Consider the following 115343-nt stretch of genomic DNA (forward strand, 5'->3'; position numbering starts at 1 on the left):
ATGTCCGGCAGCAGCAGGAGCAGGTCGGCCGGGTCGCTGGAGCGGACGGTGAACGGCGCGTGGGAGCGGTGGCCGTCGGCGGTGGTGAGCACCGCGACGTACGCACCCGGGCAGCAGTACGACGGGATCTGCAACCGCCAGGACAGCCACCAGTGGTGGCAGGAGACCGTGCGTCCGGCGACGAGCGGCACCGGCTGCACGATGCCGGCGAGCCGCGGGCTGCCGGTCACCTTCGCGGCGCCGTCGCCGGCGTAGTGGCCGATGCGGTAGACGTCGATGCCGAACTCCTGCGGGGGGTCGACGGAGACCCGGAAGTCGACGGACTCGCCGGGCGCGACGCACGAGGGCGCGGCGAAGCCCTTGATCTGCTGGCGTACGTCATTGGCGAGGTGGACGCCGCCGTCGCCGGTGGTCGCGGCGTCCACGTACCAGGGGACGAGGCGGCCGTCCTCGAAGGACTCCTCCCCGGCGTGCAGCCACGGCAGCGGCCCCGCCGCGAACGGGTCGGAGACGGCGTGCGCGAGCGCCCCGGACTCCCACCGCCGGATGCTGTCGTGAACCACGGGCCGATTCCCTCCCTCGCCCCCGTGTGGGTCGGCGAAGTCCAGGACATCACATAACGCAAACGCCCCGTCACGGAACGCCGACATTCGTGCGACATAACGCCCGTACGTGGGTGGCGGCTTAAGGAAACCGGCGGATCAGACCAGGAGAACCGGCTTCTCGGGGCGTACGCCGACGGTCGTCAGCCAGGCGCGGAGCTGGGTGTCGTCGCGGGTCTCGACCAGGGCGCGGACCGCCGCCGCGGGGCTGCCGCCGCGGCGGGTGCGCAGCACGGGGCCGTCCAGCCAGTCGAGTCCGGGGGCGGCGCCGGCGGTGTCGACGGCGGCGCAGCAGACCATGGCGAGGACGTGGTCCACGAGCAGCTCGCGGCCCGTACGGGGCGGCTGCAGCGGCGCCGCCGCGGCACCGGCCGCGGGCGGGTGCGGGTGCTGGTGCTGGTGCTGGTGCTGGTGTGCGCGGGCGAGCGCGGCGCCGATCCGGTCGGCCTCCTCGGGGCCCGCGGTGAGCCGGTCCACGACGCGGGCGAGGGTGCCGCGGTCGGGGCGGCCGGCGGGCTCGGGGCAGTCTTCGAGATGGTCGAGCACGGCGTGCAGCCGGGCGGCCTCCAGCCGCCACTTGCGGTCCACGACCTCGTCCGGGTACTGCTCCCAGCTCACCCCCGCGAACCCGGTCGCCGGCTCGCCGCCGACCACGGCGCCGGCCGCCGCGCCGCCCGGGCCGCTGAACAGCTCCGCGGCGAGCAGGGACGCCGCCTCGTCCACCATGCCGGGCTCCTCCAGCAGGTCGCAGGCCGGGCGCTCGCCGAGCCGGGAGGCGAAGCCCTCGGCGAGGCGGTCGCGGCGGGACAGCTCGGTGAGGGCGGAGACGACGCCGGCGTTGAGCCGGGAGGGCCAGCGGCCCATGCGCCAGGCGGGCAGCGCGACCCGGGTCAGCAGCCGGTCCCAGCCGGCGTACGCGAGTCCCACCTGCTCCTGCGCGACGATACGCAGGCCGTAGTCCACGGCCTGGGCGCGCTCGGCCGCCGCGGCGGCGACGGCGCGCTCCATCTCGACGGGGTGCTCGCCGCAGGCGCGCAGCAGCAGCCGCGCGACGCCGCCGGTGAGCCGCTGCCAGAGCCGGGCCACGCGGGCGCGGGCGCCGGGGCCGGTGCCGGGGCGGCGGGCGGGGTCCCGCGGGGGGCGGGGGGCGGTGCCGTACGGATCGGGGACGCCGAGCGTCGCGGCGGGGCCGCCCGTCTCGTACGGATCCGCCGCGCCCGTCTCGTACGGATCCGTCGCCCCCGTCTCGTACGGGCCCGGGGGCGCGCCGCTCTCCGCCTCCGCCGCCCGCGACGGCAGCGCCGCCGCCGCGTCCAGGGCCCGTACGAAGCGCCGCGCCGCGGCGATGTCGGGCTGGGCCGAGGCCGCCGTGCCGGCGACCACCGGGGCGAGGACCGCGCGCAGCTCGCCGACGCGCATCCACCACAGGAAGGGCGAGCCGATGACGAGCACGGGGCCGTCGGGGTCGGCGGTCGCGCGCTCGACGACCTCGCGCCAGTTCGGGGCGTACGACGCCTCGGCGGACGCCTGCCGCCGGGCCGCCGCCGCGGCGGCGTGGCTCTCCGCGGCGGGGCCGCGGGCGGCGGCGGGGCCGCCGCCGGTGCTGGTGCCGGTGCCGAACACCGTGCCGCCTGCGGCGCCGTGCGGACCGGGCGTGCCCGTGCCCGTACCGGAGGCGGAGCCGGAGCCGGAGCCAGGGCCAGGGCCGGAGCCGGAGCCAGGGCCAGAGCCGGGGCCCGGGGCGGAGCCGAAAGCGGGACCCTGGCCCGAGCCGAAACCTGAGCTGGAGCTGAAGTCGGCGCCCGCGCCCGAGCCGGAACCCGCGCCGCCCTTCTCGCCGCCCCGCGGCCCTCCGCGCCCCGCCCGTGCCACCCGCCCCGCCACCCGCCGCAGCCAGCTCCGCACCCCCGCCGGCGCCGGCCCGGGGTCCTCCAGCCAGCTGTCGCAGTCCGGGGTGAGCGCCACCGCCGCCGGCGCCGGCACGCCGAGCCGCTCGGCGAGGTCGCCGACGAGGCGGTACAGGTCGGGGGCGGCCCGGCGCGGGACCGGGACGGTCAGCGTGGCCGCGGGCTCCGCGCGGGAGATGGACCGCGCGACGGCGGCGGCCAGCACGGGCACCAGGACGGCGAGGACGACGGCGGGCCAGCGCAGCGCCGCGAGCGCCCCGTTCACCCGCCCCGTGGCCGAGCCGGCGAGCAGCACGACGGCCACCGCCGCCGGCAGCAGGACGACGGCGAGGGCCGCCCCCCGTACGCGCAGGACGGCGAGAGCGCGGGCCCGGGCGGCCTGCGCACCCGCCTCCGTACCGGTCGCTGTGGACACGTCCGTACCTCACCCCCTTGGGCCGCCGACGGGTAGGCAACGGCCGTCACGAGGCGAAACGGCCGTACCCCACCACTGTCGCACCGGCCGCGGCCGGTGCAATGCCGGTAGGCCAGTTGGCCTGATCAGGCCCCCTCTGCCCGGACGCCGCCGACCGGACGGCCGGTACGCCGGGCAGGTGCACCATAGTTGGGAGGCGCGGTCACGTCAGCCAGACGGCCGCCCGGTCACCCGATGGTATGGCCTTGGGTAAAGGTCGGGACGCCGCGAAATTTCACTGGGCGGCGGCCTCCGCGGCGCGCGCGGCGATGTCTCCGCGGTAGTGCGAACCGTCCAGCCCGATCCGCCGAATCGCCTCGTAGGCGCGGTCGCGCGCGACGGCGAGGTCCGCGCCGACGGCGGTGACGCACAGCACCCGGCCGCCGGCGCTGACGACGCGGCCGGAGCCGTCGAGCTTGGTACCGGCGTGCAGCACGTAGGCGTCGGGGGCGTCCGCGGCCTCGACGGCGTCCAGGCCGGTGATGACGTCGCCGGTACGCGGCTTCGCCGGGTAGTCCCGGGCGGCGAGGACGACGGTGACGGCCGCGTCGTCGCTCCACACCAGCGGCGGGAACGTGGCGAGCCGGCCCTGGGCGGCGGCCCGGAGCAGCCCGGCGAGCGGCGTGCGCAGCCGGGCCAGCACGGCCTGGGTCTCGGGGTCGCCGAAGCGGGCGTTGAACTCCACCACCCGCACGCCGCGCGAGGTCAGCGCCAGCCCCGCGTACAGCAGCCCGGCGAAGGGCGTGCCGCGGCGGCGCATCTCGTCGACCGTCGGCTGCAACACGGTTTCGACGACCTCGTCGACGAGCTTCGGGTCGGCCCACGGCAGCGGCGAGTACGCGCCCATGCCGCCGGTGTTCGGGCCGGCGTCGCCGTCGTACGCGCGCTTGAAGTCCTGGGCGGGCGACAGCGGTACGACGCTCTCGCCGTCGGTGACCGCGAAGAGGGACACCTCGGGTCCGTCGAGGAACTCCTCGATCACCACCTGCCCGGCGGCGGTGCAGGCGCGCGCGTGCGCGCGGGCCGCCGCCAGGTCCTCGGTGACCACGACGCCCTTGCCGGCCGCGAGCCCGTCGTCCTTGACGACGTACGGCGGGCCGAAGGCGTCGAGCGCGGTGTCGGCCTGCTCGGGGGTGGTGCAGACGTAGGCGCGGGCGGTCGGCACGTCGGCCTCGGCCATCACGTCCTTCGCGAACGCCTTCGACCCCTCCAGCCGGGCGGCCGCGGCGCCCGGTCCGAAGCAGTCGATGCCGCGCGCCCGTACGGCGTCGGCGACACCGGCGACGAGCGGCGCCTCCGGGCCGACGACGACGAGGTCCGCGCCGAGGCCGGCGGCGAGCGCGGCGACGGCGGCACCGTCGAGCGCGTCGACGGCGTGCAGCCGGGCGACCGCGGCGATGCCGGCGTTGCCGGGCGCGCAGTGCAGCTCGCGGACGCCGGGGTCGAGGGAGAGGGCGTGGCACAGGGCGTGTTCGCGGGCGCCGCCGCCGATGACGAGGACCTTCACGGGGTCAGCCTAGCGGGCCGATCGGGGGCCACCGTCCGGGTGACGGCCGGTTCGCCCCCATACCCGATCAACCACTCCTTACGAGGGTAAATAACGCCATTTTCGGCCCGTGTCCCCTCGTTCGGCGGTAAGAAGGCCGCCGCGGGCGCACCATCCGATTGCCCAGTCATCACACGTCACATGCACCACATGCGCCACACAGCGCAGGCCAGAAGCAGCGAGAGTTCGAGCGAGGAGCCCCACGTGAACCACTCGGAGGAGACCCGGACGACCGGCCCCGTGACCGGCGTCAGCCGCGACGGCGGCGACGGCCGGGGCGGTCGCGGCCGGTTCGGCCGCAGGAGCCGGGCCGCCCGCGCGGGCGGCGCGAGCGGCGCGGCCGACGCCGCCATGCCGTACGGCCCCGGCGGTCCCGGCGACCCCGGCGGCACCGGCGGCCTCGGCCGTCCCGGCCGTCCCGGAGAGCGGCCCGGCGACCTGCTCGCCCGGCCCTTCCCGCTCGGCGACTGGGGCGACCCGGCCAAGCGGCTGGACGAGCTGTACCTGTGGGCCGAGGAGGGCGCGCTGCGCACCGCGCGCTCGTACCTCGCCGCCCGCCGCGTCAAGCGCCGCGCGGCGCGGGCGCTGCGCACCGGGGCCGCGGTGTGCGCGGCGGCGGGCGCGGCGCTGCCGGTGCTCGACCTGACGGAGACCGTGCCGGACGGCTTCACCGGCTGGGCGTTCGTGGCGCTGTTCGCGGCGCTGGCGTGCCTGGCGGTGGACCGGGTCTTCGGGCTGACGTCGGGCTGGATGCGCGACGTGGCCACGGCGCAGGCGGTGCAACGGCGGCTGGAGACGCTGCAGTTCGACTGGGCGTCGGAGTCGGTACGGGAGGTGCTGGGCCCAGCGGAGGGCACGGCGAGCGAGGCGGCGGAGCGGTGCCTGGTGGTGCTGCGGCGCTTCACGGAGGACGTGACCGAGCTGGTACGGGCCGAGACCGCGGACTGGATGGTGGCGTTCGGCGGCGGGCGCGCGGCGCTGGCGACGCAGTCGCCGGCGTGGGCCCGCTGCCCCGTGCCCCAGCCCCAGGCCCGCGCCCCGCTCCCCCCGGCGGGCCTGCGCCCCACGATGCCGCGCCAACGCCCCCCGGAACCTCCGGGCCGTTGACCCACCGGGCAGCAGAGGTCGTCCCCGGTCCGGGCGGTCCGCGGTGGTACGGACCGGGGGCGGCCGGTCGGACCGCTCAGGCCGGGCCCGCCGGCGCCGTGGGGAGCCAGACGCGCATGGCGCACGGGCCGCGCTCCGCCCAGCGGTGGTACGGGAGCAGCGCCAGCTCCGCGGCGGGCCGCCCCGGCGGCACCGGCGGCGCCGGCGCGCCGGGGTCCGGGCCGTAGGGCCACCGCGCCTCGGTGCCGGGCGGGCCAACCCGCCGGGGCAGGGTGCGGATGAGGACCGTGCCGTCCCGGTCCAGCGGAGCGGCGGCGGTGTCGACCCGTACGTCGTCCAGGGCGAGCCCGTCCGGCAGGTCGACCGACTCGGCGCAGTACACCAGCGGGCCGCGCTCGACCGCGACGCAGCCGCGGAGGGCGTCGATGCGGGGGTCCGGCCAGGTGAAGCGGGGGGCTACGGGGAGTTGCAGGCGGATCTCCTCGCCCGGCACCAGCTCGCGGTCCACCACCGCCGCGCCCGGGCCCACCGGGCGGCGCCCGCCGCCCTCGTGGAGCACCGCGCCGCGGGCCCACGCGGGCACGCGCAGCCGCAGCGCCACCGCGCCGGCGGGAGCGTCCACCACCCGGATCGTCACCAGTCCGTCCGCCGGGTACGCCGTCTCCACGTCCACGGCGACCGTCCGTCCGTCGCCCAGCTCCGCGGCGATCCGGCCGCTCGCGTACTGCAGCACCGTCAGCTCCCGCCGTCCGGCCGTGGCCAGGTACGTGTGCCAGGCGGCCAGGGTGCGGGCGACGTTGGTGGGGCAGCACGAGACGTCGAACCAGGCCGCCCGGGTGCCGCCCGCGGCGCGCGGGCTGACCCCGCCATCGGCGCCGGCCGCGCCGGCCTCGCCAGCCGCGCCGGCCGCGCCGGCCTCGCTGGCCACGCCGCCCGCGCTGGCCACGCCGCCCGCGCCGGCCTCGCCCCGCACGCGCTGCTGGAGGGGGTTGGCGTAGAAGAACGCCCGGCCGTCGGCGCGCGGCGACGTGGCGACGACGTTGAAGAACGTGCGCTCCATCAGGTCGGCGTAACGCATCTCGCCGGTGGCCAGGTGCAGTCGCCAGGACACCATCACGGACGCCACGCCCGCGCAGGTCTCGCAGTACGCGCGGTCCGGCGGCAGCTCCCAGTCCTCGCCGAAGCCCTCGTCCTGGTGCCGGGAGCCCATGCCGCCGGTCAGGTGCGTGCGCCGGGCCACGGCACGGGTCCACTGCCGCTCGACGGCGGCGACCAGTTCGCGGTCGTCGTGCTCGACGCCCACGTCCACGGCGCCGGCCGCCAGGTACAGCTGGCGCACGGCGTGGCCGCGCCAGGTGCCGGCCTCGCGGACCGGCACGTCGTCCTGGAAGTAGCCGGCGCTGCCGATGCCGAAGGGCACCTTCAGGGTGCGGTGGCCGCGGCGGTCGAGGAAGAGCCGCGCCTGGTCGACGTAGGCGGGCTCGCCGAGGGCGCGGCCCAGTTCGGCGAGGCCGGCCTCGATCTCGGGGTGGCCGCAGACGCCTGTCAGGCCCTCGGGGCCGAAGACGGCGCAGACGTGGTCGGCGGCGCGGCGGGCGACGGCGACGAGGTCGTCCGCGCCGGCGGTGCGCAGCCGGGCGACGGCGGCCTGCAGCAGGTGCCCGGTGCAGTACAGCTCGTGGCCGAACTCCAGGTCGCTGTAGCGCGGTGGGCGGCCGGGGTGGCCGTAGCTCGTGTTCAGGTAGCCGTCCGGGTCCTGGGCGGGGGCGATGCGCGCGGTGAGGCGTCGTACGGCGGCGTCGCAGCCGGGGTCGCCGGTACGCCCGTACTCCCAGGCCAGCGCCTCGACGAGCTTGTAGACCTCGGAGTCGGCGAAGGACCAGCCGGTACGGTCCGCGCCCGGCCCGCCGGCGGCGACGCGGTCGAAGTTCGCCAGCCAGCCGAGCCGCTCCAGCCACTCCTCGCAGTGCGGCAGCGTGGCCGCCGCGTTGGTCTCCTGCAGACCCGGCCAGAACCCGCCGGGCGTGAGCGTCACCTCCGCGAGCCCCAGTGGCCGCCGTTCGCCGCGGGTCGGGACGACCGGCCGGCCGCCCGTGGGATCGGTGCCGCCGGTCGTCCGGGCCACCCGTGTGCTCTCCTTCACGGGGTCGCCGCCGAACCGCCCGCGCCCAGCGGCACGTCGGCGCCTTCGCGGGTGAAGACGGGGATCCGGTCGAGGGGGGCGGCGGCGGTGACCGTGCCGCCGCCTTCGTACGTCTCGCCGGTGGCCGCGCAGACCCAGTGGGCGCCGGCGGGCAGGTACACCTCCCGGGCGCGCTGCCCCGCCTCGGCGACCGGCGCGACGAGCACGTCGGGGCCGAAGAGGAAGGCGTCGTCGACCGGCCACGCGCGCGGGTCGTCGGGGAAGTCGACGAAGAGCGGCCTCATCGGGGGCAGGCCGGTGCGGGCGGCGACGTCCGCCTGCTCGTGCAGGTACGGGCGCAGCCGCTCGCGCAGGTGCAGCAGCCCGGCGATGATCCCGTACGCCTCCTCACCGTAGGACCACACCTCGTTGGGGCCGCCGGTCTGCGCGTACGAGGTGGGGGTGCGCGGTTCGCGGTCGCCGTGCAGCCGGAACAGCGGGCAGAAGACGCCGAACTGGAACCAGCGGATCATCAGCTCCCGGTACGCCGGGTCGCGGGCGTCGCCGCCGTGGAAGCCGCCGATGTCGGTGGTCCACCAGGGGATGCCGGAGAGCGCGACGGCGAGGCCGGCGCGTATCTGCTGCCGCAGCGAGGTCCAGGTGGCGGGGATGTCGCCGGACCAGAGCGCGGCGCCGTACTTCTGCGCGCCCGCCCACGCGGAGCGGCACAGCAGCACGGTCGGCCCGGCACCGTCGGCCGCCAGGCCCTCGGCGAACAGGCGGGCGTTGTCGCGCGGGTAGACGCCGGCGGTCTCCGCGCCCGGCCCGGCGTACAGGGCGAGGTTCTCCGGCTGGGCGGGGTTCAGCTCGGGCTCGCAGGCGTCCAGCCAGAAGACCCGGATGCCGAGGTCGCGGTAGCCGCGCCGGACCTGCTCCCACACGTACGCCCGCGTCTCGGGATTGGTCGGGTCGTAGAAGGCCACGGGCATCGGCACGGTCATGCCCTTGTCCTGGATGGTCTGGTGGCACTCCACGCCCTGCGCGGTGCCCGCGAGCAGGCCGCGGTCGCGGTAGTCGGGGTAGGAGCCGGCGAGCGGCGAGACGGTGGGCCAGACGGAGACCATCAGCTCCACGCCCTGCTCGGCCAGCTCGTCGACCATCGCCTTGGGGTCGGGCCACTCGGCGGGATCGAAGCGGTAGTCGCCCATCGCCGGCCAGTGGAAGTAGTCGGCGACGATGACGGACAGCGGCAGGCCGCGGCGGCGGTGCTCGCGGGCGACGGCGAGCAGCTCGTCCTGGTCCCGGTAGCGCAGCTTGGACTGCCAGAAGCCGGACGCCCAGCGCGGCAGCTCGGGCGGGTGGCCGGTGGCGTCGGCGTACCGGGCGAGGATCGATGCGGGGGTCGGCGCGGCGGTGAGCCAGTAGTCGATCTCCCGGGCGCGGCCGGCCTGCCAGCGGGTGGCGTTCTCCGCGAACTCGGCGCGGCCCACCGCGGGCAGGTTCCACAGCAGCCCGTAGCCGCGGCTGGAGAGCACGAACGGGATGGACACCTCGCCGTTGCGGTGCACGAGGTCCAGGGCCAGGCCCTTGAGGTCGAGCCGGCCGTGGGTCCGCTGGCCCATGCCGTAGAGCCGCTCGCCGTCGTACGCGGCGAACTGCTGGTGGATCTCGTACGCGCCGCTGCCGTCGCCGCGGAAGACGCGGGCGCCGGGCAGCCAGAAGTGCTCCCGGCTCTCGGCCAGCAGCTCGGCGCCGGTGCTCGTGCGGGAGAAGGTGAGCAGCGGCTCGGGGTACGCGGCGCGGCGGTCGAACCCGGCGGTGACGGTCAGCTCGCCGTGGACGAGGACGGCGCGGTCGCCGTCCGCGTCCACGCTGACGCGGGGGCGGTCGGACGGCGGCGGCTCGGCGAGCGCGCCGTGGCTCTCCACCGGGAGCCGGAACTGCGCCGCCCGTACGCGGACGCTGTCGGCGCCCCACGCCTGGACGGTCAGCACTTCGTGCCGGTGGCGGATCTCGATGCCGGTCGGGGTCGGTCGGAAGCTCACCATGTACGCGGGTTCCTCACAGCCGGGTTCCTCGCATCTGGGTTGCTCACAGCCGGTTCCTCTCAGTCAGTCCTTGACGGCGCCCGCGGTGACCCCGCCGGCGACGAAGCGCTGGGCGACGACGAGCAGCACGGCCGCGGGCACGGACGCGACGACGGCCGTCGCCATGATCGAGTTCCACTCGGTGGTGTTGTTGCCTATGTAGGAGTAGATGCCGAGGGTGATGGGGATCGCGTCGGCGTTGCGGCTGAGGGTGGAGGCGAAGATGAAGTCCGACCACGCCCACAGGAACGCGAACAGCGACACGGTCAGCGCGGCGTTGCGGCTCAGCGGCAGGACCACGGAGACGAAGGTGCGCCAGGCGCCGGCCCCGTCGATCTTCGCGGCGTGCATCAGCTCCTGCGGGATGCCGGACATGAAGGCGGTCAGCACCATGACGCCGAACGGCACGGCGATGGTGGAGTCGGCGAGGACCAGGCCCCAGACGGAGTTGAGCCAGCCGAGCCGCACGTAGACGGCGTAGAAGCCGATCGCCATGACCACGCTGGGGATCATCTGCGCGGCCAGCAGCACGAAGGACAGGCCGGTCGCGCCGCGCGGGCGCAGCTTGGCGAGCGAGTACGCGGCGGGCGCGGAGACGGCGAGGGTGAGCGCCACGCAGCCGAGGCCGATGGCGAGACTGGTCGTCAGCGCCGGCAGCTGGTCGCGCAGCACGTCGGCGTAGCCGTCGAACGTCGGGTCCCAGGGGAACCAGTGCGGCGGGTCGGCCCGCATGTCGCCGGTCTTCGTCAGGGAGACGTTGACCATCCAGTAGACGGGAAAGAGCATCACAGCCGTGAAGAAGACGCCGAGCGCCGTCTTCCACCGGCTGCCGCGGCGCCGGGTCCTGTGCGTCGTCATCATGCCTCCCACCTGCGCTCCCGGCGCTCAAGGCGGATGTAGAGGAGACCGAAGGCCAGGGCGATGAAGATGAGCAGGTTCCCGATGGTGGCGGCGGGCGAGAAGTCGGGCAGCCCGGTGCCGAACGCCTCGCGGTAGGACCAGACGGCGAGCGTGGTGGAGGAGGTGCCGGGGCCGCCGGTCGTCATGATCCAGATGACGTCGACGACCTTGAGCGTGTAGACGAGGCCGAGCAGCAGGGTGATCGCGGAGACCGGGCGCAGCAGCGGGAAGGTCACCCGCCAGAACTGCTGCCAGGCGTTCGCGCCGTCCAGCGCCGCCGCCTCGTACAGCTCGTCGGGGATGTTCTGCAGCCCGGAGTAGAGGATGACGAGGTTGAACGGGATGCCGAGCCAGATGTTCGCGACGATCACGGAGGTGAGCGCCCAGCCGGGGTCGGTCAGCCAGTTGATCTGCCCGATGCCGAACGCCTCCAGGGCGGCGTTGACGATCCCGTTGTCGCTGTTCAGCATCCACGCCCAAGTGGAGCCCGAGACGATCAGCGGCAGCAGCCACGGGATCAGGAACATGCCGCGCAGCAGCCCGGAGAGCCGGAAGTTCGCGCGGAAGAAGACCGCGAGCGCCAGTCCGATGGCGTACTGCGCGGCGATCGAGACGAAGGTGAAGACGAGCGTGTTGCGCAGCGCGGTGCCGAACTCGTCGGCACCGACCACGTCGCGGTAGTTGGCGAGCCCGGTGAACTCGGCGCCACCCTGCACGAAGGAGCGGACGGTGTACTCGTGCAGGCTGAGGTCGACGTTCCGGTAGAGCGGGTAGGCGTAGAAGGCCAGCAGGTACGCGAGGAGCGGGACGAGGAACGCGAACGCGGCCCACTGCGTCGAGCGCCCGCGCCCCCGTCGGCGGGCGGCGGCCGGCTTCCCCGGCCCGGCCGGCGCCGCGCCGCCGCCCGGGTTCGCGGCCCGTGGCGCGGCCGAGGTGGTGGTCTCCATGGGTGCGACTCCCCGGGCGGCGGTCAGCCGGCCTCGTCCTCGGCGGTGGACTGGGCCTCGCGCAGCGCCTCGGCGGGGCTCGCGGACCCGCTGAGTGCCTTCTGCACGGCGGTCCACAGCGGCTCGGAGATCTTCGGGTAGTCGGTGCCGAGGTTGTCGCCGGTACGGCCGCGGGCGGTGCGTACCGCGTCGACCCACGGCTTGAGGTCGGCGTTCTCCTTGAGCAGTTGCTCCTGCCCCGCTTTCGTGGGCGGGATGTAGTACGCGAAGGTCGTCGCCGTCTGCACCATGCCCTCGGGTGTGGTCATGCACTCGACGATCTGCTTGGTGACGTCGTACCGGGACGTGTCGTCCTGTACGGGGGCGGTGATGAACTCGCCGCCGGTCGGGGTCGGTGCCACGCCGCCGTCCCGGCCGGGGATCTGTACGACGCCGGCGGGGAAGTCCGCCTCGGCGGCGCTGTTGACCTGCCAGGTGCCGTTCACGGCGAAGCCGAAGTCGCCGGTGAGGAACTCCTCCCAGGTGGTGTTCTGGGAGTTGCTGATCACCGAGTTGGGCGCGTAGCCCTTGTCCAGCCAGCCGGTCCACAGCTCCAGCGCCGAGGCGGCCTGCGCCGAGTCGAGATCGCGCAGGTCCGCGTCCGCGCCCCAGAACCAGGGCAGGAACTGGAAGGAACCCTCCTCGGTGTTGGTGCCGGCGAAGGTGATGCCCTTGTGCCCGGCGTCGGTGACCTTCTTCAGCGCGGCGGTGAGCGCGTCCCAGTCCTTGAGCGAGGCGGGGTCGACGCCGGCGTCGTCGAGGACGTCCTCGTTGTAGTAGAGGCCGAGGGTGTTGGCGCCGATCGGGATGCCGTACGCCTTGTCGTCGACGACGCCCGCCGCGAGCAGGTTCTCGTCGACACCCGCGGTGTCGAGGCCGAACTCGTCCATCGTGGTGAGCATCCCGGTGTCGGCGAGGGTGGAGACGGCCGGGTTGTCGATCAGGATGACGTCCGGCGCGGTGCCCTCCTGGGCGGCGAGCAGCGCCTGGTTGGTCAGTGCGGTGGTGTCGTACGCGGTGCGTTTGATGGTCACGCCGGCCTCGTCACCGCACTCGGCCACCCGCTTCGCCCAGTCGGAACTCTTGTCGTGCTGCGGGTAGGGATCCCACCACGTGAAGGTGTCGGAGGACTGGTCGCCGCCGGTGCCGCCGGTGTTCGACGAGCAGGCGGCGGGCGCCGTCATGACGAGGAGCGCGGCGCCCAGGACGCCGGCTGCGCGGACCGGGGTGGACAGGGATATCACGGTCTTCCTCCTTGGCCGTGCGGAACTGGTGGTGTGCCGGGGGCGGCAGGCGGTTCGCCGGTGCTGCCCCGGTCGACGAGTGCGGGCGGCATGAGCCGCAGCACGTGCGGCTCATGCCGGGCCAGGGGGTCGGCGATCCGGCGGACGAGGTGGCGTACGGCCAGCTCGCCCAGCAGGTCGGGAGCGGATTCGATGGACGTGAACGGAAGGGAGAAGGTGCGGGCGAACTCGTCGGAGTAGCGGCCCACGACCGACAGGTCCCGCGGCGCCTGAAGGCCGCGGGCGTGCAGCACGGACGGCAGGGCCGCGGCGGCGGCCTCGTTGTTGAGCAGCAGCCCGGTCGCGGCCGGGTGGGCGTCGAGCAGCGCGTGCAGGTGCCGGCCGACGTCGGGCTGGCGGGACGGGCCGAAGGCCGCGTGCAGCCCGATGCCGCGGGCCCGCGCCTGCTGCACCACCGCGTCCTGCAGCCGCCACACGTACGCGCCGCCCCGCTCGACCACGTGCTCCGGCTGCGAGACGAGGATCAGCTCGCGGTGGCGCAGCCGGTGCATGTGGTCGACCATCGCCCGCCCGGCCGCGGCGAAGTCGAGGTCGAAGACGTCGACGCCGGACGGGTCGCCGGGCAGCCCGACGAGCGCGCCGGGCTGGGGCGCGTCCCGCAGCAGCGGCAGCCGGGCGTCGTCCTGCGCGACGTTGAGCAGGACGACGCCGTCGACCATCCGGGAGTCCGTGATCCGGCGCAGCGCCCGGGCCCCGTCCGCCTCGGTGACGAGCAGCGTGTCGTACCCCAGCTCGCGGGCGGTGTCGGAGACGCCCAGCATGTACTGGAGCATGGCCGGGGCGAACTCGTCCTCGTAGAACTGGGCGAGCAGTCCGATGACCATGGTCTCCGCGGTGGCCAGTGCCCGGGCACCGGCGTTGGGCGTGTAGCCCAGTTCCCGCGCCGCGTCGGCCACCCGCTGCCGGACCTCCGCGGAGATGGACCGCTTGCCGGACAGCGCGTACGAGGCGGTGCTGCGGGATACGCCGGCGCTGCGTGCGATGTCGCCGATCGTGACCACTCGGACTCCCTTGCTGCGTGTGCTGCGGGTGCTGCGGGTGCTGCGTGTGCGTGTGCTGCGGGCTGCGTGGTGCCGGGGCGGCGCTTACGGCCGCTCGGCCGCGAACGGCGCGAGCGTGACCTTGTCGAGCACGGGCGCGTACTGCGAACGCAGCAGGATCCCGGGCCAGGTGTCGGAGGCGTACGACTCGCCGTCGAAGTTCGGCAGCTCCGCGGAGCGGAAGGAGATCGCGTTGTCGCCCTGCTCCAGCCGTACCGGCACGGTCAGCTCCCAGAAGTTGTTCTCGTGGAACGAGTGCGGGAACGTCACGCGCCGCTCCTCGCCGCCGTTGACGGACACGTCGGCGTGCCGCACGAGCGGGTCGGGGTTGTAGTGCGTGGCCTCGGACTGCTCGGGGTTGGCGTACCGGACGCGCATGGCGTACAGGCCGGCCGTGTCGGCGGTGACGCGGAAGGTGGCGGTGTTGCCGTTGCCCGGCTCGCCGCCGACGCCCTGCACCGCCTTGCCGCCGTCGGCGAGGGAGAGGTCGGCCGCCGCGGCCGTACCGGCCAGCTCCGCGTCCTCCGCCTGGTACTCCCGCGCCGGCAGCGCCCCGGTGCCCGGGGTGACGGCGAGGTGGTCGACCAGCGTGGTGCCGGCGGTGCCGGTGACGGTGACCTTGTTGACCCCGCCGGAGAGGGAGACGGCCGCCTCCCCCGACGCCGGCGTCACGTCCCGCACGTCCTGGCCGTTGACGGCGAGGCGGGACTGCCCGTCGCCGAGGACGGCGGCGTCGAGGGTGGCCTCGGCGTCGGCCGCCGAGTAGACCCAGAAGGTCGCGCTCTCGCCCGCGGCGAGCCGCGCCGCGCCGGAGCCGGAGGTGCCGCCGTCCTGCGGCACGTCGTAGACAGGGCCGCCGCCGTCGAAGGCGGCCAGCTCGCCCTCGTAGACCGCGCGGTCGGCCTCGGGGGCGGGCCGGGAGAGGGTGATGCGGTCGATGATCGCGTCGCCCTTGGTGGCCTTGCCGCCGTCGAGGCTCTGCGCGGCGAGGGAGAGGGTGTGCTCGCCCTCGGTCAGCTCGACGGTGGTGTCGGCGTGGTCCCAGACCACCCACTTGTACCCGAGCGGCAGGTGCAGCTCCTGCTCGGCCGCGCCGTCGACGCGGAGGAACACGTTCGTCGGCCCCTGTTCCCGTACGAGATCGTAGGTGTTGAGGGAGTTGGCGAAGACGCTGAGGTCGTACGTGCCGTCCTCGGGCACGTCGACGGTGAAGTCAAGCCGCCCGTCCGAGCCGGACCGGAGGCCGCCGACGTCGTAGCCGCCGGAGGTGTAGAACTTCGACACGTCCTCCGGCGAGCCCTCGGGCCCGTTCCTGCTGTAGCCCGAGCCGGTGTACGCGGCGTCCTCGGCCTCGTAGCTGCCCTGCCAGAGGGTGCGCGGGGAGGACGTCTGGTCGCCGGCGCCGGCCGGGGTGAGGACGATCTCGTACGCGGACGACTCCTTCAGCTCCGGCAGGCCGCCGCCGCCGAAGTCGAACTCGACCGCACCGTCCGTCACCTCCAGGTCGGTCTCGGCGACGACGTCCGGGCGGTCGGAGTCGCCGACCTGGCCGGTCCACGGGATCTCCCGGACCCAGGCGTGCACGGTGTCGCCGAAGACGTCCGCGGGCACGTTGTCGAAGCGGATGAGGCCCGTACCGTCCGAGCCGCCGAACAGCGCCCGGGCCTGCCGCTTCTCCCGGTCGAGGGTGGCGACGCCCTGCATCGTGTAGTTCTGGCCGGGCGACGGCGGGGTGACCTCGACGGTGTTCCCGGACATGGCGCCGTAGGCGTTGAACAGCCACCACTGGCCGTTGCCGCGGTTCGACTGCACGGCCGAGTCGGAGAGGTTGCCGTCGATGTTCCAGTACGCCATGTCGGCGTCGACCTTCGACTCCTCGATCGCGGAGATCCACTGGATCATCTGGCCCGGGACGGAGGTGTGGTAGTTGAAGGCGTACTCGTTGACGTTGACCGGCAGCGGCGTCCTGTCCTCGTACGGCGTGCCGGCGAAGATCTCCCGCTCCCAGGCGCGGTACTTCGCGACGCTCGTGCGCACCTGCTCGGGATGGCTCAGCTCGTGCCAGGTGACGACGTCCGGGACGGTGCCGGCCTCGATCGTGTGCCGCAGGAAGCCCCGGACCTCGTCGTACAGGACGCTGGTGTTGGGCCCGGCGATACGGGCGTCCGGGATCTTCCCCTTGATCAGCCGGTAGTAGTCGTCCCAGGTGGCGAAGTACGCCGTGGGGTCGGTGCGCCAGCTGGTGCCGTCGTAACTCCACTCGCCGGTGCCGAACATGTTGCCCTCGGGCTCGTTGAACGGCACGAAGACGATGTTGTCCCGGTACTCCTCGGGCAGTTGAAGGACCTGGTCGACCTGCTCGGCGATCTTCTCCCGGTAGATCCGCACCTTCTCCTGCGGGGTGCCGCCCTCCCACTGGTAGGGGAAACCGCGGTGGATGTCGGTCATGTAGATGTAGACGTCGCCGTCGGTGGAGTCCGCGAGCGGCTTGACCACTTCGAGCGCGTCCGCGCCCGGGTGCTGCGGGCCGTCCTGCGCCTTGGTGGAGACGGTCCGCAGGTTCATGCCCTCGATGAGATTGTTCGTCGGGACGTCCTGGCCGTAGAGGCCGTAGAGGGTGCCGGCGGCGCCGCCGTGGAACGGGCCGGTGTCCGTCGCCAGGTCGACGGTCAACTCGCCTTCGGCGGCGGACGCGCCGGGCGTGCCGAGGCCCGCGGTCAGCAGGGCCGCGCCCACGGCGGCGGCCAGCGCCGCGCGCAGCGCGGGCCGGGCCCGTGTCGCTCTCGTACTCACCATCGTCACTGCTCCCTGTGAGTCGTCATGGGGGGCGAACCGGTTCGACACCGCCACCGCGCGGGGGTCGGGTTTCGAACCGGTTCGACGGTCCTGCCCTGCCGCTCTCCCCGTCCCGGAGGAATGCGAGCGGCTCGCTCATGATGTTCGAGATATCAGACGCAATACGAGATTTCGTAGCGGCGAGAATGGCCCCTCCCGTCCCCGGCGTCAACACCTGTGACATGGACGGTTGAGGCGGCTGCGAACGCGTCATCGCGCGGCGGGGCGTACGCCACGGCCCGTAGCCCCGCGGCGAAGGGCCAGGGGGCTACGGGCCGCACCCCAAGTCCGCATCCCAAGACGGCATCCCAAGACCGCACTCCACGGCGGCCGGTGGCCCCGTGACGGCAGGCAGCCCCGCGGCCGGACCGCGGGCCGTCAGCTGAAGACGATCATCGAGCCCTGCGCCAGGCTCCGCGTCGCCGCCGCGTGCAGCCCCAGCCACACGTGCCGCTCCTGCGCGAACTCCCCGCCGTCCGCCGGCGCGGTCGCCGCCGGCTCCGACAGCTCCGTCGGCCCCGGCGGCGGGGCCGGGGCCGGCGGCGGGTTGTCCGGGTCGATGCCGATCGCCGGGGCGACGGCGACGAGTTCGCGCACGAGGCCCTGCGCCGAGCCCAGCGGCCCGCCGCCCGCGAGCAGCTCGTCCGTGACGAGCGGATGCGGGAAGTCGACGGGGACGTACGCGCCGGCGTGGTCGTAGTGCCAGACCAGGTGCGACTGCTGCGCCGTAGACTCGAACATCTCCAGCAGCTGCTCGTAGTCCCCGCCCAGCTCGCCGACCGGCGTGACTTCGAGACCGCACAGCTGCAGCAGGTACGCGCGGCGCAGGAAGTGGAGGGCGTCGTAGTCGAAGCCGGCGACCGGGGCGACGTCCCCGGACAGTCCCGGCATATAGCTCTGCACGGGCACCGGCGGCAGCCCCGCCTGCGCCAGCGCGGCGTCGTAGGCGGCGATCTCCTCGGCGAAGGGGTTGTCGGGGCTGTGGCACAGCACGTCGACGAGGGGCACCAGCCACAGGTCGCAGGCCAAGCGGGACGCTCCTTAACTGCGCGGTCCGGCTCAGCGTAACCGCTGACCGCGGCCCGGCAGCACCCCCCGGCCGGGTGCCGCGCCCGCCCCCGCCGGGTCTCGGCCACCGTGCCACGCGAGATCGGGCCGCCGGCCGCTCCGGATCAGGCGGTCGGCCGCCCCCGATCAGGGCGTCAGCCGCTCGCGAGGCGCTCGATCAGCTCCAGGGAGTGCCGGTTGTACGTGCGTACGACCGCCTCGGCGGCGGCCACGTCGCGCCGCTCTATGGCCTCGACGAGCTGCATGTGCCCCTGCCAGAACGTGTCGGGCACGCAGCCCTCGCTCGCCCTCCGCAGGTGCGGCACCGCGAAAACCCAGCAGTGCACCCGCACCCGCTCCAGGAACTCGGTGATGTAGACGTTGCCGATCAGGGAGGTGATCTCGCGCCAGAAGCGCAGGTCGTAGTGGACGAGCACGTCGAGGTCGCCGGCCTTCGCCGCCCGCTCCGCCTCCTCGCCGCGGCGCCGCATCGCGGTCAGGGCGGCCGGCGCGGGGTCGATGATGTGCGGCGGATCGGCACGGAAGACGCCCAGCTGGACGACGGTGCGGGCGTCGGCCATGGCGCGGAAGTCGTCGAGGGTGAAGGCGTGCACGCGGTAGCCGCGGTGCTGCTCGACGTCGAGCAGCCCCTGGGCGGAGAGGTCGACCAGGGCTTCGCGTACGGGGGTCGCGGAGACCCCGTACTGCTCCGCTATCTCGCCGACCGTGATGTTCTGCCCGGCCGCGAGCCGGCCGGCCAGGATCTCGTCGCGCAGGGCGTCGGCGATCTGTGCACGCAGCGTGTCGCGCCGGACCACGGCGCCTGCGGGGGTCATGCGGTGGCCCTTCCTGATGGGGGATGCCCCCACACGATAAGCGCAGCGGCCCGCACCGGTTGACAGCATGGTGTCTTATTGACAGCATGCTGTCATACGACGAAGGAGGCACCATGACCCGCAGAAACGTTCACCTGGCCGTCTACGACACGCTCGCCGACTGGGAGACGGGGCACGCCGTCGCTCACATCCGCGACACGTCGTTTCACCGCCCGCCCCGCGACACGTACGAGATCGTCACCGTCGGCCCCGAGGCCGGCCGCGCCGTGACCACGGCAGGCGGCGTGCGCATCCTGCCCGACCTGGCGCTGGACGACCTGCGCCCCGAGGACAGCGCGCTGCTGATCATGCCGGGCGCCACCCTGTGGGACACGGGCGACGAGCTGGCGCCGTACGCCCGCAAGGCCCGCGAGTTCCTGGCCGCGGGCGTACCGGTGGCGGCGATCTGCGGCGCGGTCGCCGGCCTCGCCCGGGAGGGGCTGCTGGACGACCGTACGCACACGAGCGCGGTGGCCGAGTACGTCGGCGCCCAGCCCGGGTACGGCGGGCAGGCGCGCTACGTCGAGGCGGCCGCGGTCACCGGCGACGGGCTGGTCACGGCGGGGCCGACGGAGCCGGTCGCGTTCGCGCGCGAGGTGTTCCGGGTGCTCGGCCTGCACGAGCCGGAGGTGCTGGACGCCTGGGTGCGGCTGTTCGGCGCGTCCGACCCGAGCGCGTTCCCGGTGCTGATGGAGGCGCAGGCCCGATGACGGGGCAGACAGGGGAGACGGGGCGGACGGGGCGGCCGGAGCAGGGGCCGGCGCGTAACCGGCCGAAAAGCGACGCAGCGGCGGGCGGGGGCACGCGGGGCGGGGGCGCGACGGGCAGCCGCGCGACGGACGGGGGCGCGACGGGCGGGGGCGTACCGGACGGCGTACGGGATGGCGTATCGGACGAGGAGGACCTGACGGCCCTCGGCACCCCCGCCCTCCTCGACGGCGTCGCCACCGCCTCCTTCCGCCTCAACGGCCAGTTCCTCGCCCGCGGCGACCAGTTGGCCGGCCCCGCCGGGCTGACCGCGTCCCGCTGGCAGGTGCTGTACGCCGTGTACTTCGAGCCGCTGCCCGTCGCCGGCGTCGCGCGCGCCATGGGCGTCGCCCGGCAGAGCGTGCAGCGCCTCGCCGACGTGCTGGTGGAGCGAGGGCTCGCGGCGTACGAACCGAACCCCGCCCACCGCCGCGCCAAGCTGCTCCGCCCCACCCCCGCGGGCCGCCGGGCGCTGGCGCGACTGGGCCCGGGGCACGCGGAGTTCGCCGCCCGGCTCGCGCACCGGCTCGGCGGCGAGGAGCGGTTCCGGGAGACGCTGGCGGCGCTGCGGCGGCTGTCGGCGGCGATGGAGGCGCTGCAGGCGGAGGACGCGGAGGCGGCGGAGGACGCGGAGGCCGGGGAGGTCGGGGAGGCCGGGGAGGCCGGGGAGGTCAGGGAGGCCGGGGAGGTCGCGGGCGGCACCGCGGAGACCGGTGGAGCGACCACGTCAGCGACCGGATCGCCGTCCGGAGAAGGGGCCGGGAAAGCCACCCCGGACCCGGCGGCGCCGGGGTCCCGCACGGCCCGTACCCGCCGCTGATCCGCCCCCCGCCGAGATCACCGCCCCACGACGATGGTGTGACAGCCCGGCAACGAGATCCCCGGCCCCCCTCATCCCCACCCCCGTTCACCGCCTACGCTCTCCGGGTAGACCGGGGGGTTACGGGAATGGAGAGCGTGGAACCGCTGACGCCGCAGGATCCGCAACAGATAGGCGCGTACCGGCTGCTCGGCAAGCTCGGCAGCGGCGGCATGGGCCGGGTCTACCTGGGCCGGACCGCGGGCGGCAGAACGGTGGCCGTCAAGCTGGTCAAGCCGGAGCTGGCCGTCGAGGAGGAGTTCCGCGCCCGCTTCCGTACGGAGGTGCGCGCCGCGGCCCGCGTCGGCGGCCGGTGGACGGCGCCCGTGCTCGACTCCGACACCGAGGCGCCGGTGCCGTGGGTGGCCACCGGGTACGTCGCCGGGCCGACGCTGCAGGAGGTCGTCGAGCGGTACGGGCCGCTGCCGCGGGCGTCGCTGTTCACGCTCGCGTACGGGCTGGCCTCCGCGCTCGGCGACGTCCACGCGGCCGGGCTCGTGCACCGCGACCTCAAGCCGGGCAACGTGCTGGTCACCATCGAGGGGCCGCGCGTCATCGACTTCGGCATCGCCCGTGCGCTGGACTCGCTGTCCGACGGCACGGTCACGCGCACCGGGATCGTGGTGGGGTCGCCGAGCTTCATGTCCCCGGAGCAGATCATCGGGGAGGACGTCTCGGCGGCGAGCGACGTGTTCTGCGTGGGCGGGCTGCTGGCGTACGCGGCGACGGGGCGGGCGCCGTTCGGGTCGACTTCGTCCGGGATGCACGCGGTGATGTTCCGCGTGGTGCAGGAGGAACCGGACCTGGCGGGGGTGACGGACCCGGCGCTGCACGGGCTCATATCCGGCTGCCTGGCCAAGCTCCCGGCGGAGCGGCTGACCCCGGAGCAGATCGCCAGGCTGACGGGCCCGCCGGAGCCGGAGGGCGCCTGGCTCCCGGCCCCGCTGATCGCCGACCTGGGCCGCCAGGCGGTGCGGCTGCTGGATACGGACACGCCCACCGGGACGGAGGGGCCGTACGGGGTGCCGGTGGGCGGAGCTGAAGCGTCGACCGGCGCGGGCGTGGGCCCCGTGGCCGAGCGGCCCGCCGAGCAGCCCACCGAGACGTCGCCCGAGGCCGTCACCGACCGGCACACCGTGATCGCGCTGCAGCCCTCCGGGGACGGGGCACGCCCCGGGCAGACGCGGATGTACGAGACGCGGGGCGTTGCGCACTCCTCCGCCGGCCACGGACCCGCCGACGAACCGCCCCGCCGCCCGCGCCGGCCCCGCCGGGTCCGGCTCCTCACCGCCCTCGCCCTCCTCCTCGCCGCAGGCGTCGCCCTGCCCGTGGCGCTGGCCGTCACCCAGGGCGACGGCGGCAACGGCGGCGCCGAGACCGGCAGCTCCGACGTGCCCGCCCGCTACATCGGCAGCTGGCTCGGCCCCCAGCTCCGCGACGGCCAACCCACCAACGTCTACCGGCAGTTCACGATCCGCCGCGGCCAGCAGGGCGACGTCGTCGCCACCAGCATCGTGCTCAGCGCCGAGTCCCAGTGCACCAGCGAGGCCCGGCTCAGCACCGCCGGTAACGGGCAGCTGCGCCTGGACACCAAGGTCGTCGAGGCCGCCCCCGCCGGCGAGTGCACCGCGGTCAGCGGGCACACCCTCACGTACGTGCAGAGCCAGGGCGCGCTGCGCTGGCGCGCGGCCGACGGCCGCAGCGGCGAACTGGCGAAGGTCGAGCCGCGCGACCTCCGCGTCCCCCGCGAGCTGCTGGGCAGCTGGCAGCGGCCCGCCGGCTCGGGCACCCAGGTCATGCGGGTGGAGCAGGCCGCGCCCGGGGACGCCGCCGTGCACTTCACCACCCGTACCGACGGCGGCGGCACCTGCCGGGCCAGGGCCGACTTCGTCGGCGTCGACGCACGCGACGGCCGCGTGCTGCTCGGCCCGTCCGAGCTCACCTCGGTATCGGGCCCGGAGGAGGCGGGCGCCGCGGACACGGGCGAAGACACCGGCGACGGCACCGGCGACGGCACCGGCGACGACCTCGACACCGGCGACGGCTCCGGCCAGCTCGGCGGGGCGTGCATCCCCGGGTTCCCGTCCGCGGTGCAGGCGACCGCCGACGGCTCCGTGCTGGACCGCCAGTTCCTCGGCGGCGAGCAGCGCATCCGGCACTACACGAGGGCGGACGGCTCGCCGGCCGACCCGACACAATAAGCTCGCCCGACGAGGGGGAAGGGGGGCTGCATGGACAGCCTCGGACCGGACGATCCGCGCCGCGTCGGCTCGTACCAACTGCTCGGACGGCTCGGCGAGGGCGGCATGGGGCGCGTCTACCTCGCCCGCTCCGAGCGCGGCCGGACCGCCGCGGTGAAGCTGGTGAAGGCCGAGCTGGCGCGCGAGCCGGAGTTCCGGCGCCGGTTCACGCAGGAGATCACCGCCGCGCGGCTGGTGGGCGGCGAGTGGACGGCGCCCGTGCTCGACGCCGACACCCGCGCCGCGATGCCGTGGGTCGCCACCGGGTACGTCGCCGGGCCCTCGCTGCACGAGGTCATCGCCAGGGACCACGGCCCGCTGCCCGACGCCTCCGTGCGCGCGCTCGCCGGCGGGCTGGCGCGGGCGCTGCAGGCGATCCACGCCGCCGGGCTCGTCCACCGCGACCTCAAGCCGTCCAATGTCCTCGTCACCATCGACGGGCCGCGCGTCATCGACTTCGGCATCGCCCGCGCGCTGGACTCGGTCACCGCCGCCGGCGACGGGCTCACCCGCACCGGCGCCGTCATCGGCTCGCCCGGCTTCATGTCGCCGGAGCAGGTGCGCGGCGAGCGGGTCACGGCGGCCAGCGACGTGTTCTGCCTGGGCGCGGTGCTGGCGTTCGCGGCGACCGGGCGGATGCCGTTCGGTACGCAGGACAGCGGCGCGCACGCGCTGATGTTCCGTATCGCCGCCGAGGAGCCGGAACTGTCGGGCATCGAGGGCGAGTTGCGCACGCTGATCGAGCGCTGTCTCGCCAAGGACCCGGCCGCCCGGCCGCAGGTGGCGGAGCTGGTGGCGCTCACCGAGGAGGCGACGCGGCTCAGGCCGTGGCTGCCGGGGGCGCTGCTGGAGCTGCTGGCGCGGCGGGCGGTGGAGCTGCTGGACGCCGAGACGCCGCACGGCGCCGCGGGCGGCGCCGGCGGGTTCGCCGCGGGCGGGGTCGCCACCGGCGCCGCGCCCGCCGCCCCGGCGTACGGGCCGCCGCTGACGGGCGCGGCCCCGGGCACCCCGGGCCCGTACGCGCACACGGGCATGCGGCCCCCGCACCAGCAGTACGGCACCCCGCCGCAGCAGCACCGCCCCGCGTACGGCACCCCGCCGATCCCGCCCACCGCGCACCAGCCCTACCGCACGCCGCCGCCCCCGTACGGCCAGACCGGGTGGCAGACCCCGTACCCGGGGGCGGGCATGCCCGGCATGCCCGGCATGCCGCGCGCGGTGCGGCCCGTCGCCACGGCGCTGCAGGTGCTGCTGGGCGTCTACGCGGCGTACGTCTTCGTCCAGGGCCTCGCGGAGATCGGCATCCTCATGATGATGAGCGAGGACGGCGCCAGCACCTGGTCCATGGCCCGGAACTTCGACCGGATGGAGAACTTCGCCGTCGGCAACTTCCTCATCTTCACGGCGTGCGCCGTGCTGTGGTGCGTCTGGTTCTACCGGCTGCGCAAGAACTCCGAGGTGTTCGCCCCCGGCCAGGTGCGCTACTCCGACGGGATGGCCATCGGCGCCTGGTTCATCCCGGTCACCCAGCTGTGGTTCCCCCTGCAGATAGCCAACGACATCTTCCGGGTCAGCAGCCCGTTCCCGCAGCACGCACGGCCGCCCGCCGGCTACGGCCCGCGGCCCGTGTCGTACGGGAAGGGAATGCTGTACTCCTGGTGGACGGCGTGGATTGCCGTGATGGTCTTCGCGGTGGCCGCCGCGGAGGACTGGGAGGTCGGCAGCCCGATCGACTCGGCGATCCAGCTCGTGCTGGTCGACCTGCTGTTCTCGGTGGTGCTGATCGTGACGAGCGTGCTGGCGCTGCTCACGGTGCAGCAGTTGACGACGCTGCAGGACCAGCGCCTCAAGGCAAGGGTCTGAGCTTAACGACTTGGGCGCGGCAGGCAGGCGCCGGTGGTTCACCAACCTGACGGCCAAGTACACCTAGTCGGCAGTTCCGGGTTCCACGACCCATTGGCAGCGCTGCCCGGTGATGTCGGCGATCATGTCGTAGTCGGCGTCGTGGTGGAGCACGATCGCGTTGTTGCGCTCTGCGGTCGCGGCGACGAGCAGGTCCGGGAGGGACAGGGCTCGGTGGAAGCCGCGCTCGATCGCTGCGCGCTGCACCTCAAGTGCTCGGTCGAAGACCCAGTCATCGCAGTAGAAGTAGTCGAAGCCGCGGAGCCACTCGGCGACGGCGGGGGCTTCGGTCTTCCCGCGAATGCTGAACATGAGCTCGTACTCCACGGCGGGGCAGATCGCCAGCAGCCCGCGTTCATGGAGCGGATCGAGGGCGGCGGCGATCAACGGCCGGTGCCAGCGGGCCAGTGCGGACTTGTCGGCAATGAACGGGGCGCTCACTCAGGCGGCCTTCGCACCCCTGGCCGGGGTCGCCACCTTCGTCTCCTCGACGATCTCGCTGAAATCAAGTTCGCCGGATTTGACGGCGTCGATGAACTGCTGGCGCAGGTGTCGCTTGACGGCGTCCTCTACGGCAGCCCGTACGGCAGCGGCCTTGGTCTTTGTGCCGTAGATCTCTTTAGCTCGGCTGACCATCGCGTCATCCAAGTCGATCATGGTTCGCGTCATCGGCAACTCCCCTTCCCCTTAGAGTGACACCAAAATGTATCATGGAATGGTGTCGTTTCCGCGAAGGGTAGGGCTGCGGTACTCGGCTGGATCCGCGCCCTCCGCGGGCGGCCCCAGCCCGGCAGGCACTCCGCAACTACCGAGGTTGAAGAACAAGCTGAGGGCTCAGAGGAACGAGTTGATCTGGATCGTCTCGTTCCGGCCGGGACCGACGCCGATCGCCGAGATCGGGGCGCCCGACATCTCCTCCAGCGCCTTGACGTACGCCTGCGCGTTCTTCGGCAGCTCCTCGAAGGTGGTGGCCTTCGAGATGTCCTCGGACCAGCCCGGCAGCATCTCGTACACCGGCGTGGCGTGGTGGAAGTCGGTCTGGCTGTACGGCAGTTCGGTGACGCGGCGGCCTTCGATGTCGTACGCGACGCAGACCGGGATCCGCTCCCAGCCGGTGAGCACGTCGAGCTTGGTGAGGAAGAAGTCCGTCAGGCCGTTGACGCGGGTGGCGTAGCGGGCGATCACCGCGTCGAACCAGCCGCAGCGCCGGTCCCGGCCGGTGGTCACGCCGCGCTCGCCGCCGATGGTGCGCAGCCGGTCGCCGTCCTCGTCGAGCAGCTCGGTCGGGAACGGTCCGGCGCCGACGCGCGTTGTGTACGCCTTGAGGATGCCGATGACCCGGCTGATCCGAGTGGGGCCGACGCCGGTTCCCGTACAGGCGCCCCCCGCGGTCGGGTTGGACGAGGTGACGAAGGGGTACGTGCCGTGGTCGACGTCGAGGAGCGTGCCCTGCCCGCCCTCGAAGAGGACGACCTTCCCGTCGTCGATGGCCTCGTTGAGGACGAGGGTGGTGTCGGCGACGTACGGGCGGAGCCGGTCCGCGTAGCCGAGGAGCTGATCGACGACGGCGTCGGGGCGGATGGCGCGGCGGTTGTAGAGCTTGGCGAGGATCTGGTTCTTCTGGTCCAGCGCCGCGTCGACCTTCTGCCGCAGGATCGACTCGTCGAAGAGGTCCTGCACCCGGATCCCGACGCGGTTGATCTTGTCGGCGTAGGCCGGGCCGATGCCGCGGCCGGTCGTGCCGATCTTCCGCTTGCCGAGGAACCTCTCCGTCACCTTGTCGAGGTCGGTGTGGTACGGGGTGATGAGGTGGGCGTTGCCGCTGAGGAGCAGCTTGGACGTGTCCACGCCGCGCTCCTGCAGCGCGCTCAGCTCGCCGAGCAGCACCTCGGGGTCGACGACGACGCCGTTGCCGATGACCGGCGTGCAGCCGGGCGACAGGATGCCCGACGGCAGCAGGTGCAGCGCGTACGTCTGGTCGCCGACCACCACCGTGTGCCCGGCGTTGTTCCCGCCCTGGAACCGCGCCACGTAGTCCACCGAGCCGCCGAGCAGATCGGTGGCCTTCCCCTTGCCTTCGTCACCCCACTGAGCACCGAGCAGCACAAGTGCGGGCACAGGCGTACACCCCTTCCGGGCGGGGCATGTCCAACGTGCGGTGCGCCGTGCACCGGGGATCGGACCGGGCCCCGGATAGACGAAGCCCCTGGCACAAGTGCGACAGGGGCTCTTGCACCGAGAGATTACCTGAGGAAGGACCGTGGTGTCGGCTCCAGACCCCACCGGGCGCTCACTGCTCGTGCTCATCGACCCCGCTGCACGGCGGGCGGACGGGGAAGCGGTACGGATCGCGAGGGACGTGCTCTCCGCGGCGGCGGCCACGAAGATCTGCCTGCCGGAGAGCGCGGCGGAGCTGGCGCGTGCGCTGGCCCGCCGGGGCGGGCGGCGGCCGGTGGTCATCGGTGACGACCGGGCGTTCCTGCGGGTGGTGAGCGAGCTGCGCCGGCAGGAGACGCTGGCGGACGCGCCGCTGTCGCTGGTGCCGGTGGGTACGGCGCGGGCGCTGGCGGCGACGCTGGGGGTGCCGACGGGCACGGTGACGGCGGCGCGGACGGTGCTGGCCGGCGAGGAGCGCCGGCTGGGGCTGCTGGTGGACGACGGCGGCGGGGTGGTGCTGGACGCCCTGCGGCTGCCGGCGGCGGCGTGGGCGGGGACGGGCGTGGGCCTGGACGGCGCGGGGGTGGACGGGACGGGTCTGGACGGCGGGGGTCTGGAGGGCGGGGGCCTGGGCGGCGCGGGGGCGGGTTTGGCGGATGCGGGTCGGGGCGGTGCGGGGTCGGGTGGTACCGGGTCGGGTGGTACCGGGGTGGCCGGTGCCGGGGCGACCGGTGCGGGCGGGTTCGGCAGGCTCGGCGGTCCGGGCGGCCCCGGGGATCCGGCGCGGCGGACGCGGCGGGGCGGCGGCGCGACGGGGGGCGGCCCGGGCGCGGGCGGCGCCGGCTCGGCGGGCGCCGGCTCGGCGGGCGCCGGCTCGGCGGGCTCCTCGGCCGGCGGCGGTGCGACCGGCTCCCCCGGGCGGCGATGGACCCCGGCGGCGGGCCTGCGGGCGCTGGCCGCGCGGGCGGTGGGGCAGCGGAACGGGGGCGGGCGCGTGCCGGGCCCGGCGCCGGCGGTGGTGACGCAGTGGGGCGCGGAGGACGCCACGGGGGGCTGGGAGTCGGGCGGCGCGGACGGAGCGGGGCGGACGCCGCCGGGCGGTCCCGGCGCGGAGGAGGACGACGTCCCGGGGTGGGCGCCGGCCCCGTACGACGTGGCCGACGTGGACCCCGCGGAGGACGACGCCGACCCGGCTCTGGAGAACGGCTTCCGGCTGCGCGTCGAGGCGGACGGCGTGCTGCTGGCGGACCTCGACCGCCCGGCGGCGCAGGTCCGGGTCATCGCGGACCCGGCGAGCGGGCTGGCCCAGGTCGTGGTCCGCCCCCGCGGCGACCACGCCCCGCTGCACGCCCAGGCCCGTAGCGTACGGGTCTGGGGCAGCGACTTCCGCTACCGCGCGGACGCCCTCCTGAGCCCCCCGGTCCGCCAGCGCACCTGGACGGCCCACCCCAACGCCTGGCGCCTGATCACCGCCCCCACCCGCTGACAGCGGCGTCCTCCGCAACCTGCCATCCTGAATCCGAGAGCAGATATCCGCCGCCCGGAAGGGTCCTTCGTTGACTCGAACCGCGATCGAGATCAAAGCCGACGCAGACGCCGACTCCGACCAGCGGCGACGCGCCGCGGCGATCGAGCAGATGCGCCAGATGGTCGCCGAAGGCAAGGTCGACCTCGACCTGATCGCCATGGGCCGGCCCGCCCGCCGGATCGACTGACGGACGGCCCACGTCGCCGTCCCCCGCTCCCAGCGGAGGACGGCGATCTCAAGTGCGGAGTCGAGCTGAACGGGATCACCGGTCAGACGTCGAACCGGCCGTCCCGCACGTCGGCGACGAACGAGGCGAACGCCTCCGGCGTGAACAGCAGCGCCGGGCCGTCGGGGTCCTTGGAGTCACGCACGGCGACGCCGCGGTGGTCGGTCCGAGTCAGGTCGGCGGCCTCGACGCAGTTGACGCCGTTGTCGCTGTAGGAGGACTTGAACCAGTCGGCAACGCCGTCGAGGACAGGTGCGGTCAGGGTGTGCATGTGTTCGCTCATTCTGTGATCTCTCGTGATAGTCGGTGCAGGAACTTCGGGGTGTCCTCCGGGGGACGCTGGGCAGCAGGCCGCCCGCCTGCAGCGGCGCTTGGCCGATCGCAGCTGGTACCAGTCGGCCGGCCCGGTCGACTTGATCGACTGACCGCCCGCATCGCCGTCCCCCACTTCCCGTGGAGGACGGCGATCTCAAGTGCGGAGTCATACCGCCAGGGGGCACCGGTCAGATGTCGAACCGGCCGTCCCGCACGTCGGCGACGAACGCGGCGAACGCCTCCGGCGTGAACAGCAGCGCCGGGCCGTCGGGGTCCTTGGAGTCACGCACGGCGACGCCGCGGTGGTCGGTCCGGGTCAGGTCGGCGGCCTCGACGCAGTTGCCGCCGTTGTTGCTGTAGGAGGACTTAAACCAGCCAGCGCCCTCCAGGTCAGATGCCATCGTCGTGGCCGAGTGCGTGTTCATTCAGCGATCTCTCTCGATAGATGGTGCAGGAACTTCGGGGTGTGGCCAGGAGGCTGGGCGGCGGCCACCATCGCATCGAACATGCGGGAGAACCGTCCGACCTCACGCGGCTTGTCCGTGACGGCAACGGTGTGCCATGCGGTGTCCGTCTGGACCGTCGTGGGCAGGCCATCGTCGAGGATCATGATGTTCACATCATGAAAGGCCACGTAGCCGTTCCCCGCCTGCGGGAGGATTTGCAGGGTCACGTTCTCCAGAGCGGCCAGCTCGGTCAGGGCGGTGTACTGCTCGCGCATGGTGTCCGCATCGCCGATGATGTAGCGCAGGGCAGGTTCGTGCAGAACCGCCCACACCTTCAGCGGATCCTCGTCGCGTGTGATCGCATCCTTTCGTTTCATGCGGAGCTGCACGCTCTTCTGACCGAACTCTGTGGTGGTCTCATCGATGGGCTTGTGCAGATCGTGCAGCGCCCGCGCATAAGACTCCGTTTGAAGGAGACCGGGAACCACAGCCGGGTGGAAGAGGCGGATCTCCCGGGCCGCTGACTCGACTCCGAGGAACCGCTGCATCCCAGACAGCAGGTTGAGAGTCCCCACGCCCGTCCACCACTCCCGGCTCGAAGCGTCGCGCTGCATGGCGACCAGCCGTTCCACCTCTTCGTCGTCGGTGACGCCGCAACGCTCCAGCAGCAGCCGGAGGTGCCCCGCTTGCCGGAAGGACTTCCACCCGGCCTCGACGCGCTGGAGCGTGCTCTCATCGAACGGCAGTCCCTTCACTGCCTGCTCGATGGTCAACTCAGCCGCCTTGCGGAGCTGGCGCAGCTCGTGCCCGAGCCCGATGCGCCGCGCGGTCGGCTGCGGTCTTGCGGCCATGTGCTCTCCGTTCTGGCGCATCTACGCGCCGTCATCTCCTTGTGCTCAGCCTTACCGCCGATGCGCATGACGCGGAAGCCCACGCACATGTTCTGGCATATACCAATACCTACGCTGAGGCTGAATCCTAAGCAGATTCTATTGCGGCCAACTGTGGTGCACGCCACGGTGGTTGGACTCCCAGGACAAGCAGTCCCGGTCGCTGGCGGCGCCGGTCGCCCCAGCTCAGCCTGCACCGGAGGCGTTGACGCGATGACCACGACCACGACGAGCCCCACCGGGCACCCGAGGTACACCCGGACCCTGCCCCGAGCGGCCGAGAGCGCAAAGGCGGCCCGCGGGCTGATCTGCGCGGCACTTGCCGCGTGGGCGATAGACGAACTCGCGGAGGACGCGGCGTTGGTCGTCTCGGAGCTGGTCGGCAACGCCGTGGAGCACACCACCTGCCACCTGATCAAGGTCACGGTCACACGCACCAGCCCGGAAACCGTGCGCGTGGCCGTGGTGGACAAGTCCCGTACCGCACCGACCCGTCAGACACCGGGCGACGACACGGTGGGCGGGCGCGGTCTGCTGGTCGTGGACGCGCTGGCCACGCGCTGGGGAACCGATCCTCTGAGCTTCGGCAAAAGGGTCTGGTGCGAACTCGCCCGCGGGACCGCACCGCAGCCCGCGGCCCAAGCGTGGCCGCCTGCCAGACCCCCGCGCAACCAGCCGCGGGAGCCGGAGGGGTGAGGCGGGCGGGGCCCCGGTTGGCTCGTTGGGGAGGCGGGGTCGGGGGCGGGGCGGCAGGCTCTGCGTATGAGTGAGTTCGATCCGCCGCCCGCCGTGCCGTCCCGCTACGGGGGTGGGCGCAGCCGGCGGGTCGAGGTGGTCACCGGGCTCGTGCTGGCGGCGACCCTCTTCGGGGGCGGGGCGGCCTTCGGGGACTGGCTGGCCGTGGGGGACGAGGCCGGCGCCGCTCCCGGCGAGGCGCTCGACCGCTGCACGGCGGACGACTGACCGACGACCCGGATGGAACCGAGGACCCGGCGACCCGGCGACCCGGCGACCCGGCGACCCGGCGACCCGGCGACCCCAACCCTCCGTACGGCCTACTCCCCCGCCGCCCGGGCCTCGTCGCGGCGCTTCACGTAGTCCCACCAGCGCTGCTCCAGCCGGCCGTTCTCCTCCCGCAGGAACTCGAAGAACTCCGCCGTCTCCTCAAGCCGCCGCCCCGCCGACGTCTCCGCCCCCAGCACGCCGATGCCCGCCTGCAGTGTCTGCTGGAAGTGCCTGATGCTCTGCTCGCGCTGCGCGAAGATCTGATACCAGCGGTCGCTCTCGACCCGGTACCGCTCCCGCCGCGAGCCCGGCTCGCGTTCCCGGGTGATGAGCCCGACCTGCGAGAGGTAGCGCACCGCGCCCGAGACCGCCGCCGGGCTCACGTGCAGCCGCTCGCCCACCTCCGCGGCGGTCAGCGCGCCTGCGTCGTCCGCCAATATGCACGCGAAGACCCGGGAGGCCATCCGCTGCATGCCCATCTGGGTCAGTTCGGCAGCCACCCGTTCCACGTACCGCAGCACGGCCTGAGCGTCGCGCCCGGCGCGTCTTTCTCGCTCCGCGCCGTCGCCGCGCTCTGCGCGCCCGTCACGCTGCTGATCTGCCACTTCTCTACGTTCTCCCCGTCCGGCCTCGCCGGGATCGATCCTAACGGTTCCTTAACTTCACAAATTTGTGAAGGTTCGTGTAGCTTCATTCTATGACCAAGGCAATCACCGTCTCCGGCCTGACCAAGACGTTCGGCCGGACCCGTGCGCTCGACGGCCTCGACCTCGACGTGGAGACGGGCGAGGTGCACGGCTTCCTCGGCCCCAACGGGGCGGGCAAGTCCACCACCATCCGCGTGCTGCTCGGCCTGCTGCGCGCCGACACGGGTACCGCCCAGGTGCTCGGCGGCGACCCGTGGACCGACGCCGTCACGCTCCACCGCCGGCTGGCCTACGTGCCCGGGGACGTCGAGCTGTGGCCCAACCTCACCGGCGGTGAGGCCATCGACCTGCTCGCGCGGCTGCGCGGCGGCATCGACAAGAAACGCCGCGACGACCTCATCGAGCGCTTCGACCTGGACCCGACCAAGAAGGGCCGGAGCTACTCCAAGGGCAACCGGCAGAAGGTGGCCATCGTCGCCGCCCTCGCCTCCGACGCCGAGCTGCTCCTGCTCGACGAGCCCACCGCGGGCCTCGACCCGCTCATGGAGGTCATCTTCCAGGACGTCATCGTCCAGGCGAAGGCCGACGGGAAGACCGTCCTGCTGTCCAGCCACATCCTGGCCCAGGTGGAGAAGCTGGCGGACCGGGTGAGCATCATCCGGCTGGGGAAGGTCGTGCAGTCCGGCACGCTCAGCGAGATGCGCCACCTGACCCGTACGACCATCGAGGCCGAGACCGAGCGGGCCCCCACCGGCATCGACGAGCTGCCGGGCATCCACCAGCTGCGCACCGACGACGGCAGAGTGCGCTTCGCCGTGGACGGCGAGCACCTGGACGCCGCCGTGCGCCGCCTCGGCGAGTTCGGCATCCGCAGCCTGGTGAGCCATCCCCCCACACTGGAGGAGCTGATGCTCCGCCACTACGGCGACGAGCTGGAGCACAACGGCCACCACTCGGAGGCGGGAGCGGCCTGATGACTGCCACCTCCGCTACGGACGCCACAAAGACCCGGGACCCCGCGCCCGCGCGCGCCCAGGAGGGCGCGAGCGCGCTGACCGGCACCGGGACGCTGTTCCGGTTCGCGCTGCGCCGGGACCGCGTACGGCTGCCCGTCTGGGTGCTCGCGCTGTTCCTCGGGACCGTCTCCAGCGTCAACAGCTTCGACACGTCGTACGACACGCCCAAGAAGCGGGCCGACGTCGCCGACACCATGGACAGCCCCGCCGGCCTGGCCATGACCGGCCCCGAGCGCTACCTCGACGACTACAACATCGGCTCGATGACCGGCCATCAGATGCTCGGCTTCACGGCCGTGCTGGTCGGCATCATGAGCGTGCTCCTCATCTCCCGCCACACCAGGACCGAGGAGGAGACCAACCGCGCCGAGCTGGTGCGCTCCGGCGTCGTCGGCCGGCACGCCTATCTGACCTCCGCGCTCGCCGTCGCCGTCGTCGCCAACCTGGCGCTCGGGCTGCTGCTGGCCGTCGGCCTGTCCGGCATGGGCATCGACGGCGTCGACGGCCAGGGCTCCCTGCTCTACGGCCTCGCGCACACGGCCATCGGCATCTTCTTCGCCGCCGTCGCCGCGGTCACCGTGCAGATCACCGCGTACGCCCGCGGCGCGTCCGGCATGGCGATGGCGGTCATCGGCGGGGCGTACGCGCTGCGCGCCGCCGGCGACGTCGGCAACGGCTGGTTGTCGTGGCTCTCGCCGATCGGCTGGGTCCAGCGCACGTACGTGTACGTCGACAACCGCTGGTGGCCGCTGCTGCTCGTGCTCGCCGCGGCCACGGTCAGCGCCGCCGCCGGCTTCGTCCTCAGCACCCACCGCGACGTCGGCGCGGGCCTGAAGGCCGCCCGCCTCGGCAGCCCCACCGGCTCCGAGAGCCTCACCACCCCGCTCGGCTTCGCGCTGCGCCTGCACCGCGGGCTGCTCACCGGCTTCGGCGCCGGCGCGCTGCTGCTCGGTGTGATGTACGGGTCGATCCTCGGCGATGCCGAGGACATGATCGAGGGCATCGACGAGCTGGAGGAGCAGCTCGCCGAGATCGGCGGCGCCAACGTGGCTGAGTCGTTCGCCTCGGTGGTGATGGTCGTCATCGCCGTGGTCTGCTCGATCTACGTCGTGATGGCCGCCCTGCGACCGCGCGCGGAGGAGTCCGCGGGCCGCGCCGAGCCGCTGCTCGCGACCTCGCTGTCGCGCAGCCGCTGGGTCCTCAGCCACGCGATCGTCGGCGCGGTCGGCGGCACCGCGATGATGCTGCTCGCCGGCATCGGCTTCGGCGCCTCGGGCGCCGCCTCCACCGGCGACGGCGGGCTGTTCTTCAAGCTCGTCGGCGCGGCCCTGGCCTACTCACCGGCCCTGTGGGTCGCCATCGGCCTGGCGGTCGCACTGTTCGGCTGGGTCCCGCGGGCCGTGGCGGTCGCCTGGGTGATCCCGGTGTACGGCTTCGTCGTCGGCTACCTCGGCGAGGTCCTCAAGTTCCCGGACATCCTGAACGACCTGTCCCCCTTCGGCCACGTGCCGCAGCTCCCGGCGAAGGACATGTCGTGGACGCCGCTGCTGGCGCTGACGGCGATCGCCGTGGGCCTGGTGTGGGTGGGCCTCGTGGGCTTCCGCCGGCGGGACCTGGAGACGAAGTAGCCGGCCGTTCGCGGGTGTGAGGGGCGGGTGCCCCGCCGAGAGGCGGGACGCCCGCCCCTCGACGCGTAGGCGCGTCGACGCGTACGCGCGCGTGCAGACGCACCGCGCCCTCTTCTCAACACCCCCTCCGCACCCCCGTAAATTCGCTGGCGCCGCCCCGCGCCGCGCTGCTTGACTCCTCCGCCGTGACCGGATTCACCTTCCACGACCCCGCGTTCTTCGACCGTTACGCCCACGAGTACGACACGGCCGACCCCTACGAGCCCACCCCCACCGTCGACTTCCTGGCCGGCCTCGCCCCTGCGGGCGCGCGCACGCTGGAACTCGCGATCGGCACCGGCCGCGTGGCGCTGCCCCTGGCCGCCCGCGGGTTCGCCCTCGAAGGCATCGACGGCTCGACGTCGATGGTCGAGCAGCTGCGCGCGAAGCCCGGCGGCGCCGACATCCCCGTGACCATCGGCGACATGGCCGACGTGGCGGTGGACGGCCCGTTCCGGATGGCCTACCTGGTCTTCAACACCTTGTTCAACCTGCCCACCCAGGACCGGCAGGTCGACTGCTTCCGCAACGTCGCCGCGGTCCTGGAGCCCGGCGGGCTGTTCGTCATCGAGGCATTCGTCCAGGACCTCACGGAGTTCGACCGCAACCAGCGGGTCGCCACCCGCGCCCTGACCGAGAACGCGGTGAAGATGGAGTTCCTCCGCCACGACCCGGTCGCGCAGGCGGTCACGTACCAGCGCGTGACGTTCGACGAGAACGGCACCTCGCTGCGCCCGCTGCGGCTGCGCTACTGCTGGCCGAGCGAGTTGGACCTGATGGCGCGGCTCGCCGGGATGCGGCTGCGCGAGCGCCACGCCGGCTGGGACCGCCGCCCCTTCGACGCGGCCAGCCGCTCGCACGTCTCGGTGTACGAGAAGGCGTGAAGGCGTGAAGGTGTGATCACGCGGGCGCGGGCGCGGGGCCGGCGGGCGGGAGCGGGAAGTCCCCGCCCGTACGGCCCTCCTTCAGCCGCCGTACCGCTTCCGTCAGCACCTCGTCCTTCTTACAGAAGGCGAACCGCACGATGCTGCGCCCGGCGTCCGGATCGTCGTAGAACACCTGCGTCGGCACGGCGACGACACCGCAGCGCTCGGGCAGCGACATGCAGTACGCGACGCCGTCCTTCTCGCCGAGGGGGGTGATGTCGGCGGTGACGAAGTACGTGCCGGCCGGCCGGAGGACGCGGAAGCCGGCCTCCGCCAGCCCGGCGGAGAGCAGGTCGCGCTTGCGCAGCAGGTCGGCGCGGAGGCCGGCGAGGTAGGAGTCCGGCAGCGCCAGCGCCTCGGCGACGGCGTACTGGAAGGGGCCGGAGCTGACGTACGTCAGGTACTGCTTGGCGGTGCGCACGGCGGCGACCAGCGGCGCGGGGGCGGTGACCCAGCCGACCTTCCAGCCGGTGAAGGAGAAGCTCTTGCCGGCCGACGAGATCGACACCGTGCGCTCGCGCATGCCGGGGAGGGTGGCGATGGGGATGTGCTCGCCGTCGAAGACGAGGTGCTCGTAGACCTCGTCGGTGACGACGAGCAGGTCGCGCTCGCGGGCGAGCGCGGCGACGGCCTCCAGCTCGGCGCGGGTGAGGACGGTGCCGGTGGGGTTGTGGGGGGAGTTGAGGAGGATGAGGCGGGTGGCGGGGGTGACGGCGGCGCGCAGCTCGTCGAGGTCGAGCCGGTACGCGGGGCGGCCGTCGGCACCGTCATCGGCACCGCCGCCGGTGCCGCCGGTGCCCGGGTCGGGGCGGAGGGTGACCGGGACGCGGCGGGCGCCGGCCATGGCGATGCCGGCGGCGTACGAGTCGTAGTACGGCTCCAGGGCGATCACCTCGTCGCCCGGCTCCAGCAGCGCGAGCAGCGCCGCCGCGACCGCCTCGGTGGCCCCGGCGGTGACGAGCACCTCCGACTCGGGGTCCCACTCCAGCCCGTACCACCGCCGCTGGTGCTCCGCGACGGCCCGCCGCAGCTCGGGGACGCCCGGCCCGGGCGGGTACTGGTTGCCGCGCCCCTCCCGCACGGCCCGCACGGCGGCCTCGGCGACCTCCGCGGGGCCGTCGGTGTCGGGGAAGCCCTGGCCCAGGTTGATGGCGCCGGTGCGCACGGCGAGCGCGGACATCTCGGCGAAGATCGTGGTCACGAAGGGGGTGAGGCGGCTGCTCAGCGGTGGGCGTCCCATGGGGACATGCTTGCACGGCAGAGGGTTGAGGAGCCCTCGTGGCGGGCACATCCGGGGCTACACCGGACCTCCGCGGGGGCGGGGGAGATTGGGGGGTTCCGATGGGATTTCTTGACTTTGCCGTGATCGCGATCGGGTTGGTCGTCGTCCTGTCCGCCGTCACCTCCGGGGGCAGCACCCGCCGGGGCGGGTCGCGCCGCTGGGGCGGCGGGGGCGGCGGGACGGGCGCGGGCGGCTGGGGCGGAGACTTCGGCGGCGGTGGGGACGGCGGTGGCGGTGGCGGGGGCGGCGGCGACGGAGGCGGCGGCGGCTGCTAGTTGGCAGCGTGAACACCTGATCCAATCGCGCGCCCGCGCGATGGAAACCCGGTGAAGAAGGGTAAAAACGCTGTCAGCGGGCCGCACTTCGTGATTCCGTATTTCCCTGGCGCATTCCCCCACTGCCGGCTTGCCCGTGCATCCCGACATGCGTCCGCACCCGAGGGCCCGCCATGAGGCGGACGGCCCGATGTCTTTCCACCCTGCCTCCGGAGCCGACCCATGCTCGCTACTCTCAAGACCTCGTACACGGACTCTCGGGCCCAGGACCTCGGATGGCGGCTCGGGATGGACCCCATGCCGGCCCTCGCGGTGCTCGACCTGCGCCTCGACTCCGCCGACGTCCAGCTGCGGCTGCTCGGGGCGTCGCACCAAGTGCTGCTCCGGGAAGGCGACTCGGCCTGTTCCGAGACCGTCGCCTGCCTGCCCGGCAGCAGCACCCCGCTCCCCCTCGGCGTGGCCAAGCAGGTCGCCGGGTGGGAGTACGAGTTCGCCGCCCGGGTCGAGACGCTCTCCCACGGCGCCTTCGAGTCCCGCGCGCAGGAACTGCTGGCGCTGGTCGCCGACCACCCGCGCGGGCTCGCCGGCACCTTCCCCGGCAGCCCGTACGCGTTCACGGCGCTGCTGGTGCACCGCCAGGGCGACGCCGTCGGCTGGCGCACGTGGCACGCGTACCCGCAGGAAGGACGCCTGGTGGCGACACGGACGACGATGGCCGCGCGGGTCGCGGAGCCGGTCTAGCGGCGGTCCGCGGGCGCCGTCGACCCGTCGATACAGGGGCAATTCACCCATGTCCAGGGCATATTGCACACGTGTGGGTGACAAGGGGCGGCACCGGCGCAAACGTATCGTTCCTTCGTGATCGAACCGTACGAGCAGATGACGCGCTCCGCCGGCCGCGCCCCCACGCTGCCGGGCGCGCCGCCGCCCGCCCTCCCGGTGCCGCCCGCCACCGGGCGGTTCCTCGTGCTCGCCACGGTCTTCGTCTGCGCCGCCTGCGGGCTGGTGTACGAGCTGGAGCTGGTCGCCCTCGGTTCGTACCTGGTGGGCGACTCCGTCACCCAGGCGTCGGTCGTGCTGTCCGTCATGGTCTTCGCGATGGGCGTCGGATCGCTGCTGGCCAAGCGGCTGGGCATCCGCGCCGCGGTCGCCTTCGGCACGGTCGAGGCGGTGCTCGCACTGCTCGGCGGGCTCTCGGCGATGGCGCTGCACGCCTGCTTCGCGTGGTTCGGCCAGCCGCGGTTCATGCTGGTGGCGTACGCGCTGGCGATCGGCGTGCTCATCGGCGCCGAGGTGCCGCTGCTGATGACCCTGATCCAGCGCGTCCGGCAGCAAGACCCGGGCGGTGCGGTGGCCGACCTCTTCGCCGCCGACTACGTGGGGGCGCTGGCCGGCGGGCTCGCCTTCCCGTTCGTCCTGCTGCCCTGGCTCGGCCAGCTCTCCAGCTCGCTCGTCACGGGGGCGGTCAACGCCACGGCGGGGTGTGCGCTCGTGCTCTTTCTCTTCCGGCACGACCTGAGCCGGCGTGCACGCTGGGCGCTGTTCGCGGCGAACGCCACCGTCCTCGCGCTGCTCGCCACGGCCGCGCTTCTGTCCGCCCCCTTCGAGCGCGCGGCGAGAAACGCGGTCTACGGCTCGGGGGTGCGCGTCGCACAGCGGACTGACGTCCAGGACATCGTCCTCACGGCCGGCAAGGACGGCTCCGTGGCGCTGTACCTCGACGGGCAGTTGCGCGTCGACTCGGCGGACGAGCGCCGTTACCACGAGGCACTGACGCGGCCGGCCCTGGCCGCGTCAGCGCCGGGCTCCCGGCGGCGGGTCCTCGTCCTCGGCGGCGGCGACGGCCTCGCGGCGCGCGAGGCGCTGCGGCACGCGGACGTCGCGGAGGTGACGGTCGTCGAGCTGGACTCGGGCTTGAGCCGGCTGGCCGCCGAGGACCCGCGGCTGACCCGGCTCAACGAGCACGCGTACGGGGACCCGCGGCTGCGGGTCGTGCACGCGGAGGCGTTCGACTGGCTGCGCCGCTCGGCGCCGGAGGGGCGGTACGACGTGATCGTCTCGGATCTGCCGGGGCCGGAGAACACGCAGAGCACGAAGCTGTATTCGCTGGAGTTCTACGGGCTGGCGGGCCGGGCGCTGGCGGACGGGGGGCGGCTGGCGGTGCACGCGGCGTCGTGGTCGGGGTCTGAGTCGGGGGCTGGGTCCGGGTCGGGGTCCGGGGCTGGGGCTGGGTCCGGGGCTGGGTCCGGGGCTGGGGCTGGGGCTGGGGCTGGGGCTGGGCATGCGGGGGCCGGGGCGGCGGGGCGGGCAGGCGGGAGTGCGGCGGACGGCGTGTGGACCGTCGCGGCGACCGTACGGGCCGCGGGGCTGACCCCCTCCGCGTACGAGGCGGGCGACGGCGACGACCGCTGGGGCTTCGTGCTCGCCGCCCGCCGGCCCCTCACTCCGGCGCTGCCCCCGGGCGCCGCGCCCCTGACGGCGCCGCCGGACGCGGCGGACCTGGCGCCGTCGACGCTGCTGCACCCGCGATATCCGGGGTGAGCGCAGGGGTGACGGCGCGGCGGGCGTGGACTTTGCGCTGGTGGAGGCCGGTGCGGCGGGTTCAGGGGGCGGTTGAGTGACCCGTTCCGCCACCCGCCGCAGAACCCTGTGCTGGGCTCGTTCCTCGTGGGTAGGCTCCGCTCCATGGAGCGAGAGGTGTACGTACCGCAGCCCGCAGAATCCGTTCGCCGCGCCCTGTCCGACGCCGCACGGGTCGCCCGCAGCGTCCCCGGCCTGGCGCTCGACGCGGGTGAGGGGGCGGAGGCGGTGAAGCAGGGCACGCTGCGCGGCCGGCTCCGGCTCCGCGTCGCCGGCTCCAGCATCACGTACCGCGGCACGCTGCGCGTGACCCCGCGGGGCGACTCCGTCGCCGTCGAGGCCGAGGGCGAGGAGTCGCGCGGCAGCGGCTCGGTGGCGGTGTCGCTGACCCTCACGCCGCGGGACGCGGACGAGCCGGGGACGACGGCGCTGGTGTGCGCGGGCACGGTGTCGAGCACGGGGCGGCTGGCCGCCGTGGAGCCGGCGCAGGCGGGCGCGGCGGGCGGACGGCTGCTGGAGCGCTTCGCGGAGAGCCTGGCGACGGACCTGGCGGCCGAGCCGCTCGCGGAGCCGGCGGAGCGACCGGCGAAGGGCCCGGTGGAGATCGGTGAGCCCGCCGGGCCGGGCGGAAAGGCGGCCGAGAACGGCGCCCCGGAGCCGGAAACGCCCGACGCGGCGGAGGCCGGCGGCGGGGACGGCGCTGATGCGGAGGAGGGTGTCGCGGCGGAGCCGCACCGTCCCGACGCCGGGCTCGGCGACGACAACGAGCGCGCCATCCCCGGCATCCCGGCCCCCGAGCAGCCCGGCGAGCAGTCCGGCGAGACCCCGCCCGGCACCGGCAAGGTCTTCGACGCCGAGGTGCCGCCGCTCGCCGACGAGGTTCTCGACGCCCTCGCCGACGAGGAGGAGGACGCGGACGAGCCGGTCGAGGACCTGCTGGAGGAGCCGGAGGCCGCGCACGCCCGGCGCACGATGATCGGGCGCAGCGCGGAGGAGGTCGACCACGCCCCGCCGCGCGGCCGGTACGCCCCGGCGCCGGCCGCGGACGCGCCCGTACCCACGGCCGGACTCCGCTGGATGGCGCCGGCCGCGGCGCTGGCGGTGGCCACGGCGGTCATCGTCAGCCGCGCCCTGCGCCGCCGCCGCTGACCGGCTCCACCGGGGGCGGCGGGATCGCCGGTGCCGCCGGTGGGGGCGGGGTCGGGTCCCGCGCGCTCGACCGGGCCGCCGCTGGTCTAGGCTCTGGGCGTGCCCACACGTCTCACCGCCGGCGACGCCGAGTTGACGATGGACCCCCGCAACGGCTGCCGGATCGCGAGCCTCCGCGTCGCCGGCACCGAGCTGCTCCGGGCCGGCGACCACTACGGCTGCTTCCCCATGGTCCCGTTCTGCGGGCGACTGGAACTCGGTGAGTTCCGCAACGGCGGCGTCAAGCACCGGCTCCCCACCGACGCCCCGCCGCACGCCATCCACGGCACCGGCCGCGGCACCGCCTGGCGCACCCTGCGCGCCGCCAGCGCCGACGACAAGGCAGTCGCGGCGTTCTCGTACGACCTCGCCGACCCCTGGCCGTATCCGGGACGCGTGACCCAAGTGGTCGAGCTGGAGCCGGACAAGGTGACGCTCACGCTCGCCGTGGAGACCGCCGGCGACTCCTTCCCCGCGCAGGCCGGCTGGCACCCGTGGTTCGTACGGCACCTCTCCGGCGGCGAGACCGACGCCGGCGTACGCCTCGACTTCACCGCCGACTGGCAGGAGCAGCGCGGCGAGGACCACCTCCCCACCGGCAAGCGCATCGACCCGCAGCCCGGCCCGTGGGACGACTGCTTCGGCATGCCCGACGGCGTCGAGGTGACGCTGACCTGGCCGGGCGCGCTGGAGCTGACCGTCACCAGCCGCGCGGAGTGGGTCGTCGTCTACGACGAGCAGCCCGAGGCCGTCTGCGTCGAGCCGCAGTCCGGCCCGCCCAACGGGCTCAACACCCACCCCCGCCTCGTCACGCCCATCGAGCCGCTAGAGGTGTCGACCACCTGGGCCTGGCGGTCGCTCGACTGAGCGACGGCGCGGAGCCCGTCGCCGCACCCCGCGCGCCGGCACGTTCGCGCGCCCTGCCGGGCTCCCCCGATCTGGCCCGGCCCGCCCGCGCCGCATAGGCTCACCGCCATGAGCGACGCGCGTGCCGACCTGCTGGGTCAGATCAAGGACAAGGCCGTGGTGCACGGCAAAGTGACCCTCTCCTCCGGCATCGAGGCCGACTACTACCTCGACCTGCGCCGGATCACCCTCGACGGCAGCGCCGCGCCGCTCGTCGGCCGGGTCATGCTCGACCTCGCCGCCGGCTTCGCGTACGACGCGGTCGGCGGCCTCACCCTCGGCGCCGACCCCATCGCCGACGCCATGCTGCACGCCTCCGCCGCCTCTGCCGCCTCCGCCGCCTCCGCCGCCGCGGGCGACCGCGCCCGCCCGCTCGACGCCTTCGTCGTGCGCAAGGCGAGCAAGACGCACGGCATGCAACGCCGCATCGAGGGCCCGGACATCGCGGGCCGCCGGGTGCTGGTCGTCGAGGACACCTCGACGACGGGCGGGTCCGCGCTGACCGCCGTGGAGGCGGTGCGCGAGGCCGGCGCGGAGGTGGTCGCCGTCGCCACGATCGTGGACCGCGACACCGGCGCGGCGGAACGCGTACGGGACACCGCCGGCGTGCCGTATCTGTACGCGTACGGCCTCTCCGACCTGGGCCTCGGCTGACGCGTACGACAAGGTCCTGCCGGTCGGCGCGGGGTTGTCCACAGGTCGGGGAAGCGCGGGGCCACATCTGGGAGGATGGGGGCACCCCAGGGGCGCCACGGCAACGGAGCCGGCCGCACTCGTACACGCATGCAGATAACGCTGACAACGCAGACACCCGCACGTCTCCAAGGAGCGGACAGATGCCCATCGCAACCCCCGAGGTCTACAACGAGATGCTGGACCGGGCGAAGGCAGGCAAGTTCGCCTACCCGGCCATCAACGTCACCTCGTCGCAGACCCTGCACGCCGCGCTGCGCGGCTTCGCCGAGGCCGAGAGCGACGGCATCGTCCAGATCTCCACCGGCGGCGCCGAGTTCCTGGGCGGGCAGTACAGCAAGGACATGGTGACGGGCGCCGTCGCCCTCGCCGAGTACGCGGCGATCGTCGCCAAGAAGTACCCGGTCAACGTCGCCCTGCACACCGACCACTGCCCCAAGGACAAGCTCGACGGGTACGTGCGCCCGCTGCTCGCCGCCTCCGAGGAGCGCGTCGCCCGCGGGGAGGACCCGCTGTTCCAGTCGCACATGTGGGACGGCTCCGCCGAGACCCTCGCGGACAACCTGTCGATCGCGGCGGAGCTGCTGCCCCGCGCCGCCGCCGCGAAGATCATCCTTGAGGTCGAGATCACCCCGACCGGCGGCGAGGAGGACGGCGTCACCCACGAGATCAACGACGAGCTGTACACCACGGTCGACGACGCGCTGCGCACGGCCGAGGCGCTGGGCCTCGGCGAGCAGGGGCGCTACCTGCTGGCCGCCTCCTTCGGCAACGTCCACGGGGTCTACAAGCCGGGGAACGTCGTGCTCCGCCCCGAGCTGCTGAAGGACCTCCAGGAGGGCGTCGGCACGAAGTACGGCAAGCAGAGCCCGTTCGACTTCGTCTTCCACGGCGGCTCCGGCTCCACCGAGGAGGAGATCGCCACCGCCCTGGACAACGGCGTGGTCAAGATGAACATCGACACGGACACGCAGTACGCCTTCACCCGCCCCGTCGCGGCGCACATGTTCCAGAACTACGACGGCGTGCTGAAGGTCGACGGCGAGGTCGGCAACAAGAAGGCGTACGACCCGCGCGCCTGGGGCAAGCTCGCCGAGGCGTCGATGGCCGAGCGCGTACGCACCGCGTGCGAGCACCTGCGCTCGACGGGCACCAAGCTGAAGTAGCGGCCCCGCGGACACCGCCCCGGGCGGGCCGGCGGCCCCGGTCTTGATGTGGCCGGGTGCGGGGCCCGGTCGGGGGTGTCCGTGAGGCGCGGGGTGCGTGGGGTGTGCCGGGGTGACCTCCGCAGCGTCGTCGCGGGCCGAGCCGGACAGCGACATTCCGCGTCCACGGACGTACACATGGAAGAACTCGGCGTCAGTGTGTGCCCTGCGGGCACCGCCGACGCCGAGTTCTCCGTCCCACAGACCTTTCCCGAGCAAAGGCCTACGGCTGAACGTCCTCCGGACTCAGCCGAGAAGCCCCGGCACGTAGGCCACGTTCTCCGTCTCGGCGTCGGCGTCGGCCTCGTTCTCGTCGTTGCCGATGCCGCAGATGTTCTGGTTGGAGGTCGCGTCCGCGTTGCCGGAACCCAGGATCGGCACGGTGATGTCACCGATGTTGAGGAAGCCGTACTGGCGCCGGTCCACGCTGTTGTCGTTCTCCTGGTCGCACTTGATGTACGTGTTGATCTCGTCGCCGCCGTGCTTGCCCTTGGGCGTCGCGGTGCTCGTGGGGGCCGCCGTGTCGGTCGAGGTAACACCCTGCGGGGCCGGGGCCGCCGCGGTGTCGTCGGCCGAGGCAACACCGGCGCCGAACATGCTGATGCTGCCGAGCATCGCGCCCACAACCGCGGCCTGACGAAGCTTACGCATGCCATCCCTACTTTCTGTGTTTGGGTGCGAATGTGACTCATCACACCACTTGGTGACTTTCTATCCGTTTTCTGCAGCTACGTCATGAAGACACGCCACGCGTCGCCGAGTGCGTCGTCGAACTTCGTGCGACGGCGGCCGGCGGGCGAGCGGCCGGTGACATCGCATCGCCCGGGCGGGGCCGGCTCTCGGTGGTGAGGACGCGGCCGAGAACTTCCGTCCGTACCGACCGCGGCGGTCACCCCCTGCCGCGGTCGTGGCAGGCTGGAACCCATGGCGATTCACGAGAACCTCCTCGGAGGACCACCCCCCACCCACCTGCCCGAGGACCCCGGACCGCGCGACCTGCTCGCCAGCGGCGCCGCCCCGTCCGAGGTGGCGGCGAAGTTCCCGGCGTCCTCGCTGGCCTGGGCCCAGCTCGCGGACGACGCCTTCGAGGCCGGCCGCGCCATCGAGTCGTACGCGTACGCGCGCACCGGCTACCACCGGGGGCTGGACGCGCTGCGCCGCAACGGCTGGAAGGGCCAGGGCCCGGTGCCGTGGGAGCACGAGCCGAACCGCGGTTTCCTGCGCGCCCTCGCCGCTCTCGCCCGCGCCGCGCAGGCCATCGGCGAGACCGAGGAGCACGAGCGCTGCAGCACGTTCCTGCGCGACAGCTCCCCGACCGCCGCCGCAACACTCTCCTGACCGGCCGGCCCGGCCGGTCCGTCAGGACCGGCTGGTCTTGCCTCCCGCCGCCGCGCCGCGGATGATGGCGAAGTGGGTACGGCGCACCGGATGTGCCGCCGTACCCGAGGGGACCGGGGCCCTGTTGCCTGCAGGAAGGGGCGGACCGCTACCCGGTGGCTCTTGTGTGGGAGACAGCTCATGGACAGCCGTGCTCACGACCCCCTGCCCGCGGAGACCGGCGGGCACCAGCCCGACGGGCACCAGCCCCCGAACCTCGACTTCCGGGGCACCACTCCGTACGAGGACTACGTCCAGGCGGACGTCCTCACCCATCTGCAGCACCCGCTCTCGGACGACCCCGGTGAGCTGGTCTTCCTGGTGACCACGCAGGTCATGGAGCTGTGGTTCACCGTCATCGTGCACGAGTGGGAGACCGCGGCCGAGGCACTGCGCGGCGACGACCTGCCCGTCGCGCTGGCGGCGCTGCGGCGCAGCACGTACGAACTGCGCTCGCTGAACGCCTCCTGGGAGCCGCTCGCACGGCTCACGCCGCGGCAGTTCAACTCCTACCGCGCCGCCCTCGGCGAGGGCTCCGGCTTCCAGTCGGCGATGTACCGGCGGATGGAGTTCCTGCTCGGCGAGAAGTCCGCGTCGATGCTCGTGCCGCACCGCGGCGCCCCGCGGGTGCACGACGAGCTGGAGAAGCAGCTCGGCGAGCCCAGCCTCTACGACGAGGTGCTGCGCTACCTGGACGCCCAGGGCTACCGCCTGTCCGCCGCCGTCCTGGACCGCGACCCGGCGCGGCGGTACGAGCCGCACCCCGAGGTGGAGGCCGCGTGGGCGGCCGTCTACGCCGGGCCGCAGGACTCCGGGCTGATCAAGCTCGGCGAGGTGCTGACGGACGTCGCCGAGCTGGTGTGGCGCTGGCGCAACGACCACCTGGTGGCCACCCGCCGCGCGATGGGCGGGAAGGTCGGCACCGGCGGCTCGGCGGGGGTGTCGTGGCTGGAGAAGCGCGCGGCGAAGCAGGTTTTCCCCGAGCTGTGGACGGCGCGGAGCCATGTCTGAGGCATACGGGCCCGCGGCGGCCCCTCCGGGCGTACGGGGCGGCGGCGACGCCGGCAACGACGGCGGCGGCCCCGGCAACGACGGCGGCCACGGCTCCGGCGACCGTGCAGGTGCCGCGGCCGGGTTCGCGGCGCTGGCCGAGCGGGCGGCGGCGCTGGACCTGGCGGATCCGCTGCGGGCGAAGCGGACGGAGTTCGTACTCGACGACGCGGAGCCGTCCGGTCCGGCGTCCGCCGACCCGCCGCCCCGGCCGGTCGTGTACCTCGACGGCAACTCCCTCGGCGCCCTGCCCGCCGCCGTCCCCGGCCGGGTCGCGGACGTCGTGGCGCACGAGTGGGGGCGGCTGCGGATCCGGTCCTGGACGGAGTCCGGCTGGTGGACCGCGCCGGAGCGGATCGGCGACCGGATCGCGCCGCTGCTGGGCGCCGCCCCCGGGCAGGTGGTCGTCGGCGACTCCACCAGCGTCAACGTCCTCAAGGCCGTCGTCGCCGCGGTGCGCATCGCGCAGTCCGGCGCCGGGGCGGCCCGGGACGAGGTGCTGGTCGACGCGACGACGTTCCCCACCGACGGCTACGTCGCCGAGTCCGCCGCCCGGCTGACCGGCTGTGCGCTGCGCGCCGTCGAGCCGCACGAGGTCGCCGCCACCGCCGGGCCGCGGACCGCCGTCGCGCTGGTCAACCACGTCGACTACCGCACGGGCCGGCGCCACGACCTGCCCGGCACCACCGCCGCCCTGCACGCCGCGGGCGCGCTCGCCGTCTGGGACCTGTGCCACAGCGCCGGCGCCCTGCCCGTCGGGCTCGACGAGCACGGCGTGGACCTGGCGGTGGGGTGCACGTACAAGTTCCTGAACGGCGGCCCGGGCTCCCCCGCCTACCTCTACGTACGACGCGACCTGCAGCCCCGCTTCGACTCCCCGCTGCCCGGCTGGAACTCGCACGCCGACCCCTTCGCCATGTCCGCCCGCTACCGCCCGGCGGACGGCGCCGCGCGCGGGCGCGTCGGCACGCCGGACATCCTGTCGATGCTGGCGCTGGAGGCGGCGCTGGAGGTGTGGGACGGCGTGGCGATCGAGGCGGTGCGGGAGAAGAGCCTGGCGCTGTCGGATTTCTTCCTGGAGTGCGTCGCCGCCCTGCCGGGCGGGGCGGAGCTCACCCCGCTGACCCCGCTGCCGCACGCCGAGCGCGGCAGCCAGGTCGCGCTGCGGTGCGCGGACGCGGAGGCGGTGATGGGCGAGCTGATCGCGCGCGGGGTGGTCGGCGACTTCCGCACGCCGGATGTGCTCCGCTTCGGCGTGACGCCGCTGTATACCTCGTTCTCGGACGTATACCGGGCTGCCGGAGTGCTGGGAGAGGTGCTGGATGACCGCCGTTGACGAACGGGACGACGAGGCCCGCGCGCTGTTCGCCCTGGAACGGGCCGCGCCCACGCGCACGCTCGCGTACGGGGACCACCCGTCGCAGATCGTCGACCTGTACGGGGACGAGTCGGCGCGCCCGGTCGTGGCCCTGCTCCACGGCGGCTTCTGGCGGGAGCGCTACGACCGCACGTACCTGAGTCCGCTGGCGGCGGCGCTGGCGGCGGACCTGAACACGTGCGTGGCGCTGATCGAGTACCGCCGGGTGGGTGGTGGCGGCGGGTTCCCCGCGACGTTCGACGACCTGCCGCCCGCGCTCGCCGCGCTGCCCGGGGCCGGGCCCGTGGTGCTCGTCGGGCACTCCGCGGGTGCCCACCTCGCACTCTGGGCCGGCTCGCGGTGCCCCACCGCCGTCTCCCGCGTCGTCGGCATCGCCGCCGTCGCGGACCTGGCCCGCGCCCACGAACTGGACCTCAGCGACGGCGCCGTCGCCGGGCTCCTCGGCGGCGCCGAGCGCGTGGCGGAGCGGCTCGACGAGACGGACCCGATGCGGATGCCGGCCGTGGCGGCGCCGGTGGTGCTGCTCCACGGCGCCGCCGACGCCGACGTGCCGGTCGAGCTGTCCCGCCGCTACGCCCGCGCCGTAGGGGCGCAGCTGCGGGAGCTGCCCGGCACCGGCCACTACGCGCCCGTCACCCCGGGCACCCCGGCGTACGAGGCGCTGCTCGCCGCACTGGCAGGGATCTGACCGGCCCCGGACCGCGCCGATCCGGGGCCGCCGGTCCGGGGCCGCCGCCCGACGCGCTCTCAGCTCTCCTGCGGCCCGTCCTCGCCCTCACCGTCGTCCGGCTTCTCGCCGTCCACCTCCTGCTGCAGCCCGAGCGTCTCCACGAGCCACTTGTCGAACTCGATCGACGCCCGCACCCAGCTGACGGTGCTCGACACGAAGTGCTCCAGCGCCACGCCCGTGCCGATCAGCATCTGCGCCTCGCCGATCAGCCGGACGGAGCCGTCGTCGTGCGTGTGCGTGTAGACCTTCGGCCACAGCGTGCGGCGGTTCCAGTCGTCGATGGCCTCCAGCAGGTCCGGCTTGTCGTCCAGCTCGTGCTGCCGGTCGTAGAAGGTACGCACCGAGTAGAGCTGCTGATCTCCCTCACCCCGGAACATGAAGTACGTACGGAACTGCTCCCACGGCGCCGCGAGGTCCCCCTCCTCGTCGACGACGTACTTCAGCTCCATCTGGTCCAGGAGCTGCTTGACCAGGTCCTGGTCAGGCACGATGGGCCCCTGCGGGCCGCCGCTGCCGCGGGGTTCGGGCTGCTGGCCCCCGAAGTTCGGAATCGAGGACGGGTCGATGCTCACGTGGGGTTTCCCTTCGAACGGTTCCCGCCCATCCTCCCCCACCGGGGGCCCGTGCCCGCAACCCGGCGACGACACCCTGTGGATAACCCACTACTGCGCCGCGCCCACGAGCAGCTGGTCCCCGAACACCTCCACCCGCACCGTGTCCCCGTCCCGCACCTCGCCCGCCAGGATCTCCTTCGCGAGCTGGTCGCCGATCGCCGTCTGCACCAGCCGCCGCAGGGGCCTCGCCCCGTAGCTGAGGTCGGGCTCCGGCTCGCCCTCCGGCACGCCGAGGCGCGCGAGCCACGCCAGCGCCGCGTCGCTGACCTCCAGCGTGAGCCGGCGCTCGGCGAGTCGCTCCTGCAGATGGGCGATCTGGATGCCGGCGATGCGCTTGAGCTGGTCGCCGCCGAGGGCGTTGAAGACGACGAGGTCGTCGAGCCGGTTGAGGAACTCGGGCCGGAAGACCTTCCGCACCGTCTCCAGCACCCCCTCCCGCTTCTGCTCGTCCTTGATCATCGGGTCGACGAGGAAGGTGGAGCCGAGGTTGGAGGTGAGGATGAGGATGGTGTTGCGGAAGTCGACGGTGCGGCCCTGGCCGTCCGTCAGCCGGCCGTCGTCCAGGACCTGCAGCAGGATGTCGAAGACCTCGCTGTGCGCCTTTTCCATCTCGTCCAGCAGGATCACCGAGTACGGGCGCCGCCGCACGGCCTCGGTGAGCTGGCCGCCCTCCTCGTACCCGACGTAGCCGGGCGGGGCGCCGACCAGGCGGGAGACCGAGTGCTTCTCGCCGTACTCGCTCATGTCGATACGGACCATGGCCCGCTCGTCGTCGAAGAGGAAGTCGGCCAGCGCCTTGGCCAGCTCGGTCTTGCCGACACCCGTGGGGCCGAGGAAGAGGAACGAGCCCGTCGGCCGGTCGGGGTCGGCGATGCCGGCGCGGGTGCGGCGTACGGCGTCGGAGACGGCCCGTACGGCCTCGTCCTGGCCGATGAGACGCCGGCCCAGCTCCTCCTCCATGCGCAGCAGCTTCTGCGTCTCGCCCTCCAGCAGCCGGCCGGCGGGGATGCCGGTCCAGGAGGAGATGACGTCGGCGATGTCGTCGGAGCCGACCTCCTCCTTGACCATCGTGTCCCGCTTGACCTCCTCCTCGGCGGCGGACGCCTCCTCCAGCTCGCGCTCCAGGGCGGGCAGTTCGCCGTAGAGGAGCTTGGAGGCGGTGTCGAAGTCGCCGTCGCGCTGCGCGCGCTCGGCGGTGCCGCGCAGCTCGTCCAGCCGCTCCTTCAGCTCGCCGACCCGGTTGAGGCCCTGCTTCTCCTTCTCCCAGCGGGCGGTGAGGCCGCGCAGCTCCTCCTCCTTGTCCGCGAGGTCGCGCTGCAGCCGCTCCAGACGCTCGCGGGAGGCGACGTCGGACTCGTTCTTCAGCGCCAGCTCCTCCATGCGGAGGCGGTCGACGGCGCGCTGCAGTTCGTCGATCTCAGTAGGAGAGGAGTCGATCTCCATACGGAGCCGGGAGGCGGCCTCGTCGACGAGGTCGATGGCCTTGTCGGGGAGGAAGCGGGAGGTGATGTACCGGTCGGAGAGGGTGGCGGCGCCGACGAGCGCGGAGTCGGCGATGACGACCTTGTGGTGTGCCTCGTAGCGCCCCTTGAGGCCGCGGAGGATGGCGATGGTGTCCTCGACGGTGGGCTCGGCGACCAGCACCTGCTGGAAGCGGCGCTCCAGGGCGGCGTCCTTCTCGATCCGCTCCCGGTACTCGTCGAGGGTCGTGGCGCCGACCATGCGCAGCTCGCCGCGGGCGAGCATGGGCTTGAGCATGTTGCCGGCGTCCATGGCGGACTCGCCGCCCGCGCCGGCGCCGACGACGGTGTGCAGCTCGTCGATGAAGGTGATGACCTGACCTTCGCTCTCCCGGATCTCGGCGAGCACGGTCTTCAGCCGCTCCTCGAACTCGCCGCGGTACTTCGCCCCGGCCACCATGGCACCGAGGTCGAGCGCGACGAGCCGCTTGTTCTTCAGGCTCTCCGGTACGTCACCCTTCACGATCCGCTGCGCGAGCCCCTCGACGACGGCGGTCTTGCCGACGCCGGGCTCGCCGATGAGCACGGGGTTGTTCTTCGTACGCCGGGAGAGCACCTGCACGACGCGCCGGATCTCCTGGTCCCGCCCGATGACCGGGTCCAGCTTCCCGTCGCGCGCGGCGGCGGTGAGGTCGGTGCCGAACTTGCCGAGCGCCTGGTAGGTGCTCTCCGGGTTCCTGGTGGTCACCCGCCGGTCGCCGCGGATCTTCTCGAATGCCTGGACGAGGGCCTTGGCGCTCGCGCCCTGCTTCTTCAGCAGCTCCTTGGCCGGCCCGCCCTCGGCGGCGACCGCGATGAGCAGGTGCTCCGTCGACACGTACTGATCGCCGAGCTTCTTCGCCCGATCGGCGGCGTCCCGGACGACGGCCAGCAGCTCCCGGTCGGCCCGCGGCGGCGACACGGTGGCCCCCTGCACGCTGGGCAGCCCGCCGAGCAGCGCCTCGGCCTCGGACCGTATGGCGGCCTGGTCGGCGTCGACGGCGGCGAGCAGGTCCTGGAGGTTCTCGTTGTCCTCCACTTCCAGCAGCGCGAGCAGCAGGTGTGCGGGGGTGATGTCCGGATGCCCGCCGGACACCGCGCGGCTGTTGGCGCCGGCGATCGCTTCCTGGCTCTTGTTGGTCAGCTCCGCGTCCACTGCTGTGTGCCCCTCCTCGCCGGGGTGCCGGTCTTCGGTACGCCTCAACGCACACCGAGCGTGCGCTCGGCGTGCCTGAAGCTACGTAAGCTAAGTTGAGTCTAGTCCACTCAACCCAGCACCGGCCACCGACGCCCGCGACCCGCCCGCAGGCCCCTGAACGCACCCGTCCGCCCATCATGCGCGTCCGGACACGCAAAAGCGGTGCCATCGCGGGGTTGCGTCCGCGATGGCACCGCTGGTGTGCCCTCGGGCGATCTGGACACGGGGGATACCGCCCGATCAGGCACAGTGGGGGGTGATGCTCTCGCTATTTGGTACGCCTTCGGCTGCTACGGATACGTGATCCTCTTCGCCAAGATTGACGAAGATCACGCCGCAGCGCACCACGCAGCGTACATACCGCCCTGGCCTCCGGCGGAAGGCCCGGACGCTCCCACCCCGGTCACGGAGGATGGTGATCGGCTCACCCAGCAGGGCTACCGTCATCCTGTCCCCGGGTTGGGGAACCGCCGTAGCGAGATCGATGGAGAGCCATTGGTTCTCCATCTTTCGGCGGTCGTCTGAAGTCATCCCTTCACCTATGTCTAAGTCATTTACGTCCAAACAGGATCCTGTTGGACAAAGACTGTTGCGGCCTCATCGGATATGCCGTCCCAATGAGGGTCGCTGTCTACGGCGCCCTGCTGAAAGCCGACCGCGCCACCGATCGCAACCGCTGCGACCACGGCGACAGCCCACGTAACCAGCTTCTTTCCCATGGGGAGTCCCGGCCTCATCTCTGCTTCCCTCTGAAGAAGGTGCCCTACCAACAGGTCAGACACCACCTCCGCACTGCATCATGTTCCTGAATCACATCTTCCTGTGGGACGGATAAATGGTGAGAAAGAGTGACCAACCTGGGCATTCGCACGGATACGCAGATCTGTGCGAGACAGGCGCGGAGCTGTACGTCCGGGCCCTGCGTGCCGGGCGCGTCTCCCGGGCAGAGGTCGACGACGCACCGTGCCTGATCGACCTGACACTTCTCCACCCCGACCTGGACGATCCCCAGTGGCTGCGCCCCGTCCCCCCCTCCACCGTGCTGGCGCAGCTCGAACACCCCATTGAGCGGGAGATCCTCGAGCGCCGGGAGCAGACTCTGGCGCTTTCGGAGGCATTCGCTCCGTTCCTGGAGATAAGCGAGCAGCGCCCCCCGGCCACCGGCGCGATGACCGAACTGCACGGGGTGAGCAACATCGACGCGACGATCGTCCAGGCGACGGCCGGATGCGAGAAGGAGCTGCTCACCGTACAACCCGGGGGCGGCCGCACTCCGGAGGTGCTGAGCACCGCGATAGCCCGAGTCCGTCCGCTGGTGGAGCGCGGGGTGCGGGTGCGCAGCCTGTACCAGCACACGGCTCGGCACAGCTACGGCCTCCTCGCGTACCAGGAACGCATCGGCGAGGAACACATGGAGCTGCGCACCCTCGAAGAACTCGTCGACCGGTTGATCATCATCGACAGGAAGGTGGCGTTCATTCCCGCGCAGCGGGAGCGCCCGGTGATGTACAACCGTCACGTCGCGCTGGAGATCCGCATCCCCGGCCTGGTCGAGTATCTCGCGGGCGTCTTCGACCGCCTCTGGCAGAGCGCCACCCCGCTCGATGAGGAGGTGCACTACAGGCCCCCGGAGCAGGACGGGATCACGGGCGTGCAGCGCAGCATCGCCAAGCTCCTCGTCGAGGGTCACGTAGACGAGGTCATCGCCGACCGGCTCGGCATGAACGTACGCACCTGCCGCGCCCACATCGCCAAGCTCGCCACCGTCCTGGGCAGCAACGGCCGGGCCCAACTCGGCTACCTCATCGCCCGCTCGGACATCCTCGACCGGGACTGATCACCCATGGCGAACGACGGACACCCGCACGTGCCAGCCGAGCCGTGCCCGGCCGGCCGGGAGCTGTACGCCATGGCGGTACGCGACGGCGGCATCTCCCGCGCGGCCGTGGCCGACGCCCCGTGCCTCATCGACCTGGCGCTGCTGGTACCCGACCACGACGACGACGAGAGGCTGCTCCCCGTACCCGCGAGGCACGCCATGGCCGGTCTACTGCAGACACTCGAACAGGGCATCCGCGACCGACAACGCCAAGCGGTGCAACTCGCGCGGGCCTTCAGCCGGTTCACCGACATCAGCGCCGAACCGTCCGTCGACGCCGCGGTCACCGTCCTGGAGGGTATCGGCACGATCAACGCGGCACTGGACCGAGCGGTGACCGACTGCGCCGAAGAACTGCTGACGGTGCAGCCGGAGGCGGCCCGCGGCTCTCGCGTCTTGGGCGAGGCGCTGCGCCGCGTGCGCCCTCTCATCGACCGGGGCGTCATCATGCGCACCCTCTATCAGCACGCGGCCAGGGAAGCGCCGCTCACACAGGCGTACCTGCGGTTCGTCGGGCCACAACGGGTGAAGGTGCGCACCCTCGAAGAGATCATCGAACGGATGATCATTGTCGACCGCAAGGTGGCCTTCGTCCCCGCCCGGCCGGATCGCCAGGTCGCCCTGGAGCTCCGTCACCCGGGGGTCGTCGCCTATCTCGTGGGCGCCTTCGAGCAGTTCTGGCAGCTGGCCACACCCATGGAGGAGGCGGCGTACACCGAGGCCACCCACGAGGGGATCACCGGTGTGCAGCGCAGCATCGCCCGACTCCTCGTCGAAGGCCACCTCGATCAGAACATCGCCCGCCGACTCGGCATGAACGTACGCACCTGCCGCGCCCACATAGCCAAACTCGCTTCGGCACTGGGCAGCAACAGCCGCGGTCAACTGGGCTATCTCATCGCCCGCTCCGGCATCCTCGAGGATTCGTGACGGATGGCGCACGCCCCGCCCCGGGAGCCCGCGGTGTCACGAAACGGCCTCATCCGCTGTCTCATTCCGAGCACTTATGCCACCTGACGGCCACTCCGGTAGACACAAGGAGACCTGGCAGCATGGAGCACCCCCACCCTGAAACCGCCCTCTGCGACGTGGGCAGAAAGCTCTACGCCTCCGCGTTACGCACGGGCCTGCTCTCCCCCGAGGCCACCGGTTCCGCACCCTGCCTGATCGACACCGGTCTCGTGAGGCACGACCCCGGCGACCCGCAGTGGCTCGTACCCACCCCGCCGTCCGAGGCGGTCACCGACCTCGTCCGCCCGCTGGAGCGGGAGCTGTCCGAGTACCGGCGGTTCGCCTCGGCTCTGGCGGGCACAGTCGAGCAACTCACCGCGTTCACCTCCGAGGAGACGGCTCCGTCCTTGCTCGCGGTCTGGAAGGGCAAGGACCAGATCGAGGCCGCGTTGCTGCGCGCTCTCGACGAAGGCGCCGAAGAGTTCCTCGCGATCCAGCCCGCGAGCGGCCGGACCAACCGGACCGCCGAGAAGATTCGCGTGACCGCAGAACGCGTCCGGGAGCTGCACGAACGCGGCATCGCCCAGCGGACTCTGTACAACCACACCTACCGGCGCCATCCCGCCACGCTCGCGTATCTGGACGCCCTCAAGGACACCGGCCTGGAGGTGCGCACCATGGAGGAGACCGCGGAGAGACTTCTCATCATCGACCGGCGGATCGCCTTCGTCCCCGCGCAGCCCGACCGGGAGACGGCACTGGAGATCCGGCACCCCGGCCTGGTCTGGTACCTGGTCAGCGTCTTCGAACAGTTCTGGCAGATCGCCGTCCCGTGGGGGCACCAGGTTCCCTACCGGGACACTCCATCGGGCATCACCGGCGTCCAGCTGAAGATCGCCCGCCTCCTCGTCGAAGGCCACCTCGACGAGGCCATCGCCCGCCGCCTCGGCATGAACGTACGCACCTGCCGCGCCCACATCGCCAAGCTCTCCGCCACCCTCGGCAGCGAGAGCCGCACCCAGCTCGGCTACCTCATCGCCCGCTCCGGCATGGTCGACGACAGCTGACAGGTGCCGGTGGCGGCCCGGGGAACGGAGCCGCTGGTGTGTATGAAGCCGGGAAGCGAACACACCAGCGCTCCGCCCGAGGGGTGCCGCAGGCGTCCGCGGACGACGTTGGCAGGTCACGCCCGCAGGGCCCCGAAGGCACTCGCCCTCATCATTCACGAACCGTCGGGCAACGGCTATTGCCTCTTGCGGCAACCCGGCCCGCGCCCGCCACGTCCGGCAGCAGCGCCCGCCGGTTGCGGTCGCCGACCAGCGCCGCCTGCACCCGGGACTCCACGTTCAGCTTGCGGCAGATGTTGGTCAGATGAGCGCGTACCGTTCTCTCCGCCACCCCCAGCTGCGACGCCAGCCGGCGGTTGGTCGGACCGTCGGCGAGCAGGAGCAGCACCTGCCGTTCGCGATCGGAGAGCAGCGCGAGACCGACCGGTGGAGCTTCTCGCGCCGTGTTGCCCGAACCGTGAGACCTCACTGTATGAACTCCCGGACCAACTGGGCCGTACGTGACTACGTTCGGCATCCTCTCCCCCGTCCGTAAACAGAACATTGGCTTACCGTCCGTATCAACTCCACCCGAACCCAGCCTCATCTTCCTGAAATTCATGATGATGAGGGTGTACATACCTACGCGTACCGGCCCTTCGGCGAGCACCGCCGGTGACCTCTCGCCACCCGCTATATCGTCGGCCGCATGGAACCCGCAGCCGTCGGCGTCAGGCTCGCCTCCGCCGTCGTCGCGCCCCTCGTCCGGCGGCTGTTCCGCAGCGAGGGGCCCGGTGCGGGGCTGGTGGGGCGGCCGGTGCGGATGGCGGCGCTGGTGTCGTTCCGGGGCGAGCGGCGGGAGTTGGACGAGGACGGTCTACGGAAGCTCGCGGAGACCCTCGTGCGGCGCGCCCTCCGCGACGGCGGGGAGAGCGGCCGGGAGACACCCGCCGCCGACGAGGCCAGTGCCGTCGCCGACGCGCTCGCCCGCAGCCTCGCCGCCCTCGGCGACCTCGACCTCGACGACGTCCAGGCCGTCCAGCTCGGCCCCGAGGCCCTCGCCCGGCAGCTGCGCGGGGCCGCCGCCCGGAGCGGCGATCCCGTACGCGAACTCTCCGCGGACGCCGCCTACTTCCACGACGCCCTCCTCGACACCGCCTGCCTGCACATCCTCCACTACTTCAGCCAGCGCTCCACCTTCGTCGCCCGCACCCTCGTCGAGCAGTCCCGCCGCCAGGCCGACCAGATCGCCCGCCTCGACGCCCTCATCGCCCGCACCCCCCTCCCCGCCGCGCGGGACGCGGCCTTCGAGCGCGAGTACTTCGCGTACGTCGCCAGGAAGCACGGCAAGCTCACCATCTACGGCGTCGACCTCGCCGACTCGCCCGCGAAGTGGCCCCTGGACGTGGCGTACCTGCGCCTGGAGGCGGCGCCTCCGCGTGATGAATTCTCGATCGTGTCTCGTATCCGTGACGCATTCGGGGAGGCCGACCACTTGCCCGTCGTGATCGTAAACACCGGCGTTCTCGCCAGCGGCCCCCTCTCCGACCCCGCCATCCCCGCCGACCAGGCCCTCGCCACCCACGAGCGCGTCCTCCTCCGCGGCGCCGCCGGCTCCGGCAAGACCACCCTCGTGCAGTGGTTCGCCCTCTCCGCCACCCGCGCCGACACCCGGGCCGACGACGGCATGGACTACCTCGCCGGCCGCGTCCCCTTCGTCCTCCCCCTCCGCACCCTCACCCGCCACGGCCAGCGCCTCCCCGCCCCCCGCGACTTCCTCGCCGCCACCGGCACCCCCCTCGCCGGCGCCCAGCCCGACGGCTGGGAGCACCGCGTGCTCACCGCCGGCCGCGGCCTGCTCCTCGTCGACGGCATCGACGAGGTCCCCCGCGCCGAGCGCGACCGCACCCGCCGCTGGCTCTCCGACCTCATCGACGCCTTCCCCGGCAACCGCTGGCTCGTCACCTCCCGCCCCTCCGCCGTCGGCGAGGACTGGCTCGCCGCCGACGGCTTCACCGAGCTGACCCTCGCCCCCATGCGCCCCGCCGACCTCGCCCGCTTCATCGCCCGCTGGCACGCCGCCGTACGCACCGGCGCACGCACCGGCGACCCGGCCGCGGACGACGCCCAGCTGGCGGCGTACGAACAGCAGCTCACCGCCGCCGTACGGCACACCTCCGACCTCGGCCGGCTCGCCACCAACCCGCTCATGTGCGGCCTCATGTGCGCGCTCAACCGCGCCCGCCGCGGCCACCTCCCGCGCGGGCGCAAGGAGCTGTACGAGGCCGCCCTGTCGATGCTGCTCTCCCGCCGCGACCGCGAACGCGACATGGCCGTACCCGACCTGCGCGAGGAACCCCAGCTCCAGGTGCTGCAGCGCCTCGCGTACTGGCTGATCCGCAACGGCCGCACGGAGCTGGACCGCGACCGCGCCGAAAGCGTCGTCGCCGCCGCCCTCCCGGCCGTCCCGGAAGTCGCCGCCCTCGGCGACGCGGCGGCCGTGCTGGAGCACTTCCGCGACCGCAGCGGGCTCCTCCGCGAACCGGGCCCCGGCGCCGTCGACTTCGTCCACCGCACCTTCCAGGACTACCTGGGGGCGCGTGCCGCGGTGGAGGAGGGCGACATCGGCGTGCTGGCGGCACACGCGGCGGACGACCAGTGGGAGGACGTCATCCGCATGGCGGTGGCGCAGGCCCGCCCGCGGGAGCGGGAGGAGATCCTGCGGGAACTGCTGGCGGCGGCGCAGGCGCGGGAGGGGGTGGAGGGGGTACGCATCCGGCTGCTGGCCACCGCCTGCCTGGAGCACGCGGCCGAACTGGCCCCGGCGGTACGGGAGGCGGTGGAGCGGGAGACGGAGGCACTGATACCGCCGAGGACCACGATGGAGGCGCGTGCACTGGGCGCGACCGGGCCGCTTGTCCTGGACCTGCTGCCGGGCCCGGAGGAGGCGGCCGACGAGGCGGCGCCGCTGATCGCCGTTGCCGCCAGCCACGTGGACTCGGACCGCGCCATCCCGTTCCTTGCCCGCTACGCCACCCATCCCTCACTGGACGTGCGCCGGCAACTCGCCTGGGCCTGGCAGCGCTTCGACACCGAGGAGTACGCCGACGAGGTCATCGCCCGCCTCGACGCGGACGATCTGTACTTCACCGTCACCTCCGACGCCGAGCTACAGGCCCTGCGCAGGCTCGGAGGCCGCCCCCTGGTCGAGGTACGCGGCGGCCCGCTCGACCCGTTCGAACTACGCGAAACCCTGGCCTCGTTCCGTCTCGCCAAGCTGATCATCCGCAACCGGCACGCGCTGGGAGACCTGGACTTCCTGCGCGGCCAGCACGAGCTTCGCGAACTGCGGCTCACCGAGTGCATGGGCCTGTACGACGCCTCAGCCCTCGCCGGACTGCCTCTGCGCACCCTCATCCTGGACGAGGTGCACGGACTCGCCGACAGCACCCGCGAACTGCTCGCCTCACTGCCGCGGCTCAAGTTCCTTTCCTTGTCGCCCGAGCGAACGCACCTGCTCGATCTCGACACGCTGCCGCCGCTGCCGGAGCTGACCACCCTCAACCTGCTCACCGCCTACACCTCCGGGCTGCACCCCCTGGCCAAGCACCCCAAGCTCGCCGACGTCTACCTGGGCTGGCGGCACGAGGCCGCCGCGGACGACTGGGAGGCGCTGGCCGCGCTCCCTCAGCTCGTAGCGCTGCGGTCCCGGCCATACCTGCTGTCCGTCGCCCCCACCGGTGCCGCACTGCCGGATGTCCGGTTCCTCGGGCTGATCGACGACCAACCCGCCTACGTACAGGACCTGGCGCCGCTCCCCCGGCTCTTCCCCAGGCTCAGGCGCCTCGTACTCGACCTGCCGGCCCGCGGCCGGCTCGACCTCTCTCCGCTCGCCGGGCTCGACTCACTGGACCAAGTCTCCCTGCGGACACACGCAAGAAGCCTCCACGCAGGGCTCCCGCCCCACGTGGAGGTCACCTACCTCGCCGACTGAGCCGAGGCTCAGCCCCGCTTCTTCTTCGGCTTCCACACCACCAGCGCACTCGTCTGCTGCACCTGCTGATACGGCACCAGATCCCGCCGGTACGACGCATGCACCTGCGCCTCCCGCTGCGCCATCGCCGACGCCGCGCCGTCCAGCGCGTCCGTCAGCTCCGCCACCTTCGCCTGCAGCGCCGCGACCTGCGTCTCCAGCTCGATGATCCGCTTGATCCCGGCCAGATTGACGCCCTCGTCCTGGCTCAGCGCCTGCACCTGCCGCAGCAGCGCGATGTCCCGCGCCGAATACCGCCGGCCGCGCCCGGCCGTGCGGTCCGGGCAGACCAGGCCGAGGCGGTCGTACTGGCGGAGGGTCTGCGGGTGCAGGCCCGAGAGTTCGGCGGCCACGGAGATGACGTAGACCGGCGTCTCCTCGGTCAGCTCGTACGGGTTGCGGCCACGGGCGCCGCGGGCACCGCCGCCGTTCCTGCCGTTCATCGTCGTCAAGCTCCCTTCGCGGCCTTGAACAGCTCCGCGCGTGGGTCCTCACCCACGGTCGCCTTCCGGTACGACTCCAGCGACTCGCGCGCCGAGCCGTCCGTCTCCTTCGGCACCGTCACCTCGACGGTGACGAGCAGGTCCCCGCGCGTGCCGTCCTTGCGGACGGCGCCCTTGCCGCGGGCGCGCATCGTACGTCCGTTGGGGGTGCCCGGCGGCAGCTTCAGGGTGACCGGCGGGCCGCCGAGCGTGGGCACCTTGATGTCCGCGCCGAGGGCCGCCTCCGGGAAGGTGACGGGGACCGTCACCAGCAGGTTGTCGCCCTTGCGGCCGAAGACCGGGTGGCCGTCGACGTGGACGACGACGTACAGGTCGCCGCCCGGCCCGCCGCGCTCGCCCGGGCCGCCCTTGCCGCGGAGCCGTATCCGCTGCCCGTCCTGCACCCCCGCGGGGATGCGGACCTGCATCGTGCGGGACGACTTGGCGCGGCCACTGCCCTTGCAGACGTCGCAGGGGTCCTGGGCGATGAGCCCGCGGCCCTTGCAGTCCACGCACGGGTCGGTCAGCGAGAAGCCGCCACCGCCGCCGCGGGAGACCTGACCGGTGCCCACGCAGGTCGGGCAGACCCGCGGGGAGCCGTTCTTGTCGCCCGTGCCGGCGCACGTCTTGCAGGGGGCCGACGACGACATCCGCAGCGGCACCGTGGCGCCCTCGATGGCCTCGGTGAAGCTGAGCGTGACCTCCGACTCGATGTCCTGGCCGCGGCGCGGCTGCGTACGCCCGCCGCCGCGGTTGAACAGCCCGCCGAAGACGTCGCCGAGGCCGCCGCCGAAGCCGCCGGTGGTCGTCTGGCCGCCGGCGCCGCCGGGGCCCGGGCCCGAGCCGCCGAAGAGGTCGCCGAGGTCGAAGTTGAACGAACCGCCGCCGGCGCCCGGGCCGGGGCGGAAGCCGCCGTTGCCGAAGAGGGTGCGCGCCTCGTCGTACTCCTTGCGCCGCTTGGGGTCGCCGAGCACGTCGTTGGCCTCGGAGACCTCCTTGAAGCGCTCCTCGGCCGCCGCGTCGCCCTTGTTGGCGTCCGGGTGGTACTGCCGGGCGAGCTTGCGGTACGCCTTCTTGATCTCGGCCTCGGTGGCGTCCTTCGGGACGCCGAGAACCTTGTAGTAGTCCTTCTCGATGAAGTCCTTCGTACTCACTCCCGGCGTCCCTCCTCTCGTCCCTCGGCGGCGGCTACGGCCTCACCCCTCGTCCGGGCCACCGCTGTCCGTCTCTCCTCCGGCAGTCTCGTCCTTCACGGAACCGGAACCGGAACCGGAGCCGGCGGACTTCGCCGCCCCGCCGTCGTCCGCGTCGGTCTCCTTCTCGTCCGAGTCCTCGCCCTTTCTCTCCACGACATCGCCCTGCGACACCGTCGCACCCGGCTGCGGCTCGGCCACGGCGACCCGCGCGGGGCGGATCGTACGCTCGCCGATCCGATACCCCGGCTGCAGAATCTGCACGCACGTGGTCTCGGTGACCTCCGGCGAGTAGCTGTGCATCAGCGCCTCGTGGATCAGCGGGTCGAAGGGCTCGCCCTCCTTGCCGAACTGCATCAGACCCATCTTGGCCACGACGGTCTCCAGCGACTCGGCGACCGACTTGAACCCGCCGACCAGCTCCTCGTGGTCCCGGGCCCGCCCGATGTCGTCGAGCACCGGCAGCAGCCCGGTGAGCAGGTTCGCGATCGCGATCTCCTTGACCGCGACCCGGTCCCGCTCCACCCGCCGGCGGTAGTTCTGGTACTCCGCCTGCAGCCGCTGCAGGTCCTTCGTCCGCTCGTCGAGCGCCTTGCGGGTCTCGTCCAGACGACCCGAAAGGGGGCTGTTCCCGTCCCCGTTCCCGGCGGCCCCCGACCCGGCTCCGTCGGCGCGCCGGGCGCCGGCGGGCGAGGTGCCCGCGCCGGCCTGGCCGCCCGGCTGTGCCTCCGCTGTCTCTGCGTCGGTGGGGACGTCGGGCTTCTCCTCGAAGCCCGGGGTCTCCTCCGTCACGCGGCACCGTCCTTAGGCTTGTCGTCGTCCACGATCTCGGCGTCGACGACGTCGTCGTCGGCACCGGCGGCGGCGCCGGGGGCGTCGCTCTGCGCCTGCTGCGCGCCCTCGCCGCCGGGCGCGGCGGCGCCGGCGCCGGACGCCTGGGCGTCGGCGTAGAGCGCCTGGCCGAGCTTCTGGCTGGTGGCCGCGGCCTTCTCGGTCGCCTCGCGGATGGCCGCGGTGTCCTCGCCCTTCAGCGCCTCCTTGAGGTCGCCGACCGCGGCCTCGACCTCGGACTTCACGTCGCCGGGCACCTTGTCCTCGTTGTCCTGGAGGAACTTCTCGGTGGTGTAGACGACCTGCTCCGCCTGGTTGCGGGTCTCGGCCGCCTCGCGGCGCTTGTGGTCCTCCTCGGCGTACTGCTCGGCGTCGCGCATCATGCGCTCGATGTCGTCCTTCGGCAGCGCGGAGCCGCCGGTGACGGTCATCTTCTGCTCCTTGCCCGTGCCGAGGTCCTTCGCGGCGACGTGCATGATGCCGTTGGCGTCGATGTCGAACGTGACCTCGATCTGCGGCACGTTCCGCGGGGCCGGCGGCAGGCCGGTCAGCTCGAACATGCCGAGCTTCTTGTTGTACGCGGCGATCTCACGCTCGCCCTGGAAGACCTGGATCTGCACCGACGGCTGGTTGTCCTCGGCCGTGGTGAAGGTCTCCGAACGCTTCGTCGGGATCGTGGTGTTGCGCTCGATGAGCTTGGTCATGATGCCGCCCTTGGTCTCGATGCCGAGGGACAGCGGGGTGACGTCGAGCAGCAGGACGTCCTTGACCTCGCCCTTGAGCACGCCGGCCTGGAGTGCGGCGCCGACGGCGACGACCTCGTCCGGGTTGACGCCCTTGTTGGCCTCCTTGCCGCTGGTCAGCTCCTTGACCAGCTCGGCGACGGCCGGCATGCGGGTCGAGCCGCCGACGAGGACGACGTGGTCGATCTCGGACAGCTCGATGCGGGCGTCCTTGATGACGTTGTGGAACGGCGTCTTGCAGCGCTCCAGCAGATCCTGGGTCAGCTGCTGGAACTGCGCCCGGGTCAGCTTCTCGTCCAGGTGCAGCGGGCCCTCGGCGGACGCGGTGATGTACGGCAGGTTGATCGTCGTCTCGGTGGACGAGGACAGCTCGATCTTCGCCTTCTCGGCGGCCTCGCGGAGGCGCTGCAGCGCCATCTTGTCCTTGGCCAGGTCGACGCCGTGGCCGTTCTGGAACTGCTTGACGAGGTAGTCGACGACGCGCTGGTCCCAGTCGTCACCGCCGAGGTGGTTGTCGCCGTTGGTGGCCCGGACCTCCACGACGCCCTCGCCGATCTCCAGCAGCGAGACGTCGAAGGTGCCGCCGCCGAGGTCGAAGACCAGGATGGTCTGGTCTTCCTTCTCCATGCCGTACGCGAGGGCCGCGGCGGTGGGCTCGTTGACGATGCGCAGGACGTTCAGGCCGGCGATCTCGCCGGCCTCCTTGGTCGCCTGGCGCTCGGAGTCGTTGAAGTACGCCGGGACGGTGATGACCGCGTCGGTCACCTTCTCGCCCAGGTACGCCTCCGCGTCCCGCTTCAGCTTCTGCAGGATGAACGCGGAGATCTGCTGGGGGGTGAACTCCTTCTCGTCGATCGGCTGCTTCCAGTCGGTGCCCATGTGGCGCTTGACCGACCGGATGGTCCGCTCGACGTTGGTGACCGCCTGGCGCTTCGCCACCTCGCCGACGAGCACCTCGCCGTTCTTGGCGAAGGCGACGACGGACGGCGTGGTCCTGGCGCCCTCGGCGTTGGTGATGACGCTGGGCTCACCGCCCTCGAGAACACTGACGACAGAGTTCGTCGTGCCCAGGTCGATGCCGACCGCACGTGCCATGTTGTCTATCCTCCGGATTCAGGTGCTCTGCCTTGAGCTGGTCAGGCTCAAGAGTGCCATGGGCGATGCGCCGGGCGCAATTCAGCTGAGTCGCGAAGACTCAAGTTTTGTGCGTCATCGCAGGTGGGAATGGGTTATCGGGCTACGGGCCGACGGCCGCGATGGCACCGGAGGCGCGACGCACGTCACCGGCCGGGCGGCTTCTTCAGGCCCGGGACACCCGGGTACGCTCGGGCCGGGGAGCGGTAAGTTACCGCTTAGTAGAAGCCGGGTAAGCCAGGACCAACGCAGTAGACCGGGACCAACGCAGTAGAGCAGTAGAAACGCAGCAGACAGGCCGAGGAGCCCTCCATGCAGCTCGCCGCCATCGTCGTATCGCTGGTGATCACCGCGGTCGGCGTCGCGCTCTTCGCTCGCGCCGTCGGGCAGATCGTCGGCTTCGTCCGCCTCGGCAAGCCGGTCCCCGCCGGCAGCCGCACGGACGACCCGGTCGCGCGCAGCGTCACCCTGGCCAAGGAGTTCCTCGGCCACACCCGGATGAACCGCTGGGGCGTCATCGGCTTCGCGCACTGGTTCGTCGCCATCGGCTTCCTCACCCTGGTACTGACGCTCGTCAACGCCTTCGGGCAGCTGTTCCAGGCCGACTGGCTGCTGCCGGTGCTCGGCGACTGGCTCCCGTACGAGCTGTTCGTGGAGTTCATCGCGCTGATGACCACGCTGGGCATCCTCACGCTCATCGCGATCCGGCAGCTGAGCCTGCCGTCGAAGGCCGGCCGCAAGTCCCGCTTCACGGGCTCCACGATGTGGCAGGCGTACTTCGTCGAGTACGTCATCCTCGTCATCGGCGTCTGCATCCTCCTGCTGCGCGGGCTGGAGGGCGCGCTGCACCACGTCGATTCGTACGAGGCCGGGTACTTCGTGTCGTACCCGATCACGGCCGCGGTCGACGGAATGGACACCGGCTCCGTACAGAACCTCGTCTACCTCGTCGCGATGATCAAGATCTCGGTCTCCTTCATCTGGGCGACCGTCCTCGGCCTCAACACCACGATGGGCGTGGCCTGGCACCGCTTCCTCGCCTTCCCCAACATCTGGTTCAAGCGCAACGCCGACGGCGCGGTCGCCCTCGGCCCGCTGCAGCCGATGGTCTCCGACGGCAAGCCGATCGACTTCGAGACCGTCTTCGACGACGAGGACGGCGAGGAGACCGTCTTCGGCGTCAGCCAGGTCGAGCACTTCTCCTGGAAGGGCATCCTCGACTTCTCCACCTGTACGGAGTGCGGCCGCTGCCAGTCGCAGTGCCCGGCCTGGAACACCGGCAAGCCGCTGTCGCCCAAGCTGCTCGTCATGGCGCTGCGCGAGCACGCCGCCGCCAAGGCCCCGTACCTGCTCGCCGGCGGCGGCAAGTCGGCCGAGGGCGAGGAGAAGGCGACCGCGGAGCAGCTCGCGGACGTCCCGGCGGACGCGCTCGCCGAGGCGGAGCGGGCGCTGATCGGCACCGCGGCGGAGCAGGGTGTCATCGACCCCGACGTGCTGTGGTCCTGCACCACCTGCGGTGCGTGCGTCGAGCAGTGCCCCGTGGACATCGAGCACGTCGACCACATCGTCGACATGCGCCGCTACCAGGTGATGATCGAGAGCTCGTTCCCGTCCGAGGCGGGCACGATGCTGAAGAACCTGGAGAAGAAGGGCAACCCCTGGGGGCTCGCCAAGAAGCAGCGGCTGGAGTGGACGAAGGAGCTGGCGGCGGAGACGGGCATCGAGATCCCGGTCGTCGGCAAGGACGTCGAGGACCTCTCCGAGGTCGACTATCTGTACTGGGTCGGCTGCGCGGGCGCGTTGGAGGACCGGGCGAAGAAGACCACCAAGGCGTTCGCGGAGCTGCTGCACATCGCCGGCGTGAAGTTCGCGATCATGGGCGGCGACGAGAAGTGCACCGGCGACTCGCCGCGGCGCCTGGGCAACGAGTTCCTCTTCCAGCAGCTGGGCGAGGAGAACGTCGCGATGCTCAACATGGCGTTCGGCGAGGATGAAGAAGAGGGCGTGACGGTCGAGAAGGCGAAGAAGAAGATCGTCGCCACCTGCCCGCACTGCTTCAACACCATCGCCAACGAGTACCCGCAGCTCGGCGGCCACTACGAGGTCGTCCACCACACGCAGCTGCTCCAGCACCTCGTGGACGAGGGCCGGCTGGTCCCGGTGACGCCGGTCGAGGGGATCATCACGTACCACGACCCCTGCTACCTGGGCCGGCACAACAAGGTCTACACGCCCCCGCGCGAGATCATCGCCAAGGTCCCGGGCGTACGGAACGAGGAGATGCACCGGCACAAGGAGCGCGGCTTCTGCTGCGGCGCCGGCGGCGCCCGCATGTGGATGGAGGAGCGCATCGGCAAGCGGATCAACGACGAGCGCGTGGACGAGGCGCTGTCGCTGGACCCGGACATTCTGTCCACCGCGTGCCCTTTCTGCCTCGTGATGCTTACGGACTCCGTAAACGGCAAGAAGAACGCGGGAGCGGCGAAGGAGTCGCTGGCCGTCGTGGACGTGGCGCAGGTCCTGCTGGACTCGGTGAAGACGCCGGCGGAGAATCCGCCCGCGGACGGCGCCGCGGCGGCGGAGAGCGAGCCGGAGCCGCAGCCGGCGACGTAGTACGGCGAGGCGGCGGTACGGCGAAGCGGTACGAGCGGTACGGCGAGGCAGTACGACGAGCGGTACGCACCACGGGGACACCACGAGCAACCCCCCACGGCGGCCGGTCCCGTGACCATGCGGGGCCGGCCGTGGGCGTATTGGCGCAACCGTTGGTACAACCATCGCGGGGCGAGGCGCGTCGTATGACGCGGGAGTGAACACAACCCGACGCACGAGCGTCACCAGACCGCCACCACCGGAAGGACCCCCCATGCGCATCCGCACCCTCGCCGCCCTCGCCGCCTGCCTCGCCACAGCCGGCGCGGCGGCCGTCACCGCCCAGGCGACGGGGGCGGAGGACTCGGACGGCGGCACGGGCGCGGGCGGGGAGCGTGCGGTGTCGGCCGACGCGGCCGGCGCCGAAGCCCGTACCGTACGGGCCGACTTCGACGGCGACGGCTACGCCGACCTCGCCACCGGCGCCCCCGGCGGCACCGCCGGCGGCCACACACGGGCCGGTTACGTCCTCGTCAGCTACGGCTCCGCGGACGGCGTCGGCGCCGCGTCGTCCACCGTCTTCAGCCAGGCCACCGCCGGCGTCCCCGGCGACCCCGGCGCGGACGACCGCTTCGGCAACCGGCTCGCCGCCCGCGACCTCGACGGCGACGGGCTCACCGACCTCGCCGTCGCCGCCCGCGCCGAGGACGGGAACTGGACCGGCTCCGTCACCGTCCTGTGGGGCCGCGAGGGCGGCCTGACCGGCGCCGGCGCCACGCACGTACAGGTGCCCGGGGGCGGCGGCCTCGGACACGACCTGCACGCCGGCGACTTCGACGGCGACGGCGCGGGCGACCTGCTGGTGCCCAACTCCGGCGGCGCCAGCGGCGAGGCATACAGCGTGCTCTACGGCCCGTTCACCCGCGAAGGCGCGCCCGCGCGCGAGAGCGCGCTCGTCGAGATGAAGCCGGAGGACAGCCTCGACGGCGTGGCGGTCGGCGACATCACGGGGGACGGCGCCGACGACCTCGTGGCGTACTTCAGCTACCAGGGCAACGCCGAGGGCGGCTGGTTCTGGAAGGGCGGCCCCGACGGGCTGACGCGAGGCGACGACGACGCCACGCTGCCCAACGGCGGTTCGCCGACGATCGGCGACTTCGACGGCGACGGCCGGGGCGACCTCGCGTACCGCTCGATCGGCGCGAGCGTCGAGGACTTCCCGTACGACGAGGGCACGGTCAAGGTCGTCTACGGCACCGCGAACGGCCCCAGCGAGACCCGGCGCAAGACCTTCACCCAGGACACCGCCGGCGTGCCCGGCGGCAGCGAGGGCGGCGACCAGTTCGGCGCCCGGCTCGCCGCGGGCGACGCGAACGGCGACGGCTTCGCCGACCTCGCCGTGGGCGTGCCGTACGAGGCCATCGGCAGCAAGGGGGCGGCGGGTTCCGTGGTGCTCCTCAAGGGCGGCTCCGGCGGGCTGACGGCCGACGGCGCGCAGTCGTTCAACCAGGACACGGCAGGCGTGAAGGGCGTGGCGGAGGCCGGGGACCGGTTCGGCGCGGCGGTGGCGTTCCAGGACGTCACGGACGACGGGCGGGCGGAGCTGGCGGTGGGCGCGCCGGACGAGAACGGGACGGGCGCGATCTGGTCGCTGCGCGGCGCCGCGGGCGGGCTGACGGCGACGGGGTCGGTGACGCTCGGCCCGGACAGCGTCGAGGGAGCGGGGACGGACGCGGGCGCGCTGTTCGGGGCCGGGTTCGCGGGCGAGGACGCGGGTCACTACCTGGCGGGCGCGGAGTGACTTGCTGAATCCCGGCAACTGCGTGCATTACGCAACAAGTCGACTGAAAGGCGCATGAAAGGCGGCCTGTTCGTACAACCCCGGGTGAACGTCAGGTGTCTCACAGGGTGAGAGGCCCACTGAGTTGCAGAACCCCATCGCATCGACGTTCAGGAGCCCGACATGCCGCACAGCCGCCGTACGCCCACGGCCGCAGCCACAGCCGCAGCCGCAGCCGCCTTAGCGGCCTCTCTGGCCATCGTCGCCGGCGCCGCCCTCACGGGCGGCGCCGCGCCGGCCTCCGCAGCGCCCGCCGAAGCCGCCGCCGCGGCGAAGTACCACGACGACTTCAACGGCGACGGCTACCGCGACCTCGTCGTCGCCGCCCCCTCCGGCACCGTGAACGGCGTCCGGCGTGCCGGCTACGTCGCCGTGCTCTACGGCTCCGCCGGCGGGCTCGACACCGCCGACCGCAAGGTCGTCAGCCAGTCCACCGCCGGCGTCCCCGGCTCCCCCGAGGCCGGCGACGCCTTCGGCGCCACCCTCACCTCCGCCGACTTCGACCGCGACGGGTACGCCGACCTCGCCGTCGGCAGCACCGGCGAGGACCTCGGCGGCGTCGCGGACACCGGCTACGCCGCCGTCCTGTACGGCTCGTCCGGCGGCCTGTCCGGCAGTGGCGCGACGGGCCTGCGGCCCGCCTCCCTGATCGAGGGCAACGGGCACGCGACCGGGCTGGCGGCGGGCGACTGGTTCCGCGACGGCTCGACGGCGCTGGCGATCCTCGCGCAGGACCACGTCGAGCTGTACGGGGGCTGGGGCGCGGCCCGTACCCCCGCGGCCCGTACCTCCGGGGCCCGTACGCCCGCAGCCCGTACGCAGGAAGGCAACCCGCTCGGTGACTTCCCGCAGGGCTTCACGCCCACCGGCCTGGTCGCCGGCGACTTCGAGGGCGACGGCGCCGACGACCTCGTCGTCACCGGCACGAAGTGGTCCCTGGAGAACCTGGAGGGCCACTCCCTGTACCTGAAGGGCGGCGGCCCGGAGGGCTATACGCGTACGGAGTTCGCCGGCGGGCCCGTCGGCGTCGCCGGCGACGTCGACCAGGACGGCGCCGACGACCTCGCGGTCGGCGACCCCACGGTGCTGGAGCACGGCGAGTGGGACCTGTCCGGCGGTGCCGTCGAGGTCTGGTACGGGGCCGCGGGCGGGCCCGGCGCGGGGCGGCCCGAGGTGTGGGAGCAGGGCAGCGCGGGCGTCCCCGGGACGTACGAGCTGGAGGACCGCTTCGGCAGCGACGTCTCGCTCGGGGACGTCGACGGGGACGGGTACCCCGACCTGGCGGTCGGCGCCGAGGGCGAGGCCATCGGCGCCGCCGACGACGCCGGCGCGGTGTGGCTGCTGCGCGGCTCCGCCGACGGGCTGACCACGAGCCGGGTGCAGCACGTCAACCAGGACACCGCAGGCGTCCCGGGCGCCGCGGAGGCCGGCGACCTCTTCGGCTCCGACGTGCGGCTGCACGACGCGAACCGGGACGGCCGGGCGGGCCTGATCGCGGGCGCCCCGGGCGAGAACGCCGGGCAGGGGTACGCGTGGGTGCTGCAGGCCCGTAGCGGCGGGCTGACGGCGGACGGGTCGTGGACGTTCAACGGGGCGTCGGTGGGCGCGAACGGGTCGAACGCGCGGTTCCCGGAGACGATCGCGGAGTAGTCCCTCCGCGAGTCCGCCGGCTGAGGCGGACGTACGGCCGCCGCACGAACGGCCAGGGCCCGGACCTCCCCGGTCCGGGCCCTGGCTCCCGTAGGGCGGATCCCCTACGGGAAGTGGCGTCTTGGCCACAAAGGTCCCCCGTATTCCCGGGCACCGGTGACCTCGGCGCGCGAGACCAGGTACGTTCGATTGCGTGGCAGGTTTCAGAAGGGGCCGGGGACGCCAGTCCCACGACGGCCGGCAGCAGGGGCGCCCGCAGGGCCCGCAGTACGGGGGTCCCCCGCCACCGCCGTACGGACACGGGCAGGGGCAGGGGCAGCGCCCGCACGGCGGCGGCCAGTGGCAGCAGCCCCAGGGCGGTCGCGGCCCGGGGCCCGAGTACTACGGCGGCGGCCACGACCCGTACGCCGCCGACCGCCCCGGCAACACCCAGCCGTACGGCATCGGCGCGGCGCCGGACGCCTACGGCCCGTACGACGACGGGCGCCACGACGACCGCTTCGACGACGGGCGCTACGACGACGGCCGGGTCTACCGCGCCGGCCAGTCGGCGGCCCCGCCCGCAGGCCCGCGGCTGCACTGGAAGGACCTGCTCCGCGGCATCGTCTTCCACCCGAACCGCACCTTCTGGCAGATGCGGGACCACAGCATGTGGGGCCCCGCGCTGACCGTCAGCTTCCTCTACGGCCTGCTCGCCGTCTTCGGCCTGGAGCAGGCGCGCGACGAGGTGCTCAACTCGACGATCTCCGCGAGCATCCCGTGGGTCATCGCCACGGGCGTCGCGGTCACGCTCAGCGGCCTGGTCATGGGCACGGTCACGCACACCCTCGCCCGCCAGCTGGGCGGCGCGGGCGCGCTGGCCCCCACGGTGGGCCTGGCGATGCTGATCGTGGCGGTCACGGACGCACCGCGGCTGGTGGTGGCGATGTTCATCGGCGGCGAGGACGCTTTCGCGCAGGGCGTGGGCTGGCTGACGTGGCTGGCTGCGGGGGTGCTGCTGACGTCGATGGTGAGCAAGTCGCACGACCTGCCGTGGCCGCGGGCGCTGGGGGCGTGCTCGATTCAGCTGGTGGCGCTGCTGGCGCTGATCAAACTGGGCACCCTCTGAGGCGGGTCGTCAGATGCTCGTACGGTGGAAGTTCAGATACGACCGCGACGGCGTCGGCCCGCGCTGCCCCTGATAACGGGAGCCGTACTTGGCGGACCCGTAGGGATGCTCGGCGGGTGAGCTGAGCCGGAACATGCACAGCTGCCCGATCTTCATGCCCGGCCACAACTTGATGGGCAGCGTCGCGACGTTGGACAGCTCCAGCGTCACGTGCCCGCTGAACCCGGGGTCGATGAACCCGGCGGTGGAGTGCGTGAGCAACCCGAGCCGCCCGAGGCTGGACTTGCCCTCCAACCGGGAGGCGATGTCGTCGGGCAGGGAGATGACCTCGTATGTGGAGGCCAGCACGAACTCCCCGGGGTGCAGGATGAAGCACTCGTCGCCCTCGGGCTCCACGAGCCGCGTGAGGTCGCTCTGCTCGACGGCGGGGTCGATGTGGGGGTAGCGGTGGTTCTCGAAGACCCGGAAGTAGCGGTCGAGGCGTACGTCCACGCTGGACGGCTGGATCATCACGTCGTCGAAGGGCTCGATCCGTACCCGCCCGGCGTCGACCTCGGTCCGGATGTCCTTGTCAGAGAGCAGCACGCCCCGACCCTACCGGCTGCCCTCCCGGCTACCGCGCCTCGCCCTTCCCCACCGGCACGACGTTCCGCAACCGCGCACAGCGCGGACACCGTACGAGCCCGCCGGACCCGATCCGCCGGGCGGCGCCGACGTTCTGCATCGGGAGCGAGGTGGTACTGAAGACGTGCCCTTCGGCACATCGGACGACGGTGGACTCCATCAGACTCCTTCCCGTAACGCAACAAAAGCCACACTACGGGACCAACCCCCCACCCCCACACCCCCCACCGCACCACCGTAACCCCAACTCCCGCCCCCACCCCGCCCCTCCACCCCGCAACACCACGAGGCCCCCCGACGGCCTCGCCGAGGGGCGCACATACGGTAGAGTGGCAGCGGTGAAGCGCCCCGCAGGGGCGCTGCGCGGGCGTAGTTTAATGGTAGAACATGAGCTTCCCAAGCTCAGAGCGCGGGTTCGATTCCCGTCGCCCGCTCCATATCAAATCCCCACGTCAGCGACCTGGGGATTATTAGTTGTCTGGACCAATTGAGAGCCGCGTGCCATTCGCGTGCCATAAGTGCCCGGATAACGCACGGATTTGAATACCGCAAGGCCCTCACGGCAAATACGACTGCCAATCGTCTCGCATCGTGAGACGCAATTTATGTGGCCTGCGTCACATACGTGGGGAATCCATCGCGTCGATGCAAAGGCAAAGCCCGGGCCGACACAAGTCGCCCCGGGCCACCGGTCAGAGGTCAGGCTTGCTTCTCATCCGCAGCCCCTTGCTGTGCCTCAGCCACCTCACGGTCGGCGAAGAGTGGGCGGACAGTCGCTCGCGTCTGCCTGCCCCCGCCCTGCCCGGCTGCCGAACCGCGTTGCCGCAGGACATCACGGTGCATCGCGTGGGCGATGCGCTGCTGGTGCTTGCTCTTGGAGTGCTGATAGACGAGCTGGGCCCGCTCGGTGGACTGGCCGGCGCGGACCATGAGGTCCTTGAGCTTGGCCCCGGTGTCGGCCGCGAGGGTGTTGCCGGTGTGCCGCAGATCGTAGAACCGGTAGTCATCCGGCAGGCCGACCTGAACGCGGGCCTTGCGGAACTTGCGCCCGAAGGTGCTCCGCCGCAGGGGTGCGCCGCGCTCGCCGACGAACACCAGCCCCTCCGGGCCTTTCTCGGCGTACCAGTCCAGGTGCCGTTTCACGTCCAGGTGCAGGAACTCGGGCAGGATGATCTCCCGTTTGCCCGCACGGGATTTGGGGTCTCCGATCACCCGCTCACCCGTCGTCAGCTCGGGTGCCGCGCGGGTCACCCAGACGGATCCCCGATCCTGATCGACGTCCTTGCGACGCAACTCCGCGAGTTCCTCCGGGCGCATCGAGGCGAATGCGCCGAGGAGGACCATCAGCCGCCACCGCGGTCCGATCGCGTCGGCCAGGCCGAAGACCTCCTCCACCTCCGCGGTGGGGCGCTCGGCTGCGTGCTCCTGCCCGGCTCCCTCGCTGAGAAGCTCTCCACAGGTCAGCAGCCCGTCAACCGGTCCCACGCGAAGATCCGGGCCCTGACGGCCGGATCCCGCGCGGGCCCGTACTCTAGATGGGCTCTTCGCGGGGCGTGTGCCACTGCGGAAGGACCCGGGTGCCCGGGCCCGGGGGCGGTGGTGTGGCCGCCTCCGATTCGTACTTATGGGCGAGGCTGTCCCGCAGCGTCGAGTGTCGGAACCCGTAGTGCGGCCCCTCGGCGCGCAGTACGCGGCGCACTTTGTACGCGTCGTGGAGGAACTTCATGCCGAGCAGCGGGAACGTGCCGCGCCGCCGCAACTGGAGGAAGAGCAGCGTGGTGCGCCAGTGGTCGGAGATGGCGACGAGGGCGGCGGTGCCGAACGGCAGGCCGGCGCCGAGGGTGACGAATGGCACCCTCCAGGCGCTGGCGTCCTCGGTGATGACATTGCCCACGGCGAAGGCTAGGGCGAGGCTGAAGCCGAAGACCGACCCGCTCACCAACCCGTAACGGCGCTCCCGTTCCCACGAGGTGTGCGGGTCGGTGACCGCCTTCTTCACGGATGCGGGGCGGGCCGCCCCGATCATGAGGACGACAACGATCGCGAAGGAGAACCCGCTCAGCGCACCGTAGCCGGGGTCCAGACCGTCGGGGTTCAGCCAGTTCAGCGTGCCGATGCACATCCCGCCAACCGCTCCCGCGGCCAGCACCGGCAAGCGGTACATGCCCTCCCACCGGGCCCAGAAGGTCCACCCCGGCGCCGCTTTGACGCCCCCTGCGGCGAAGGCGGCCACGGTGCCCGTGAGGAGGCCGGATGCGAGGGCTCCCGCCACACCGAACCTGTTGCCGCCGACCGACGTGCCGATCACGAGAGCGACCAGCCCGCCCGCCCCCCAGTTGACCTGCCGCCACGTGTCCGCGGTGCCGGAGCGGCGGGGTAGGCCCCAGCCCGGTACTGGGTCGCGCAGTTCCGAGACAAGTCCCACCATGCAGCCGACCGACGTGCCCACGATGACGCCGAGTAGCGCCCCGAACCCCACCCCCGTTCTGCCGTCGAAGGCGATGAACCCGCCGGGGCCGAAGGCCAGCATGCCGCCCGGCACCGAGACGAGCAGGCCCGCAAGGCCCGCCATGGCGATACGCGACCACGGCGACACCCAGTCCCAGACGTGGTGGAGGCGCCGCCAGTCGAAGCTGTACGTCTTGCTTTCGTACATCTCTCTCGCCAGGTGCGCCAGCCACCGTTCAGCCCCCTCCGGGGGGTACGCAGCCGTCTTGTTCTCCTCGTAGCGGATCCTCACCAGGCGGTCAAGCAAGTACTCCTCGACGGCATTCGAGTCGGCGAAGGGCTCGTCGAGCATGTCGTTCAGAGCGTCGATGCGCCCCGGCGGGAAGGCGTCGCGCACCATTGCCAGGTTCAGCGGCTTGGTGAGCGCCTCGGAGACCTTGCTCTGCGGATTTTTCTCCAGATGGGCGATCAGCCGTTTCGGCCGCTGATTCAGGCTGTTCAGAAAGTTCACTGCGTCGTCCGTCGCCACCTTCACCAAATCAAAGGCGACGGCGTATTTTAGATGCCCATACTTTACCGCCTCCGCATACTCGTCGGGGCGGGAGAAGACCAGCAACGGGTAGCGGGCGAGGTCGAGCTGTTTGATGGCCTCTGCGCGCAGCCGTTTGTCTATCTCGTCGAGGCCGTCCACGAACAGCATGATCCAGCCTTCGTCGACCAACTTGCCCGCCTCCTCGCTCCCGATACCGTTGTCGGCAGCGATCCTGCGGGCAACCCAATCGTTCAACGTGCCACCCTCCCAGCCGACGATGCTCAGCAGCACTGGTACCGGGCAGTGGGCACGCTCTTTGTCGGACATCCCGTCCCACGCCTCCAGGGCGCGCATCACGGTGAGGAGCGCAGCATCGGACTTGCCGCTGCCGCGCTCGCCCAGCACGACGACCCGACCGGAATTCACCTCGACCCACGCGTCGAACAGGTCATGAATGGTGCCTTCGCTCATGCTGCCCTCGCGGTCCGCGGCGGCGCGGCGAGTAGGCCAGAGGCGTACGTACGACTGGCTGTGACCCGCGGGAGTGCCAGCCGGGTGCTCGCTGGCGACGCGAAGCTTTGACCGCTCCCACCGCACCTCAATCGGCCTGTCCAGCGACCGGTTGCCGTGGGCCTTCTCACATGTGGCCAATACGCCCTGCGCCAGTCTCTTGCCGACTTCCGCGGACACCGCGCCCCCGCCCTGCCGACCCAGGGCGCGTAAGCCCGATGGGCTGCCCGCCCGGGGCGCGGCTTCCGGGGCGGCGGTAACCGGCAGCGGACCCGCCACCGCCGACGCGGCACGTACATCGCCGGGCAGCGGCGCGGGTGTGCGGGCGAGCCAGATGTCCGACTCGAAGCGCTCCAGCGTCAGTTGCGGGGTCTGGCGCGGATCCCGCTCCCGTACGCGGTCCTCGGCGAACCGGAACGCCTCGTACACCTCCACCCGGCCCCTGCCCTCGGTGTCCGCCCCGCCGGTACGCAGCCCCTCGGCCAGCGCGGCGGTGAACACGGACGGGGCCGCCTCACCTGCCGGGGAAGCGTCCTCGTAGGCGCGCTGCCCGCGCCGGGAGGCCGCCAGCACCGCCCTGCCGTGGCCCTGCGAGCGGAGCTGGCTCATGGGCAGCCGCTCGTCGGCCGCTCCCTTCGTGCCCTGGGCGAAGCCGCCGGAGTAGCAGCAGTCGAGGATGAGTATCTGCTGTCCGGCGCGGCAGTCGTCCATCCGCCGGACCAGCCACGGCGCTTCGAGCGCGGTGGACGCCAGCCGGTTGTGTGCGGTGTCGCGGGTGGCGAGGTACAGCCAGCCGGACGGGTCGAGCATGCCGTGGCCGGAGAAGTAGACGAGGACGGTCTCGTCGGGGGCCCGCCCGGCGAGGAACTCCTCAACCTCGGCGCGCAGTTCTCCGACGGGCCGGTCGACGAGCGTGGTCACCGTGAAGCCGCCGATCGCGGGCGTCCCGAGGACGCCGCCCATGAGGTTCACGTCGGCCGCCGGAGAGCGCAGCGGCGCGAATTCCGGGTCGTCGTACGTACCCGTGCCGATCAGGAGGGCCGAGCGGCGGCCGGACTGCCGCTCAGGGCCGCGCATCGCGGCGGGCGAAGAAGTCGTCGATCAGCGACTTCTCCTGATCGGTGGAGTGGCCGGTCACCTTAAGCGAGTCGCCGTCGACGGTGATCTCGACGGAGCGCGCGTCGTTGCGCTTCGACCACAGCCGTACGAGGTCCACGACCGCTCGCAGTCCGGCGGTGCCAAGTGCGACCACCAGGGTGCCGGCCACCACGTCAACGCCCTTGGCACCGGCCGGCGCGTCCGCCGTGGTCGCTGGATCCACTCCGGCCACGTCCAGTTCGAGCAGTTCCCGGCGCAGGCGGCGCGCCAGCGTAGTCAACTCGTCCGCCTCGTGGTCCGGCCCCGCATGGATCCGCAAGACGGCGATCCGTAACGCCTCGTCCACCCCCGGTTCGCCTCCCGTCGGGCTGTGCCGATGTCACAATCGTTTCACGCGGCAACGGTCAGTGGAAGGGCGGAAACTCACCGTGGCCGAAGACGGTTCACGTCGTACATTCCGGATCGATCGATACCGATGTGAACCCGGCGCCGTTTCATGGCCGCGGGCGGCGTCGCCGCTACGGTCGCCCATCAGGTCGGGCCGGACAACCAGAACATCACCGGCACTGCCCTCACCGGTGGGCGCGGGCACGAACGCGTGGCGCATACCGGGATAGACCCCGCCGCGGGTCGGAGGTCAGGGCGGAGATGCGTCGCCCAGACACCTGTCGATCTCCCGGCGTAGCCGGGCCTGCAGCGTGACCACGTGCGGTCGTGTGGTGAGCATGTGGTGCTCGCCGGGGACCTGGAGGTACCGGACGGGCTGGTCGGAGAACTTGTCCCAGTCTTGCAGGAGGTCGAGCCAGAGCGCCTTGGCGTCGTTGGTGGGCATGTCGTCGAACATCGGCAGCGGCGGAGGCTCGGCGCCGTGGAAAACGGTGATCTCCGGAACGGTCCCGCTTGGATCGTATTCGGCCCGGACCGCCTTCAGGGTCTCGGCGAGAGTCATCCAGTCCGTGAACTTCTTCAGGTCCATGTCCAATTCCTGCAGCCTCCGCTCCGAGGCCGAGCCGATCACCTCGGCGAGTTGATCCCGGGCCGGCAGGCCGCGCAGCTTGGCGGGCAGCGTCTGTGACTGCTCCGGTGTGATCAGGCCGAGGAAGAGGGCCAGCACGGAGATCGTCACGGAGAAGTCGAGGCCGGGCAGGAGCGGGCGCAGCAGCGGCGGGAAGTCGATGGCGCCGAAGAACGCCACCTGTTCGCCGCGGGATTGCAGCTCCTGTGCGATGGCGAAGGCGACGATGCTGCCGGACGAGTAGCCGGCGAGTGCGTACGGGCCGTGCGGCTGGCGGGCCTGGATCGCTTCGGTGTAGGCAGCGAGCATCTCGGCGTGCGTCGCGAACGGTGTCTCGCCCTCGTTGAAGCCCCGGGCACGCAGTGCGCAAAAGGGCCGGTCGCCGGCGAAGTACCGGCTTAGGTCCAGGAGCGCGAGCACTTCACCCGCGCCGGGGTGCACGCAGAAGAGTGGTGCCTTGTCGCCGTCGTCACGCAGCGGCACGACGGGGTCGTAGCCCCGTGCTTCACCGGTGATGCTTGCGGCGAGCGCGCGTACGGTTGGCGCGGTCAGCAGCGTGCTGGTCTCGACGTCCGGCACGTCGAGACGAGTGCTGACGGCGCTGCGCAGCCGGAGCAGGTCCAGCGATGTGCCGCCGAGGTCGAAGAAGTCGGCGGTAGCGCTGATTTCGTCCGGCTTCATGTCGAACAGGTCGGCGTAGATCTCGACGAGGGCTTCCTCGGCCGGCGTGCGCGGCGGCGAGTAATCGCCCTGGTGGCGTCGTACCAGGTCTGAGGTGCGGGCGATGGCGTCGGTAAACTCGCCGGCCTCCAGCCTGGAGCGCAACTTCGACCGGGAGATCTTCCCGAGGCTGTTCTTGGCGAACTCCTCGCGGGGAAGGGGGATGACGAGCGCGGGCCGGAACGCCCAGTGCATGACGACGGTGCTGCGGACGGCGGTCAGCAGGCTAAACAGCTTCCGGTCGTCGTCGGTGGTCGGGTGAAAGGCGATGACGAGTTGCTCCGTGTCGCTGCCCGGTGGCCTGGTCGGGAACGCGGCGACGTGCGACGGGGCGACGCCGTCGAGCTGGTGCAGCGCCGTTTCGATGTCATGGCTGTAGTAGTTGACGCCGTTGACGATGATGCTGTCCTTGTTCCGGCCGAGCAGCGTGAGTCGCCCGTCGTCGATCCGACCGATGTCGCCGGTGCGCAGCCACCCGTCTTCCGTGAACGCAGCGCGCGTGGCCTCCTCGTTTCGGTAATAGCCGGGCGTGATCATGGGCCCGCGGAGCTGCAGCTCACCCGCGTCGGAGATCCGCATGTCCAGGTTCTCCACGGGACGGCCCACCGCGGCGAACTCCTGCCCCTGGTCCGCGTCGGGGAAGTCGCGCGAGTAGATGCTTCCCGCGCAGGTCTCGGTCATGCCGAATGCGGGCCACAGCACGCCGCGGGGCAGCCCGAACTTCTCCAGGAACGCGGTTCCGGTCGCGCAGGGCACGGCTTCGCCGCCGCTGACGATGTGCCGCAGGCAGGAGAGGTCGACGTCCGCGGGGAGCTGGTACCGGTCCGAATTGAGCAGACCAAGCAGGAAGTTCGGGGTGAACGTAGCGGTCACCTGGTGCCGGGCGATCAGGCGCAGGAAGTCGAGGGGTTCGTCGAGGATCGCCGACGGCGACACGTGCACCTGCGACGCCCCGGCGAAGACGGGCAGCAGATGGCATTCCAGGAGCGCGGCGACGTGGTCGAAGCCGATCCAGTTGAGCGTGACGTCCGCGGGCGTCAACCGGTGGAACCCGTTCTTGGCGGCCATCGATGCCGTGAGGTTGCCGTGGGTGAGCATCACCGCCTTGGGCAGGCCGGTCGATCCGGAGGTCGGCACCAGGGCGGCGACATCGTCCGGACCGGCGTCGTACGTGCCGACCGCCGGCTCGTGGCGCACCAACTCCTCGAATGTGGCGATTCGGACGCCCGGCAGAGGGAGCCGCTCACCAGCCACGAGCAGGGGCTGGCCCAGCAGTTCGTGCATGTGCTTGTGCAGGTCCCGGTCGGCGTCCTTGGTGCCCGGCGGGAGCGGGCACGGGACGAAGCCGCCGAGCACGCATGCCCAGAAGGTCGGAAGGAAGGCTCCCACTTCGTCCAGGAGCACCAGGACGTTGTCCTTCGGGCGCAGACCCTGCCGGCGCAAGCCGCTCAGCACGCGCAGTGCCTCGTCCAGCAGTTCCGCGTAGCCGCTCTGCCGCACGCCTGTTTCGGAGCAGTAGCGCAGCGTGGAAGTCGGGTGGGCCTGCGCCGCGTGCGTCAGCGGCCGACCGATGTTCGGCATTTCCATGATTCCCTGTCTCGTCCTTCCCGGTTCGCCCGCATCGGCCTTACGCCAGTTGCGCGGTGAAGAAGGTGGCCGGGAGATTCCGCTGCGGACGGCGGTAGCGTTCACCCAGTTCGTCCACGGTGGATTCCGTCACCGTCCAGCCGAGCGACGCCAGGTGCGCCCGGGCGTCACGGCGTTCCTCGGTATTCGTGATCCGATTGATGTCAATCCCGAAGTCAGCGATCGTCGAACGCACGGTCTCGTCAGCGCCCCGGATATCCCCCGCCATCGCCCACACCGCTACCGAACTGCCGACCGCCGACAGTTCATGCATCCGGTCCAGCAAACGCGACTCTGCGGCCGGCGGGAGAAAAGGCAACAGGCCCTCGGCCAGCCACGCCGTGGGCTGCTCCGGATCGAACCCGCCTCGAACGAGCGCGCCGCCCCAGTCCGTCCGCAGATCGACCGGCACCAGGCGCCGGTCGCACCTCGCGCACGCATCCGCATCGTCGAGCACCTCCTGCTTGAAGTCGAGCACCGAGCCGTGATCAAGTTCGAATACGGTGCACCCCGCGGGCCACGCGAGCCGGAATGCCCGGGTGTCCAGCCCCGCCGCCAGGATCACCGCCTGGCTCAGCCCGAACTCGGCGAAGTAGTCGTCCAGGAACCGGGTGCGCAACGCGGTGTGGCGCGCGAGTGCCCGCAGCTTCTCGGCGTCGTCGCGTTGCCCGATCTGTGCGTAGCTGACCGGAAAAACCTCAGACAGACCCGCGGCACGGACGAACTCCGCAGCGAAGTCGTCCTCGAACAGCGGATGGTCACCGCCGGTCTCGACAGCCCGCGAGGCGGCCACGATCACAGCCGTCACGTCCATCTGCGCTCCCCTGATGATCCCGTGCAGGCGGCAACATCCACAGGCTTTCGGTCCCGACGGTGAGGGCGTCGCTCACCACCCGATAGCCAGCACTCCGTCACAACCCGAGCAAAATTAGTTGGATTGTCCGGGCCCTACCTTGGCAGGCCAGCCCGGCCCACGGCCCTCGGTCGGGCCGCGGTCATCCGAACGATGGAGCGTGCGCCCCGGCGCACACCCACGACCGTCCACGGGCGGCACGGCGTAATGAGCCCTGCACTTACAGGCCGTGCCCACGGGCCTTCCTGGCGTGCGGACCCAAACCAGAGGACGACGCCACGCTGCGGAACGGGTGAAACTTCGCCTACGGCATTCCTCGCCGCGAGCCTTGCGGTGTGCGCTGCTATGCGGACCCGCTGCCCGCACACCGGCATCCGCGAACGCACGGCTTGGGCAACGCACCGCCGGGCAGACCGCCATGACGTTCGCCACAGCGCCTACCTGATGATCGACGCGGCTCGCAGAAGCGAACCCCACGACGTACGACAGACGAGGGACCGCCTCCGTGAAGCCCTCGGCCAACCAGACACCGAGGTCCAACCAGCGTTCGCCCCCCGTGCCATACGCGTGCCATACGACGTGGACAAGACGGGTCGGCAGCGGTCACAAAGCGGCGTCTGCCGCACTCCGATTGACATACGTCCGTGCAGGCCAGAGGCTCACCAGCACTCCGAAGCGGTGGGATTCCCAAGCTCAGAGCGCGGGTTCGATTCCCGTCGCCCGCTCCACGACAAACCCCCAGGCCAGAAGCCCGGGGGTTGTTTGCTGGGTGGGGTCAGCGCAGGTCCGCGTGCCAGATCCGTGCCAAATGGAACCGTCGTGCGCTCGCACAGTCGCGCCGAGGGGCGGAAGGGCTCCTCCCGCCCGTGCCACTCAAGAGGGCGTGGCAGACGCGTGCCAGATCAGCACAGCGGAAGACGACGTCACCTCTCGTCGCCATCGGCCTCCGCGGCGAACGGATGGACATAACCTCCGTCGGCAAAGGGGGTGAACCAATCCTTCGCCCCCGCCCGGGCGATACCCAGATGGGCCAGGCCCGGCTCCTCGTCGACGCCGTTCATGACCGGTTGGTACAGCCTCTCGTGGTCCATGTCCTCATACGCCTGATCGGTGAAGCACTCCCAAGCGGTCTCGATCTCGTCGCTCAGAAGGCCGTTGATGTCCACCACGACAAGTGCCTCATCGACCAGGATCTCCGAGGCGTACACCAAGGCGCCCGCGGCAAGTTCGGCATCCCCCCGGCTGCGGCCGTGCCCGCACCATGTCGCCAATCGGCCAGTCCCTCCCCGGACGCACCCGCCTGATGCTGGAGCGGCTGGACCCGGCATGGGCGGCATCCTCTGCGCGTGGCGTTCTTGCCATCGGCCGCCTGTACCCGAAGGGTTGGTGCCATGCCCCAGACCCCGAACGCCTCCGAGTCCGCCGATGTCATCGTGGTGGGAGCGGGCCCGGCCGGCTCGGCCGCCGCGTACCACCTCGCCCGGCAGGGCCGGGACGTCCTGCTGCTGGAGAAATCGGAGTTCCCGCGCGAGAAGGTGTGCGGCGACGGCTTGACACCCCGCGCGGTGCGCCACCTGATCCGGATGGGCATCGACACCGATGGCCCCGGCTGGCACCGCAACCGGGGCGTGCGGTTCTTCTCCCACGGCGCGGTCGTCGAGATCGACTGGCGCGAGAACACCCGCTTCCCCGGCTACGGCCTGACCCGCTCCCGCCACGACTTCGACGAGATCCTGGCACGCCGCGCCGCCGAGGCCGGAGCACGCCTGCACACCGCGACACGGGTCACCGAGCCCGTCCTCGACCGCACCGGCCGGGTGCGAGGCGTGGCAGCCCGTGTGGGAGCCGGCCAGGAGCCCGCCGTGTTCGAGGCGCCGCTGGTCATCGCGGCCGACGGCGTGGCCGCGCGGCTGGCCGTGGCGCTGGGCGTGGACCGTGTGCCCAGGCGGCCCATGGCCACGGCCATCCGCCGCTATCACCACTCGGCCGCCCGCCACGACAACCCCTACCTCGACATCTGGGCAGACCTGCGCGCCGGGCCTGGCAGCCCGCCGCTGGCCGGCTACGGCTGGGTCTTCCCCATGGGCGACGGCCGGGTAAACGTCGGCCTCGGCCTGGTCCACGGCGCACCGTCCGGACAGCCGGACACGCGGCGGCTGCTGGACGCCTGGCTGGCCCGTACGCCCTCTGAATGGGGCCTGACGGACCCCGGCTCCGCCGACGGGCCGGTGCGCGGCGCGGCCCTGCCGATGGGGTTCAGCCGGCTGCCGCACTACACCCGCGGCATGCTGCTCGCCGGGGACTCCGGTGGCATGGTCAGCCCGTGGAGCGGCGAGGGCATCGCGTACGCCATCGAAGCGGGCGAGCTGGCCGCCGAGACCGCCGCCACCGCGCTCACCCGCCCCGCCGGCCCTTCGCGCGAGCGGGTGCTCCAGCGCTACCCGCTGGAGATCCACCGCCGCCTGGGCCGCTACTACCGGCTGGGCAACCTCTGGGCGGACCTCCAGACCAAGCCCGCCTTCACCTCGTTCCTCAGCCGCCGCATCGTCACCTCGCCCGCCGCCATGCGGTACCTGACGCGCCTGCTGGTGAACGTGACCGACGACGGCAACGGCCGGGACACGCCCGACCGCGTCGTCAACGCACTGGTACGCGCCGTCCCGGCGCAGGTCCCCCGCAAGCGGCGGTGATCACGCCCTCCGGTCTTGGAGAGCCCGGCCCGATTCCTGCGGGCCCGGTCCTGCCGCGTACGCCAGTGGGGGTGCGATCGCCTGCACGTCGGCGCCTTCGCCGACCCACAGGCCGATGAACAGCGCGGCGGTCGCTTCCAGGAGGCCCGCTCGGTTGAGGCCACCGCCGGCCACGGGCTGGCAGCCGGCGTCCCGCACCAACGCACGCACCTGCGCCAGCGCCGCTTGGTCGTCCCCGCAGACCGGAACGGCCAGCCGCCGCCCGTCGAAGACGGGCGGCGCCATGCGCCACACCTCCTCGTGACAGAGATTGAACGCCTTGACGACCTGCGCTCCTGGCGCCGCCGCAGCCAACTGCTCAGCGGCAGAACTGCCGCCGGGCGTCAGCAACCGGAAGCCCGGTCCGACCGGATTGGAACAATCAATCGACGCCGTCGGTGCCTGGGCCGTCGAGCACGGAGACGACGTCATGGCTGCGCAAGAAGCCCACTGCACCGCCACCCGTGGACCTTCCTCACAGTGACCGCAGGCGTCGCCAGCAGCTGAGTGCAACGTTGGATCCCGGTCTCACCGCCCGATTGGATCTACTTCACCCCGCCGAAAACAGAGGAGGCGTGGACCGGTCCCAACCATGCACCGGTTCGACAGATGTCGCCGACGACCGGTGTCCTGCGCCAGAGGCGCACGTCACGCGTCGCGGCGCGCCAGTGCCACTCCCGCGGCGGCCAGGCTTGCAATGACGTAGCCGGCGAAGACCAGGCAGGCCGGAAGCGGGGCGAGGAGGTCGGGCTGGTTCTGGACCGTCAACATGGCCTTGCCCGCGGTCGCGGGCAGACAGGGCGTCACCTCGTCGGCGAGCGAGGCCGGCAGCAGGCCGGCCAGCGAGTCGAGCAGGAAGACCGCGAAGCACACCGTGGTGACGGCCAGCGCGGTGCTGCGCATGAGCACGGCCAGGGCGACGCCGATCAGGCCGATGCCGGCGAGGTAGGCGGGGGTGGCCGCCAGGGCGCGCAGCACACCGGGGTCGGAGAGCGACGGGGCGACGCCCTGCCCGTCCAGCAGCGGCACGGAGCCGAGGAAGGAGACCGCCACGGAGATCGCGCTCACGGTGGCCACGACCGCGCCGAAGACCAGCGCCTTCCCCCAGAGCAGGGGGAGGCGCGTGGGCACGGCGGCGAGGCTGGCACGGATCATGCCGGTGGCGTACTCGGTGGACATGAAGAGCACCCCCAGCGCTCCGGTGAGCAGTTGGGCGAAGAACACGCCGCCCAGGACGGCCCCGACCGGGGTGATGGGGACGAACGGTGCGTCGTCGATTTCGGTGTCCGCCGCGAACGTCTTGGCCATGGCGGAGGAGGAGAGCGGGCCCAGGGCCATGAGCAGCACTGCCGTCGCGGCCAGGCCGACGGTCAGGGCACGGACCGAGCTGAGCTTGATCCACTCGGAGTGCAGCACCCGAGGCAGGGTGACGCCGCGGCGTCGGGTGTCCGCGCCGCCATCGGTCGTGAGTACGGTCATCAGGCCGCCCTCCCGGCGGGTTCCGGCGCGCGGTACTCCACCGCGTCGCGGGTCAGTTCCATGAACGCCTCCTCCAGTGATGCCTGTGAGGTGGTGAGCTGGTGGACGGGGATCTGGTGCGCGGCGGCGAGGTCGCCTATCCGCTCGGCGGCGACGCCTTCGACCGAGAGTTCGTTGCGCCCGGCGGTGGTGACCGTGACGTCGGGGCCGAGGAGCAGCTTTTCCAGCCGATCGGCCTGTGGGGTGCGTACCGACACCCGGCGTCCGGACAGGGTGCCGGTGAAATCCTCGGCCGGCAGGTCGGCCAGCAGCCGGCCGCGGCCGATGACGATGACGTGCTCGGCGATCTCGGCCATCTCCCGCATCAGATGCGAGGAGACGAATACGGTGCGGCCTTCTCCCGCGAGCCGGTTCAGCAGGTCGCGGATCCACAGGATGCCCTCCGGGTCCAGCCCGTTGACCGGCTCGTCGAGCACGACGGTCCCCGGATCGCCGAGCAGCGCCGCGGCGATGCCCAGGCGCTGCGACATGCCGAGGGAGAAGCTGCCTGCCCGGCGCCGGGCCACGTCGGTCAGCCCGGCCAGGTCGAGCACCTGAGAGACACGTCGCCTGCCGATGCCGTTCGTGGCCGCCAGCGCGTGCAGGTGATCGAACGCCGACCGGCCCGGGTGCCCGGCCCCGGCTTCCAGCAGTGCCCCGATCTCCCGCAGCGGGGCCGGGTGCTCGCTGGGGGCGCGTCCGCCTACCCGCACGGTGCCGGCGGTCGGGGCGGCCAGGCCGAGGATGACGCGCATGGTGGTGGACTTCCCGGAGCCGTTGGGGCCGAGGAAGCCGGTGACGATCCCGGGCCGGACGCTGAAGGACAGCCGGTCTACGGCGGCGGTGGACCCGTAGCGTTTGGTGAGTTCGGTGACTTCAATCATGGGAGCCACGGTGCCGGGCGGAGGGTGTCGCCGGCGTCCCCTCACCGGGGGCAGTCGGGCCTGCCCCGCGGGTGGTACGGGCAGACTCAGCCCGAGGCCGTCACCAGGCCGGTCTGAAACGCGATGACCACGACCTGCGCCCGGTCCCGTGCACCCAGCTTGGCCATGGACCGCTTGAGGTGCGTCTTGACCGTGGACTCGGCGAGGAAGAGCCGCTCGGCGATCTCGTCGTTGCTCATCCCCGTGGCCACCAGCGCGACGATCTCCCGCTCCCGCTGGGTCAGCACCTTCAGCAACTCCGGGACCGCACCGTCCGTACGGTCTGGCCGGGCCAGAAACCGGGTGATCAGGCCGCGGGTCGCCGTGGGCGACAGCAGCGCGTCCCCGCGTGCCACCAGCCGGATCGCGTCGGCGAGTTCACGCGGCCCGACGCCCTTGCCCAAGAAGCCGCTGGCACCGGCGCGCAGCGCCCGCAGCACGTACTCGTCCACTTCGAAGGTTGTCAGCACCAGCACCCGGACCCCGGCAAGACCGTCGTCCGCGACGATCTGGCGGGTGGCCTCCAGCCCGTCCAGCTCCGGCATCCGGATGTCCATCACCACCACGTCGGGGCGGGTGCTGCGGGCCAGTTCCACCGCCTCGATGCCGTTCGCCGCCTCACCGACCACCTCAAGGTCGTCGGCCGCGTCGATGAGGGAGCTGACCCCCGCGCGAATCAGCGTCTGATCGTCGGCGAGCACGACACGGACCGTCATCCGCAGCTCTCCTCTCCGCCCGTCGGCAGCCGGGCCAGCACCACGAATTCTGCGCCGCCACGCGGCCCGGCGTGCAGCGTGCCGCCGACGGCGGCGACCCGCTCGGCCATGCCGGCCAGCCCGTAGCCAGAAGGGCTGTCCGCGCTCTCACCTGCGCCGTTCACCCTACCGGGAGGCCGTGCAGCCCGGTTCTGTACGTCGATGCACAGCTCGTCCGGACGGTACGACAACCGCAGCCGTACGACCCCATGGCGGCTTCCGTGTTTGCCCGCGTTCGTCAATGACTCCTGGATCACGCGGTACGCCGACAGACCGACGGCCGACGGCAGCTCCCGGGGTTCGCCGGACACACTCGACTCCACCCGCATCCCGGCCGTCCTCGCGTCGGCCACCAGCCGCTCCAGGTCCGCCAGCCCGGCCGGTGGCCGCACGGGCTCCTCGCCGGCATCACGGCCGTCGGGGTCACGGAGCACCCCGAGCACCGCCGTCAGTTCGCCCAGCACGGTGCGCGCGGCGTGCTGGACGTGCTCCAGCGCCTCCTCCGCCTGCTCGGGCCGCGACCGCAGATGCAGCGAGGCGACTCCCGCCTGCACGTTGATCACCGCGATGTGGTGCCCCACCGAGTCGTGCAGTTCACGCGCGATGTGCAGCCGCTGCTCCGCCGCCTGCCGCCGTTCCCGTTCCCGCCGCGCCACCTCCAGGGCCCGTCTTCCGCGCACGCCGTTGCCACCGGCGAGAGCCGCCGCCAGCACGGCGATGAGCAGCAGCGGCCCCTCGGCGCTGTTCGCGCCGACTGCCGCCTCGGCGAGCGGAACCCCCGCCGACAGCCCCACGACCGCCGCCACGCCGGACCGCAGCACGGTCCGCCGCCCGCTCACGACGCCGACCCGGTAGCCGGTGAGCCCCACCGCGACCAGCCCCGGCTCCGCCATCCGGAGCGCCGTCACCAGTACGCCGGCGCCGCACGCCAGCGCCAGCGCGGCACTCGGCAACCGACGCCACAACCCCACGCCGGCGGCGGCCAGCAGCGCCGCGACGGGCACCACCGGGCTCCGCGCCTCGTCCAGTCCCCGGCCCAGCACACCGGCGCCCATCAGCAACCCCAGCGCGGCGTCGGCAACCCACCCCGGCACACGCCGCCCCACCCGCGCCCACCTGCCCACCCGCGCCTCCACCCGGTTCACGCTTCCACGCTAGGAAGCAACCCCAGGCAGCACGTCCCCCCACAGAGGGAGCCGGAACGTACCACCACAGGAGGAGCGATCTGTCGGGCGGCGCCTACAGGTACCCGCATTCGGCCCACCCAGTACCGCATCAGGCAACGTTCGCCCTGCCGTGACTCGCCGTCTGGGGTCAGGTCTGGGCGGCGTGCATCCGCCATGCTGTCCTGGTGGCTGAGCGGGTACGGGTACGAGAGATCGATGACGACGAAGGCGCGCGGCTGCTGCGGATCATCCGCCGGGGCACCGGGTCGGTGGTGACCTGGCAGAGGGCCCAGATGGTGCTGCTTTCCGCGCAAGGCATGCCGGTGGCGAAGATCGCCGAGGGCTCGTTCACCAGCGACGACCGGGTCCGGGACGTGATCCACAACTTCAAGGCCGACGGCTTCGACTCTCTGTATCCGAAGCACTCCGGTGGCCGACCGAAGACGTTCACGCTGCCGGAGCGCCGTGAGATCAAGAAGATCGCGAAGTCCAAACCCATCCTGCTCCGCGAGGAAGGCGTCTCCTTTCAACGCCTGAAGACCTGGAAGACCTCCCGCGATCCGGACTACGCGGCCAAGAAGGCGCGCGTCGAGCACCTGTACGCGATCGCCGACGGCGAGGGCTACACACCAACCAACAGCTCCTGGCTCAACCGCATCGAGGCCCAGTTCACGGCCCTGCGCTACTTCACCCTGGACGGCACGGACCACGCCGACCACAAGGAACAGGGCAGCATGATCCGCCGCTACATCATCTGGCCCCTCTCTGTCTACGGTGATCGAGTCAGGCATACTGGATGATTCGTTGAGTCGAGGGCGGAGAAAGAGTAGTGCCCCAGGTGAGCACCAACGACCGCGGAACCCCTGATCCGCAGGTAGAACCTCGTTCGACCGGGCCGCGCCGATACTCCGCGGAGTACAAGGCGAGGATACTGGCCGAGTACGACACGCTCGGCAAGCAGGGCAAGGATGCCTTGCTGCGGGGCGGAGGCCGCCCGGGACAGGCGGTTGCCGGCCGTCAGCACGACCGGATGGGGCCGATCGTCGGATCGGGTCCGAAACCGGGCGGTGGTCGTACTCCAGCAAGGGACGCTCTGCCTGCGGCGGGCACCCGGTGAATATGAGGTCAACCCCAGGATCACCACCACGTACGTCTCAGCACCAACCCGGCAGGATCAACACGGCTCGCCGGAAGCAAATGCCACCACGTCCTCGCACGAGAGAACCACCGCCGCAGAGCCCTGGTTGTTTGCTGGGCGGTCAGCGCGGGCCCGCGTGCCAGATCCGTGCCAAATGGAGCCGTAGGGCGCTCGTACCTACGCCCGCCGGCACGGCGTGCGGCACCTGTTCGCAGCCTACGACCTGGCCAAGGACCAGCTCTACGGCCACGTCAAGAAGACCAAGAACCGCTCGAAATCCCTGGAGTTCTGCCGCTACCTGCGTGTGCCGCGCCCCGGAATTGCCACGTCACGGTCAGGTGGGAGAACTCCTCGATCCCCTTCAGCGTTTCGACGGGGTACGCCGCGTTGAGGCGGATCTCCGACTCGGCCCCGGCCACAGCCACAGCCCTTAGCCCGCCTCCGACCGGACCACCGCCACCGGGCAGTCCGCGTGGTGCAGCAGTGCCTGGCTCACCGAACCCAGCAGCATCCCCGTGAAACCCCCGCGCCCCCGCGCGCCCACGACCACCAACCCCGCCTCCCGGCTCGCCTCGATCAGCGCCTCCCGCGGGCCGCCGCGCAGCACACGGCGGTCGACGGACACGTCCGGGTAGCGTTCCTGACGGCCCGCCAGCGCCTCGGCGAGCAGCCGCTCCTCGTTCGCGGCCAGGTCACCGGCGCCACTCGCGTACGGCGCGGCCGGGTCCTGCGGGGGCGGGACCTCGACCTTCCAGGGGGACCAGGCGTGTACGGCGACGATTCCGGTACCCCGCATCGCGGCCTCGGCGAAGGCGAACTCGATCGCCGCGTCGCCCGCCCCCGAGCCGTCCACGCCCGCGACCACCGGGCCCTCGCGCGCCGGGTCGCCCGCGCCGCGCACGACGAGCACCGGGCAGTGGCTGTGCGCCGCCAGTTGTACGGCCGTCGACCCCAGCAGCAGGCCGACGAACGCGCCGAGCCCGCGGCTGCCGACGACGGCCAGCGCCGCGCCGCGCGACTCCTCCACCATCACCGGCAGCGTGTCACCGGTCACTGCGGCGCCTTCCGTTACGACATCCGGCTCGGCCTCACGCGCGTGCCGTACGGCCTCGTCGACGAGTTCTAGCGCCTGACTGCGCAGCCCGCCCTCGGGCGGGCCCATCGAGAACGGGTCCAATGGAGCCCGCATCATCGGCCGGAAGAACGCGTGTACGACGCGCAGTCCGGTGGCGCGCATCCGCGCCTCGCGCCCCGCGACGGCGACTGCTTCCAAACTGGCGGGCGAACCGTCGATGCCCACCACGACAGGTGCACTCACCATCGGCCTCCGTCTTCACGCGCGGCGCCCGGGGGCGGGCGGCGCCGCTGAATCCACGTACCGTCTCCCCAGGCTTGCCCACCGCAGCCGCTCCCGCCAGTCGGCGGCGGGTGCGCGCGGGTGGGCGGGCGCCAGCGGTCGGGATCGGCGTCGAAGGCGGCGGCGCAGTGGGCGGAGCAGAAGAACACGGTGCCGGTGGGGGTGTCGCGCCGCTCGGCGACGGTCGCCGGGTCCACCCGCATGCCGCACACCGGGTCGACCGTCTCGGGCTCCTGCCGCGGCCGGGTGGACCCGGTTTCGATCCGGGGCGTAGCGGGTTCGGAGGCGGCAGGCGGCAGAGGGAGGGCGTGCCAGCGGCGCAGGCGGCCGGAGTTGGTGACCACCGACAGGGAGGACAGGGCCATGGCCACGGCGGCGATGATGGGGCTGAGGCGCCAGCCGAGGAGGGGGTAGAGGGCTCCGGCGGCGATGGGGATGCCGACGGCGTTGTAGATCAGGGCGAAGAAGAAGTTCTGGCGGATGTTGCGCATCGTGGCGCGGGAGAGCCGGATGGCGGTGGGGACGCCGGTCAGCGACCCGGAGACGAGGGTGACGTCAGCGGCCTCGATGGCAACGTCGGTGCCGGTGCCGATGGCGAGGCCGACGTCGGCGGCGGCCAGGGCGGGGGCGTCGTTGATGCCGTCCCCGACCATGCCGACGACGCGGCCTTCACCTTGGAGGCGGCGTATCTCGTCGGCCTTGTGCTCGGGCAGTACCTCGGCGAGCACGCGGTCCACGCCGACCTGGGTGGCGATGGCGGCGGCGGTGCGGGCGTTGTCGCCGGTGATGACGACGACGTCCAGGCCGAGGCGGCGTAGGGCGGTGATGGCCTGGGGGGAGTCGTCCTTGACGGTGTCGGCGACGGCCAGCACCCCCGCCGGGCGGTCGTCGACGGCGGCCAGGATCGGGGTCTTGCCCTGGGCGGAGAGTTCGTCCGCGACCGGGTCGAGCGGGGTGGTGTCGAGGTGGGCGTCGGACAGCAGGCGGGCGGTGCCGACGAGGACGGCGTGGCCGTCGACGGTGGCCGTCACGCCCTTGCCGGTCACGGAGTCGAAGGCGTCGGCCGCCGGGAGGGGGACCTCCTGGTCGCGGGCTCCGGCGAGGATGGCGGCGGCCAGGGGGTGCTCGCTGTCGGCTTCGGCCGCCGCGACGAGGGACAGCAGCTCGCCCTGCGGCAGGCCACCGGTCGGGCGCACGTCGGTGAGGACCGGTCGGCCCTCGGTGACGGTGCCGGTCTTGTCGAGCACTACGGTGTCGAGCTTGTGGGCGGTCTCCAGGGCTTCGGCGGAGCGGATGAGGATGCCGGCCTGGGCGCCCTTGCCGGTGCCGACCATGACCGAAAGCGGGGTGGCCAGGCCCAGCGCGCACGGGCAGGCGATGATCAGCACCGCGACCGCCGAGACCAGCGCGAGCGTCAGCGCCGGGGCCGGGCCGATCGTGTACCAGAGGGTGAAGGTGGTCAGAGCGACGGCGATGACGGCGGGCACGAAGTAGGCGGAGATGGCGTCGGCGAGGCGCTGGACGGGGGCCTTGGACGCCTGGGACTGGCGGACCAGGCGGATGATCTGGGCCAGCATGGTCTCCGCGCCGACCCTGCTCGCGCGTGTCCGCAGCGAGCCGGTGCCGTTGATGGTCGCGCCGATGACGGTGTCCCCGGACCGCTTGGTCACGGACATCGGCTCACCGCTGATCATGGACTCGTCCACCGCCGAGGACCCGGAGAGCACCTCGGCGTCGACCGGGACCTTCTCCCCAGGGCGGATCACCACCACGTCGCCGACCACGACCTCGTCCACCGGGATCTCGGTCTCGGCGCCGTCGCGCACGACGTGGGCGGTGCGGGCCCGCAGGCCCAGCAGGGCGCGGATGGCCTCCCCGGTGCCCGCCTTGGCGCGCGCCTCCAGCAGCCGGCCGAGCAGGATCAGGGTGAGGATCACCCCGACCGCCTCGTAGTAGACCTCCTGTACGTCCTCGGGCAGTAGGCCGGGCGCGAGGGTGACCAGCAGGCTGTAGCCGTAGGCGGCCGTGGTGCCGAGGGTGATCAGGGAGTTCATCTCGGCGCTCCGGTGCGCCAGGCTCCGCCAGCCGGTGGTGTGGATCGGCCAGCCGGTGTACAGCATCACCGGGGTGATCAACGCCAGCTGCAGCCAGTGATTCAGCAGCCAGCCCGGCACCCACCCGGCGTCGAACACCTCCTCCGCCATCACCGCGAAGAGCACCGGCAGTGTCAGAACCGCGCCCGCCCCCACCCGCCGCGTAAGGTCGGCGATCTCTGCACGCCGCTCGGCGGCCTCCGCGTCCTCGGCCGCCGCACCGGGCTCCGCAGCCTCCCCGCCCGGCGGCAGCCCTGCCACGACCGGGCCGGGGGCGGGCCCGACGGTGGCCGTATCCCGGTCGCTGCCGGGGGCCGCGGCCGGTTCGACCAGCAGCCGGCCGTGAATCATGTTCATCCCGCAGGCGAACCCGAAGGAGCCGGCCTCGGCCGGGCGCAGCCGCACAGTGGTGCGCTCGTACGCCGGCAGCCCCGCGCTGACCCGCAAGTCGGGGAAGACGACCCGGGAGGTACACTCCCCGCTCTCGCGCCGGTCGAAGACCAGCTCCACCGGCACGCCCCGCCGCACCCGGATCACGTCGGGGCTGTAGCCGCCGCGCACCGTGACCTCTATGCGCTGCACCCCGCCTTCCAGCCGCGCGGACCTGGCCCGCCGCGGGCCGAAGAAGAACCAGCCAAGACCCGCGACCAGCCCGACCGTGGCGATCACCACGACAACATCGGCGACACCCATGTCGGCGTGTCCTCCCTGTGTGCGTTCTCCTCCAGTCTCGCTCGCTCGCACCGGTACTCGGTAAGGGCCGCAGGGTCCACCAGTCGGATCCCGGCAGGCCCTGCGCCCGCCGAGGGCTCCACGGGGCGCCCGCACGGGCGGTCACTCTGCGTGGCCGTACCCGCCGACGCACGCCGGCGTTGGCGAGTTCCCAACCGATCGCCGCGAAGCCGAGCGTCTCCGCGCGAAGGACTGGCGCTTGCGTCGTTGCCACTCCCGTGCCGGTGAGCGGGCCCAGGTGAAGTCGTGGGGACCGAGCGGCCGGACGGCAGGGACCTTTGGCCCTGTGATCAAGTGCCGCCGCCGTCACAAAATGGCACAAAAGATGCATTTCCTCTCAAAGGTGAAGCACGCAGTCGGCCTCGACGCGCCGGTGTCTGCGGCACGTCCACCCTCGACGCGCGCGTGAGCGCGAGCGGAGCGCATTCGGATGCCGGCGTTCTGTACCGAGATGCGGAGGAAAGATAATGGCACATACCGTGAAATGGAAGATTGACCTCTATCTCTTCGAAGAGGAGGGGACGACGAAGGCGCGTGTGGTGCTGGACACGGCGACCGCGCAGTTCACCGGGCACGGGGACGCGCACCGGAACCCCGCGGACATGGACGTGCCGGAGATCGGTGACGAGTTGGCGGCCGGCAGGGCGCTGGACGATCTCGGCCGGCAACTGATGGACGTCGCCCAGCGTGACATCGAGGACGTGGCCGCGGCTGCGGTTTCCGGGCGGAATGCGCGCCCGGGGGGCGGCTGGCCGTCGCCGGACCGGATGTGAGGAGGAGGACAGATGACGAAGCCAGTCCGTCGTAGCAGTGGAGCCCTCCAGGCGTGGGATCCCTTTCGCGAGATGGAGGATCTGCACGGTCGCATGGACCGTCTCATGCAGTCCGCCTTTCCGGCCGGTGCCGGACCCGGCACCGTCGGGGCGTGGGCGCCTCTGGCCGACATCGAGGACACCGAGGACGCCTACCTGGTGGAGCTGGAGCTTCCCGGAGTGGACAAGGACGACGTCACCGTGGAGATCAACGATTCCGAGATCGATGTGCACGGCGAGATCAAGGAGAAGGAACGTACCGGCGTGGTGCGGCGGCGCGCCCGCCAAGTCGGGGAGTTCGACTACCGCGCGAGTCTGCCGCCGAACTCGGACACCGGACAGGTGACCGCGGAGCTGGCCAACGGGGTCCTCACCGTCCGGGTTCCGAAAGCCGAGAAGGCCAGGGCGCGGCGCATCGAGATCGAGGGCTGATCGCCGGGCTGCGGCGGCAGCATGAGGGAACGGTGGCGATCATGCAAGCTGAGATCGGCGATCAACTCGTGGTCGAAAGTCCTGCTACCGGAGCTGCAAGACGCGACGGCGAGATCGTTGCACTCCACCATGCGGATGGCACGCCTCCCTACGAGGTGCGCTGGTCGGACACGAACGAGGTGACCCTCGTCTTTCCCGGACCCGACGCGCACATCCGCAGCTTCGCGCACGCGAGCGGGAACGGGAACGGACACGAGCCTTCCCGGCGGCGTACTGGCCGGGCAGGAGGAAGCACAGGCGCCGAGCCGCGGGCGGCCCCGCCGGGCAGGCCGGTCCATCCCGGTGACATCGGCCGCCGCGTGGCCACCGAACGCGAACGCCAGGGGCTGACCCGGGAGGAGACGGCCCGCCGCGCCGGAATAGCGCCCGAGTACCTGGCTTACCTCGAAGAACAGACGGCCGACCCGACCGCGGCGACTCTTGCCCGCCTGGCCGGTGTACTGGGCACCACTCCCGTTGCGCTGCGGGGCGGCACCCACGATCTGCCGCCCGGGCAGGGGCAGGCACTCCTGCATCCCGAGATGCGGGAACTCGACCCTGACGAGTGCCGTCGTCTCCTGTCCGTCTCCGGTGTCGGGCGGGTGGCGGTGTCGACAGAGCATGGACCGGCGGTGGTTCCGGTGAACTACGAGGTCGTCGACGGCGCGATCGCGTTCCGGACCGCTCCGGACTCGGTCCCGGCGGCGGCCGTGGGCTCGGAGGTCGCCTTCGAGGTCGACCACGTGGACGAGGCCATGAGCCGGGGATGGAGCGTGCTCGTGGTCGGGCCCGCACGCGTGGTCACCGATCCCCACGCCGTACGGAGGCTGATCGATCGCGCCCATACCTCACCCTGGGCCGGGGGTGAACGGGAGATGTGGGTGTCGATCCAGCCCACGCGTATCACCGGGCGTCGCATCACTGAGGGCGGGCCATAGCGCAGGCGTGCCACTGCGGCGGGCGGCTGAGTTCGCCGAGTCCCGGCAGCCGTCGGTGGAGGTGTCGACGGTGCTGGCGGAGGAGGAGCCGGCGTCGGTTCTGCTGCAGGAGGTGACGGTCGCCCGGCTCAGACCGGAACGGCCACCGCGTGGAATGCCGTCGCGGGCGGAACGGCGTTGACGCCGGTAGACGGCGCGCTCATCGCGCTGTCACGCGTACCGCCGTCACCTTGCACTCGGGGCAGGACGTGACGACATCGGCGTGTTCGGGTCGATGTTGACGGAGGTGCCGTACTTCTCCAGCCAGGACGCGACGGGGAGCACGACGTCGGCGCGGCGGGCGGTCTCCGACAGGAACAGCTCGTTGCACACCACCAGCGGGCAGGCGTCCAGCGCGCGGGCCACCTGGTCGGTGTCGGGGTCGGTGGCACAGACGTCCTCGCCGGTGATCCACAGCGCCCGGAGTGCACCCGACCGGGCGGCGGCGAACATGTCCGGAATCCTCAGTCCGGGGCGCTCCGCTCCGGGGTCTTCTCCCGTACCCGCTCTGCTTCCGGCCAGGGACTCCAGCAGCCGCTGCCCGGGCCGTCCGCTCCGGTCGGCCAGTGCGCGAAAGGCGTCGAAGCGGTCTCCGGGGCCGGTGGGAGTCATGACCCCATCCTGGGGTCAGCCGCAAGCCCCGCAATCGTGGCAAAGGGCATCGGTAGAGGCGTCGCGGCCCGGGTGCGCCCGGTTCAGCGTCGGCGCCGTCGAGCATCCGGGTGTTGTTGGACGCGGGCCCGCAGCCGCTCCCGGGCAGGTCCCCGCCGCGGTGCCGGGACGGCCGTACGTTACCCGCGAGAGGAGGCGGTGCCGATGACCGCGGCGGCACCCGGCGCTACGGACTTTCTCGCCGCCCGTGGGATGACGCTGCACCTGGGCACTCCGCAGGACCCCGCGGGCACCGGCAGCGTGTGGGCGGTGGCCGCGGCCAAGGAGGCGGCCTTCACCGCCCACCTCGACACACACGGGGTGGACGCGTATCCGGGCACCGTGCACCTGCTGGACCGGCTGCGCCGGGCCGGCGTGCCCTGCGCAGCCGTCTCCGCCTCTCGGCATGCCCGTGGCCTGCTGCTCCGCGCCGGCGTACGGGCCTGCTTCGCCTGCCTGGTCAACGGCACCGACGTCGACCGTCTCGGCCTGCGGGGCAAGCCCGTGCCGGACCTCTTCCTCGAAGCAGCCCGTCGGCTGCGGACCGAGCCGTACGAGGCCGCGGTCGTCGAGGACGCCCTGGCCGGCGTCGAGGCCGGCCGGGCCGGCGGCTTCGCCCTGGTGGTGGGAGTGGACCGGACCGGCACCGGGGCGAGCGCCGCCGACCTGCGGCGGTGCGGCGCGAATCTGGTGGTCCGCGACCTGACGGAGTTGCTCGTCCCATGAGCGACGACTGGACCTGGGCGTACGAGGGCTACGACCGGCACCAGGAACGGCTACGCGAGGCGCTGTGCACGCTGGGCAACGGCCGCTTCGCCACTCGCGGCGCCGCTCCCGAGTCCCGCGCCGACGAGATCCACTACCCGGGCACGTACGCCGCCGGCGTCTACAACCGTCTCACCTCCACCGTCTCCGGACGGCAGGTCGAGAACGAGGACATGGTCAACCTGCCGAACTGGCTGCCGCTGCGCCTCCGCGTCCGCCCGGAGGGTGACGCCCCCGGCCGCTGGCTCACCACCGCCGACGCCGACCCCGCCGCGTACCGGCAGCGCCTGCGGCTGCGCACCGGGGTGCTGGAGCGCAGCGCCGTCTTCGCAGACCCGCAAGGGCGCCGCATCGAGTTGGACGAGACGCGCCTGGTGCACATGGGCGACCCGCACCTGGCAGCCCTGCGCACCACGCTGACCCCGCTCGGCTGGTCGGGAACGCTGGAGGTCGAGGCGGCGCTCGACGGCTCCGTGACCAACTCCGGCGTCGAGCGCTACCGCTGGCTCGCCGGCCGGCATTTCACCGGCGTCGGCACCGGCGCCGGCGAGCCCGACACGGTGTGGCTGTGCTGCCGTACCAGCGGCTCCGGCGTACGCATCGCGCTGGCGGCCCGCACCCGGGTCACCGCGGGTGAGGTCACCGGCTCACGGCCCGTGCACCACGGCGACGCGCGCGTCGCCCGGCGCCTGACCGTCCGCGCCGCGGCCGGCGAGCCGGTCACCGTGGAGAAGACCGCGGCGCTGTACACCTCGCGGGACCCCGTGATCGCCGACCCGCTCACGGCCGCCCGCGCACACGCCTCCCGGAGCCCGGACTTCACCGCCCTCCTGGTCTCACACACCGACGCCTGGGAGCGCCTGTGGCAGCGGACCGAGCTTGAGGTGCCGGGGGAAGCCCGCAAGATCCTGCGGCTGCACCTCTTCCACCTGCTGCAGACCCTCTCCCCGCACACCGCGGAGCTGGACGCCGGGGTGCCCGCGCGCGGCCTGCACGGTGAGGCGTACCGCGGGCACGTCTTCTGGGACGAGCTGTTCGTGCTGCCGTACCTGAACCTCCACCTGCCGGAGGTCTCCCGGGCCCTGCTCGACTACCGCCACCGGCGCCTGCCCGCGGCCCGCCGGGCCGCCGCCGCTGCAGGGCACCGCGGCGCCATGTACCCCTGGCAGAGCGGCAGCGACGGCCGTGAGGAGACCCAGGAGCTGCATCTCAACCCGCGCTCCGGCCGGTGGCTGCCGGATCACAGCCGGCTGCAGCACCACGTGGGCCTGGCCGTCGCCTACAACGTCTGGCGGTACGGCCAGGCCACCGGTGACACCGCGTACCTGCACGGCAGGGGCGCCGAGACGGTGCTGGAGGTCGCGCGCTTCTTCGCCGACCTCGCCGCCTGGGACTCCGCGTACGGCCGCCACCGCATCCGCGGCGTGGTCGGCCCCGACGAGTACCACGACGCCTACCCGGGGGCCGGGCGGCCGGGGCTCGACGACAACGCCTACACCAACGTCACCGCCGCCTGGGTGCTGGGGCGCGCGCTCGAACTCCTTGCCGGGCTGCCCGGGGCACGTCGGCGCGAGCTGGTCGAGCGGATGCGACTGGGAGAGGAGGAGACGACCCGATGGGACGAGGTTTCCCGCGCCCTCCACGTGCCGTTCCACCGCGACGTGATCAGCCAGTTCGAGGGCTACGGCGAGCTTGCCGAGTTCGACTGGGACGGCTACCGCAGCCGCTACGGCGACATCCGCCGCCTCGACCGGATCCTGGAGGCCGAGGGTGACACCGTCAACCGCTACCAGGCATCCAAGCAGGCCGACGTCCTCATACTCGGCTATCTCTTCTCCCCGGCCGAACTCGCCGGTGTCTTCGGCAGACTGGGGCACCACTTCGACGACGAGCTGTGGTGCCGCACCGTCGACTACTACCTGGCCCGCACCAGCCACGGCTCGACCCTCTCCAGCCTCGTGCACGGCTGGGTCCTCGCCCGGGCCCGCCGCAGCACGGCCTGGAGGTACTGCCTGGAGGCGCTCACCAGCGACGTTGGCGACATCCAGGGCGGCACCACCGGCGAGGGCATCCACCTGGGCGCCATGGCCGGCACCCTCGACATGGTCCAGCGCGGCCTCACCGGCCTGGAGACGCGCGAGGACAGTCTGTGGCTCGACCCTGTACCGATGCCGCAGATGTCCGAGTACGTGCTGCGCGTGCGCTACCGCGGCCACCAGGGCATCGAACTGCGCCTGTGCGCCGGCCGACTCCACGTCACCGTCCCGCTGTCCACGGAGCCGCCGCTCACCCTCGTACTTCCCGACCGCACCGTCACCGTCGAACCGGGCGAGTCCCGCCGGCTCCGGCTCCCCGACGCCTGAACGACCCTGCCGGCACCGAAGCCCCGGCGGCTCCGCCGGTGTCCGCCTTCCCCGGGGCTCAGGCCGCGAGGGGAGTGCCGCCGGCGTCGTCCACCTGGAAGGACAGGCGGTGGGAGACGCCGACCACGCCGTCCACCGAGCGGCAGAGCCGTACGATGATGGGGATCAGGCTCCTGGTCTCGATCACTCCCCGCAACTCCACCCGGCCGCCCTGTACGGCAACAGACACCTGTGTGGGCGCCAGGCCCACGGTCTGCTGCAGGAGGTCGTGCTCGATCTCCTCCCGGATGGCGTCGTCCCTGCGGAGGAAGATCCGGAGGAGGTCCCGACGGCTGATGATGCCCAGCAGCCGGTCCGTGTCGTCCACCACAGGCAGTCGCTTGATGTGCTGCACCTCCATGAGCTGAGCGGCTTCAACGACGTTCCAGTCGGGGTGAGCGCAGACGGCGGGGGCGGACATCAGCTCCTCGGCACGAGTGCCCTGGGCTTTGGCGCGTTCCCACGCCTCGAGGGGCGGCAGGGGCACCCTCCCGCCTATACCGGGCTGGTCACTGGCCTTCCGCAGCAGATCGGCCTCCGACACCACGCCGATGGGCCGTCCGCCGTCGTCGACGACGGGGAGTGCGGTGATCTCGTGTTCGGTCAGCAGGCGGGCGATCTCCTTGAACGGGGTGTCGTACCGGGCACTGACGACGTGCCGGGTCATCAGGTCGCTGACCTTGCGGTGCTGCATCTTCCCTCCCACGCTCGGGTTGTCATTCGTGCGGGACGACGGCGACGGGTGCGGTGGCGTGGTGCAGCAGGGCGTGCGTCACCGGACCGATCAGCGTGGGGAACCGCAGGTGCTTGTGCATGCGGCGTCCCACGACGAGCAGTTCGGCGTCGGCGCCCTGCTCCAGCAGCCGCGGCGCCACCTCGCCGTCCAGCAGCGCGCGCTCCACCTCGACGTCCGGGTAGCCGGTCCGGAAGGCGTCGAGGGCGGAGTCGAACTTCTTCTCCGTGTTCGCCTGCAAACCGGCGCCGACCTTCGGGTTCGGCAGTGCCGACGGATATGCATAGATGGACGAGCGCTGCCACATGTGGACGACGCGGAGCGTGCGACCCGCCCGGCGGGCGGCATCGAAGGCGAATTCCAGTACCGGTTCGAAGCGGTGGTCGAGATCTACGCCCACCACCACGGGAAGGTCCCGTTCCCCGGTGTCCGGCTGCCAGCCTTGGCGTACCAGGACGGCGGGCCCGGTGGCGTGCGCGACCACCGGCAACGCGATACTCCCGGTGAAGAAGCCCGCAGCCGCACCGATGCCCCGCGACCCCAGGACGAGTAGTTCACCCTCCTGCGATGCGTCGAGAAGCGCCGCCACCGCCGGCTCGGTCGTCACGCCACCGCTGATCTCTACTTCCGGGTACCGTTCCGCCGTCTCCCGGCATGCGGCGGCGATCCGCTCCCGGACCCACTCCTCGTGCAGCGAGCCGCTGGGGCCGACCTGCCCGCCACCCGTGGGCGACGCCTCGGCGTGGACGATGCGCAGAGAGATCCGACGCGAGGCCGCTTCCGCCGCCGCCCACCGAACAGCCGCCATGCTCGGATCCGACCCGTCCACGCCGACCACCACGTGCCGCGCTGTCAATGCTGCCTCCCTGGGCCGACCGGGCTTGTGGTCACGTGCTGCCCGGTCACGGAAGAGCGTCGCGACATGCGCCATGCCGCCCCCTCAGGCTGCCGTGGCGACACCGTGGACCACGAGGGCCGTACGGGTTCAACGCAGGGACCTTCGGGCACCGCCCCGGGCCGGCCGGCGCCGACCGTGACGCTTCGCGATCGGTCCAGTGCGCCGTGCGACACCGCCCCGCATCGGCGGCGGGCCGACAAGTCTGGCGTTAACGTGAGGAAAAGGGGCGTGGAGCGAGGTCGCACGGAGGGCCGGTGAGTGAGCGAGGCGTGAGCCCGTACAGACGCCGTCCGGGCGAGCCTGTACATGACCCGGAACCGTTGCGGTTCACCGAACGGTGGCTTGAGGCCAACGCGGACATCACCGCCGGTCTGCTCTCCGGGCTGGAGGAACCCGCCGTCGTGGAGATGATCGTCGACCGTGCCCGCCGCATTCTGCGGACGGACCTCGGCGTCCTCGCCCTGACCGAGGGGGACTCCGGACAGCTGCGGGTGGCGCTCGCCTCCGGGGACGAGGCGGAGACGTACCAGGGTGTGCTGCTGCCCCGCCGCGGATCGTTCGTGGGAGCGGCTGCCGAGGCCGGGAAGCCGATCACGAGCACCGACATCTCCCGTGATCCGCGGATCACCGCGGGACCGCCCAGGCCGCAGACGCTCGGGCCGGCGGTCGCCGTCCCCATGGTCGCCGGGGAGGGCGTCCGGGGAGTGCTGCTGCTCGCCCGCTGCGACCCTCTCGATATGTTCACCGAGGTCGAGACCGGCCCTCTGCTGGCCTTCGCGGGGCAGGCCGCGATCGCCATGGAACTCGCCGACCGCCGGCGCGACGCGGAGCAGATCGCGCTCCTGAAGGACCGCGACCGCATTGCGCGGGACCTGCACGACCTCGCGATCCAGCGGCTGTTCGCCACCGGGATCTCGGTGCAGAGCGCTCTGCGGTTCGTCGAGCACGAGGAAGCCCGCGCACGTCTGCTGCGTGCGGTGGACGACCTGGACGAGACCACCCGGATCATCCGCTCGACGATCTTCGGTCTCCGCACCAGGCGGGGAAGGGAAGGCGGTGGTCTGCGGGCCGAGGTCGTCCGGGCGGTGGAGGACGCCGTGCCGGCCCTCGGGTTCACACCCTCCCTCCGTCTGGAGGGTCTCATCGACACGGACGTGCCCAGGGATGTCGCCGACGCCGTCGGGGCGGTGCTGGGTGAGGCTCTCACCAACGTCGCCCGGCACGCGCAGGCGACCGCCGCCGAGGTGGCCCTGACCGTGACCGACGGTACGGCCACGTTGTCGGTGCAGGACGACGGGGTGGGTATGCCGCAGAACGGCCGTCGCAGCGGACTGGCGAATCTCGCCGACCGCGCGGAGAAACTGGGCGGACGGCTCTCGGTCGCGGCTCCGCGGCAGGGCGGCACGAGTGTGACCTGGTCCGTGCCCCTCGCCGGGAAATGACCGGGCAGCCCGGATAACCCCCGGCCCGGGTCACCGGCCCCCGGTGCCCTCGCCGTCCGGTCGTACGCCGGCCTGAGTGGCGATGACGGCGGCCTGGATGCGGCGCTCGACCCCGAGCTTGCTGAGCAGCCGGGAGATGTTGTTCTTGACAGTCTTCTCCGAGAGATACAGCTTCTTGCCGATCTCCCGGTTGGTGAGCCCGTCGCCGATCAGCGCGAGGATTTCCCGCTCCCGGGGAGCGAGGTCCGACAGCGGACCCTGCTCCCCGGCGGCCTCGGGCTCGCCCCGGAGGCTGTCCAGCAGCCGGCCGGTCGTGGCCGGATCCAGCATCGACTGACCCGAGGCGACCGTGCGCACGGCCGCGACCAGGTCAGAGTTCTTGATCTGCTTGAGTACGTAACCGGCCGCCCCGGCGAGAATCGCGTCCAGCAGTGCCTCGTCGTCGTCGAAGGAGGTGAGCATCAGGCAGGGGAGGTCCGGCATCCGGGAACGCAGTTCCCGGCACACCGCGATGCCGTTGCCGTCCGGGAGCCTGACGTCGAGGACCGCCACGTCGGGCCGGAGAGCAGGGCCGCGGGCCATGGCCTGGCCGGCGGTCGACGCCTCCCCGACCACCCGGATGTCGGGCTCGTCCTCCAGCAGGTCCCGGAGCCCGCGCCGTACCACCTCGTGGTCGTCGAGGAGGAAGACCCGAATCGGCGCCGCCGTGGAGGCGGTGAACCCACCCGGTTCGGTCACGTCGGCTCCTCGGGCGGGGGAGCTGTCGCGCCCTCCGGTTCTCCCTCGTGGCCCGGAGCCGCCGCCCCCCGCCGGCCCTCCCCAGGCGCGCCGTCCGGCCGCTCCAGACGGAAGCCGACATCCACGACGCCTTCGACCGCGCGCGCCATGCGTGCCGCCAGTGGTACGAGAGATGTGTTGCGGAACCAGCCCGTGAGCGTCACGACGCCCTTGTTGACTTCTACGTGCACGGTGGCCCCTCCCAGGGGGAAGAGGGGTTCGATGGCCTGCTGCCGCACGTCTTCGGCGATGTCCTGATCGGACCGCAGGAAGACCTTCAGCAGGTCGCCGCGGCTGACGATGCCGGTCAGGTGCCCCTCGCCGTCCACGACCGGAAGCCGCTTCAAGCGCCGCAGGGCCATGGCCCGGGCGGCCTCCGCGAGGGTCACGTCGGCCCGTACGGACACGGCGGGCGCGGTCATGAGGTCGCGTGCGACCACCGCGCCGGCCTTCACGATGTGCTCCGGTCGCCGGATCCGGTCCGCCGCCGACAGCGCGCTGTCGTGGTACTCCTCCTTGGGCAGCAGGTCGGCCTCCGACACCACCCCGATGACACGGCCGTCGCCCTCCAGCACGGGCAGCGCGCTGACCTCCCACTTCCGCAGCGTCGCGACGATCTCCTTGAAAGAAGCCTCCGGCCCGACCGCGACGACCGTCCGTGTCATCACGTCGCTGACCAGATACGGCGAATGGTTCATGACGATCCTTCCGGGGCCGGGGCAGGACACGGGCCGCGCGCCCGGACGAGCAAGGTCGAATTACCACTCCGTCACCGGAATCTCCTCGTGCGGGCGGAACTATCACTCGAACGGCGAACAGGTCAGGACCGCTCAGACAGGTCCGCCGTGGTCACTCCGTCGTGCGGGCGTCGTGCCTCCCCACGGGCGGCCAGGGGCCCGACCGGGACCCTTCGGCTCGCAGCCGGGCCGAGTGGCCCCTCCACCGGCCACTCCTCCCGGCGGACGCTGGAGGGGAGATCGGCGGCGCGCGGGCCGCCGGAGAGGCGACTTCGACGAAGGGACGTGAGGGTGATGGAACACCCCCTGGTCGTCGGTACCGACGGCTCCACTCACAGCATGCAGGCCATCGACCTGGCGGCCGACGAAGCGGTCCGCCACGGTGTGCCGCTGCGAGTCGTGTTCGCCTCGCTCTGGGAGCGGTACGAATCGGTGGTCCCCGACATCCGGGAGGACGAGCGGCCACCGCTGGAGGTGCTCGCCGAGAACATCGCCGCGTCCGGTGCGGAGCGGGCGGTCAGGCGTCAGCCGGATCTGAAGGTGACCAGCCGGATCCTGGCCGACGAGCCGGCAACCGCCCTCCAGGAGGAGAGCCACGGGGCACTCGCCGTCGTCACCGGCTCCCGCGGGCGGGGCGGCGTCGCCTCTCTTCTGCTCGGATCCGTGAGCCTCGCGGTGGCCGCCCGGGCCGCCTGCCCCGTCATCGTGACCCGGGGAGACGAGAAGACCTGGGCCGACCTCTCCCGTCCCGTCGTCCTAGGTGTGAGCGAACTGGCCGAAGGGCAGGCCGCCAGCGAGTTCGCCTTCCGCGAGGCGGCGGCACGGCGCAGCCCGCTGCTGGCCGTACGGGCATGGCGATGCCCCATCTACGAGACCGCCGACCACCCCCACCTCGGGCACGACTCCGCCGTGCTCCACGAGGAGAGAGCCGCGGCAGTCCTCACCGACGTGCTGTACGAGCCGCAACGCGCACACCCGGACGTCGAAGCGCGGCCCCGCGTCGCCGAGGGCCCGGCCCACCACGTGCTCATGGGCGCCTCCGCCGAGGCCGGCCTGGTCGTGCTCGGCGCACCCCGCCGGCGCGGGCACGTCGGACTCCAACTGGGGCGCGTGACGCACACGCTCCTGCACCACGCCCCGTGCCCCGTCGCCGTGGTCCCCGAGCGGCACTGACCGCGCGGCCGGCCGCTGTTCGGTGACCCGGAGAAGGACATCATCAACTGGCGGCTGATCGAGAACCACTGGCAGGACCTCATGCGGGTGGTGCTGTCGATCCGCGAGGGCCGGCTGTCCTCGGCCGCGCTGCTGCGCAGGTTGGGCAACGAGTCCTGGCCGCGTGACCGGTGCGGTCTACGTGATTGATGTGTGATGAAGCTGCGCCGGTCCAGTCGGAAGGGGCGCCCGAAACCACCTCCTATGGCTCGATGTCGAGCACGTCTTCCACCGGGCGACGTGGTGTCACCGGGCCCTGCTCGCCGTATCCCAGGCGCAACACCATCTGCACGAACCCCGTCGCCGACTGCGGGTCGCGTACGGCCCAGCGGAGTTCCGGCGTTTCGAGCGGGTGGGACGTGAGCGAGGTTGCCAGCCCGTCCAGGGTCGCTTCGAGAAGGACGCGTTCCAATGCCTGTCCCGCCTTGAGCCAGTCCTCCGGCCGGTCGCCGGTTGTGCCCAGCAGGGCCAGATGAGGTTTGTTCTCGAACGTGGCCACATCGCGGCCGGTCACGGGGCGCCGGCCTGCGAAGTCGCGCACCGGGGCCTTTCCGGCCCGCTTGCGCGGGCCGAAGGCGTAGTCGGGGATTCCGTCGGCCGGCGTGCCGGTCATGTCGGCGCCGATACGGGTCCAGCGGACGACGTCCTGGAACTTGCCGGGGTCCAACGAGTCCCGCCCCTCGGCATCGTGAACCAGGTCCAGCACGGACTCCACATGCCATTCGGAGGGAAAGAGCAGCCGTGTTCCTTCCCGTAGGGCCGCGCCGCACAAGGCGTCCTGTATGGCCCTGGGTATGTCTTCTTCCGAGAACGGATAACGGCTGGTGTGCCGACGGCGGATAGCTGGGTACAGGGGGGCGAGATCGGTCTCCGGGCGTACGGGATCGGTCAGCTCCACCATCGCGAGCAGCTCCGGGTCCGCTGGGTCGGGCAGCAGGCGGGTGGTCGACTCCCAGCCCGCGTGAGCGGCGGCGACACGCAGGTTGAACAGGGCCGCGCCGCATCCGATGTGGAGGGCACGGGTGGTGGGGTCGGTGTGTGGCATGGTCCGCTCGGGATCCGATCGGATGTGGAAGGTGCGGCCGGCGCGGAAAAAGCGGAACTTCCACGGCTGCGCGTTGTGCATGGACGGTGCGGCCGTGGCGTCGCTGACGAGGGCCGTCACGGTCTTCGCGTCAAGGGGTTGTACGGACACCGGGGGCCTCCCTCCGGGAGCCGACTGGCCTGGGCGCAACAGCGGCCCGCCTCTACTCAGAGTAGTCGCGGCGCGCCCGCACGGCAGCGCTGAGCATCGGGGATAACGTCACCACTGATCTTTTCCGTGGCTAAGTACCGCAATTCGATCAGTGCCGCCAGTGAGGGGCGCCCGGCGGCAGCACCGGTTCCGACGACTGAGCAGGAGATGGGCCGTGAACTTCACCGGGCGCGAGTGGTGGGCCCTCGTCCACGGGATGATCCTTGGCGCCGCCTTCCTGCTCGCCTTCGCCGGCGGGCTTGCCGAGCTGTACAGCCTCAAGCCCGCCCTGATAACGCGCGAGGGTGTGGTGGAGCGGATGCGGCGGGTCCGGATCGGCGTCACCGCCATGGCGGTGACAGCATGGGCGACCGTGATCACTGGCACCTGGGTCGTCTACCCGTGGTATCGGGCTGAGAACCCGGACAGTCCCAGGTCACAGCTGCTTGCCAACCCGGACACGGCTGACTGGCACGAATTCGGCATGGAGTGGAAGGAGCACATCGCCTGGCTCAGCCCGATCCTGGCCACTGCCGTCGTCTTCATCGTCTGGTACTACGGCCCGGGCCTGATCCGGCACAACCGGGTCCGCCACACCACCATCACCCTGTTCGTCCTCGCCTTCGCCTTCGCCGCGGTAGCAGGGGCATTCGGCGCCTTCATCACCAAGGTGGCACCCGTCCAATGACCAGGCTCTGAGAAAGGGGGTCGCGGACATGGAACCCAAGAACGGGGCGACACCCACCGCAGACGGAGGGGAAGAGGACTTCCCCCTCAGCGAAAAGGCGGAGGGACCGATCTCGGCAGCGATCATCGCCTCGGGCGTCGGAGCCACCGCACTGGGCGTTCTCACTACGCTTGCCGAGGCCAGCACGACGGTCAAGGACGGTCTGGAGTGGAGCGACTCGGTCGGTCCGCTGTCCGGCAAGACCATCCTGGCCATGGTGGTGTGGCTGGTGGCTTGGGGAGTCCTGCATAACGTACTGCGCAACAAGCCGTTCGAGACCGTGCGTGCCCTCGTCATCGGCCTTGTGCTCATCGCCATTGGGGGCCTCGGAACCTTCCCGCCGTTCTTCCAGCTCTTCGCGTAGGCCCTGTACTCGTGTAGCTGCCGTCACCCGACAGTCGCTGTCGGTAATCGTCGACGCAATCCGTAAGGCTCACACTCCCTGTGATTAACCGATACTTCCATTTATGAGAGTATCCTGAATGGAAGCATCAGGGCTGCGCTATGGAGGCGGACCGCTGTCAACTACCCGGCCTGAAGGGCCGGGTTTGCAGGCAGAGTGAGAGCTGATGTCCCACTGTGGTTCCCTGCGTCCGGTACCGCTAGGCGGTACTGGGGCGGTTGACTGCGCCCCGCTTCCACGCGGCATCGGCCCGGTGGGCGACGTTGCGGGAGCCCCAGCGCCCGCGCCACCGCGATCGCCGCACACACCTCCGCCCGCGGCAGCGGCCGCGTCGGCCGCCACGAGGACACCGACTACGGCCGGCTGCTGATGACCGGCACGCCCCGCCTCCAGGCCCGCGAGCGAGTGGCCCGGCAGATCGAGGAGTCCTGGAGCGTTGGAGAGCGCACGCGGACGGGTAGCCGGAGCGCGCGGCCGACCGACGAGAACCCCGCCTCGGCCGACAACCGGGGCCCGGGAGCCGGCAGTTCCCCGGCGGAGAACGACCGGCCCCAGCACGAACGGGCAGCCCGTCGCGGGCGGTCGCGGCGTCGAGCCCTGGATCCACCGCCACGCCGTGATCTCCGCCCACGGATCGACGGCCCGCGGACTGCCCCGGCCGCCGAGACCGTCGTGCACCCGGTAAAGGTGGTGGAGCCCCACCGGGTCCTCGCGGTCGAACTCCGTCTCCGGGCCGATGCCCAGGATCTGCTGCGGGGCGTCGTACGGCCGCGCGGTGCGGGTGACGAAGGTCAGGGCGCCGGCGTACTCACCCGACAGCGAGGCGCAGGCGAGGGCGATCCAGCGGGCGACGGTCTCCTGCTCGGACTCGACGAGGACGATCTGCCGCCCGGCCCGGGCGTCGAAGAGACGCCGTACGTCCGCGAGGAACGGTGCGACCCGTCCGCGCTGCTCGCGCGCGAAGGAGACGAGCATCTCGTGGTCGAAGTGCCCGGCGGGCCGGGGCAGTTCCGCGTCCTCGTCCCATACCTCCGAGCGCCAAGCGTCGATAGGCCAGAGGTCGCCCAGGCCCTTCCCGCCGGCGGGCAGGTGCAGGGCGTCCACGCGCCGCTCCGCTGCCCCGCCGCGATGTGCGGAACTCCCCCGCACCGTACGGGCGCTGCATAGCAGTCCTGCACCGTCGGGCAGCCTGCCGTAACTGAGCGAGCCGCCCGAGTCCTCCGCTCCCGGTGCGCTCCCCCGTGGGGGGCTGACGGCGATGAGAGCCTCCGCCTGCTCCCACAGCTCCGCCTCCGCCGACGCGCCCCCCGCAGCCGACGCACGCGGTCGCCCATCTGCTCCGTGCCGCCTCCCCCCGCCCCGTCGCGTTGGTCCGCCGACAGCCATTTTTTACGGACACCGCCGACGCGGCGCAGGCGCACAGCCGACTTTCGGCCGTGCCGTCCGGCTGCGGCGCGTACAGCAGTCCCTGTCACCAAGAGTGTGGCCCGGTTGTCCAGGAAGCACCGACCCCGGTCCCGCGCTGCCGGAAGCGTTTACGCGGGGTCCGCTTCGTATTACCTTGGGAGCGCTCCCATCGATGCCCCAGGAGGAGTGACCACCCCTCCTGCCCCCCGCCAGAGAGGCATCGGCCATGCAGACGTCACCCGGCAGCAGCCGTAGGACAGTCCTGCCCTCACTCGCCGCCGCCGCGATCACCCGGACCAACCCCGACGGCGGCGCCTGAGCGACGCCGACCCGGCCTCCCTAGAGGAAGGACAACACGTGTTTCGACGCAGACACCTTCTCGCCGGCCTGATCTCCCTGCTGGCACTGATCGCAGTCCTGGTGCCCACCGCCGGCACCGCCCACGCCCAACCCGGCGCCGGAGTACGGGTCATGCCGCTCGGCGACTCGATCACCGACGGCTTCAACGTCCCCGGCGGCTACCGCGTCGACCTGTGGCAGAAGTTCGTGGCAGGCGGCCAGGACGTCGACTTCGTCGGCTCCCAGTCCAACGGTCCCGACAGCCTCGGCGACAGGGATCACGAAGGCCACTCGGGCTGGACGATCTCCCAGATCGACCAGAACATCTCGGCCTGGCTGACCACTTACAACCCCGACACCATCCTGCTGCACATCGGCACCAACGACATGTACGGCGGCGACCCCGCCGGAGCACCGCAACGGCTCGCCGGCCTGGTCGACCACATCACCACGCAGGCGCCGGACGCGGACCTCTACGTGGCGACGATCATCCCACTGGGCTTCAACGACTCGGTCGTGCGGGCTTTCAACGCGACGATCCCCGGAATCGTGGAGAACGCGGCCAACGCCGGAAAGAACGTGCATCTGGTCGACATGTACAGCGCGCTGACCGCCGCCGACCTGGCCGACGGCGTACACCCCAACGCGGGCGGCTACAGCAAGATGGCCACGGTCTGGTACGGCGCCCTCGGCGACACCCCGGCCCCGACCGCCGCATGCGCCACACCTGCGCACGTGCTGTGCGCCTGACCGCGGGCCCTTACGGGGTGGAACGACCGTAAGGAACGCGCCCGCGCGCTCGCGCCGTTCACCATGGCGGGAGTTGACCAGGCGCCCTGGTGCGAGGGCAGCTCTCGCGCCAGGGCGCCAGGGCGCCAGGGCGCCAGGGCGCCAGGGCGCCAGGGCGCCGGCTCGTCGTTCGCTACGGCTTGCGCGCGACGCCGCAGTGGATCGCCGCCTTCGGCGGCTCACCGACCATCGCCGCGTCAGGCCGCCACTGCGGCGTGGACACCACGCCCGGCTCCACCAGCTCAAGGCCGTCGAAATACGCGGTGATCTGCTCGACGGTGCGGTTGGTGTACTCGTGGCCGGGGTTGTTCTCGTTGAACCCGTCGACCGCCGCCACCCTCGCCGGATCGGTGGTGTCGCCGTCGCTGACCACCAGATACGAGCCGGAGCAGACCACGTCCAGCAGCCGCGCCCGAATCGCGAGCGCCTCGTCGTAGTCGGGGATGTTGCCGAACAGACCGAGCAGCGTGAGCCCCACCGGCCGGGTGAAGTCCAGCGTCTCCGCGGCCTGCTCAAGCAGGCGGTCGATGTCGCGTGCGTCGGCGTCGATGTACGCGCATTCCCCCTCCGGGGTGGAGGTCAGCAGGGCGCGCGCGTGGGTCAGGACGATGGGGTCGTTGTCCACGTACACGATCCGGCAGGCCGGGTCGACGGCCTGGGCGACCTCGTGGGTGTTGTCCACGGTCGGCAGCCCGGTGCCGATGTCGAGGAACTGACGTATGCCCTCCTCCCGGGCGAGGTAGCGCACCGCACGGCGCAGGAAGGCACGCTGCTGGCGAGCGTCTACGACGATCCCCGGGAAGGTTGCCATGACGGCGTCGCCGGCTGCGCGGTCAGCGGCGTAGTTGTTCTTCCCGCCCTGCCAGTAGTCCCACATGCGCGCCGAGTGCGCCACGCTCTGGTCTATCCGGTCTTCCATGCTGCCTGCTGCGTCGTCTGCCACGGCCGTTGTCTCCTGATACGTGCGGGGGCAACTGTCGACCTACAGCAGCACGTTGACGGCCCGGCCGCCTGTTCGCGGCGGCCGGGCCGGTGTGCCCGCCGACAGCCGGCCACCGCGCCCCGGGACGGGGACCGGGGTGGCCGGCTGCCGGCTGCGCTGCCGGCTGCGCTGCCGGCTGGGCTGCCGGCGTCAGACCGCGGCCGGTGCGATGCCGGCCAGTTCGGCTTCGTGGAGCTGGCGTACCAGCGTCGTGCGGGCGCCGGAGACGCGGGAGCGCACGGTGCCCACGGGGCAGTCGCTGAGCAGCGCCGCCTCCGCGTACGGCAGGCCGACCAGCTGCGTCAGCACGAACGCCGCGCGCCGCTCGGCCGGGAGTACGGCCAGCAACTCGGCCAGGGCAACGCCCTCGTCGTGTCCCGGCAGGCCGCGCGCCTGGGCACGCTCCGCCGCGGACTGCCAGTCGTCCGTGTCCGCCAGCCGCGACCGGGCGGAGGCCCGCCGCGGACCATCAGTTCGTGACCTGCACCGCGCCCGCTGGCAGCCCTTCGCAGGAGGCGCTGGACCGGCTCACCGGAAGCCTGCCCCGAGCGGCACACCCGGCGCCCCGAGCGGCGGAATCGACGTCGTGAGCGGCTCGGTCGTCATCACGGGCCCACGTCAGCCGGGTGGGCCAGGTCGTGCCGGGCGGCGAACACGGCCAGGCGGACGCGGTTGGTGGCGTTGGTCTTCGTCATCAGGCTGGCGACGTGCGTTTTCACCGTTGTGACGCCCACGCGGAGCCGTTCGGCGATCTCGCCGTTGGACAGACCGGAGGCGACGAAGGTCAGTACCTGCTGTTCCCGTGCGGTGAGGTCGGGGAGGGCGGGCGCGTCACGGCCGGGGGGCCGGGTGGTCTGGTGGGTGCGCAGGGCCTCGTCGACCAGGCGGCGCAGGACGCCGGGGCTGAACGGGTTGTCGCCGTTCGCGGCGCGGCGGATCGCGGCGAGCAGTTCGACGGGGGTGGAGTCCTTGGCGAGGAAGCCGGACACCCCGGCGGCCAGGGCCGGGTACAGGTGCTCGTCGTCGTCGAAGGTGGTGAGGACGACGACGTGGGTCGCGGGGCGTTCGGCGAGGATGCGGCGGGTTGCCTCGGTGCCGTCCATGCCGGGCATGCGCAGGTCCATCAGGACGACGTCGGGCGCCGCCGCGCGCGCCTGGCGGACGGCCTCCTGGCCGTTGCCGGCCTCCCCGACGACGCTGAGGTCGGGGGCGGACGTGCACAGCATCCGCAGGCCGGCGCGGACGAGTTGCTGGTCGTCCACGATCAGGAGACGGATCACGGCTGCCGCTCCGATCCGCGGGAGGTGGGAGACGCGGCGTCCTCGGCCGGGCCGCTTGGCGTAGCCGTTCCCGTATCCGTTCCCGCAGGCGTTCCCGTTCCCGTTGCCGTTGCCGTTGCCGTTGCCGTTGCCGGGAGGGTCGCGGCCAGGCGCCACCCGTCCCGGGTCGGGCCCGCGTGGAGCCGGCCGTCGGTGAGGGCGACCCGTTCCCGCAGCCCCGCCAGCCCGTAGGAGTCGGGGCTGCCGTTCGGCAGCGGGAAGGTGCCCTCGTTGCGTACCTCCACCTGGACCTCCCCGCTGCCGGCGAAGCCGACGCGCACCCCGGCGGGTCGCTGCGGATCGCCGTGTTTGACGACGTTGGTGAGCCCTTCCTGGACGAGCCGGACCACGGTGAGCGCCCGTACCGCGTCCAGGCCGGCCACGGCCGGATCGACCGAGGCGGTGAGGGGGACTCCGGCGGTGCGGGCGCGCTCCATCAGAGCGTCGAGTTCCGTCGGCAGCTCGGCGGGATCGACGAGCCGGGTCTCGGGGTGGGCCGGTGCCTTGTCGGGGTCGCGCAGCACCGCGACCAGGCGCCGCAGGTCGGTCAGGGCGGTGGAGGCGCCGCGGTGGACGTCGTCGAGGACCTGGTCGACGGTGGGTTCGAGGCGCGGCATCACATGGCGGGCGACGCCGACATGGAGCACCATCGCCGCCATGTGGTGGGCGACGATGTCGTGAAGTTCGCGGGCGATCGCGGTCCGCTCGGCGAGCTGGGCCTCGCGGACACCGGCCTCGCGCCGGATCCGTTCCTCGGCGGCGCGTTGCCTGGCGAGCTGGGCGACGTCCTGCAACGACCGCACGTACGCGCCCAGTAGCACCGGCGCACCCACTACCAAGGCCACCTTGTAGCCCAGCGAGGCCAGTGCGGACGCCGGCGTGTCAGCGATGGCCACGACATACGCGCCGGTCAACGAGGCCGCGCCGCAGATCGTCGGTACTCCCCAGCGCCGCACCGCCAGCTCCAGCAGGGCGACGCTGGCCATGACCTTCACGATGACCGGGCTGGCGTCCGCGAACGCGCTGGCGATCGCGACGAGGGCGGACTGCCCCACGGTCACCGTCAGCGGAATCCGACCGGAGGCCAGGCTCAGCAGTGCCGCGCTCAGACCGAGCACCCAGTCCACCGACGAGGGCTGCCGGCCGGGCGTGTGCAGCAGGAGGAACCCGGGCACCAGGGGCAGCACGACGAGCCGCAGGGCCTTGAAGTCACCCGCGATCTCCCAGCGCAACAGCACCCGGACCATGCGCCCCACTGTACGAGCCGCCTCCGCGCGCACCCTCCTCCTGCTGGAGGACGGCACCTCCTGCTACTGGCCGGACGCTCGGGCCGGCCGCAGGAGGTGCCCTGAGCGCTGCGCGGTGAGGCTGGCGAGGCGACAACGCGAACAGCGCACGCAGAACAGTTGCCTAGGAGGCTCCCGTGACCAGCGATGACTTCGAGCGGACAGGAGCGGCGCACCAGCCGGACAGCGCCGGGGCGATGGGCGCCGGGCCGGGCGGCGCGGCCGGGGACGACGCCCCGCCGCGGCGCCGGGCCGTGCTCGGCGCCGTACTGGGTGCGGCCACGGTGGGCGCGGCGGGTGCGGGAACCCTCGCCAGCGCACGGGCCACCGACAGCGCGGCGGCCGAGGACAGCCCCGCGGCGGGGACCGGGGCCGCGGCCGGCGACGCCGCACCGGGCAGGTTCCGCGACAAGGTGGTTCTCATCACCGGCGCCACCTCCGGCATCGGCGAGGCGACCGCCCGGGCCTTCGCCGCGGAGGGTGCCAAGGTCAGTTTCTGCGGACGCCGCACGGAACTGGGCAGGAAGGTCGAGAGCGAGATCCGCGCCGCGGGCGGAGACGCCACCTACCTGCGGGCCGATGTGCGCGTCCCGGAGCAGGTCGAGAAGTTCGTGGACGACACCGTGCGCATCTACGGCCGGATCGACGTGGCGTTCAACAACGCGGGCATCACCGGCACCGCGCCCGTGCACGAACTCGATCTCGACACCTGGGAGGACGTCTACCGCACCAACACCCGCGGCGTCTTCCTGTCGATCAAGTACCAGGTGCCGCACATGCTCAGGACCGGCGGCGGTGTCATCATCTGCACCTCCTCGGGCTCGGTGCGCCCCGCGGGCACCGCCTACACCGCCAGCAAGCACGCCATCGACGGGATCATCAAGACGGCGGCGCTCGACTACGGAACCCAGGGAATCCGCGTCAACGCGATCCTGCCCGGCACCACCGACACCGCGTTCGTGCGCCTCGACGGCATGTCCGACGCGCAGTGGGAGGAGTTCAAGAAAGCCTGGGGTCCGCTCAACGTGGACGGGATGGAGCGCCTGGCCACGCCGGAAGAGATCGCACGCTCGGTCCTCTCCCTTGCGCAGGCCGACGCGTTCTCCTTCATGACCGGGTCCACGGTCTACGTGGCCGGTGGGCCGCACGGGGGCGGGAAGATGCACATGCCGGAGGGCTACTCCTGACGGTCGGACGGTAGCCGGCAGGACGCAAGGGAGAGGCCCTGCAGCCCGTCAGGAATCCGCCGCTTCCTGGAACGCAGCGGCGTTGCGCGTGCACCAGTCGGCGAATGTCCGCGGCGCGCGTCCGATCAGCTTGCGCACGTTGTCGGTGGTGTAGGCCAGGGCGCCGGCCGCCATCAACTCGAATCCCTCCACCAGTGCCTCGGCGAGCGCCGGTGGCGCGCCGTTGGCGAAGCGGGCCTTGACGGCCTCCTCGGCCGAACTCACCCTACGGACCTGCAGATCACGGCCGATCGTCTTGCTGATGACCGCGACCTGCCCGGCGATGGTGAACAGTTCCTCGCCGGAGAGGTCGTACGCCTGGCCCGCGTGGCCGTCCTCGGTGAGGACGGCGGCGGCTGCGGCGGCGATGTCGGCGGTGTCGATCGGTGCGTAGCGGCCTGGGCCGGTGGCATCCAGGACGTATCCGCCCTCGCGGATGGTGGGCAGCCATTCCAGCGTGTTCAGCATGAATCCGCCGGGCCGCAGGAATGTGGCGGGTATCCGGCAGGCGCGGACGATCTCCTCGCGTTCGTGGTGCCAGCGGCCCATGGCGGGCATGGGTTCGACGAGCACGTTGGACGATGACAGATGCACGATGTGGCGCAACCCGGCGTCCTGCGCGGCGGCGACGGCGTGCGCAACCTGCGTGGTGCCGAGGCCGGGGGTGAGCAGGAACATCCCCTCCACGCCGGCGAAGGCGGGCGGCAGCGTGGCGGGCTCGTCGAGGTCGCCGACGACCCGCTCGACGCGGTCGGGCAGCGCGGCGGCACGGGCCGGGTCGCGGGTGAGGATCCGGACGTCCGCGCCCTTGGCGTCCAGTTCTCGGACGAGGTCACGGCCGATGTTCCCGGTGGCCCCGGTGACCAGTAGCATGGCGACTCCTCAGTTCGTTTGCCGACTAGCGAATCGCGAAAACGATAGCCGGTTAATGATTAGCCGTCAATCGACTCTTCGGGGAGGGCGGATGCCCGAGTTCCTGGATCTGCACGGCAGGACGTCCAAGGCGCTTCGCGCGGCCTCCGACGAAGGCATGCGGCGCCACGGCCTGCACCTGGGGCAGAACTATCTGCTCGCCCT

General features: G+C 72.2%; 97 protein-coding genes, 1 tRNA gene and 5 pseudogenes (2 of these 103 only partly in view). 47 read left to right on the forward strand and 56 right to left on the reverse strand.

The features are described from left to right. The 3 genes from T328_RS19380 to purD all read right to left on the reverse strand — a co-directional run. A protein-coding gene (locus T328_RS19380; protein WP_496497346.1) for a N,N-dimethylformamidase beta subunit family domain-containing protein crosses the window boundary here: on the reverse strand, window positions 1–563 show its 5' end (the start). 889 nt of this gene lie to the left of the window's left edge; the window shows 563 of its 1452 coding nt (coding positions 1–563); the start codon lies at window positions 561–563; its stop codon lies off the left edge, out of view. Between the two features lie 138 nt (window positions 564–701). Beyond that, entirely contained in the window at window positions 702–2924 is a 2223-nt protein-coding gene (locus T328_RS19385; protein ID WP_496497347.1) for a hypothetical protein, read from the reverse strand. 274 nt (window positions 2925–3198) lie between these two features. After that, window positions 3199–4470 carry a phosphoribosylamine--glycine ligase gene (purD, locus tag T328_RS19390; RefSeq protein WP_496497348.1) on the reverse strand — a complete coding sequence of 424 codons (1272 nt, stop codon included), beginning with the start codon at window positions 4468–4470 and terminating at the stop codon, window positions 3199–3201. A 243-nt stretch (window positions 4471–4713) separates the two neighbouring features. Here purD and T328_RS19395 point away from each other — a divergent pair, with 243 nt between their 5' ends. Next, on the forward strand, window positions 4714–5616 hold the full coding sequence (locus T328_RS19395; protein ID WP_496497349.1) for an SLATT domain-containing protein: 903 nt from the start codon (window positions 4714–4716) through the stop codon (window positions 5614–5616). Window positions 5617–5692: 76 nt separating this feature from the next. On the opposite strand, the gene T328_RS19400 is transcribed toward T328_RS19395, so the two are convergent. From T328_RS19400 to T328_RS19440, 9 genes are all read right to left on the reverse strand, one after another. Continuing rightward, a complete protein-coding gene (locus tag T328_RS19400) occupies window positions 5693–7741 on the reverse strand; it encodes a glycoside hydrolase family 127 protein (RefSeq protein WP_496497350.1) in 2049 nt (682 codons plus the stop codon). Window positions 7742–7755: 14 nt separating this feature from the next. Beyond that, the gene (locus tag T328_RS19405; RefSeq protein WP_496497351.1) at window positions 7756–9786 is read right to left on the reverse strand and encodes a glycoside hydrolase family 31 protein; all 2031 of its coding nucleotides are present in this window, start codon (window positions 9784–9786) and stop codon (window positions 7756–7758) included. A 63-nt stretch (window positions 9787–9849) separates the two neighbouring features. After that, complete coding sequence (locus T328_RS19410) at window positions 9850–10683, reverse strand: carbohydrate ABC transporter permease (RefSeq protein ID WP_496497503.1); 834 nt, start codon at window positions 10681–10683, stop codon at window positions 9850–9852. Then, the gene (locus T328_RS19415; protein ID WP_496497352.1) at window positions 10683–11672 is read right to left on the reverse strand and encodes a carbohydrate ABC transporter permease; all 990 of its coding nucleotides are present in this window, start codon (window positions 11670–11672) and stop codon (window positions 10683–10685) included. Before T328_RS19415 ends, T328_RS19410 begins: the two co-directional genes overlap by 1 nt. Window positions 11673–11695: 23 nt before the next feature. Beyond that, a complete protein-coding gene (locus tag T328_RS19420; RefSeq protein WP_496497353.1) occupies window positions 11696–12955 on the reverse strand; it encodes a sugar ABC transporter substrate-binding protein in 1260 nt (419 codons plus the stop codon). Beyond that, complete coding sequence (locus T328_RS19425) at window positions 12952–14016, reverse strand: LacI family DNA-binding transcriptional regulator (protein WP_496497354.1); 1065 nt, start codon at window positions 14014–14016, stop codon at window positions 12952–12954. The genes T328_RS19420 and T328_RS19425 overlap by 4 nt, the downstream gene beginning before the upstream one ends. 84 nt (window positions 14017–14100) lie before the next feature. Beyond that, on the reverse strand, window positions 14101–16851 hold the full coding sequence (locus tag T328_RS19430) for a cellulosome protein (RefSeq protein WP_496497355.1): 2751 nt from the start codon (window positions 16849–16851) through the stop codon (window positions 14101–14103). Window positions 16852–17268: 417 nt separating this feature from the next. Next, complete coding sequence (locus T328_RS19435) at window positions 17269–17919, reverse strand: putative DNA-mimic protein (protein ID WP_496497356.1); 651 nt, start codon at window positions 17917–17919, stop codon at window positions 17269–17271. Window positions 17920–18092: 173 nt separating this feature from the next. After that, entirely contained in the window at window positions 18093–18773 is a 681-nt protein-coding gene (locus tag T328_RS19440; protein ID WP_496497357.1) for a GntR family transcriptional regulator, read from the reverse strand. A 113-nt stretch (window positions 18774–18886) separates the two neighbouring features. Between T328_RS19440 and T328_RS19445 the strand changes: the two genes are divergently transcribed. The 4 genes and pseudogenes from T328_RS19445 (at window position 18887) to T328_RS19460 (ending at window position 24521) form a co-directional block, all read left to right on the forward strand. Continuing rightward, the gene (locus T328_RS19445) at window positions 18887–19522 is read left to right on the forward strand and encodes a DJ-1/PfpI family protein (protein WP_496497358.1); all 636 of its coding nucleotides are present in this window, start codon (window positions 18887–18889) and stop codon (window positions 19520–19522) included. A gap of 194 nt (window positions 19523–19716) precedes the next feature. Beyond that, window positions 19717–20235 (forward strand): annotated as a pseudogene (locus T328_RS19450) (MarR family winged helix-turn-helix transcriptional regulator); the annotation flags it as partial. Window positions 20236–20507: 272 nt separating this feature from the next. Beyond that, window positions 20508–22619, forward strand: coding sequence for a serine/threonine-protein kinase (locus tag T328_RS19455; protein ID WP_496497359.1), 2112 nt, complete (start codon window positions 20508–20510; stop codon window positions 22617–22619). Window positions 22620–22649: 30 nt separating this feature from the next. After that, entirely contained in the window at window positions 22650–24521 is a 1872-nt protein-coding gene (locus T328_RS19460; protein WP_496497360.1) for a protein kinase domain-containing protein, read from the forward strand. Window positions 24522–24584: 63 nt separating this feature from the next. Here T328_RS19460 and T328_RS19465 read toward each other — a convergent pair whose 3' ends face one another. The 3 genes from T328_RS19465 to T328_RS19475 form a co-directional block, all read right to left on the reverse strand. Beyond that, on the reverse strand, window positions 24585–25001 hold the full coding sequence (locus tag T328_RS19465) for a PIN domain nuclease (protein WP_496497361.1): 417 nt from the start codon (window positions 24999–25001) through the stop codon (window positions 24585–24587). Next, window positions 25002–25229: a type II toxin-antitoxin system VapB family antitoxin gene (locus tag T328_RS19470; protein WP_496497362.1), complete on the reverse strand. Its 228-nt coding sequence runs from the start codon at window positions 25227–25229 to the stop codon at window positions 25002–25004. A 165-nt stretch (window positions 25230–25394) separates the two neighbouring features. After that, window positions 25395–26678 carry an adenylosuccinate synthase gene (locus tag T328_RS19475; protein ID WP_496497363.1) on the reverse strand — a complete coding sequence of 428 codons (1284 nt, stop codon included), beginning with the start codon at window positions 26676–26678 and terminating at the stop codon, window positions 25395–25397. Window positions 26679–26823: 145 nt separating this feature from the next. Between T328_RS19475 and T328_RS19480 the strand changes: the two genes are divergently transcribed. Together T328_RS19480 and T328_RS19485 are read left to right on the forward strand one after the other, a co-directional pair. Continuing rightward, window positions 26824–28203 carry a diacylglycerol kinase family protein gene (locus T328_RS19480; RefSeq protein ID WP_496497364.1) on the forward strand — a complete coding sequence of 460 codons (1380 nt, stop codon included), beginning with the start codon at window positions 26824–26826 and terminating at the stop codon, window positions 28201–28203. A gap of 70 nt (window positions 28204–28273) precedes the next feature. Next, the gene (locus tag T328_RS19485; RefSeq protein WP_496497365.1) at window positions 28274–28432 is read left to right on the forward strand and encodes a hypothetical protein; all 159 of its coding nucleotides are present in this window, start codon (window positions 28274–28276) and stop codon (window positions 28430–28432) included. A gap of 82 nt (window positions 28433–28514) precedes the next feature. Here T328_RS19485 and T328_RS19490 read toward each other — a convergent pair whose 3' ends face one another. From T328_RS19490 to T328_RS19500, 3 genes are all read right to left on the reverse strand, one after another. Continuing rightward, window positions 28515–28754, reverse strand: a complete 240-nt coding sequence (locus T328_RS19490) for a DUF397 domain-containing protein (protein ID WP_496497366.1) — start codon at window positions 28752–28754, stop codon at window positions 28515–28517. 220 nt (window positions 28755–28974) lie between these two features. Beyond that, window positions 28975–29211: a DUF397 domain-containing protein gene (locus T328_RS19495; RefSeq protein WP_496497367.1), complete on the reverse strand. Its 237-nt coding sequence runs from the start codon at window positions 29209–29211 to the stop codon at window positions 28975–28977. Beyond that, window positions 29208–30104 (reverse strand): helix-turn-helix domain-containing protein, encoded by an 897-nt coding sequence (locus T328_RS19500; RefSeq protein WP_496497368.1) that lies wholly within the window; start codon window positions 30102–30104, stop codon window positions 29208–29210. The genes T328_RS19495 and T328_RS19500 overlap by 4 nt, the downstream gene beginning before the upstream one ends. Before the next feature lie 231 nt (window positions 30105–30335). Here T328_RS19500 and T328_RS19505 point away from each other — a divergent pair, with 231 nt between their 5' ends. Both T328_RS19505 and T328_RS19510 read left to right on the forward strand, forming a co-directional pair. Beyond that, window positions 30336–30818, forward strand: coding sequence for an ATP-binding protein (locus tag T328_RS19505; RefSeq protein ID WP_496497369.1), 483 nt, complete (start codon window positions 30336–30338; stop codon window positions 30816–30818). A gap of 66 nt (window positions 30819–30884) precedes the next feature. After that, window positions 30885–31085: a hypothetical protein gene (locus T328_RS19510; protein WP_496497370.1), complete on the forward strand. Its 201-nt coding sequence runs from the start codon at window positions 30885–30887 to the stop codon at window positions 31083–31085. A gap of 92 nt (window positions 31086–31177) precedes the next feature. Here T328_RS19510 and T328_RS19515 read toward each other — a convergent pair whose 3' ends face one another. Next, on the reverse strand, window positions 31178–31732 hold the full coding sequence (locus T328_RS19515; RefSeq protein ID WP_496497371.1) for a GbsR/MarR family transcriptional regulator: 555 nt from the start codon (window positions 31730–31732) through the stop codon (window positions 31178–31180). Between the two features lie 92 nt (window positions 31733–31824). Between T328_RS19515 and T328_RS19520 the strand changes: the two genes are divergently transcribed. The 3 genes from T328_RS19520 to T328_RS19530 all read left to right on the forward strand — a co-directional run bounded on the left by T328_RS19520 (window position 31825) and on the right by T328_RS19530 (window position 35341). Continuing rightward, window positions 31825–32748: an ABC transporter ATP-binding protein gene (locus tag T328_RS19520; RefSeq protein ID WP_496497372.1), complete on the forward strand. Its 924-nt coding sequence runs from the start codon at window positions 31825–31827 to the stop codon at window positions 32746–32748. Beyond that, window positions 32748–34418 carry an ABC transporter permease gene (locus tag T328_RS19525; protein WP_496497373.1) on the forward strand — a complete coding sequence of 557 codons (1671 nt, stop codon included), beginning with the start codon at window positions 32748–32750 and terminating at the stop codon, window positions 34416–34418. Before T328_RS19520 ends, T328_RS19525 begins: the two co-directional genes overlap by 1 nt. Before the next feature lie 185 nt (window positions 34419–34603). Next, window positions 34604–35341, forward strand: coding sequence for a class I SAM-dependent DNA methyltransferase (locus tag T328_RS19530; RefSeq protein WP_496497374.1), 738 nt, complete (start codon window positions 34604–34606; stop codon window positions 35339–35341). Between the two features lie 16 nt (window positions 35342–35357). Here T328_RS19530 and T328_RS19535 read toward each other — a convergent pair whose 3' ends face one another. Continuing rightward, entirely contained in the window at window positions 35358–36623 is a 1266-nt protein-coding gene (locus tag T328_RS19535; RefSeq protein ID WP_496497375.1) for a pyridoxal phosphate-dependent aminotransferase, read from the reverse strand. A gap of 101 nt (window positions 36624–36724) precedes the next feature. Here T328_RS19535 and T328_RS19540 point away from each other — a divergent pair, with 101 nt between their 5' ends. The 7 genes from T328_RS19540 (at window position 36725) to fbaA (ending at window position 43473) form a co-directional block, all read left to right on the forward strand. Further along, window positions 36725–36940, forward strand: a complete 216-nt coding sequence (locus T328_RS19540; protein WP_496497376.1) for a hypothetical protein — start codon at window positions 36725–36727, stop codon at window positions 36938–36940. A 222-nt stretch (window positions 36941–37162) separates the two neighbouring features. Next, the gene (locus T328_RS19545; protein WP_496497377.1) at window positions 37163–37681 is read left to right on the forward strand and encodes a DUF2617 family protein; all 519 of its coding nucleotides are present in this window, start codon (window positions 37163–37165) and stop codon (window positions 37679–37681) included. 117 nt (window positions 37682–37798) lie between these two features. Next, complete coding sequence (locus T328_RS19550) at window positions 37799–39481, forward strand: polyamine aminopropyltransferase (protein ID WP_496497378.1); 1683 nt, start codon at window positions 37799–37801, stop codon at window positions 39479–39481. A 156-nt stretch (window positions 39482–39637) separates the two neighbouring features. After that, complete coding sequence (locus T328_RS19555; protein WP_496497504.1) at window positions 39638–40669, forward strand: SRPBCC family protein; 1032 nt, start codon at window positions 39638–39640, stop codon at window positions 40667–40669. 138 nt (window positions 40670–40807) lie between these two features. Further along, window positions 40808–41575 (forward strand): aldose epimerase family protein, encoded by a 768-nt coding sequence (locus tag T328_RS19560; protein WP_496497505.1) that lies wholly within the window; start codon window positions 40808–40810, stop codon window positions 41573–41575. A gap of 108 nt (window positions 41576–41683) precedes the next feature. After that, on the forward strand, window positions 41684–42268 hold the full coding sequence (gene pyrE / locus T328_RS19565) for an orotate phosphoribosyltransferase (RefSeq protein ID WP_496497379.1): 585 nt from the start codon (window positions 41684–41686) through the stop codon (window positions 42266–42268). 182 nt (window positions 42269–42450) lie between these two features. Next, entirely contained in the window at window positions 42451–43473 is a 1023-nt protein-coding gene (gene fbaA, locus T328_RS19570; RefSeq protein WP_496497380.1) for a class II fructose-bisphosphate aldolase, read from the forward strand. 285 nt (window positions 43474–43758) lie between these two features. On the opposite strand, the gene T328_RS19575 is transcribed toward fbaA, so the two are convergent. Next, entirely contained in the window at window positions 43759–44163 is a 405-nt protein-coding gene (locus T328_RS19575; protein WP_496497381.1) for a hypothetical protein, read from the reverse strand. A 273-nt stretch (window positions 44164–44436) separates the two neighbouring features. On the opposite strand from T328_RS19575, the gene T328_RS19580 reads away from it, so the two are divergent. From T328_RS19580 to T328_RS19595, 4 genes are all read left to right on the forward strand, one after another. Then, the gene (locus T328_RS19580) at window positions 44437–44850 is read left to right on the forward strand and encodes a DUF3151 domain-containing protein (RefSeq protein WP_496497382.1); all 414 of its coding nucleotides are present in this window, start codon (window positions 44437–44439) and stop codon (window positions 44848–44850) included. Between the two features lie 180 nt (window positions 44851–45030). Next, window positions 45031–45900 carry a tryptophan 2,3-dioxygenase family protein gene (locus T328_RS19585; protein ID WP_496497383.1) on the forward strand — a complete coding sequence of 290 codons (870 nt, stop codon included), beginning with the start codon at window positions 45031–45033 and terminating at the stop codon, window positions 45898–45900. Beyond that, the gene (gene kynU, locus T328_RS19590) at window positions 45893–47275 is read left to right on the forward strand and encodes a kynureninase (protein ID WP_496497384.1); all 1383 of its coding nucleotides are present in this window, start codon (window positions 45893–45895) and stop codon (window positions 47273–47275) included. The genes T328_RS19585 and kynU overlap by 8 nt, the downstream gene beginning before the upstream one ends. Then, a complete protein-coding gene (locus tag T328_RS19595; protein ID WP_496497385.1) occupies window positions 47262–48005 on the forward strand; it encodes an alpha/beta fold hydrolase in 744 nt (247 codons plus the stop codon). The genes kynU and T328_RS19595 overlap by 14 nt, the downstream gene beginning before the upstream one ends. A 59-nt stretch (window positions 48006–48064) precedes the next feature. On the opposite strand, the gene T328_RS19600 is transcribed toward T328_RS19595, so the two are convergent. After that, entirely contained in the window at window positions 48065–48619 is a 555-nt protein-coding gene (locus T328_RS19600; RefSeq protein ID WP_496497386.1) for a YbjN domain-containing protein, read from the reverse strand. A 90-nt stretch (window positions 48620–48709) separates the two neighbouring features. Then, window positions 48710–51316 carry an ATP-dependent chaperone ClpB gene (clpB, locus tag T328_RS19605; RefSeq protein WP_496497506.1) on the reverse strand — a complete coding sequence of 869 codons (2607 nt, stop codon included), beginning with the start codon at window positions 51314–51316 and terminating at the stop codon, window positions 48710–48712. An 877-nt stretch (window positions 51317–52193) separates the two neighbouring features. Between clpB and T328_RS19610 the strand changes: the two genes are divergently transcribed. From T328_RS19610 to T328_RS19620, 3 genes are all read left to right on the forward strand, one after another. Next, on the forward strand, window positions 52194–53195 hold the full coding sequence (locus tag T328_RS19610) for a hypothetical protein (protein ID WP_496497387.1): 1002 nt from the start codon (window positions 52194–52196) through the stop codon (window positions 53193–53195). Between the two features lie 6 nt (window positions 53196–53201). Continuing rightward, window positions 53202–54167, forward strand: a complete 966-nt coding sequence (locus tag T328_RS19615; RefSeq protein WP_496497388.1) for a helix-turn-helix transcriptional regulator — start codon at window positions 53202–53204, stop codon at window positions 54165–54167. Between the two features lie 122 nt (window positions 54168–54289). Beyond that, a complete protein-coding gene (locus T328_RS19620; protein WP_496497389.1) occupies window positions 54290–55255 on the forward strand; it encodes a helix-turn-helix transcriptional regulator in 966 nt (321 codons plus the stop codon). A gap of 151 nt (window positions 55256–55406) precedes the next feature. Here T328_RS19620 and T328_RS19625 read toward each other — a convergent pair whose 3' ends face one another. Continuing rightward, window positions 55407–55874 (reverse strand): helix-turn-helix domain-containing protein, encoded by a 468-nt coding sequence (locus T328_RS19625; RefSeq protein ID WP_496497390.1) that lies wholly within the window; start codon window positions 55872–55874, stop codon window positions 55407–55409. 69 nt (window positions 55875–55943) lie between these two features. Between T328_RS19625 and T328_RS19630 the strand changes: the two genes are divergently transcribed. Further along, on the forward strand, window positions 55944–59228 hold the full coding sequence (locus T328_RS19630; protein WP_496497391.1) for an NACHT domain-containing protein: 3285 nt from the start codon (window positions 55944–55946) through the stop codon (window positions 59226–59228). Window positions 59229–59236: 8 nt separating this feature from the next. Here T328_RS19630 and T328_RS19635 read toward each other — a convergent pair whose 3' ends face one another. The 4 genes from T328_RS19635 to dnaK are packed head-to-tail and all read right to left on the reverse strand — an operon-like array spanning window position 59237 to window position 63611. Further along, complete coding sequence (locus tag T328_RS19635) at window positions 59237–59710, reverse strand: heat shock protein transcriptional repressor HspR (protein WP_496497392.1); 474 nt, start codon at window positions 59708–59710, stop codon at window positions 59237–59239. A gap of 5 nt (window positions 59711–59715) precedes the next feature. Then, complete coding sequence (gene dnaJ, locus T328_RS19640; protein WP_496497393.1) at window positions 59716–60903, reverse strand: molecular chaperone DnaJ; 1188 nt, start codon at window positions 60901–60903, stop codon at window positions 59716–59718. A gap of 42 nt (window positions 60904–60945) precedes the next feature. Further along, window positions 60946–61734, reverse strand: a complete 789-nt coding sequence (gene grpE / locus T328_RS19645) for a nucleotide exchange factor GrpE (protein WP_496497394.1) — start codon at window positions 61732–61734, stop codon at window positions 60946–60948. Further along, window positions 61731–63611, reverse strand: a complete 1881-nt coding sequence (dnaK, locus tag T328_RS19650) for a molecular chaperone DnaK (protein ID WP_496497395.1) — start codon at window positions 63609–63611, stop codon at window positions 61731–61733. The genes grpE and dnaK overlap by 4 nt, the downstream gene beginning before the upstream one ends. Before the next feature lie 351 nt (window positions 63612–63962). Here dnaK and T328_RS19655 point away from each other — a divergent pair, with 351 nt between their 5' ends. The 4 genes from T328_RS19655 to T328_RS19670 all read left to right on the forward strand — a co-directional run bounded on the left by T328_RS19655 (window position 63963) and on the right by T328_RS19670 (window position 70840). Further along, entirely contained in the window at window positions 63963–66263 is a 2301-nt protein-coding gene (locus T328_RS19655; RefSeq protein ID WP_496497396.1) for a heterodisulfide reductase-related iron-sulfur binding cluster, read from the forward strand. Between the two features lie 253 nt (window positions 66264–66516). Next, window positions 66517–68043: an FG-GAP repeat protein gene (locus T328_RS19660; RefSeq protein ID WP_496497397.1), complete on the forward strand. Its 1527-nt coding sequence runs from the start codon at window positions 66517–66519 to the stop codon at window positions 68041–68043. 162 nt (window positions 68044–68205) lie between these two features. Further along, window positions 68206–69732 carry an integrin alpha gene (locus T328_RS19665; RefSeq protein ID WP_496497398.1) on the forward strand — a complete coding sequence of 509 codons (1527 nt, stop codon included), beginning with the start codon at window positions 68206–68208 and terminating at the stop codon, window positions 69730–69732. A gap of 193 nt (window positions 69733–69925) precedes the next feature. Next, the gene (locus T328_RS19670; RefSeq protein WP_496497399.1) at window positions 69926–70840 is read left to right on the forward strand and encodes a Yip1 family protein; all 915 of its coding nucleotides are present in this window, start codon (window positions 69926–69928) and stop codon (window positions 70838–70840) included. Window positions 70841–70849: 9 nt separating this feature from the next. Here the strand turns inward: T328_RS19670 and dcd are convergent, their stop codons facing one another. Together dcd and T328_RS19680 are read right to left on the reverse strand one after the other, a co-directional pair. Next, window positions 70850–71425, reverse strand: a complete 576-nt coding sequence (gene dcd / locus T328_RS19675) for a dCTP deaminase (protein ID WP_496497400.1) — start codon at window positions 71423–71425, stop codon at window positions 70850–70852. Between the two features lie 28 nt (window positions 71426–71453). Next, window positions 71454–71624 carry a hypothetical protein gene (locus T328_RS19680; protein ID WP_496497401.1) on the reverse strand — a complete coding sequence of 57 codons (171 nt, stop codon included), beginning with the start codon at window positions 71622–71624 and terminating at the stop codon, window positions 71454–71456. Window positions 71625–71827: 203 nt separating this feature from the next. On the opposite strand from T328_RS19680, the gene T328_RS19685 reads away from it, so the two are divergent. Then, window positions 71828–71901 (forward strand) — tRNA-Gly (locus T328_RS19685). 262 nt (window positions 71902–72163) lie between these two features. Here T328_RS19685 and T328_RS19690 read toward each other — a convergent pair. The 6 genes and pseudogenes from T328_RS19690 to T328_RS19715 form a co-directional block, all read right to left on the reverse strand. Further along, window positions 72164–72904 (reverse strand): annotated as a pseudogene (locus tag T328_RS19690) (tyrosine-type recombinase/integrase); the annotation flags it as partial. A 91-nt stretch (window positions 72905–72995) separates the two neighbouring features. Continuing rightward, entirely contained in the window at window positions 72996–76031 is a 3036-nt protein-coding gene (locus T328_RS19695) for a caspase, EACC1-associated type (RefSeq protein WP_496497402.1), read from the reverse strand. Then, complete coding sequence (locus T328_RS19700; RefSeq protein WP_496497403.1) at window positions 76018–76371, reverse strand: hypothetical protein; 354 nt, start codon at window positions 76369–76371, stop codon at window positions 76018–76020. Before T328_RS19700 ends, T328_RS19695 begins: the two co-directional genes overlap by 14 nt. A 318-nt stretch (window positions 76372–76689) precedes the next feature. Then, the gene (locus tag T328_RS19705; protein WP_496497404.1) at window positions 76690–79368 is read right to left on the reverse strand and encodes an AMP-binding protein; all 2679 of its coding nucleotides are present in this window, start codon (window positions 79366–79368) and stop codon (window positions 76690–76692) included. A 46-nt stretch (window positions 79369–79414) separates the two neighbouring features. Beyond that, window positions 79415–80227, reverse strand: a complete 813-nt coding sequence (locus T328_RS19710; RefSeq protein ID WP_496497405.1) for an SAM-dependent methyltransferase — start codon at window positions 80225–80227, stop codon at window positions 79415–79417. Between the two features lie 962 nt (window positions 80228–81189). Then, window positions 81190–81474 (reverse strand): hypothetical protein, encoded by a 285-nt coding sequence (locus T328_RS19715; protein WP_496497406.1) that lies wholly within the window; start codon window positions 81472–81474, stop codon window positions 81190–81192. A 183-nt stretch (window positions 81475–81657) separates the two neighbouring features. On the opposite strand from T328_RS19715, the gene T328_RS19720 reads away from it, so the two are divergent. Next, on the forward strand, window positions 81658–82956 hold the full coding sequence (locus tag T328_RS19720; protein WP_496497407.1) for a geranylgeranyl reductase family protein: 1299 nt from the start codon (window positions 81658–81660) through the stop codon (window positions 82954–82956). Here the strand turns inward: T328_RS19720 and T328_RS19725 are convergent. The 5 genes and pseudogenes from T328_RS19725 to T328_RS19745 form a co-directional block, all read right to left on the reverse strand. Continuing rightward, window positions 82957–83382 (reverse strand): annotated as a pseudogene (locus T328_RS19725) (NADPH-dependent F420 reductase); the annotation flags it as partial. A gap of 261 nt (window positions 83383–83643) precedes the next feature. Beyond that, the gene (locus tag T328_RS19730; RefSeq protein ID WP_496497408.1) at window positions 83644–84474 is read right to left on the reverse strand and encodes an ABC transporter permease; all 831 of its coding nucleotides are present in this window, start codon (window positions 84472–84474) and stop codon (window positions 83644–83646) included. Continuing rightward, window positions 84474–85397 carry an ABC transporter ATP-binding protein gene (locus T328_RS19735; RefSeq protein ID WP_496497409.1) on the reverse strand — a complete coding sequence of 308 codons (924 nt, stop codon included), beginning with the start codon at window positions 85395–85397 and terminating at the stop codon, window positions 84474–84476. Before T328_RS19735 ends, T328_RS19730 begins: the two co-directional genes overlap by 1 nt. Before the next feature lie 86 nt (window positions 85398–85483). After that, window positions 85484–86152 carry a response regulator gene (locus T328_RS19740; protein WP_496497410.1) on the reverse strand — a complete coding sequence of 223 codons (669 nt, stop codon included), beginning with the start codon at window positions 86150–86152 and terminating at the stop codon, window positions 85484–85486. Continuing rightward, window positions 86149–87336 (reverse strand): sensor histidine kinase, encoded by a 1188-nt coding sequence (locus tag T328_RS19745; RefSeq protein ID WP_496497411.1) that lies wholly within the window; start codon window positions 87334–87336, stop codon window positions 86149–86151. Before T328_RS19745 ends, T328_RS19740 begins: the two co-directional genes overlap by 4 nt. A gap of 206 nt (window positions 87337–87542) precedes the next feature. Here T328_RS19745 and T328_RS19750 point away from each other — a divergent pair, with 206 nt between their 5' ends. Next, the gene (locus T328_RS19750) at window positions 87543–88157 is read left to right on the forward strand and encodes a helix-turn-helix domain-containing protein (protein ID WP_496497412.1); all 615 of its coding nucleotides are present in this window, start codon (window positions 87543–87545) and stop codon (window positions 88155–88157) included. Between the two features lie 655 nt (window positions 88158–88812). On the opposite strand, the pseudogene T328_RS19755 reads toward T328_RS19750, so the two are convergent. From T328_RS19755 to T328_RS19765, 3 genes and pseudogenes are all read right to left on the reverse strand, one after another. Then, window positions 88813–88962: pseudogene (locus T328_RS19755) on the reverse strand (S-adenosylmethionine-dependent methyltransferase); the annotation flags it as partial. Next, complete coding sequence (locus T328_RS19760) at window positions 88926–89816, reverse strand: universal stress protein (RefSeq protein WP_496497413.1); 891 nt, start codon at window positions 89814–89816, stop codon at window positions 88926–88928. The pseudogene T328_RS19755 and the gene T328_RS19760, both read right to left, overlap by 37 nt. Next, on the reverse strand, window positions 89810–92638 hold the full coding sequence (locus T328_RS19765; RefSeq protein WP_496497414.1) for a heavy metal translocating P-type ATPase: 2829 nt from the start codon (window positions 92636–92638) through the stop codon (window positions 89810–89812). Before T328_RS19765 ends, T328_RS19760 begins: the two co-directional genes overlap by 7 nt. 506 nt (window positions 92639–93144) lie before the next feature. Between T328_RS19765 and T328_RS19770 the strand changes: the two genes are divergently transcribed. From T328_RS19770 to T328_RS19780, 3 genes are read left to right on the forward strand one after another with little or no spacing between them, the layout of a single operon-like run. After that, a complete protein-coding gene (locus T328_RS19770) occupies window positions 93145–93450 on the forward strand; it encodes a DUF1876 domain-containing protein (RefSeq protein WP_496497415.1) in 306 nt (101 codons plus the stop codon). Between the two features lie 12 nt (window positions 93451–93462). Then, entirely contained in the window at window positions 93463–93921 is a 459-nt protein-coding gene (locus tag T328_RS19775) for an Hsp20/alpha crystallin family protein (RefSeq protein ID WP_496497416.1), read from the forward strand. A gap of 41 nt (window positions 93922–93962) precedes the next feature. Beyond that, complete coding sequence (locus T328_RS19780) at window positions 93963–94898, forward strand: pyridoxamine 5'-phosphate oxidase family protein (RefSeq protein WP_496497507.1); 936 nt, start codon at window positions 93963–93965, stop codon at window positions 94896–94898. 225 nt (window positions 94899–95123) lie between these two features. On the opposite strand, the gene T328_RS19785 is transcribed toward T328_RS19780, so the two are convergent. Further along, window positions 95124–95549 (reverse strand): molybdopterin-dependent oxidoreductase, encoded by a 426-nt coding sequence (locus T328_RS19785; RefSeq protein WP_496497417.1) that lies wholly within the window; start codon window positions 95547–95549, stop codon window positions 95124–95126. 204 nt (window positions 95550–95753) lie between these two features. Between T328_RS19785 and T328_RS19790 the strand changes: the two genes are divergently transcribed. After that, window positions 95754–96314 carry an HAD family hydrolase gene (locus T328_RS19790; RefSeq protein WP_496497418.1) on the forward strand — a complete coding sequence of 187 codons (561 nt, stop codon included), beginning with the start codon at window positions 95754–95756 and terminating at the stop codon, window positions 96312–96314. Further along, window positions 96311–98716, forward strand: coding sequence for a glycoside hydrolase family 65 protein (locus tag T328_RS19795; protein ID WP_496497419.1), 2406 nt, complete (start codon window positions 96311–96313; stop codon window positions 98714–98716). Before T328_RS19790 ends, T328_RS19795 begins: the two co-directional genes overlap by 4 nt. A 58-nt stretch (window positions 98717–98774) precedes the next feature. On the opposite strand, the gene T328_RS19800 is transcribed toward T328_RS19795, so the two are convergent. Together T328_RS19800 and T328_RS19805 are read right to left on the reverse strand one after the other, a co-directional pair. Further along, entirely contained in the window at window positions 98775–99449 is a 675-nt protein-coding gene (locus tag T328_RS19800) for a CBS domain-containing protein (RefSeq protein WP_496497420.1), read from the reverse strand. Window positions 99450–99471: 22 nt separating this feature from the next. Next, window positions 99472–100344: a universal stress protein gene (locus T328_RS19805; RefSeq protein ID WP_496497421.1), complete on the reverse strand. Its 873-nt coding sequence runs from the start codon at window positions 100342–100344 to the stop codon at window positions 99472–99474. 362 nt (window positions 100345–100706) lie between these two features. On the opposite strand from T328_RS19805, the gene T328_RS19810 reads away from it, so the two are divergent. Then, window positions 100707–101828: a GAF domain-containing sensor histidine kinase gene (locus T328_RS19810; protein WP_496497422.1), complete on the forward strand. Its 1122-nt coding sequence runs from the start codon at window positions 100707–100709 to the stop codon at window positions 101826–101828. Window positions 101829–101858: 30 nt separating this feature from the next. On the opposite strand, the gene T328_RS19815 is transcribed toward T328_RS19810, so the two are convergent. Together T328_RS19815 and T328_RS19820 are read right to left on the reverse strand one after the other, a co-directional pair. Then, window positions 101859–102566 (reverse strand): response regulator, encoded by a 708-nt coding sequence (locus T328_RS19815; RefSeq protein WP_496497423.1) that lies wholly within the window; start codon window positions 102564–102566, stop codon window positions 101859–101861. Then, complete coding sequence (locus T328_RS19820; RefSeq protein WP_496497424.1) at window positions 102563–103303, reverse strand: CBS domain-containing protein; 741 nt, start codon at window positions 103301–103303, stop codon at window positions 102563–102565. Before T328_RS19820 ends, T328_RS19815 begins: the two co-directional genes overlap by 4 nt. A gap of 333 nt (window positions 103304–103636) precedes the next feature. On the opposite strand from T328_RS19820, the gene T328_RS19825 reads away from it, so the two are divergent. Then, window positions 103637–104515, forward strand: a complete 879-nt coding sequence (locus T328_RS19825) for a universal stress protein (protein WP_496497425.1) — start codon at window positions 103637–103639, stop codon at window positions 104513–104515. 42 nt (window positions 104516–104557) lie between these two features. After that, window positions 104558–104704, forward strand: coding sequence for a Tn3 family transposase (locus T328_RS19830; protein WP_496497508.1), 147 nt, complete (start codon window positions 104558–104560; stop codon window positions 104702–104704). A 52-nt stretch (window positions 104705–104756) separates the two neighbouring features. On the opposite strand, the gene T328_RS19835 is transcribed toward T328_RS19830, so the two are convergent. Further along, window positions 104757–105749 carry an Acg family FMN-binding oxidoreductase gene (locus T328_RS19835; RefSeq protein WP_496497426.1) on the reverse strand — a complete coding sequence of 331 codons (993 nt, stop codon included), beginning with the start codon at window positions 105747–105749 and terminating at the stop codon, window positions 104757–104759. A gap of 214 nt (window positions 105750–105963) precedes the next feature. Here T328_RS19835 and T328_RS19840 point away from each other — a divergent pair, with 214 nt between their 5' ends. Together T328_RS19840 and T328_RS19845 are read left to right on the forward strand one after the other, a co-directional pair. Continuing rightward, window positions 105964–106476, forward strand: a complete 513-nt coding sequence (locus T328_RS19840; protein ID WP_496497427.1) for a hypothetical protein — start codon at window positions 105964–105966, stop codon at window positions 106474–106476. A 28-nt stretch (window positions 106477–106504) separates the two neighbouring features. Continuing rightward, window positions 106505–106879 (forward strand): hypothetical protein, encoded by a 375-nt coding sequence (locus T328_RS19845; protein WP_496497428.1) that lies wholly within the window; start codon window positions 106505–106507, stop codon window positions 106877–106879. 138 nt (window positions 106880–107017) lie between these two features. Here the strand turns inward: T328_RS19845 and T328_RS19850 are convergent, their stop codons facing one another. After that, window positions 107018–108304 carry a GAP1-M domain-containing protein gene (locus tag T328_RS19850; RefSeq protein WP_496497429.1) on the reverse strand — a complete coding sequence of 429 codons (1287 nt, stop codon included), beginning with the start codon at window positions 108302–108304 and terminating at the stop codon, window positions 107018–107020. Between the two features lie 378 nt (window positions 108305–108682). Between T328_RS19850 and T328_RS19855 the strand changes: the two genes are divergently transcribed. Next, a complete protein-coding gene (locus T328_RS19855) occupies window positions 108683–109414 on the forward strand; it encodes an SGNH/GDSL hydrolase family protein (RefSeq protein WP_496497430.1) in 732 nt (243 codons plus the stop codon). Between the two features lie 172 nt (window positions 109415–109586). Here the strand turns inward: T328_RS19855 and T328_RS19860 are convergent, their stop codons facing one another. The 4 genes and pseudogenes from T328_RS19860 to T328_RS19875 all read right to left on the reverse strand — a co-directional run bounded on the left by T328_RS19860 (window position 109587) and on the right by T328_RS19875 (window position 113001). Next, window positions 109587–110372, reverse strand: a complete 786-nt coding sequence (locus T328_RS19860; protein WP_496497509.1) for an SAM-dependent methyltransferase — start codon at window positions 110370–110372, stop codon at window positions 109587–109589. Window positions 110373–110585: 213 nt separating this feature from the next. After that, window positions 110586–110900: pseudogene (locus T328_RS19865) on the reverse strand (sigma factor-like helix-turn-helix DNA-binding protein); the annotation flags it as partial. 140 nt (window positions 110901–111040) lie between these two features. Then, window positions 111041–111715, reverse strand: a complete 675-nt coding sequence (locus T328_RS19870) for a response regulator transcription factor (RefSeq protein ID WP_496497431.1) — start codon at window positions 111713–111715, stop codon at window positions 111041–111043. Next, the gene (locus tag T328_RS19875) at window positions 111712–113001 is read right to left on the reverse strand and encodes a sensor histidine kinase (RefSeq protein ID WP_496497432.1); all 1290 of its coding nucleotides are present in this window, start codon (window positions 112999–113001) and stop codon (window positions 111712–111714) included. The genes T328_RS19870 and T328_RS19875 overlap by 4 nt, the downstream gene beginning before the upstream one ends. A 176-nt stretch (window positions 113002–113177) precedes the next feature. Here T328_RS19875 and T328_RS19880 point away from each other — a divergent pair, with 176 nt between their 5' ends. Beyond that, window positions 113178–114227 carry an SDR family NAD(P)-dependent oxidoreductase gene (locus T328_RS19880; RefSeq protein ID WP_496497433.1) on the forward strand — a complete coding sequence of 350 codons (1050 nt, stop codon included), beginning with the start codon at window positions 113178–113180 and terminating at the stop codon, window positions 114225–114227. A gap of 48 nt (window positions 114228–114275) precedes the next feature. On the opposite strand, the gene T328_RS19885 is transcribed toward T328_RS19880, so the two are convergent. Beyond that, window positions 114276–115139, reverse strand: a complete 864-nt coding sequence (locus tag T328_RS19885) for an NAD(P)H-binding protein (RefSeq protein ID WP_496497434.1) — start codon at window positions 115137–115139, stop codon at window positions 114276–114278. Window positions 115140–115230: 91 nt separating this feature from the next. On the opposite strand from T328_RS19885, the gene T328_RS19890 reads away from it, so the two are divergent. Beyond that, on the forward strand, window positions 115231–115343 hold the beginning of the coding sequence (locus tag T328_RS19890; protein ID WP_496497435.1) for a MarR family winged helix-turn-helix transcriptional regulator. It continues 328 nt past the right edge of the window; only the first 113 of its 441 coding nucleotides appear in the window; its start codon is at window positions 115231–115233; the stop codon falls past the right edge of the window.

The sequence above is a fragment of the Streptomyces sp. CNX435 genome (assembly GCF_059570575.1).

Excerpts from the sequence above, each read along its gene's own strand:
- T328_RS19490 (WP_496497366.1), bottom strand. The coding sequence starts at position 28,754 with ATGAGCGAACACATGCACACCCTGACCGCACCTGTCCTCGACGGCGTT.
- T328_RS19735 (WP_496497409.1), bottom strand. The coding sequence starts at position 85,397 with ATGATTGAAGTCACCGAACTCACCAAACGCTACGGGTCCACCGCCGCC.
- T328_RS19470 (WP_496497362.1), bottom strand. The coding sequence starts at position 25,229 with ATGACGCGAACCATGATCGACTTGGATGACGCGATGGTCAGCCGAGCT.
- T328_RS19580 (WP_496497382.1), top strand. The coding sequence starts at position 44,437 with ATGGCGATTCACGAGAACCTCCTCGGAGGACCACCCCCCACCCACCTG.
- T328_RS19660 (WP_496497397.1), top strand. The coding sequence starts at position 66,517 with ATGCGCATCCGCACCCTCGCCGCCCTCGCCGCCTGCCTCGCCACAGCC.
- T328_RS19720 (WP_496497407.1), top strand. The coding sequence starts at position 81,658 with ATGCCCCAGACCCCGAACGCCTCCGAGTCCGCCGATGTCATCGTGGTG.
- T328_RS19765 (WP_496497414.1), bottom strand. The coding sequence starts at position 92,638 with ATGGGTGTCGCCGATGTTGTCGTGGTGATCGCCACGGTCGGGCTGGTC.
- T328_RS19430 (WP_496497355.1), bottom strand. The coding sequence starts at position 16,851 with ATGGTGAGTACGAGAGCGACACGGGCCCGGCCCGCGCTGCGCGCGGCG.
- T328_RS19440 (WP_496497357.1), bottom strand. The coding sequence starts at position 18,773 with ATGACCCCCGCAGGCGCCGTGGTCCGGCGCGACACGCTGCGTGCACAG.
- T328_RS19445 (WP_496497358.1), top strand. The coding sequence starts at position 18,887 with ATGACCCGCAGAAACGTTCACCTGGCCGTCTACGACACGCTCGCCGAC.
- T328_RS19525 (WP_496497373.1), top strand. The coding sequence starts at position 32,748 with ATGACTGCCACCTCCGCTACGGACGCCACAAAGACCCGGGACCCCGCG.
- T328_RS19460 (WP_496497360.1), top strand. The coding sequence starts at position 22,650 with ATGGACAGCCTCGGACCGGACGATCCGCGCCGCGTCGGCTCGTACCAA.
- T328_RS19790 (WP_496497418.1), top strand. The coding sequence starts at position 95,754 with ATGACCGCGGCGGCACCCGGCGCTACGGACTTTCTCGCCGCCCGTGGG.
- T328_RS19705 (WP_496497404.1), bottom strand. The coding sequence starts at position 79,368 with ATGCCGAACATCGGTCGGCCGCTGACGCACGCGGCGCAGGCCCACCCG.
- T328_RS19820 (WP_496497424.1), bottom strand. The coding sequence starts at position 103,303 with ATGAACCATTCGCCGTATCTGGTCAGCGACGTGATGACACGGACGGTC.
- T328_RS19885 (WP_496497434.1), bottom strand. The coding sequence starts at position 115,139 with ATGCTACTGGTCACCGGGGCCACCGGGAACATCGGCCGTGACCTCGTC.
- T328_RS19875 (WP_496497432.1), bottom strand. The coding sequence starts at position 113,001 with ATGGTCCGGGTGCTGTTGCGCTGGGAGATCGCGGGTGACTTCAAGGCC.
- T328_RS19770 (WP_496497415.1), top strand. The coding sequence starts at position 93,145 with ATGGCACATACCGTGAAATGGAAGATTGACCTCTATCTCTTCGAAGAG.
- T328_RS19655 (WP_496497396.1), top strand. The coding sequence starts at position 63,963 with ATGCAGCTCGCCGCCATCGTCGTATCGCTGGTGATCACCGCGGTCGGC.
- T328_RS19500 (WP_496497368.1), bottom strand. The coding sequence starts at position 30,104 with ATGCGCCAGAACGGAGAGCACATGGCCGCAAGACCGCAGCCGACCGCG.
- T328_RS19595 (WP_496497385.1), top strand. The coding sequence starts at position 47,262 with ATGACCGCCGTTGACGAACGGGACGACGAGGCCCGCGCGCTGTTCGCC.
- T328_RS19405 (WP_496497351.1), bottom strand. The coding sequence starts at position 9,786 with ATGGTGAGCTTCCGACCGACCCCGACCGGCATCGAGATCCGCCACCGG.
- T328_RS19795 (WP_496497419.1), top strand. The coding sequence starts at position 96,311 with ATGAGCGACGACTGGACCTGGGCGTACGAGGGCTACGACCGGCACCAG.
- T328_RS19415 (WP_496497352.1), bottom strand. The coding sequence starts at position 11,672 with ATGGAGACCACCACCTCGGCCGCGCCACGGGCCGCGAACCCGGGCGGC.
- T328_RS19495 (WP_496497367.1), bottom strand. The coding sequence starts at position 29,211 with ATGAACACGCACTCGGCCACGACGATGGCATCTGACCTGGAGGGCGCT.
- T328_RS19825 (WP_496497425.1), top strand. The coding sequence starts at position 103,637 with ATGGAACACCCCCTGGTCGTCGGTACCGACGGCTCCACTCACAGCATG.
- T328_RS19785 (WP_496497417.1), bottom strand. The coding sequence starts at position 95,549 with ATGACTCCCACCGGCCCCGGAGACCGCTTCGACGCCTTTCGCGCACTG.
- T328_RS19535 (WP_496497375.1), bottom strand. The coding sequence starts at position 36,623 with ATGGGACGCCCACCGCTGAGCAGCCGCCTCACCCCCTTCGTGACCACG.
- T328_RS19695 (WP_496497402.1), bottom strand. The coding sequence starts at position 76,031 with ATGCGCGGCCCTGAGCGGCAGTCCGGCCGCCGCTCGGCCCTCCTGATC.
- T328_RS19620 (WP_496497389.1), top strand. The coding sequence starts at position 54,290 with ATGGAGCACCCCCACCCTGAAACCGCCCTCTGCGACGTGGGCAGAAAG.
- T328_RS19585 (WP_496497383.1), top strand. The coding sequence starts at position 45,031 with ATGGACAGCCGTGCTCACGACCCCCTGCCCGCGGAGACCGGCGGGCAC.
- T328_RS19615 (WP_496497388.1), top strand. The coding sequence starts at position 53,202 with ATGGCGAACGACGGACACCCGCACGTGCCAGCCGAGCCGTGCCCGGCC.
- T328_RS19730 (WP_496497408.1), bottom strand. The coding sequence starts at position 84,474 with ATGACCGTACTCACGACCGATGGCGGCGCGGACACCCGACGCCGCGGC.
- T328_RS19410 (WP_496497503.1), bottom strand. The coding sequence starts at position 10,683 with ATGACGACGCACAGGACCCGGCGCCGCGGCAGCCGGTGGAAGACGGCG.
- T328_RS19510 (WP_496497370.1), top strand. The coding sequence starts at position 30,885 with ATGAGTGAGTTCGATCCGCCGCCCGCCGTGCCGTCCCGCTACGGGGGT.
- fbaA (WP_496497380.1), top strand. The coding sequence starts at position 42,451 with ATGCCCATCGCAACCCCCGAGGTCTACAACGAGATGCTGGACCGGGCG.
- T328_RS19860 (WP_496497509.1), bottom strand. The coding sequence starts at position 110,372 with ATGGAAGACCGGATAGACCAGAGCGTGGCGCACTCGGCGCGCATGTGG.
- T328_RS19625 (WP_496497390.1), bottom strand. The coding sequence starts at position 55,874 with ATGTACACCCTCATCATCATGAATTTCAGGAAGATGAGGCTGGGTTCG.
- T328_RS19680 (WP_496497401.1), bottom strand. The coding sequence starts at position 71,624 with ATGGAGTCCACCGTCGTCCGATGTGCCGAAGGGCACGTCTTCAGTACC.
- T328_RS19665 (WP_496497398.1), top strand. The coding sequence starts at position 68,206 with ATGCCGCACAGCCGCCGTACGCCCACGGCCGCAGCCACAGCCGCAGCC.
- T328_RS19545 (WP_496497377.1), top strand. The coding sequence starts at position 37,163 with ATGCTCGCTACTCTCAAGACCTCGTACACGGACTCTCGGGCCCAGGAC.
- T328_RS19610 (WP_496497387.1), top strand. The coding sequence starts at position 52,194 with ATGGTGAGAAAGAGTGACCAACCTGGGCATTCGCACGGATACGCAGAT.
- T328_RS19540 (WP_496497376.1), top strand. The coding sequence starts at position 36,725 with ATGGGATTTCTTGACTTTGCCGTGATCGCGATCGGGTTGGTCGTCGTC.
- T328_RS19850 (WP_496497429.1), bottom strand. The coding sequence starts at position 108,304 with ATGGCTGTCGGCGGACCAACGCGACGGGGCGGGGGGAGGCGGCACGGA.
- T328_RS19520 (WP_496497372.1), top strand. The coding sequence starts at position 31,825 with ATGACCAAGGCAATCACCGTCTCCGGCCTGACCAAGACGTTCGGCCGG.
- T328_RS19760 (WP_496497413.1), bottom strand. The coding sequence starts at position 89,816 with ATGGTGAGTGCACCTGTCGTGGTGGGCATCGACGGTTCGCCCGCCAGT.
- T328_RS19710 (WP_496497405.1), bottom strand. The coding sequence starts at position 80,227 with ATGGACGTGACGGCTGTGATCGTGGCCGCCTCGCGGGCTGTCGAGACC.
- T328_RS19740 (WP_496497410.1), bottom strand. The coding sequence starts at position 86,152 with ATGACGGTCCGTGTCGTGCTCGCCGACGATCAGACGCTGATTCGCGCG.
- T328_RS19780 (WP_496497507.1), top strand. The coding sequence starts at position 93,963 with ATGCAAGCTGAGATCGGCGATCAACTCGTGGTCGAAAGTCCTGCTACC.
- T328_RS19845 (WP_496497428.1), top strand. The coding sequence starts at position 106,505 with ATGGAACCCAAGAACGGGGCGACACCCACCGCAGACGGAGGGGAAGAG.
- T328_RS19505 (WP_496497369.1), top strand. The coding sequence starts at position 30,336 with ATGACCACGACCACGACGAGCCCCACCGGGCACCCGAGGTACACCCGG.
- T328_RS19560 (WP_496497505.1), top strand. The coding sequence starts at position 40,808 with ATGGACCCCCGCAACGGCTGCCGGATCGCGAGCCTCCGCGTCGCCGGC.
- T328_RS19630 (WP_496497391.1), top strand. The coding sequence starts at position 55,944 with ATGGAACCCGCAGCCGTCGGCGTCAGGCTCGCCTCCGCCGTCGTCGCG.
- pyrE (WP_496497379.1), top strand. The coding sequence starts at position 41,684 with ATGAGCGACGCGCGTGCCGACCTGCTGGGTCAGATCAAGGACAAGGCC.
- kynU (WP_496497384.1), top strand. The coding sequence starts at position 45,893 with ATGTCTGAGGCATACGGGCCCGCGGCGGCCCCTCCGGGCGTACGGGGC.
- T328_RS19455 (WP_496497359.1), top strand. The coding sequence starts at position 20,508 with ATGGAGAGCGTGGAACCGCTGACGCCGCAGGATCCGCAACAGATAGGC.
- T328_RS19775 (WP_496497416.1), top strand. The coding sequence starts at position 93,463 with ATGACGAAGCCAGTCCGTCGTAGCAGTGGAGCCCTCCAGGCGTGGGAT.
- T328_RS19635 (WP_496497392.1), bottom strand. The coding sequence starts at position 59,710 with ATGAACGGCAGGAACGGCGGCGGTGCCCGCGGCGCCCGTGGCCGCAAC.
- T328_RS19800 (WP_496497420.1), bottom strand. The coding sequence starts at position 99,449 with ATGCAGCACCGCAAGGTCAGCGACCTGATGACCCGGCACGTCGTCAGT.
- dnaK (WP_496497395.1), bottom strand. The coding sequence starts at position 63,611 with ATGGCACGTGCGGTCGGCATCGACCTGGGCACGACGAACTCTGTCGTC.
- T328_RS19575 (WP_496497381.1), bottom strand. The coding sequence starts at position 44,163 with ATGCGTAAGCTTCGTCAGGCCGCGGTTGTGGGCGCGATGCTCGGCAGC.